Origin of the sequence: Salmonella bongori NCTC 12419 (assembly GCF_000252995.1) — a bacterium.
Taxonomy (GTDB): domain Bacteria; phylum Pseudomonadota; class Gammaproteobacteria; order Enterobacterales; family Enterobacteriaceae; genus Salmonella; species Salmonella bongori.
Window position 1 is genome coordinate 1,441,788 of record NC_015761.1, and the last position, 115,343, is coordinate 1,557,130.

Here is a 115,343-nt window from a genome sequence, read left to right on the forward strand (position 1 = left end):
TCGATAGTGTGCTGGAGCTTACACAGCTTCGGCTTAATCAGTCGATGAGTTCTATGCTCCACGGCCAGCCGTTAACAGTGGATTCATTGTGTCAGGCGGCGTTGCAGGGAGATCTATTAGCAAAAGATATCATTAGCGGCGTCGGCGCGCATGTTGGTCGCATTCTGGCCATTATGGTGAATTTATTTAATCCGCAAAAAATTCTTATTGGTTCTCCGCTAAGCAAAGCGGCTGAGATTCTTTTCCCTGCCATTACAGACAGTATTCGTCAACAAGCGCTACCCGCGTACAGTAAGAATACGGTAGTGGAAAGTACGCAGTTTACTAACCAGGGCACGATGGCGGGGGCGGCGTTGATAAAGGACGCGATGTATAACGGTTCTTTGTTGATTCGTCTATTACAGGGTTAACATTTTTTAACTGTTGTACAAAAATTTGCGCTAACGCAAGCTGATCACCCCTTTCATAACTTAGACTTTCTCCACTGTATTATTTTCCTGGTTTATATTTACGAAGCATAACGGTGGAGTTAGTGATGCTGAAGCGTTTCTTTATTACAGGTACAGACACTTCTGTTGGGAAGACGGTGGTTTCCCGCGCATTACTACAAGCGTTAGCGTCGGGTGGTAAGAGCGTGGCAGGGTATAAACCTGTTGCTAAAGGGAGCAAAGAGACCCCGGAAGGGATGCGAAACAAAGACGCACTGGTGTTGCAAAGCGTTTCTTCTCTGGAATTACCGTATGAAGCGATCAATCCTATCGCGTTAAGCGAAGAGGAAAGCAGTGTAGCGCATAGCTGTCCTATTAATTACACCTTGTTGTCCAACGGCCTCGCCAATCTGAGCGATAAAGTGGATCACGTCGTTGTTGAGGGGACGGGCGGTTGGCGTAGCCTGATGAATGATTTACGTCCCCTGTCCGAATGGGTGGTGCAAGAGCAATTACCGGTATTCATGGTAGTGGGTATCCAGGAAGGGTGCATTAATCATGCTCTCCTTACCGCCCAGGCCATCGCCAGCGACGGGCTGCCATTCATTGGCTGGGTGGCGAATCGTATTAACCCCGGTCTGGCGCACTATGCTGAAATCATTGACGTGTTGGGGAAAAAATTGCCTGCGCCGCTGATTGGCGAACTGCCGTACCTGCCTCGTGCTGAGCAGCGTGAATTGGGGCAGTATATTCGTTTGTCAATGCTCGGCAACGTGCTGTCGGTAGATAGAGTCGTGGCGTAACGTCCGCGATAATACTGACGCCACCACGCAGGCGATCAGCAGGCCGGGGAGCAAAGGATACTCGCCGGTCATTTCGCAAATCATCAGGGCAGACATAATCGGCGCATGAGTTGTCGCCGCCAGTAACGTGGCCATACCCGCCAGGCCCAGCAGAATGGCTATCTCATCCTGATTCGGCAGCCAGAATCCCCATATCCGACCAAAAAGCATACCGACTGATAGTCCGACGAATAACGTTGGCGTAAAAACACCACCCGGTGCGCCAGAACCACTGCTGGCGAGTACTGCCAGTAATTTGCACGCAAAAATTCCGGTAATCAGAGAAAATAGCGGTGGAGAGAGCAGGAATGACTGTACAACACTATAGCCATTGCCCCAGACCGTAGGTGTCAGTAACGACAATATCCCGACAATAAACCCGCCCAACGCCAGCTGCCAGGGTGGCGAGAGTTGTAAACGTAAAAAGGCATTATGGCTGGCCGTCATTAGCCACATCAGTAACGGGCCGCATACACCGGCAACCAGACCTGTACTGACGATCATGATATATTCCCGGGCATGAAGCGCGAGGGTCAGATGAACGGTATAGAGTAATGAATCGCTACCGTTTAATACATGGGTGATGAGCAGCGCGACGACAGCGGAGATGACAACCGGGCCGAGGGAGGCCAGCATTAACGTGCCGAACAGGATCTCGGCGATAAAAAGGCTGCCCGCCAGCGGCGCATGATATGCGCTCGCCATACCCGCCGCAGCGCCACTGGCGATCCATAATTTCCATTCTTCACGCGGTGTGAAGCGCCTGGCAAAGCCGGATGCCGCCAGCGCGGCGAGTAGGATCATTGCGCCTTCGCGACCAATTGCGCTACCGCTGACCACAACCAGTAGCGAAGCCAGCGATTTCACCAGACTGGCGCCAACGTCAAACTGCCCGTCAGTTTGCAAGGCTTCCATATAGTCAGTGGGCGCATGGGGGCGTTGTTGATTCATTTTTTGCCACCCCCACAGCAACAGACCTGCGGCCAGACCGCCGAGGGCCGGCGTTAGCACGCGGCGCCAGGGCGAAAGTCGCGCTGCCGCGTTCACCAGGCTCCCCGTGTCATTACTCAGGAAAAACCACTCCAGTAGTTGCATCGCATGACGGAAGGCGGCGACCGCCAACGCGGCAAGAATACCGATAAGCGTAGCGATCAATAGACGGCGAAACATCGCGCGCAGATCGGGGTAAGCGTGTAAACGATGCATGAATGGTTAACAGGGAGATTTCAGGATAGCGTATTTTGTGGCGAAATGGCGTCAGATGCAAAAGCACTATGTGCGGTAACCCTGTTACCGGATAACGGATAGGCCGCCATCCGGTAACGCGTTAGTTGCTTTCGTGGATATTGAGTGCCCGACGTGTACGGCCTGAACTAAGATAATCGGCGATATAATCCTGAGAGATCTCACCGTTATAGCGTCCGTCTTCATCAACGATCGGCATCCAACTGGTATTACTTTCGTACAACCTGGACAACACAATGCGGAGATTGTCTTCGGCTTTGCCCGTAATGCGGAAAGGATGAGTGATATCGGCGCAGGTTCCACTGGCGTTACGCGCTTCGCGGCGCTTCACAAATCCCAGCGGCTTCCCGTCGTTGTCAATGACAGTAATCGCGCGAATATCATTGTCATCCATAATACTAAACGCCTCACTTAACGGTGTTGAAGGCCGTGCGGTAATGGTCGGCTGTTGATCGGTGACATCACCTGCGGAGACCAGTAGCAGACGTTTTAACGTTCTGTCCTGACCGACAAATGAACCGACAAATTCGTTTGCTGGTTTTGCCAACAGTTCATCAGGGCTGGCGCACTGTACTATTCGTCCCTGACGGAAGACTGCGATGCGGTCGCCGAGTTTTAGCGCTTCATCGATATCATGGCTGACCAGCATCACTGTCTTTTTAAGCTTGCGCTGCATATCAAGAAACTGGTTCTGGATCACTTCACGGTTAATAGGGTCCACCGCGCCGAAAGGCTCATCCATCAACAGTACCGGCGGATCGGCGGCCAGAGCGCGTATCACACCAATGCGCTGTTGCTGCCCTCCGGACATCTCTTTTGGGTAACGATGCAGAAATTTTCTGGCGTCCAGCGCGACCATGTCCATTAGCTCTTCTGCGCGTTGCTTACAGCGCGCTTTGTCCCAACCTAACATGCGAGGCACAACGGTTATATTTTCTTCAATCGTCATATTGGGGAACAGGCCGATTTGTTGGATAACATACCCGATATTGCGGCGCAGCGTAACCGTATCCATATCGTTGGTATTTTCGCCATTGATAAGAATATTCCCGCTGCTGGGCGCGATCAGCCGGTTGATCATCTTTAACGTTGTGGTTTTGCCACAACCGGATGGACCGAGTAACACGCACATTTCGCCTTCCGGCACGTTCAGATTTACGTTGTCGACGGCTTTCAGCGGCTGACCCTTTTTCTGTGTAAATTGTTTGGTGAGATTTTCCAGTTTTATCATTATCGTATCCCCTTAGGTGTCAGTACGACTTGCAGACGATGCAGCAACCAGTCAAGCACGATAGCCAGCAAACAAATCATCAGCGCGCCGGCAATTAACATGCGGATATCGCTTCCGCTTATGCCATTTAACAGTAGCAGCCCCAGACCGCCTGCGCCGATCACGGCGGCAATCGCCATAACGCCGATATTCATCACCACTGCGGTGCGGATACCCCCGAAAATAACCGGTAATGCCATCGGGATTTCCACCCAACGCAGTCGTTGCCAGAAGGTCATACCGATGCCGCGTCCCGCCTCACGCAGGCCGGGGGGCAGACTATCAAGCGCCGTATGGGTGTTACGGACAATCGGCAGTAAAGAATAGAGAAACACCGCCGTTACGGCGGGCAGAACGCCAATACCATGGCCGATCAGTGAAAAAAGCGGGATCATTAACCCAAATAACGCGATAGAGGGAATGGTTAATAGTAGCGTAGCGGCGCCCAATATCGGTGTCGCCAGCCATTTGTGGCGTACAATCAAAACGCCTAATGGTACGCCGATAATAATCGCCAGCCCGACGGCCAGCGCGACCAGCCAGAGATGCTGAAAGGTAAGGCTGGCGAGGTAGCCTGCGTTATCCAGCATATAATGTATTGTGTCCATAGACGCTCCTTACAGCAGACCTTTGTCCTGGAGAAATTGATGGGCGACCTGCTGCGGCGTGCGATGATCAATATCGACCTGGGCGTTTAAGGTGGATATCACATCGTTATTCAGCAGACCGGAAAGGGTATTTAACGCGTCATCAAGCCCGGGGTTGGCCTCAAGTACTTCTTTACGTACAACGGGCGTGACAGCGTAACTTGGAAAGAAGCCTTTATCATCTTCCAGCACTTTTAGATCAAACCCTTTCACCCGTCCATCAGTGGTATAAACTAACCCGGCGTCAACCAGCCCATCCCGAACAGCGTTATAAACAAGCCCTGGGTCCATCTGTCGTATTTGCGGGCGATCAAGCTGCATCTGATAGGCTTGCTGAAGGGGCTTCATCCCGTCGCTACGCCCGGCAAATTCCAGATCGAGGCCGAGCATCCAGTTGTGGTCAGGATCCCTTTGCCGGACTTGTTCTATTTTTGCCACCATTTGCGAGATGGTGGTGATATTTTCCAACTCGGCGCGTTGGCGTTGCATCGCGAAAGCGTAGGTATTATTCATGTCAGCAGGTTTTAGCCATACCAGACCCAGTTTTGCATCCAGGCGTTTTACTGTGTCATAGGTTTCTTGTGGGCTCATGCGTTTATCAATGCGGTTAAAAATAATCAACGATGTGCCCGTGTACTCCCAGGTGATATCAATCTGTTTATTGACCATCGCATTACGAGAAATCACGGCGGCGATATTGGTTTGCGGCTCTACCTGAAAGCCTTTTTTTTGCAAATACTGCACGGTCATTGCCGAGAGGATATGTTGTTCGGTAAAACTTTTTGTGGCGAGGACCAGCGGTGCGGCCTGCGTCAAACTACTGAACAGTAATGTTGCGGCCAGCCATCCCAGCAGGTGTCTTTTAACTCTCATTTAACGCTCCTTATTGTTATGTATGCGTTCAGGCGGTATGTGGGCTGAGGCGTCGCCCAAGCAAGGCAAGCAGGGTGTCAAGAATCAGAGCGAATAACGCCGTGGCCGTTGCGCCCAGAATCAACGTCGGAAAATCATTGAGATAAATACCGGGGAAAATCAGCTCGCCGTAGCTGCTGGCGCCGATCAGAAAGGCCAGTGGCGCGGTGCCGACATTGATAGCAGTCGCGATGCGAATGCCAGACAACATCACTGGCCAGGCATTAGGAAGTTCTACCTGGCGAAGTCGCTGCCATTTTGTCATCCCAATACCATTCGCCGCTTCAATCAGTGAGGCGGGTACGGAACAGAGACCCGCATAGGTATTGCGGACGATAGGCAGAAGCGAAGCCAGAAATAGTGCGACAATAGCGGGTGTATCGCCAATCCCGATAATCACCATGGCCAATGCCAGGACTGCCAGCGGCGGCAATGTATTACCGACATTAAAGATTTGCATGACGTATTCAGCAAAGCCTTTTGCCGCAGGACGGCTGAGTAAAATCCCGCTCGGGATACCGACCAGTAAAGCAAAAAACATTGACGTAAAGACCAGGATTAAATGCCGTTGCCCCAGATACAGTAGATCGACCTGACGCGCTTTCAGAGTTTCCAGGCCGATTCCCCAGATAAATAACGCCAGTAACAGCAAAATGACGGTAGTGAACCCAAGTACGCGTTTTAGGGTGAGAGTGTGCATTGCGGTGTGTCTCCCTGTTTGCATGTGTTATGGCAACGTAAAATCGTCGCGTGTTGTTATGCCATGTTCCGGCAGGGTATGTTGAGCTATAGCAACAGGTTGGGAAGGATTCCAGCGAGACGTGATATTTAACACTGTTAAATATTTATTAACAATTGTGTTTTACCCTTATGCGGCTTAGCGTAATCATTAACGATAAAGAATTATCTTAAAAACAGAATGTGTATGTGACGTTGTCACTTTTTAAAGAGAAATATAGTCTTCAGAAGAAGAAAAGGCAGGGAAATCCTGCCTTTTGTATGGATTAGCGGAATAACGGCTTTACCGCCACGGGAATAATAAGCTGAGTTTGCCATTGCGCCAGGGTCAGACGCGCAAGTTGGCCCAGTGCCTGATAAAACGGATGCCCGGCATGGTCGATAAAGACGTCCAGAAAACGCGATGACCATGGGAACAGGTGCCAGGCCAGTAGCTGTTCGCATTCATGATAACGACCCTGTTCGGCAAGCCATGCTGCCAGTAGCAGCAGTGACCCGAAATGATCCTCTGGCTCGTTTTGTTGCACCTCAAACTGAATACCGTTTTCGCGCATCCACTGACGTAGCGCCAGCGTAGAATCGCCAAATAGCACGCTCTCGCGATCCAGCCAGACGGAACCCCACGGTGGAGACGGCAGTGCGTAAGGGCCGATAAACAGGCGCTGCCAGGCCTCTGGTAACGACTCCTCGCTGTCGGCCTTAAGCATTGCCGCCACAGGCGCAAGCGCTTCTGCGTCAAGCGGCCACTGCGTCTGCCAGTTGTCGGTTAAGAGCGCCTGTACCAGCGGGGCGGCTTCGTTGCTTTCTGGCGAGTAATAAAACAGCGCACCAAGTACACGCGCCGTTACTGAAAAATCATCACGTTGTAAAAAAGTGGTCATTCAAACAATCCCGAAAGGTGCGGGGCGCCCCCGCACGCATAAATTAACCTGCAACTGCCATACCTACGGTCATATGCAGGCCATAAAAAAGTCCGCGGCCTATAATCTCGCCCGCCAGCACCAGCAAGGCTCCCAGCAGCAGACCAACGGTATGCGGTTGACGGCGACGAATCAGCGGGCATAGCCAGCAGCCTAATCCAGCTGCAAGCAGGATAATGCGCCAGACCTGTAGCATACCGTAATCCGGCGCAAGGTGGCTGGCTTGCTGAACGGAACTACGAATAACTGAGAGCGACAGTCCCTGTAATACGATGACCGCCGCGCACACCACTAACGCCAGAACGCTAATACTGGCAAACGTCGCGCCGCAAAACGGGACGCGCGCGACACGCAACAGAAGCGCCGCAAACAGTGGACCGCACAGAAATGCAGTCAGGAAGAAGGCCAGCGTAGTGTAGCCATTATACCAGGTCGGTACCGTATCAATCTGGTAAACGCGCGTCATTGCCCAAATGAAGGCTACGCCGAGCGCCATACTGACCAGCAGCCAAACCTTACCCAGCGTTCGGGGCATTTTACCGAGGACTGCCACCAGCCACCAGATGCCGCCGACGGCAAAAAAGAGTGAGCCCGCGGCAATTTCATTACTGAGTGCGGACGCTCCGACACGGTTAAGCGAGTTGAACGCCCGCAGCGGCGAACCCAGGTGAATGACTGAAGCCAGGAAGGCGATACCCATCACCAGCCACAGAAAAAACATCCCGCGTACCAGACGTTGCCTGGCGGCGGCATCATTTTGTGTTGCAAACCAGCCGAGTCCGCTGACAATCAGCGCGCCGACTACACATTGCCCCAGTACCGTAAACAGCACCAGCGGCCATTCATGCCATCCGTTTCCCATCTTATACCTCCTTCGGATTGGCCAGATAACCGGTGGTATCCCCGGTCGGCCGGCTGTTGGCGTTGGGCTTAATCACAATATTCGGCTTTGTGAAATGCGCGCGCGGCAACGGCGCGACCGCCGCCAGGTCACCGTGCTTTTTACGCAGTTCGTCTATCGGGCCGAAATCCAGCGCCCGCAGCGGGCAGGATTCCACGCAAATCGGCTTTTTGCCGTCTGCCACCCGGTCGTGGCAACCGTCGCACTTGGTCATATGGCCTTTGGCGGCATTGTACTGCGGCGCGCCGTACGGGCAGGCCATGTGGCAATAGCGACAGCCGATACACACGTCTTCATCCACCACCACAAAACCGTCTTCACGTTTGTGCATTGCACCGCTCGGGCAGACTTTGGTACAGGCCGGGTCTTCGCAGTGGTTACACGAAATCGAGAGATAATAGGCAAAAACGTTCTGGTGCCAGACGCCGTTATCTTCCTGCCAGTCGCCACCGGCATACTCATAAATGCGGCGGAAACTGACGTCCGGGGTTAAATCTTTGTAGTCTTTACAGGCCAGTTCGCAGGTTTTGCAACCGGTGCAACGGCTGGAATCAATAAAAAATCCATACTGGGTTGTCATCGGTTACTCCTTATACCTTTTCAACCTGAACAAGATTGCTGTGCGAAGGGTTACCTTTCGCCAGCGGAGACGGACGGTGCGAAGTCAGAATATTGATTGAGCCGCCGTGGTCGATTTTGTCACCGAACATATCGGCTTTAAGCCAGGCACCCTGACCGATAGCGGTAACGCCAGGCAGAATACGTGGGGTAACTTTCGCCGGGATCAGCATTTGCCCATTCTTGTTGAATACCCTGACGGTATCGCCGTGTTGAATCCCCCGTGTTTTAGCATCAATCGGGTTGATCCAGATTTCCTGAGGGCACGCCTGCTGCAGAACGTCGATATTGCCATAACTGGAGTGAGTGCGAGCTTTGTAGTGAAAGCCGGTCAACTGGAGTGGGTACGTTTTGCGTACAGGATCGTCCCAGCCGTCAAAACCTGGCGCATAGGCGGGCAGTGGATGGATAATTTCATCCTTTTTTAATTCCCAGGTATCCGCGATAGTCGCCAGTTGTTCAGAATAAATTTCGATTTTTCCGGATGGGGTTTTCAGCGGATGGGCCTGCGGATCTTCGCGGAAATCGCGGAAAGCGACATAGTGCTCTTCCGGGCATTTTTTCTTGAAGATACCGGTTTTTTTCATCTCTTCGTAATCCGGCATCTCCGGGTTACGTTCCTTGGTTTTGGCATGCAGATATTTCACCCATTCGTGCTGGGTGCGCCCTTCGGTGAAGGTCTGATAAACATCCGGACCGAGACGTTTAGCGATTTCGCTGAGTGTCCAGTAGATCGGTTTGCGTTCAAACTTTGGTGAGGTTGCCGGTTGTCCCAGAATCACGTACCCCATGTTTCCCGCCGATTCATGAGAAATGAGATCTTCCTGTTCGGTGGGCATCAGGTCAGGCAGCAGAATATCGCAATACTTCGCAGATGCGGTCATGAAGTGTTCGATGCCGACAATCATTTCGCATTTACTGTCGTCCTGCAGCACTTCGTGAGTGTGAGTAATATCACCGTGCTGGTTAATCAGGGTATTGCTGGCATAGCACCATAAAAACTTAACGGGTACATCGAGCTTATCTTTACCACGCACGCCGTCGCGGATCGCGGTCATTTCTGCGCCGTGGTCAATAGCATCGGTCCAGGTAAACACTGAAATCTGCGTTTTAACCGGATTGTCGAGCATCGGAAACCATTCAACGCCAAGATCCCAGGTGCCCTCACGCACGCCGGAATTACCGCCGTTTATCCCGACATTGCCGGTCAGCACCGAAAGCATGGCGATCGCACGTGCAGTCTGTTCACCGTTGGAATGGCGCTGCGGCCCCCAGCCCTGGCAAATATAGGCCGGTTTCGCCTGGCCGATTTCACGCGCTAACTGAATAATTTTGTCTGCCGGAATACTGGTAATTTGTGATGCCCATTGCGGGGTTTTGGCGATACCGTCTGGTCCCTCGCCAAGAATATAGGCTTTGTAGTGGGCGTTACGCGGTGCGGAGGCGGGCAGGGTGGTTTCATCGTAGCCGACGCAATATTTATCAAGAAACGGCTTATCAACCAGATCTTCAGTGATCAGCACACAGGCGATTGCCGCCGCCAGCGCCCCGTCTGTGCCCGGACGAATCGGTAACCACTCATCTTCACGCCCGGCAGCGGTATCGTTATAGCGGGGATCGATAACGATCATACGTGCATTAGAGCGTTCACGAGCCTGTTCAACATAATATGTAACGCCGCCGCCACTCATTCGTGTTTCGGCAGGGTTGTTGCCGAATATTACCACCAGTTTGGTATTGGCAATGTCGTCCGGGCTGTTACCGTCATTGCCGCCGAACATATAGTTCATTGCGGCGCTGATTTGCGCGGTACTGTAGCTGCCGTAGCGGCTGAGATAACCACCGCAGGCGTTCATCAGTCGGTACGGCACATTGGAATTAGTGATATTGCCGCCATCAACACCGGTACCGTACAGAACATGCACCGCCTCGTTACCGTAGTCTTTAAGGATCCGCTGCAGATTGCCGCTAATGGTATCCAGCGCCTCATCCCAGGAGATACGTTCAAACTTGCCTTCGCCGCGTTTACCAACGCGCTTCATGGGATATTTAAGCCGATCGGGGTGATTCATCCGGCGGCGAATGGAGCGTCCGCGCAGGCAAGCGCGCACCTGATGATTACCGTATTCGTCATTACCGGTGGTGTCGGATTCAACCCAATAGACGGTGTCGTCTTTGACATGCAGCCGCAGCAAACAGCGGCTACCGCAGTTAACGGTACAAGAGCTCCAGACCGCCTTTTCGTCGACCGGCGCAGGTGCAATGCCGTCAGCGGCGCGGGTAATGCGAGAGAATGGAAGGGTGAAAGCGCTACTGGCGAGCGCAAGGCTACCAATGGCGGATGTTTTCACCAGACTACGGCGGCTGATACTGGCCGTCATGAGCGCCTCAGGCGTGGTGATTTTCATAGTTACTCACTTTGCTTAGTATAAAAACGTGATTGGCCTTGTAGACGCCCCTGTATCTTCAGGGGCTATCTTTCTTTTATATTTTTTCTATCTCGACGAGGTTGGTGTGTTGCGGGTTGCCTTTTGCCAATGGCGAAGGGCGGTGAGTCGTTAAGGTATTTACGCAAGCGCCGCGATCGATTCGGTCGCCTGACATGTCTGCGTCGTGCCAGGCCCCCTGTCCCATGGCACTGACACCGGGCAGGATGCGTGGCGTGACTTTTGCGGGTAGGTGAACTTCACCGCGATCGTTGAATACCCGCACCATATCGCCGTTACTGATGCCACGTTTTGCCGCATCCAGCGGGTTGATCCACACTTCCTGGCGGCAAGAGGCCTTAAGAACGTCTACGTTACCGTAGGTGGAGTGGGTACGGGATTTATAGTGGAAGCCAAAAAGCTGGAGCGGAAAGCGGCTGCGTAGCGGGTCGTCCCAGCCTTCGAAGGTGGGGGCATAGACGGGAAGAGGACTGATAACATCGCCTTTTTCCAGCTCCCACGTTCTGGCAATTTCAGCCAGACGGCTTGAGTAAATCTCAATTTTACCGGAAGGGGTTTTCAGCGGGTGCGCCTGAGGGTCTTCACGAAATTGTTTGTAGGCGACAAAATGCCCGTTAGGATCCTTACGTTTATAGATTCCCATCTTTTTCAGCTCATCATAGCTGGGCAATGCCGGGTCTCGCGCGCGCATCCTGGCATACAGATACTGTAGCCACTGTTCCTGTGTACGGCCTTCGGTAAATTTCTCATGCACATCATCACCGAGGCGCTTCGCGACTTCGCTAAGTATCCAGTAGATGGGTTTACGTTCGAATTTCGCCGTGGTGGCCGGTTGTATGAAAATAAGGTAGCCCATGTTGCCGGCATAGTCGTTGGGAATGATATCTTCCTGCTCCACTGTCATCAGGTCGGGAAGCAGGAGATCGGCGTATTTAGCCGAGGAGGTCATGAAATTCTCAATGACCACAATCATTTCGCACTTTGACTCATCCTGTAGAATTTCATGGGTTTTGTTGATATCAGAGTGCTGATTAATCAGTGTATTACCGGCATAGTTCCAGATGAATTTTATCGGCACGTCGAGCTTGTCTTTACCACGTACGCCGTCGCGGGTGGCGGTCATTTGTGGGCCGCGTTCGATAGCATCTGTCCAGCTAAAGCAGGAGATGGCAGTTTTAACAGGGTTTTCCAGCATTGGCAGGCGTTCAATGGTAATCGTATAAGTGGATTCCCGCGCGCCGCTGTTACCCCCATTGATGCCGACATTGCCGGTAAGTATCGGCAGCATGGCGATGGCGCGGGAGGTCAGCTCGCCGTTTGCCTGGCGCTGCGGTCCCCAGCCCTGGCAAATATAAACCGGTTTCGTGCTGCCGATTTCTCGTGCCAGCTTGATGATGCGATCGACGGGAATACCGGTGATGGCAGAGGCCCACTCAGGCGTTTTGGCGACGCCGTCCTCTCCCTGACCCAAGATATAGGCTTTGTAATGGCCGTTGGCAGGCGCATCGGCAGGCAGCGTTTTGTCGTCATAACCAATGCAGTAGCGATCAAGAAAAGGCTGGTCGACCAGATCCTCGTTAATCAGTACCCAGGCGATACCGGCCACCAACGCCGCGTCGGTACCCGGACGGATCGGGAGCCATTCGTCTTCACGCCCGGCTGCCGTATCGGTATAGCGAGGATCGATGACGATCATGCGCGCATTAGAACGTGCGCGCGCCTGTTCCAGATACCAGGTGATGCCGCCGCCACTCATCCTGGTTTCAGCCGGGTTATTGCCGAACATCACTACCAGTTTGCTGTTTTCAATGTCGGAGGTGCTGTTCCCATCGTTGGAGCCGTAGGTGTAGGGCATGGCACAGGAGATTTGGGCCGTACTGTATGAACCATACTGGTTTAGCGAACCGCCATAACAGTTCATGAGGCGTCTGACGGGAGAGGCAGAGGGAGAGGAGCGGGTTATATTGCCGCCAACAATGCCGGAAGAGTAATTGATATAGACTGCTTCGTTACCGTAGTCGTTAACGACCTTTTTCAAACTGGCGGTAAGGGTGTCGAGCGCTTCCTGCCAGCTGATACGCTCGAACTTACCTTCACCACGCTTGCCGACCCGTTTCATGGGATAGTTAAGCCTGTCGGGATGGTTGATTCGCCGACGTATTGAGCGTCCACGCAGGCAGGCGCGTACCTGATGATTACCATATATGTCATCACCGGTATTATCGGTTTCTACCCATAAGACTTCATTATCTTTCACGTGAAGCCGGAGTGCGCAGCGGCTACCGCAGTTGACGGAACATGTCCCCCAGACGACGTTATCTTCTTCCATGCGCAGTGCCCGCTGCACCGCAGCAGTCGCGGTACGCATCCCGAATGGCAGCGACATGCCTCCGGCTGCCAGCGCCAGTGAGCCAAGCGCCGTTGATTTCATTAATGTTCTGCGGCTTACGCCTATTTGTTGCTTTTCTCCGTGCATCACTCACTCCATTATGGCTTCGCTATATATTGATATCTATAGCGAAATTATTAACCTGCTAATGATGTAGTGAGTTTACGCCTTTGGGAGTATGGGTTATTAACCCATATCAAAGAGCGTTACCCTCCAGGCCAGGAGGGCCGGAGGGGGATTATTGCGGCTCGGTGGATGAACCATCCTGGCTGGGAGTGCTGTTAGCTGGCGCATTACCGCTGCTGGTACGGGTATATAAAATTTTATGGGTGTCGTTGGCGCAATGGCCCACCACTTGGGAATCTGGCTGATCGGCCTGGTCGTTAGGAACGATAGTGAGCGTAAAATTATCTGCGGGCACGCCGTTATTGATAATACGTTGCTCTATGTCGCTTTTTACTCTCTCGCACGAACCTGGCGCCGCCATCACCAGAGGGGGGGTGCTGAATAACGCCAGAGCGGTTACTACTGTTGCGATTTTCATCATGAGCTCCTGTGATTAATGACGATGTTCTAAGCTTAGCATTTTTAGTGTAAATAACTGTATTTGCTAATATGATTGATATCAATCCCTCTATCCAGGTGAAACGTGTGAAGAAAGCCTTTTTACTGACATTATTGTGCATGATGTTGTCAGGTTGCGATAATCCGAAATCCCCAGTGTCTTTTACGCCGGAAATGGCCAGTTTTTCGAATGAATTTGATTTTGATCCATTACGCGGACCGGTAAAGGATTTCAGCCAGACGTTGATAAATGAGAACGGCGAGGTAGCGAAGCAGGTCTCCGGTACGCTTTCACAGGAAGGCTGTTTTGATACGCTTGAATTACACGATCTGGAGAATGACACGGGGCTGGCGCTCGTGCTGGATGCCAATTATTACCGTGATGCCCAGACGCTGGAAAAAAAGATACAGCTACAGGGGAAATGCCAGTTGGCGGCGCTCCCTTCAGCGGGTGTAACCTGGGAAACGGACGACAATGGTTTTGTGGTCTCAGCGGCGGGAAAAGGGATGAACGTCGAGTACCGCTATGATGGCGAAGGCTATCCGTTAGGTAAGACCACTGTAAACGCGCATAACACGCTCTCTGTTACGGCGAAACCTTCAGCAGATGCTCGTAAAAAATTGGATTATACGGCAGTAAGCCGGATAGATGATCGGCAGGTCGGCAACGTCAGACAGAGCTGCGAATATGATGCGTACGCTAACCCTGTTGACTGCCGGCTTGTTATTGTTGACGAAAGCGTTAAGCCGGCAGTGTCTCACCATTACACGATTAAAAACCGTATTGATTACTACTAAGTTCGACTTTCCGTTACCACCGCGCGGCGTTTACTGCGCGGTAGGTTTGAGGAGGGTAGAACCGGATGTTTTATGCTCATCCAGATATTGCTGCTGGAAGATACACATGCGGATGGTGTTACGGTATTCGCCGTTAATAAAGAACTCGTGAATCAGCTCGCCCTCGACTCTAAACCCGAGCTTACGGTAGATATGAATCGCTTTTTCATTCTCTTTATCGACGATCAAATATAATTTATAGAGATTAAGGACAGTAAAACCGTAATCCATTGCCAGTTTTGCCGCGCGCGACGCGAGGCCTTTTCCCTGGTACTCCGGAGAAATAATAATCTGAAATTCAGCCCGGCGATGCACATGGTTAATTTCAACCAGTTCCACTAGTCCGGCGTTTTGGCCGTCACATTCGACGACAAAGCGCCGCTCGCTTTGGTCGTGGATGTGTTTGTCGTAGAGATCCGACAGTTCGACAAAGGCCTCATACGGCTCTTCAAACCAGTAACGCATGACACTGGCGTTATTATCAAGCTGGTGGACAAATCGTAAATCTTCACGCTCAAGCGGGCGCAGTCTGACGCTGTAATCGCTTGTCATACCGTATCCTTACACCTTTTTAGTAATCCTGTATCAGGGCGTAATTACGCGTCCTGTACGACGATCCAGACAACGCAGAGTATTGGGTTCCCAATAGGCGTTGATATTGGCGCTTTGCTCGCATTTATCGCGATTATCAAAGGCAGCATCGGCTTTGTCCCACTCTTTTTCTGCGCGGGTATTCACTTTTTGACGCAGATTGCGGGTATCGTTCCATTGTTCCTTTTCCATCGCCGCTTCCTGGCGACTCTGTGCGCTATCTCCCGATTCAATCACCAGTTTACTGGTTTCAGCGAAGGCGGAAGTGGTATACACAACGGCAGCCAGCGTAAGCATTGCCGTCAGGCACAGGCGTTTGCTCAGCGTATTGTTCATTGCAACGTCCTTTCATCAGGGGAAAACGCGGTAAAACACCGTTAAATTCTACACTAAACCTTATGCCTGGCATATACACAAGACAATGAGCTCACCGTAGCGATATTCTGTCGTATTATCACGTATCTTTTCGTTATTAAATGAATCTGATGTTAAAAACGACGTTGCTTTTCTTTGTTACGGCGCTCTGTGAAATCATAGGGTGTTTTCTTCCCTGGCTTTGGATTAAGCGTGGCGCCAGCATAGGGTGGCTACTGCCCGCTGCGGTGTCGCTCGTCTTATTCGTCTGGCTTTTGACCTTACATCCGGCTGCCAGTGGACGAGTGTATGCGGCGTACGGTGGGGTATATGTCTGCACGGCGCTCCTGTGGCTACGCGTGGTCGATGGCGTCAGGCTCACGGTTTATGACTGGTCCGGCGCGCTCATTGCGCTATGTGGGATGTTGATTATTGTCGCCGGGTGGGGACGCACGTAACAGTATCGCGCAGTCAGCACATTTTGTGATCTGACAGCGCTTTTTTGATCAATATACTTGTATGGTAGTAGCTCAGTTGGGTAAATTTCCTTACATCCCATAATGCGATGTAAGGAATAAAAATGAAGATTGTAGGGGCTGAAGTCTTTGTTACCTGTCCAGGCCGTAACTTCGTCACCTTAAAAATTACCACCGAAGACGGGATTACCGGTCTGGGGGATGCCACCCTGAACGGTCGTGAATTGTCGGTGGCGTCGTATCTTAGCGATCATCTGTGCCCGCAGCTTATCGGACGGGATGCGCACCGTATTGAAGATATCTGGCAATTCTTCTACAAAGGCGCGTACTGGCGCCGTGGTCCTGTCACCATGTCCGCCATTTCCGCTGTTGATATGGCGCTATGGGATATTAAAGCCAAAGCCGCCAATATGCCGTTGTACCAGTTGCTGGGCGGCGCCTCCCGAGAAGGCGTTATGGTGTATTGCCATACCACCGGACACACTATTAATGACGTGCTTGAAGATTACGCACGTCATAAGGCGATGGGGTTTAAAGCGATTCGCGTGCAGTGCGGGATCCCGGGGATGAAAACCACCTATGGCATGTCGAAAGGTAAAGGGCAGGCCTATGAACCGGCCACAAAAGGGCAGTGGCCGGAAGAGCAACTGTGGTCTACCGAGAAGTACCTCGACTTTACGCCAAAACTGTTTGATGCAGTGCGTAACGAATTTGGTTTTAACGAACATTTGCTGCATGACATGCACCATCGTCTGACTCCCATTGAGGCAGCCCGCTTTGGCAAAAGCATTGAAGACTACCGTCTGTTCTGGATGGAAGATCCGACGCCAGCTGAAAATCAGGAGTGCTTCCGCCTCATCCGTCAGCATACGGTTACGCCGATTGCCGTAGGCGAAGTTTTTAACAGTATCTGGGATTGCAAACAGCTCATTGAAGAGCAATTGATTGACTATATCCGCACCACACTCACTCATGCCGGGGGCATTACCGGTATGCGCCGCATTGCCGATTTTGCCTCGCTCTATCAGGTGCGTACCGGTTCCCATGGTCCATCCGATCTATCACCTGTCTGCATGGCCGCCGCATTGCACTTTGACCTGTGGGTTCCCAACTTCGGCGTACAGGAATATATGGGTTATTCCGAACAGATGCTGGAAGTCTTCCCGCATAGCTGGACGTTTGATAACGGCTATATGCATCCGGGGGATAAACCGGGACTGGGTATTGAGTTTGACGAAAAGCTGGCGGCGAAATACCCCTACGATCCTGCCTATCTGCCGGTCGCGCGTCTGGAAGACGGTACGTTGTGGAACTGGTAAGGAGAATAATGATGAAGAGTATCGTAATCGAACAACCGAATACGCTCACTTTACAGGAAAGGCCTGTCCCGACCCCTGCAGCCGGTGAAGTGCGGGTTAAAGTGAAACTGGCAGGAATTTGTGGTTCAGACAGCCATATATACCGTGGGCACAATCCTTTTGCGAAATATCCACGGGTTATCGGCCACGAGTTTTTCGGGGTGATTGATGCCGTAGGCGAGGGTGTGGAGGGCTCAAGGATCGGGCAGCGCGTGTCCGTCGATCCGGTAATTAGCTGCGGTCATTGTTATCCGTGCTCTATCGGAAAACCGAATGTGTGTACGTCTCTGGTGGTGCTCGGCGTTCATCGTGATGGTGGGTTTAGCGAATATGCCGTGGTCCCGGCAAAAAATGCCTGGCCTGTCCCTGATGCTGTTGAAGACAAACATGCGGTAATGATTGAACCCTTTACTATTGCCGCTAACGTCACCGGCCAGGTGAAACCAACGGAGCACGATGTCGTATTGATCTACGGGGCCGGGCCGATGGGGTTGACCACCGTGCAGGCGCTGAAAGGTGTCTATCGGGTGAAAACCGTTATTGTCGCCGACCGGATTGACGAACGGCTGGCGATGGCGAAAGAAAGCGGCGCAGACTGGGTGATTCACAATGGTCAGCAATCGTTGCAGGCATTTCTTGATGAAAAAGACCTCAAACCTACATTGATTGTTGATGCTGCCTGTCATCCCTCGATTCTTCAGGAGGCGATTACGCTGGCATCCCCTGCAGCCAGAATCGTACTGATGGGTTTTTCCAGCGAACCGTGTCAAATCATCCAGCAGGGGATTACCGGAAAAGAGCTGGCGATATTTTCCTCCAGACTCAATGCGAATAAGTTTCCTGTTGTCATTGACTGGTTAGTTAATGGCTTTATCGATCCTGACAAACTGGTTACTCATACTTTTGACTATCACCACGTTACTGACGCGATTGAATTGTTTGAAAAAGACCAGCGGCACTGCTGCAAGGTTTTACTGACATTCGATGAATAATATTAATAAATGCGAGTAAGTGGTACGCATCTTACCTCTTAGAGATAGCCAATATGACCCAACAAAAACATGAACGTTCAACCAAAGATTTAATGAGAGCTGCGGTATCCGGCTGGCTTGGCACCGCGCTCGAGTTTATGGATTTTCAGCTTTATTCTCTTGGTGCCGCGCTGGTATTTCATGAGATATTTTTCCCGGAGCAGTCTGCTGCAATGGCGCTTATTCTGGCAATGGGTACCTACGGCGCGGGATATATAGCACGTATAGTGGGCGCATTTATTTTTGGCAAAATGGGCGACCGTATCGGGCGTAAAAAAGTGTTGTTTATTACCATTACGATGATGGGAATCTGTACCACTTTAATTGGGGTGCTGCCGACCTATGCCCAGATTGGCATATTTGCGCCAGTATTGCTGGTGACGTTGCGTATTATTCAGGGCCTGGGCGCCGGTGCGGAGATCTCCGGGGCAGGAACCATGCTGGCGGAATATGCGCCAAAAGGGAAGCGCGGCATTATCTCCTCCCTGGTCGCAATGGGGACAAACTGTGGTACGTTGAGTGCTACTGCTATCTGGGCGGTGATGTTCTTCGCGCTTGACCGTGAATCGCTTGTGGCTTGGGGGTGGCGTATACCGTTCCTTGCAAGCGTCGTGGTAATGATATTTGCCATCTGGCTGCGTTTGAATCTGAAAGAAAGCCCGGTTTTTGAAAAAGTGAATGAAGGTGAACATGCTCCGGCGCTGCAAAGCGCTTCTGAAAACACTTTAGGTGCTATGTTTACCAGTAAGTCATTCTGGCTGGCAACAGGGTTACGTTTTGGGCAAGCGGGTAATTCTGGTCTTATTCAGACTTTTCTTGCGGGTTATTTGGTACAGACGCTTCTGTTCGATAAAGCAATTCCGACCGATGCGCTGATGATAAGTTCAGTGATTGGTTTTATTACGATACCGCTGTTGGGATGGTTATCCGATAAATATGGTCGCCGTCTGCCTTATATTATTCTCAACATCTCTGCGATTGTTCTTGCATATCCCATGCTGTCTATTGTGGTTGATAAATCCTACAGCCCGGGCGTGATCATGACGGCGTTGATAGTCATTCATAACTTTGCCGTGTTGGGATTATTTGCCCTCGAAAACATCACAATGGCGGAAATTTTCGGCTCACGGAATCGCTTTACCCGTATGGCAATATCCAAAGAAGCGGGTGGGCTGGTGGCGGTTGGCTTCGGTCCGGTGCTGGCGGGTATTTTTTGTAATATGACGGATTCCTGGCTGCCTATTCTGGCAATGGTGATTCTTTATTCGCTGATCGGCCTCGTTTCAGCCTTATTGATGCCGGAAGTGAAAGATCGCGATCTGAGTATTCTTGAGGATGCTGCGGAAGTTAGCGCCAGAGAGAAAGTCCGGTCGTCTGTTACGCAGGCGGGGTAACACCTTCAGGATGACCAGGAGGGAACATGGCGTTTTGGTCATCCTGTCGCATAACTTAAAATGATGTTATACCAATAACCGGAACATTAATTCAAATCAAAACATACAACCATACAGGCAATACTCTTAGACAGTCCTGATAACATTCATAGTAGGTCATACCATGCAAAACAAGCTCTTATCGGCTAAGGCAACGCTGCCTTCCTACGATCGCTCTCATCTGGTAACGCGTATTGTTCATCTCGGTTTCGGTGCTTTCCACCGGGCGCATCAGGGGGTTTATACGGATATTCTCGCGGCTGAGCACAATAGCGACTGGGGATATTGTGAAGTCAATTTGATCGGCGGAGAGCAGCAAATTGCCGACCTGAAACAGCAAGATAATCTGTATACCGTCGCGGAGATGTCAGCGGATGCGTGGACCGCGCGGGTGGTTGGCGTGGTAAAAAGTGCCCTGCATGCGCAGGTTGATGGGCTGGAAACGCTCCTGGCGGCCATGTGTGAACCGCAGGTGGCAATTGTTTCATTAACGATTACGGAAAAAGGTTACTGCCATTCCCCAGCCACGGGTCAGTTGATGCTGGATCATCCGGCGATCGCCGCCGATCTGCAAAACCCGCATCAGCCAAAATCCGCACCGGGCGTGGTGGTTGAGGCGCTGGTACGCCGTAAAGCCGCCGGTTTGCCCGCCTTCACCGTCATGTCATGCGATAACATGCCTGAAAATGGTCATGTGATGCGCAATGTCGTTCTGGCATATGCTCAGGCGGTTGATGCTGAACTGGCAAAATGGATAGAACAAAACGTGACATTTCCTTCAACCATGGTCGATCGTATCGTTCCTGCTGTTACACCCGAGACGCTGGACAAAATTGAACAGCTAACCGGGGTTCGTGATCCGGCGGGCGTCGCGTGTGAGCCGTTCCGTCAGTGGGTTATTGAAGATAATTTTGTGGCGGGTCGCCCGGCATGGGAAAAAGCAGGGGCGGAGTTGGTTGCCGACGTGCTCCCGTTTGAAGAGATGAAATTGCGCATGCTTAACGGCAGTCACTCTTTCCTCGCTTATCTCGGTTATCTCGCTGGTTATCAGCATATCAATGACTGCATGGGCGACGAAAACTATCGCCGGGCGGCGCGTGCGCTGATGTTGCAGGAGCAGGCACCGACGCTGAAAGTAAAAGGGGTGGATCTGGCGCGCTATGCCGATCAACTGATCGAGCGTTACAGCAACCCGGCATTACGCCACCGTACCTGGCAAATAGCGATGGACGGTAGCCAGAAGCTACCGCAGCGGATGCTGGACTCCGTTCGCTGGCATCTTGCTAATCATAGCGATTTTGATTTGCTGGCGCTGGGCGTGGCGGGGTGGATGCGTTACGTTGGCGGCGTGGATGAGCAGGGCAAGGCGATCGACGTCAGCGATCCGCTATTGCCGGTTATTCAGCGCGCCGTGGCGAACAGTGAAGAAGGTGCCAGCCGTGTTGAGGCGCTGCTGGGAATTACCGAAATTTTCAGCACCGATCTGCCACAGTCGGTGCTATTTACACAAAAAGTGAAAACGGCCTATGACAAGTTACTGACGTACGGAGCAAAAGCGAGCGTGGCAAAATATGCTGAACGGTTGAAATAGCCCTGTCACTAACACCCGGTAGCATTATGCTACCGGGAAGAGCGGAGCGGATAGTGACGCGTCGTGGTCTCAGTTCATGCCAAGACGAATCAATTCGACAGGTGCGAATTTACCCTCACAACCTTCGACAATCACCGTTTTGCCGCGGCGAATTTGACCTGCGTCCAGACCTTCGCTCTCAATGGCTTTGATAATCCCCGTATGGCCCGTACCACTTATCATGACGCGGCTGCCAGTGGTGATTGCGTTACGGTTACGATCGTATGTCATCATGGTATTTTCTCCTTTCAAACTTACTGCTAAAGCCCGTGGGCTTACCCCAATGACGGGCGACATATAAATACGCTTATCGTTGCGTATTTTTTTTGTTTTTGATCAAGCTCACGGCTTTTTAGGCGGGAATATGCAGGGTAAGAAAGCGGAGAAGGGATCTCACCCTGAGGACAAGGCGATTAGTTTTCGCTGAACCAGTCGCTATTTTCCTGGCGGATAAGCTGAACAGATTCGCTGATCTCCTGCAGATGCCGGGTCATTGCATCCTCGACCGCAGTGCTGTCGCGTTTTTCCAGCGCGGAGAAAATCTCATGGTGCTGGCGCAGCAACATTTCCGGCGGCGAGACATGATCGAGACTCATATAACGAACCCTGTCGATCGTGGCTTTAATATTTTCAATGGTGTCCCACGCTAACTGGCAATCGGCGATCTGCGCCAGCTTTTGGTGGAAATCGTCATCAAGCTGAAAAAAGTCATCGATCTGTTTGCGCTCAATCGCGACATGTTGCAGGTGCAAGTTTTGCGCCAGCTGGTAGCACTGGCTGTCGGTGACCATCGCCGCGGCACGCCGTACTACCGCACATTCGATAGCCTGCCGTACAAAACAGCCATTCTGTACCTGGGAGAGCGAAATTTTATTCACGTAACTGCCGCGCTGAGGGCGGATCTGAATCAACCCATTTTCCGCCAGCTTAATAAAAGCCTCGCGTACCGGCTGGCGCGAAACATTAAAGCGGGTTGAGACCTCTTTTTCTGACAATGGTGTACCAGGCGGGATCAGACAATGCACGATATCACGCCGGAGAATACGGTAAATCTGCTGGTTGACAGGCTGTGTAGGGCTAAGCTGCGTTTCGACGGTCATTCGTTCTTACTTTTTAGGAGGTTGACCCGGATACTCTATCACTTTTCCGCGGTGGTCCATACCGATCATGCTCTGGTTACCGATGCGTTTGCCGTGGATAACCCGGCCTGAAGGCCGGGTATAACTTAACGACGATGAACGCTAAGCCCCGCAAAAGATTGCGTGACGGGCATCATTTCAACGGTATTAATATTCACATGCGCCGGGAGCGTCGCCACCCACCATACCGCTTCGGTAATATCCTCCGGCGTAAGCGCAGTCGTGTTCTCGTAGGTTTTCCCGGCTTTTTCATCGTCGCCTTTAAAACGTACGTTAGAAAACTCGGTGCCGCCGACCAGACCAGGCTCAATGTCGGTAACGCGCACCGCTGTGCCGTGTAAATCCGTACGCAAATTCAGGCTAAACTGGCGGACAAAAGCTTTAGTTGCACCATAGACGTTTCCCCCAGCATAGGGCCAACTACCTGCGGTCGAACCAATATTAATGATATGACCGCGATTACGCTCGACCATCCCCGGCAGCACGGCACGCGTCATATAAATCAACCCCTTATTATTGGTGTCGATCATGGTTTCCCAGTCTTCCACACTGGCTTTATGTGCCGGCTCCAGTCCCAGCGCCAGGCCCGCGTTATTAACCAGCACATCAATATCGCGCCATTGAGCTGGCAAAGAGGCCATCATCTCTTCAATGGCTGCGCGGTTGCGCACGTCCAGTTGGGCGGTCAACACGTTATCGCCAAGCTCGTCTTTTAACGCTTGCAGGCGCTCATGACGCCGTCCCGTGGCAATGACTTTATGCCCATTTTCCACAAAACGGCGTGTAATACACTCGCCAAAACCTGCGGTTGCTCCAGTTACTAAAACGATCATCACACTGTCCCTCAATGCTTTTTGTGTTTTATTACCATAGCACGCGGCGTTTGTGAAAGGGTAATCCTGGTTAACACGATTGCGGTCAGCACAGGGGAAGCTTACTCTTATTACCAACCCATATTCAGGAGTGAAGAATGTCGACGAATCCCTTTTTAGACCAGAGTATGTTGCCCTACCAGGCACCGCGTTTTGATAGGATCAAAGAATGCCATTATCGTCCTGCTTTTGACGAGGGCGTGCGGCAAAAACGTGCGGAAATTGAGGCTATCGTCAATCATCCCGCGACGCCTGATTTTACTAATACGTTTCTGGCGCTGGAGCAAAGTGGGGCGCTACTGTCGCGCGTTACCAGCGTGTTTTTTGCGATGACCGCCGCGCACACTAATGCTGCACTACAGCGTCTGGATGAAGCGTTTTCTGCCGAACTGGCAGCGCTATCTAATGATATATATCTGAATAACGCGTTATTCGCTCGTGTGGATACTGTCTGGCGGCAACGTCATTCATTGGGACTGGATAATGAATCGCTACGGCTGGTAGAGGTTATTCACCAGCGTTTTGTGCTGGCAGGCGCACAGCTTGCCGACGAGGACAAAGCGCGACTAAAGGCGTTAAATACAGAAGCCGCTACACTGATGAGCCAGTTTAACCAGCGCCTGTTGGCGGCAAATAAAGCCGGTGGGCTAACAGTCGATGACGCACATTGCCTGGAAGGACTCAGCCCGCAAGAGATAGCCGTTGCCGCCGGAGCGGCGCGTGAGAAAGGCCTGGAGAAGCGTTGGCGCATTCCGCTTCTTAATACGACGCAGCAGCCGGCGCTTGCCGTGCTGCGTGACCGCCAGACTCGTGAGAATTTATTTATGGCTTCATGGTCGCGGGCAGAAAAAGACGATGCCCACGATACTCGCGCTATTATACAGCGATTGGTGGAGATTCGCCGTTGCCAGGCAAAACTGCTGGGTTTTCCCAATTATGCTGCCTGGAAAATCGCCGATCAGATGGCGAAAACCCCGGAAGCCGCGCTGGATTTTATGCGTAGTATCGTTCCGCCAGCGCGCCAGCGGGTACTCAATGAACAGGCGGAAATCCAGAGCGTCATTGATGAGCAGGATGGTTTTCCCGTTCAGCCCTGGGACTGGATGTTTTATGCCGAACAGGTCCGGCGGGAGAAATACGCATTAGACGAAGCGCAGTTGAAACCCTATTTTGCCTTAAATAACGTGTTGCAGGAGGGCATTTTCTGGACCGCGAACCAGTTGTTCGGCATCACCTTCGTCGAACGTTATGATATTCCGGTGTACCATCCTGATGTTCGGGTCTGGGAGATTTTGGATCACGACGGCGTTGGGATGGCGTTGTTTTATGGCGATTTTTTTGCCAGAGACTCGAAAAGTGGTGGGGCATGGATGGGGAATTTTGTAGAGCAATCCACACTTAATGATACCAGACCTGTCATTTATAACGTGTGTAATTATCAAAAACCCGTGGACGGGCAGCCTGCGCTGCTGCTATGGGATGATGTTATTACGCTTTTCCATGAGTTTGGCCATACATTACACGGGTTGTTCGCTGTTCAGCGGTATGCCACGCTTTCCGGCACCAATACGCCCCGCGACTTTGTCGAGTTTCCCTCCCAGATTAATGAACACTGGGCGAGCCATCCGCAGGTATTCGAACGCTACGCGCGTCATGTTGAAAGCGGAGAAAAAATGCCTGCTGATTTGCAGGAAAGAATGCGTCAGGCGAGTTTATTTAATAAAGGCTACGATATGGCCGAATTGCTCGGCGCTGCATTACTGGATATGCGCTGGCATATGCTGGAGGACAGCGTGGCGGAGCAGTCTGTCGCCGGGTTCGAACATCAGGCGCTGGCTGCTGAGCACCTCGACTTACCGGCGGTGCCTCCCCGTTACCGCAGCAGTTACTTTGCCCATATCTTTGGCGGCGGCTACGCGGCAGGCTATTACGCTTATCTGTGGACCCAAATGTTAGCGGATGACGGTTATCAATGGTTTGTTGAACAGGGCGGGCTGACACGTGAAAATGGACAGCGTTTCAGGGATGCTATCCTTTCCCAGGGGAATAGCGCTGATTTAGACAGACTTTATTCAGCCTGGCGTGGACATGAACCGCATATTGGTCCCATGTTGCGGTATCGTGGACTTCATCACTAAGTAGATTCGGTTGTCCGACAATGTCGGGCAACCACCTCGAGAAAGGAAGCAACTGTTCCTGAGCATAGCCGTTTAAAGTGATAAGATTAAATAAACTCATTATAAAAAGATCACTCATTCGGACTTTTCTGGTTATTTTTCTGTGATAGCTTGATTGTCCTTGGTTTATTACCGTTTCGCTTTAATGGTTTTGGAAAATATATTTTATAATGGCCATGAAGTTTGCGAGAATAATGCAGAATAAATTTGACACTGTGTGCAGGGCGACTAAGTTTAGAACTGTATCACATGATATGTGATGACATATCATATTTAAAACGCAACATCATCATGAGGATTATATTATGGCAGAACATCGCGGCGGTTCCGGTAATTTCGCAGAAGATAAACAGAAAGCATCAGAGGCGGGCCGTAAAGGCGGTCAGCATAGCGGTGGAAACTTTAAAAATGATCCACAGCGTGCATCTGAAGCGGGTAAAAAAGGTGGCCAAAGTAGTCACGGCGGCGGACGTAAATCGGATAATTAATTTTATCTGATACTCCTGAAAATATATTCTGAAACATTGTGTACATCATGCGGGCCGTCAGGCTCGCATTTTTTATTATCCTGACCGCGTAATAAAATTCGCTGTCAGGATAGAGTAATCTAAGCCTTATGCGTTAATAAAAAATATAATTCAGCAAGGGCAAAACATACGCATTGTTCTAATACTTGCTGGCAATCTCCCGCAAAATGTTGTCGGGTCGTAAAGGTGGTATTGTTGATATTCCATGCAAACCAAACGGTTCCTGCCGGTGTACCATCTTCGCCGCCTTCCGGGCCACCATATCCGCTTATCGCAATACTGATATCGACGTCTGCCTGATCTTTAGCTCCTTGCGCCATTTCAGTGACAACCGCTTCGCTGACAGCGGTATATTCTGCAAGACTGCTGCGCCGTACATGCAGAACCTTTGCTTTGGCTTCATCGGTAAAGGTCACATAGCCTACGCCATAAAAAGAGGGCGTATCTTGCGCTGCACACAACGCTGAAGCCAGTTTCCCACCAGTGCAGGATTCCGCCGTAGTCAGACGTAATTGATGGCTGACCAGTAACTCGCTAAGCTTTTTTGTCAGGCTGTTAACGGAAGCCGTCTCATCCAGGGTAATAATATCGTCTTGATCTAATCTCATCGTTTATTTTCCATTACAGGGTTAAAGACATCTGCCCATTCTTTTCAAGTATGGCATATTTGTTTTGTGTCATTGCCAGGACGTGAGAATTTTATTTACTTGTGAGCAAAAACCTACCTTCCCGCTTACATGTCGGTCGTGCTAAATTTCATTGCCCAGTGTCAGAAGGGGGAGTCCTTAAAAATAAAGCCGATTAATCTGAATGTTACTTAAAAGAGTTGATTTTATTGCTTAATATTCCAGGGGGAAATGGAAGTTTGTAAAAAACTGGAATAGCGGCCAGACTTAATACGTCAAATGGACACTATTAAGGAGAGAGCATGAAACTACAGGTGGCTGCATTTTTAAGTTTTCTGATAATGCCTTACGCGTTAGCGGATGATCAAGGGGGATTAAAAAAAGACGTGGCACCGCCGCCGCCTCATGCTATTGAGGATGGTTATCGCGGTACGGATGATGCAGAAAAAATGACCATTGAGCAGGCAAAAACTCTGCATGACGGTGCGACCGTTTCGCTACGTGGCAACCTTATTGATCATAAAGGTGACGATCATTATGTGTTTCGCGATAAATCCGGCAAAATTAACGTGATAATCCCTTCTGCAGTATTTGATGGGAGAGAAGTTCAGCCGGATCAAATGATCAACATTAACGGTAGCCTCGATAAGAAAGCGAAAGAGCCCGTGGTTCGCGTGAGTCGCTTGCAAAAATAATGGATGCCAGTCGGCATACAGGCCAGTAACACCGGGGAAAGCGGCGCGCAGTGGCTGGCCTGATACGGCGGCGCGTATTGCAAAACGAGGTAAGGCGCTAACGGAAAGGGATCTGGTGTCTTATTCAGGTCCGGTTGCGTACCGTTTAACCTTCATTGATGCAGAGGGTGCTACAGTCATTAGCGATCCGTTATCCTCGCAAGAATTTGCCCGGTAGCGTATAAGCAAAACATAAATCTATCCATGCAAGCATTTACCGCTGGTGAACCGGCGGTTTTTTTTGCCCAGCATTCAGATAAAAACGGCCCCTTGCAGCGATGCGGCAAGGGGCCGTCTCTGTGAGGGATTATCTCCGTTCATTAATCATCCCATTTGTGACTGAACCAGGCGGCCAGAAAACCGGAAAATAAAATAATTCCTAATACGATGACAAAAAGGTTGATACTGGCTAACATGTCGTTTCTCCTTATTTTTTGCGTGCATCCTCTTTTTCTAAAAAAGTCTCGTACAGACTATAGTACTAATTTACACTTAAACAAAGTCTGAATTGCGTATTTATTTTACTGGAACAGTAAAACATTGGCGTATTTTCGTAAGCGCCCAGGAATATTCCGGATTAATGGCATCCGGAGTCGGCAATTAGCCTGCAATGGATACGGTTAAACTGTGCGCCAGATACGGTGCACATTATCGGTTGCCAGGTATTAACAGACGATTTTCCGTTCCGGCTTGGGTAATCGCATCCCCTTTAACGCCAGCGCCCAGGCGCACATAATCGAACATATCAGGACAACGAACAGAGACCATGCGGGAAGCGTCGTCAGGATCACGCCGCTGACAAGCGGGTTTACTGACGCACCCAGCCAACCCAACGATTGTGCTGAAAAATAACTGGCTTTCATGCCGGCCGGCGCGATGTTGTCAATTAACATATATTCGCCAGGAGCATAAATAATTTCTCCAATCGTAAATATAGCCGCTGAAAGTCCCCAAAAAAGCAGATTGTTGCCTGAAAAAATAAATCCGATGAGTCCGGCAACGAAAAAGAATGTTCCTGCCGTCATCATCGGGCGGATATTAACGGCGGTAAGCCGGCGACCCACAACATATTGTAAACTGACCACAATAACCGCATTCACCGGTAGAACGACAGCCACCACTTTTTCCGCGAAGCCGCTATCGGCAACGACCATAACGTACTGTGAAATACAGGAAGCGAATGCGCCTCCCACAAAGGAGGCCAGACATGCTGAAAGCGTAAACCACAATAATGCCTTGTCACGTAGCAAAACGGAGGGAGACCAGATATCAGCGGTTTTCCCTTCGCTGGCAGCCACCGATCGGGTCACCCATAGCTGAATGAAAACCACCGGAAATGCGGAACAAACTGCGGCAAGCCAGAAGGGTAAATTGATGCTTTGCATCACCAGTAGCGTGCCGAGCGGCGGGCCAACCGTCCAGCCGATATTGAGTACGGTATAATTGAGTGAAAAAATCCGCGTTTTTGTCGTGGCGGTGAGGTTATCGGCGAACCAGGCCTTCAGGACGGTAGAAAAAACCGAATAGGCGCAGTTAATGAGCGCAAAAAGCAGGACAACCAGGACCACATTATGCACCATGGGGATAGCAACAAATCCGCAGGCGAAAGCGATGATCGCAAGTAACATGTAGCGCTTTTTATCAAACTTATCCGCCAGAATGCCAAAGCCAAGACTAAAAACGACGCCGATCGTTAACGCGCTTGTTAACGCGTAGCCAATGAGATCCACGCCCAAATCATACTGGCGATTAAGATAGATGGTCATAAAAGGGAGCGTGGCGCCACGTCCAATCGTCAATAACAGCGATGAGGCAAGCAAAGCCAGCGTCGAACGTTTCAATCCTGGATTCATTTTTCCTGCCTGAAATGGCGTTTACGTTTCGGGACGTTTTCATCTGTCATGCCAGCAATCGCATGACAAAAGCGTGAACTCTATGCGCTACAGTACAGCATTAACATACCATAGCGCAGGAATTTGCCCACTCTGTGTCGTCCAGTGCCCTGCTTGCGATAGCAAGAAAAGTTCTGTTACGGGAACGTGATTTCCGCTAACTTACTTCTTTACAAAAATTTAATAACTAAGAGGCCACTGATGACACGTAAAGACGGGTTTCTGGCATTACTGGTGGTGATCGTATGGGGACTTAATTTTGTCGTCATCAAAGTAGGGCTACACCATATGCCACCCTTATTACTGGCAGGATTGCGATTTTTACTGGTGGCATTTCCCGCCATTTTCTTCGTTGGCCGGCCTAAAGTTCCGCTTATGCTGTTGTTGGGGTATGGGCTGACAATAAGTTTTGGGCAGTTTGCGTTCCTCTTTTGCGCGATCAAGTTTGGTATGCCCGCAGGTCTGGCGTCGTTGATATTACAGGCGCAGGCATTTTTTACCATTGTGTTGGGGGCATTTGCTTTTGGCGAGCGCTTACAGCGTAAACAGGTGGCAGGGATCGCCCTGGCGATTGTTGGCGTACTGGTACTGATTGAAGCCAGCCTGAATGGACAGCACATTGCGATGTCAGGATTTATGCTGACTTTGGCAGCCGCATTTTGTTGGGCCTGCGGTAATATCTTTAATAAGAAAATCATGCAACATAGTCCGCGTCCTGCGGTGATGTCGCTGGTGGTCTGGAGCGCGCTGATTCCCATTCTGCCGTTCCTGCTGTCCTCATGGTGGCTGGAAGGCGCGGAGCACATTACACAAAGCCTTATTGCCATTGATATGACAACAATACTGTCGCTGCTCTATCTGGCTTTTGTCGCTACTATCATTGGTTACGGTATTTGGGGCGCGTTACTGGGGCGCTATGAAACCTGGCGTGTGGCACCATTATCATTGTTGGTACCGGTTGTTGGGTTAGCCAGCGCCGCGGTGTTACTGGGTGAAACGTTGACCGCAATGCAACTTGCAGGCGCAGTGCTGATTATGGCTGGGCTCTATATCAATGTGTTTGGTTTTCGTGTGCGTCGTACCGCGCGCGTCAGGGGATGAGCGGAGTTTCATATAGATTATGCCGCCGCCATGATGCGAATCGATAATGACAGACGTGTCATAGCCAAACGGCACTGAAAAAGAGCCCCGTAAAAACGGGGCAAATAAGTTAAAGGTGATGCTCGTTGTAATAGGGCACGCCTAATTCGTCTGACTTATCGCTACTCGCGTTCACAGGGCTGAGGTCATTTGATGGCCGATCGTCAACGGAGGGCTGGAGCATCACGTTACGGCTATTTTGTGTAGCGGGTAATAACGTTTGTTCTGCAATGCCATATCCAGAGGCAATAAGTAACAGTCCTGGCAATGCGGGAAATAGCATTTTCATGGTGCATTTTGCGTAGCGCATATTCAAACTAACAATTGCCATGGTTCAGTGGCAGTATATACCGTGATTCGCCATGCATATTGGTGATTCGGTATTTATGCGGTGGCACGTCAAAATAGTTTTTGAACGTCCGGGTCAATGTTTGCTGTGACTCAAAGCCATAGCGCTCCGCCAGATAGAGAATAGGCTCGTCGCTCTCTTTTAATTTTTGCGCGATTTCCGTCATTTTACGGCTGCGGATGTACTGGCCTAATGAATGACCGGTCTCTTTTTTAAACATCCGTTGCAGGTGCCATTTGGAGTATCCTGAACGCTCAGACACTTTTTCCAGTGAGAGCGGCGATTCCAGGTTATCCTCGATCCAGTCCAAAATGCTATGAACAGTAATAGCGTCAGTGTTGCGTCTGGACATCGTCATACCTCTTTTTGTTCTACGGCAGAATTTTCTTGAGCAAATACTCAAGTGTTGCCACTTCATCCGCCGTTAAGTTTTTTGTTAATTCCTGATGCAGGTCTTGTCCTGGTCGTTGATGACATTGCTCACAAATTGCCGCGCCGTCTGGCGTTAGCTTCACCAGCACGCCGCGTTTGTCATTCGGATTTGGCAACCTCTCGATCCAGCCCTTGCAGAGCAGACGGTCAAGCATCCGCGTCAATGCGCCGAGATCGACAGACAGTACTTTTTTTAGTTCAACCGGAGTAATGCATCCCGCGCAGCGTATCGAGCAAAGCACTTTAAACTGCGATGCGGTGATATCCAGCGGGGATAAGTAGTCGTTTAACAGGCGATCTTTTTTCTGATTAACCATGTAGATCAAGCGACCCAGCGGAATCATTTCATTGAACAGATCACGGCTGCTTTTCAAAATGGTTGCCCCGGCAAGTAATTAATTGCGCCAGATACTATTGCCCAGGCAAGTATAAGTCAACTGAATGAATTAACCGATGCCACAATTTGCTAAAAGGCGTACAGGGTAATGTGCTGCGATAGCTTGTAACCAATTGATAATTACAGGTTATAAGTCACGGAAAGTATTGATTCGCGCACCGATAAAATGGCACAGTGAGCCAGTTTCACTTTATACTTCCGCTTCAGGAAACGCTGATGGGTGAGAGATAGGATTATGATGGATTTATTTAAAGCGATTGGATTGGGGCTGGTTGTACTGCTCCCGTTAGCCAATCCGCTGACCACCGTGGCGCTGTTTCTTGGCCTTGCGGGCAACATGAATAGCGCGGAACGTAACCGGCAGTCGTATATGGCCTCTGTCTATGTCTTCGCCATTATGATGGTGGCGTATTATGCCGGGCAGCTAGTCATGAACACCTTCGGTATTTCCATTCCAGGATTACGCATTGCCGGGGGATTAATTGTGGCGTTCATCGGCTTCAGAATGCTTTTCCCGCAGCAAAAGGCGCATGAGTCGCCGGAAGCGAAAAGCAAGTCTGAGGAACTGGCAGATGAACCGACGGCCAATATTGCCTTTGTTCCACTGGCAATGCCAAGTACGGCGGGACCGGGGACAATCGCAATGATCATCAGTTCGGCGTCTACCGTGCGTCATGGCGGTGAGTTTCCAGACTGGGTCATTACGGTTGCGCCGCCCATTATTTTTCTTGCCGTGGCGGTGATCCTGTGGGGATGTTTGCGCAGTTCCGGTGCGATTATGCGGCTGGTGGGGAAGGGGGGAATTGAAGCCATTTCCCGTTTAATGGGATTCCTGCTGGTGTGTATGGGCGTACAATTTATTATCAACGGCGTACTGGAAATTATTAAAACGTATCACTAAGGCATATTTTTCGCTGCCGTGAATCCGGCAGCGAATGCCTTAACGTGGCTGTTCCTCCAGCGTCACGGGCCATTTGCGGAATATCAGTATTGCCCATACCAGTGCGGCAAAGGCGGGTACGGCGCCAATGTAGCCGATGGCCGACATTGACCAGTGCAGACTTACCTGATTGCCCACCAGCGCGCCAGCGCCAATGCCAATATTAAAGATGCCTGAAAATAGCGCCATCGCGACATCGGTTGCATCCGGGGCCAGCGCCAATACTTTCACCTGCATACCGAGCCCTATCACCATAATCGCAATTCCCCAGAAAATACTCAGTATGGCCAGATGTGCTTCGCTATCCGCTGCGGGCATCAGCAGAAGCAGGCACGTAACCAGCAGGGCAATGGCGCCACTGACGAGCGAGGAGGCATACTGATTACCCAGTTTACCAAAGACGAGGCTGCCGATGATCCCGGCGCCGCCCAGGATCAGCAGCAGGACCGTCGCAAAATTTGCGCTAAGCCCGGCTACGTTCTGGACAAACGGTTCAATATAGCTATAAGCCGTGTAATGCGCGGTCACCACAATGACAGTCAGTATGTAGAGACTCATCAGCGCGGGGCGCCGGAATAATAATGGTAAACTTTTCAGCGAGCCGGAATGCTCGCTGGGTAATTTCGGTAAGAGTTTAACCAGACAGAGCAACGTCATTAATGCGCCTATGCCAATGGCAAAAAACGTCGTGCGCCAGCCAAAATACTGGCCGACAACGCGACCTATAGGCAGACCAAGCACCATGGCCAGCGCGGTGCCGGTTGCTATCAGACTTAATGCCTGCGCACGTTTGCCGGCAGGGGCCAGGCGGATTGCCAGAGACGCGGTTATCGACCAGAAAATAGCGTGAGCGAAAGCGATGCCGATACGGCTAATGACCAGGACGGTAAAGTTCCACGCCAGAAACGAGAGCACATGACTGGCAATAAACAGCACAAACAGACCGATGAGTAGTTTCCGTCGCTCCATTTGACTGGTAAGGAGCATAAAAGGCAGCGACATAACCGCAACGACCCAGGCGTAAATGGTCAGCATGATGCCGACCTGCGCAGTCTGCATATGAAAGCTTTCGGCAATATCTGACAGCAAGCCGACGGGGACGAATTCCGTGGTATTGAAAATAAAAGCGGCAATAGCAAGCGTAACTACCCGTAGCCACGCGATCTTGCGGGAAACTGGATTGCTGGTCATAAGAATATTTTGGGTTAGTTGCGAAAAGGTGAGGCGACGATCTTAAAACGTTTACTGGCGAAAAGACAAACATTTTGTGAGCGATATCTCATTTACTTTAAGGCTGTTTTATCATCTGTTGACGTCCGCCCGTTGGGCGTTAAGTAACTCAATAAATGCTTCAAGCTGTCGCGTCATCGCTCCGCGCCGCCATATTAGCCATGTGGTGAGCCAGCGCCAGTTCTCCGCCAACGGCCAGGCTTCCACCTGATGATGCCCCGGCATACTGTTAAGCATGCTCGCTGGCATCAGCGCAATACCTGCACCGGCGATTACACACGCCAACATCCCATGATATGACTCCATTTCGTGAATCGTACCGGGGGTTGCGCTATCGGCATGAAACCAGCTTTCGAAATGCCGCCGGTAAGAGCAGTTGGCGCGAAAAGCGTAGATATTACATCCGTTAACATCACTTGCCCGCGAAACGGCAGGGTAGCCATGCGGCGTGACGAGCATCATCTCTTCCTGGTAGACTGGCATACCTTCCAGTCCCGGATGCATCAGTGGGCCATCAATAAAGGCGGCGTTCAGCTTTCCCTCAAGTACCCCCTCCAGCATAGTACCGGAAGGACCGGTCGTTAACGAGAACTGAATTTTAGGGTAACGCTGATTATATCCTGCCAGCAACGCAGGAATACGTACGGCAGCGGTGCTTTCCAGCGCGCCGAGCGAAAACAGCCCTTGCGGTTCCTCTCCGGCAACCACCATGCGAGCTTCATCGACCAGCGCCAGGATTTGTTGGCTGTAACGCAAAAAGTTATGTCCGGCTGGGGACAGTCTGAGGCGCTGGTGTTCGCGAATAAACAGAGAAACACCCAGATCGGCTTCAAGCTGGCGGATACGCGTTGTCAGGTTGGACGGGACACGATGCACTTTTGCCGCCGCCTGCGTAATGCTACCCGTCAGGGCGACAGCGTTAAACATTTCCAGTTGCGTCAGGTCCATGATTTTCTCATTTTGTGAATGGTCTGGTTAATATTATTCATTTTTCAGAAAGGGTAAAGGACGTCATGATGACTTCACACCTTGATAACGAGAGAAAGAACATGACCATACTGACCCCCACACAGGCGTTATCCATTGATCCTGCGACCGGACAGACGATATCAACGATGTCCTGGTCCACGCCACAAGAGATTGAACAAGCGTTAAATCTGGCGGCCAACGATTTCAACACGTGGAAAATGTTACCCGTCGCGCAACGAGCGCAAAAATTACGCGATATTGGCCAGGCGCTTCGCGTTCACGCAGAAGAAATGGCGCAATGTATTACGCGTGAAATGGGGAAACCCATCAAACAGGCGCGGGCGGAAGTCACCAAATCCGCCGCGCTATGCGACTGGTATGCAGAACACGGTCCGGCAATGCTGAATTCTGAACCTACGCTGGTAGAAAATCAGCAGGCTGTCATTGAATATCGTCCGCTGGGCGTCATTCTGGCGATAATGCCATGGAATTTTCCTTTATGGCAGGTATTACGTGGGGCGGTACCGATACTGTTGGCGGGGAATTGCTATGTGTTGAAGCACGCCCCCAATGTGACCGGCTGCGCGCAGATGATCGCCCGAATCTTTACGAAAGCCGGTATTCCTGCGGGCGTCTATGGATGGGTGAACGCCAGTAATGAGGGCGTGAGTCAAATGATTAACGATCCGCGAATCGCAGCGGTGACGGTGACCGGCAGCGTGCGCGCCGGTGCGGCGATTGGCGCTCAGGCTGGGGCGGCTTTGAAAAAATGCGTACTGGAACTGGGCGGGTCCGATCCGTTTATCGTGCTCAACGATGCCGATCTCGATTTGGCAGTAAAAGCCGCGGTTGCAGGGCGTTATCAAAACACCGGACAAGTTTGCGCCGCCGCTAAACGTTTTATCGTCGAAGAGGGCATTGCGCAGGCATTTACCGATCGCTTTGTCGCGGCGGCCGCGGCATTAAAAACAGGGAATCCATTGATCGAAGAGAACGATCTGGGGCCGATGGCGCGCTTCGATCTGCGTGATGAACTTCATCAACAGGTTCAGGCTTCTGTTGCTGAAGGCGCACGGCTGTTGTTAGGCGGTGAGAAAATCGCAGGCGAGGGCAACTATTATGCCGTAACCGTGCTGGCTGATGTCACACCTGAGATGACAGCATTTCGTCAGGAGCTTTTTGGCCCTGTCGCCGCCATTACCGTTGCAAAAGATGCAGAGCATGCTCTTGCGCTGGCAAATGACAGCGATTTTGGCTTGTCGGCGACAGTCTTCACCAACGATGAGAGGCTGGCTCAGGAGATGGCGGCACGTCTGGAGTGCGGCGGGGTATTTATCAATGGGTACAGCGCCAGCGATGCGCGTGTGGCATTCGGCGGGGTGAAAAAGAGTGGTTTCGGGCGCGAGCTTTCGCACTTCGGTTTACACGAATTTTGTAATGTGCAGACCGTCTGGAAGAACCGCGTCTAATCGCCTGACGCCGCGTATCGCCCTCTGTTATACTCGCAGGCCTTTTCAGACCTGCGAGCAAGGAGCATGTTGTGGCCAGGACCATGGACAATGCAATTTTAGAGACGATTTTACAGCGCGTTCGCCCCCTGATTGGTCAGGGGAAAGTTGCTGACTATATCCCGGCATTAGCGTCTGTCGAGGGGGCAAAGCTGGGAATAGCGATTTGTACTGTGGATGGGCAGCATTACCAGGCGGGCGATGCGCACGAGCGCTTTTCTATTCAGTCTATATCGAAAGTGCTGAGTCTGGTGGTGGCGATGCGTCATTATCAGGAAGAGGAGATCTGGCAGCGTGTCGGAAAAGATCCTTCCGGCTCGCCGTTCAATTCGCTGGTTCAGTTAGAGATGGAACAAGGCATTCCGCGTAATCCTTTTATTAATGCGGGTGCGCTGGTGGTATGCGACATGTTGCAAGGACGGCTTAGTGCGCCGCGTCAGCGGATGCTTGAGATTGTGCGTGCGTTATGCGGCGTATCAGATATCACATATGATTCTACGGTTGCTCGCTCTGAGTTTGAGCATTCCGCCCGTAATGCCGCTATTGCCTGGCTGATGAAGTCATTTGGTAACTTTCATCATGATGTGCCCACCGTTCTGCAAAATTACTTCCACTATTGCGCGTTAAAAATGAGTTGTATGGAGCTGGCGAGAACATTTGTCTTTCTGGCTAATCAGGGAAAGGCATTTCATCTCGACGAACCGGTAGTAACGCCCATGCAGGCCAGGCAAATTAACGCCCTGATGGCGACCAGTGGTATGTATCAGAACGCCGGGGAATTTGCCTGGCGTGTGGGGTTGCCAGCCAAGTCTGGGGTGGGAGGCGGTATTGTCGCCATTGTGCCGCATGAAATGGCGATTGCCGTCTGGAGTCCGGAGCTGGATCCTGCGGGAAACTCTCTGGCAGGTATTGCCGCGCTTGAACAATTAACACAAACGTTAGGACGTTCGGTATACTGATGAATGCGCTTGAACCGCTCTTTGCCCGCCTGGCGCGATCGACATTTCGTTCGCGTTTTCGTCTCGGGATAAAAGAAAGACAATATTGCTGGGATAAAGGCGCGGAGGTGATTGATAAACACGCCGCCGATTTTATCGCCCAACGACTGGCGCCCGCTCACCCCAGGAACGATGGTAAGCAAACGCCGATGCGGGGCCATCCGGTATTTATCGCGCAACATGCGACGGCGACCTGCTGTCGCGGCTGTCTGGCAAAGTGGCATCACATTCCTCAGGGAGAGCCGCTGAGCGAAGCGCAGCAACAGTATATTGTCAGCGTTATCCATTACTGGCTGGTCATACAAATGAATCAGCGGTAGAAAGTCGCATGATTGTTGACGCTTCCACTCATCAATCACGCTATGACCCTCTTATTTCACTTCTTTTCCCTCTTCTTTCGGTGGGCAATACGCGGCGGAAACCACAGCAGTAGTCGTACTATCGCCACCTTCCGGCCCGTCAGTGATCGAATAGCCGTTTTTTTCGCAAAGATGTTCTACCAATTTTGGTGCGCGTGGGTGCTATTGTCGTCTCTTATCATACTGTAAATCCGCAGTATCACTATAAAAGGTGATCAGGTCAGGTTTTTTTGGTATTAATTTTTGTTAACCTGTAGGACCAATAAAGCAGAATGTATGACTAATCATAAAGGAACCCATGGTGAAAACTTTAAATCGTCGCGATTTTCCCGGTGCGCGCTATCCTGAACGCATCATTCAGTTTGGCGAAGGAAATTTTCTACGCGCCTTTGTCGACTGGCAGATCGATCTCCTTAACGAACATACCGATCTTGATGCTGGCGTGGTCGTTGTACGTCCCATTCAGAGTGATTTTCCGCCTTCATTAAATACACAGGATGGTCTTTATACGACGATCATTCGTGGTCTTAATGAAAAAGGAGAAGCTGTCAGCGAGGCGCGATTGATTCGATCTGTAATGCGTGAAATCAACGTCTACGGTGAGTACGAGGCGTTCCTTAAACTGGCGCACAATCCGGATATACAATTTGTTTTTTCGAATACGACCGAAGCCGGTATTCGTTACCGGGCAGGTGATAAATTTGATGATGCGCCAGCGGCGAGTTACCCCGCTAAACTGACCCGACTGCTTTATGAGCGTTTCCACCATTTTAACGGGGCGGCAGATAAAGGCTGGGTCATTATTCCTTGTGAGTTGATTGACGACAACGGTGAGGCGCTGCGAGCGTTGATTGTGCGTTATGCCGAAGAATGGGCGTTACCGGCGGCATTTTTGCAGTGGCTGGATAAGGCTAACATCTTTTGTTCTACGCTGGTGGATCGCATCGTTACCGGATATCCGCATGATGAAGCTGCGCAACTGGAAACAGAACTGGGTTATCACGATGCGTTTCTGGATACGGCGGAACACTTTTACCTGTTTGTGATTCAGGGACCACAGTCTTTGGCTCAGGCGCTACGTCTTGATAAATACCCGCTGAATGTTCTGCTTGTTGACGATATTAAACCTTACAAAGCGCGCAAAGTGGCGATTCTTAACGGCGCGCATACGGCGTTGGTTCCGGTTGCTTATCTGGCTGGTCTTAATACGGTGGGTGATGCGATGAACGATGCCGGGATTTGCGCCTTTGTCGAAAAAGCGATTGATGAAGAGATCATCCCGGTTCTGGATTTACCTCGTGAAGCGCTGGAATCGTTCGCCAGTGCAGTAACTGGCCGTTTCCGCAATCCTTATATTAAGCATCAGCTCTTATCGATTGCCCTGAATGGCATGACGAAATTCCGTACCCGTATTTTGCCGCAATTACTGGAAGGGCAGCGGGCCAACGGGCAGTTACCGGCGCGCCTGACATTTGCGTTAGCGGCGCTGATTGCATTTTATCGCGGCGAACGCCATGGCGAACCTTATCCCATGCAGGATGATCCCTTCTGGATAGAACGTTACGCGCAGTTATGGCGTCAACACCGCGACCAGACTATGAGTACCGTGACATTAGTAAAATCTGTGCTGGCTGAAAAAGTGCATTGGGGTCAAGACTTGACGCGTATCTCTGGGCTGGTTGAGCAGGTAACCGCCCATCTGGATACTATTCTGGAAAAAGGTATGCGTGATGCGGTAAAACCGCTTTGTTAAACAGCATGACCCGGCCTGCGCCGGGTCGTTTGTCGGTAATTATCCTGTAGAAATCCTGACCTCGGGTGCTTTTATGCTGCTGTAAATCCCTTTTTAGTTACAACATACATTTTTATTTGTCTTATTCACAGGCATCAACAACGTGCCCTGATAACAGGCTAAACAGAAGGGGGCATCAGAAACTTGCAACCTTGATCTGGATCACGTTTAATGGCATGTCTTTTTACCTGCTGAAGCTGACCATGATCGTTAGACCGCAACAGCACTGGATTCGCCTGATTTTTGTCTGGCATGGATCAGTGTTATCCAAAATTTTTTCTCGCCTGCTCCTTAATTTTCTTCTGTCTATTGCCGTTATTATGCTGCTGCCCTGGTATACCAGGCTGGGGATTAAATTTACCCTTGCACCGTTCAGTATACTGGGCGTCGCTATCGCGATTTTTTTAGGTTTTCGCAATAATGCCTGCTATGCGCGTTATGTCGAAGCCCGGCATTTGTGGGGACAGTTAATGATTGCTTCTCGCTCAATACTGCGGGAGGTGAAAATCACTTTGCCTGATGAGCGCGGTACGGAAGATTTTGTTCGGTTACAAATCGCATTTGCCCACTGCTTGCGTATGACATTGCGCAAACAGCCTCAGACGCTGGTTCTGGGCAACTATCTCCAGCAGGATGCGTTACAGAAAGTGGTTGCTTCCCATTCCCCTGCGAACCGTATCTTATTGCTGATGGGGGAGTGGCTGGCGGTTCGTCGTCGCAGTGGAGAACTACCAGATATCTTATTTCATAGCCTCAATAACCGGCTAAATGAGATGTCGTCAGTTTTGGCCGGGTGTGAGCGTATTGCCAATACGCCAGTGCCTTTTGCTTATACGTTAATTTTGCATCGTACAGTTTATCTTTTCTGCATTATGTTGCCATTTGCGTTGGTGGTTGATCTGCATTATATGACGCCATTTATTTCGGTTCTTATCTCTTACACGTTTATCGCGCTGGATGCACTGGCAGAAGAACTGGAAGATCCGTTCGGGACTGAAAATAATGATCTACCGCTGGACGCGATATGCAATGCGATAGAAATCGATTTACTGCAAATGAATGATGAAATGGATATCCCTGCCAAACGGATGCCGGATAAGCGCTATCAACTGACCTGAATTGGCGTACCTGGCGCAGATCATTTATCTGCGCCATAAACTGTATTTTAAAGTTTAATAGCCTTCTCCTACGCCAGTTTTGGCCGGGCCAGAGTAGTGGATATGGACAATTCGCCACCCCTCGTTCGGTATCTTCGCCCACACCTGGCTTTCACGGCCTGTAGTATGTTGAGTTTGTCCATTATCACGGCGTACCGCAGTAAAATGCCAGTCAAATTCTGCCACCGCGGCATTGCCATACACATGAATCGTAGGTGGCGCATCCAGTTGCAACGTGCGCTTACTGAACGTTTTCCCCATAGTTGTGCCATAAAAATTTTCAGCGATCTGCGACCATCCCCGTTCGTGGCCGCGCGGATGAATAAAGCTGGTTTCTGGAGAAACATAAAAGATCTGTTTGCCTAATGTTGGATCTGCCTTATCTATAGAATAAAGATAACGATTAATACCTTCGGTAATGTGTTGTTTTACTACTGCTGTCGTCTCATTTTGCGTGGTAGTGGTTGGCGTTGCCGCCCATGCCGATGACGCCATGAGCGTTAACGTTATCGCCGTACATGGAAAAAATAATGACGTTTTTTGCATAATACTTATCTCATATTGCCTGTATTTGAGCAGTGTTACCGTCCTGCTTCATTCACACTTATACTGAAGGGGGAATACATTGTTCACGAACGATAAAAAGCATCCTTTTACAGCATTAACCCGAAAAGTTGATGGCGCAATCAAAAATATCGTATTTGTTTGTAACGGTATGGCGCAAAATATGAAAATTCAGTGCCGCCTTTTTCTTTCTGCTGTTGCTTTAATCAGGAGTTCATGCCGGCAGAAAATCGTTACTCCTTATAAGTAGTAATAAAAAATCATCTTTTACGTTGGGTGATAATTAGCCATTGGAAATATGCAAGGGAAGACCGGAAACTATTTGGATAGTTCGGCTTTTTCATAATGCTAATTTAAAAATAAATGTAAAAGTAACAAAATTTTTATAAAAAAAGAGAAACAGAGGCTTGTGTTTTACAGATAATGGCGTCGCCTTACTGAAGATGAGCAAGGTATTCAACGCCATTCTTGTCTCGCAATCCTAGTTGCCAAGCCGCATAGCTTTCCGCAACCTCATTGTTATTACAGCAAAAAGTTCTGTGCACGAGTATGTAGCGATGCTTAAGTTGCATTTCATTATCACTAATACATAGCAAGCTAATATTACACTTTGAAACTTAACGCAGGGTAATTGTTGATGATATTGTCCTGGGCAGTTCCGCAAGCAGGTTTGGCGGAAAGTCCAAAAATAAGACATACAAGGCATATAAAATGAAAAAAGTAGTGGTGTTATCTGCGGTAGCCGTAGCTGTTATGACGGCTGGAGCCGCCAACGCAGCTGAAATTTATAATAAGGATGGTAATAAGCTGGATTTATATGGCAAAGTCGACGGCCTGCATTATTTTTCCGGTAATCATAGTACGGACGGCGATCAGTCATATATCCGTATGGGCATTAAAGGCGAGACGCAAATTACCGATCAGCTCACTGGTTTTGGTCAGTGGGAGTATCAGGTCAACGCTAACCGTCCGGAAGACGGTGATTCCAGCGGTTCACCACAAAGCTGGACACGTCTTGGCTTTGCCGGTCTGACATTTGCCGATATGGGATCTATTGATTATGGCCGTAATTATGGCGTGTTATACGATATCGGTTCGTGGACTGACGTACTGCCTGAGTTTGGTAATGATTCATACGAAGCTTCTGATAACTTTATGACAGGACGCGCAAACGGAGTTCTGACTTATCGCAATAATGATTTCTTTGGTCTGGTTGATGGTCTAAATTTTGCGTTGCAGTATCAGGGTAAAAATGACGGTCTGTCGAAAGAGGGCGATCCTTTAAGTAATAATGCCAGAGAGAGTATCGCATACCAAAATGGCGATGGTTTTGGGGCATCTGCGACATATGATCTGGGTATGGGGGTTAGCCTGGGGGCGGCCTATACCAGCTCAAAACGCACGCTCGACCAGATCACGCAAGATAAATATGATAACGGCGACCGAGCTGAAGCCTGGACCGGCGGCGTGAAATACGATGCTAATAATATTTATCTGGCTGCAAACTATACCCGCACTTATGATATGACCTATATGGGCGATACACTGGGCGGCTTCGCACATAAAACTGATAACTGGGAAATGGTAGGACAATACCAATTTGATAATGGTTTACGCCCATCACTGGCGTTCCTGCAATCCAGAGCTAATGATGTTGATGGTCTGGGGTCGTTCGATCTTGTGAAATACATTGATGTTGGTTCATATTACTACTTCAATAAAAATATGTCCGCGTATGTTGACTATAAAATTAATCTGTTAAAAGATGGCAATCCATCGAATCCTAATACAGACAACACCGTGGCTCTCGGCTTAGTCTACGAGTTTTAATAAAACTTGTTGATTAAGACAGTTTAGGGATACCCTCCTTTTCCCAAAACTGTGTCACTGCTTAACCTTTATTATTGTTAATTTATTCTATTTTTATTTCAGGACGCTTCTGGCGTCCTTTTTTATTAATTATTCTACTTCGATTTCCCGAATACGCATCCTACTACTGTCATCTATCTGCACCTTTCCTGAATGGCAACACGGACAACTCAGTGTGGATGTGTCAGACGTGAAGGGTTGGTTACACGACAGACACCATCCTTGCGCCGGTGCGATAGTGATATGGAAACGCGCATTTTCAGCAATAGTATGGCGGGCGGCGACGTCCAGGCCAAAGCGCAGCGCTGGCACCTCAACACATGCCATGACACCAATTTCCAGCCAGACTTGCTTTACCTGGTTGAACTGATGATTGACAGCCTGTTCTTCCAGTAACTCGATAATATTTTGCGCCAGGGCTAGTTCATGCATAGATTAGGTCCTTATTCAACAATGTTTACAGCGACACAAGGATCAATAACCTGCAATTGTCGCGACCACTGTGAAACCGGAAGGACGGCCAGCTCGCGAGCAATGACCCCTTCAGGCTGGGCATGACGAGTGGTCGGGGAGATAATACGGTAATCAAGGATATGGCCGGACGTCGTCAGTCTGGCCTGATGCACTAACCATCCTCGCGCAGTTTCCACTACCGCTATTTTCCACTCGCCATCATCAAAACGATTCCAGCGCAAGGTGGGAAGGGCGCTCAAACTTCGGGCGAGCGTAATGCAGCGGGCCAGCAGACGTAGCGCGGTCGTTTTTCCGCTGAGACAGCACGTTGATAGTCGAGGATATTCGATGGCTAAAGGCGATACATCCACTGGGCCTGGGGTGAGTAATGTGTGGTCCGGGGACGACGCCATTGGTAGCATAGGTGTTATGGTGGTCTGTAATGCCGTCAGCCAGCGGGCGGCGTCAGTGCGTGCTCGCAAAAACCAGGCTTCCCAGCCTGGTACGCCAGCGGCAAGCCAGGCTTGAGGCTCATCGTTAAAAAAGAGCTTGTCCGCCAGCAGCGATAAGTCTCCGTGACGTAACAGTGTCCATTCTTCAGCCGTTGCCTGTCGGTGACTAAACTGGGGGAGCCAGTCGGTCAATGCGCGGCGGAGTGTTTCTCGCGCCAGTTCTTGTTGTGCGGCCTGCATATCTGGCGCTTCTTCAGGAAACAACAGTAAAGACGCCGCCGCACTGTGCGCCTGAGCGCACAGTGTAAATAAACGTGATATGAGCGTTTTGGCATGTAACGGCGCTGCGCCCTGTAACAAACGACCTATCGGTGGCTCCTGCCAGACAATCCGTAGCGGGTGGGGATAGAGAGTCAATCTTTGCACGTCTCATTATCCTCATCGATCACCATAAATCCGGATTTACTGGTTTCGCAAACCGGACAGCACCAGTAATCCGGTAACTGACTGAAGGGCACCCCGGGCGGAATTTGCCAGACGTCATCGCCCTGTGCCGGATCGTAAACCCACCAACATACTTTGCACTCCATACGCACCATTGGTTCATTTTCCGTAACCGGATACTCTTTTAACCATTGCAACGTATTTTTCAGGCCTGCACAGGCATCTTCAATATCGTCTATACCTGCAACGGCGATATCAGGGATATCTGCTATCTCAATCATATCTTGTAATAAGGTATTCATATCATTGAAATAATTGACCCGCCATACGCCTGGAAAATGAGAACTTACAATCCGGCACTTACCATACCCGCGAGAAAAAATAGCGCTGCAACCTTCGCCTAAAAAACGATTCAGATACTCGCGATCGGCATCATTAACAGGCAGTAGCGTTAAGTTAATGATGTGCGGTTCTTTTACTGATGCTTTCACGCGCTCAGCGATTTCATGCGCAATAAAGGCGCCATTCATCAATCCCGCCGGTTGCGGCGGCAGTTCGGGTGTCTTCGGCGGTTGCGGATACGTACGCCAGATGCTCTCTGGGATCGGGCCAATGATAATTTCATCGGCAATCTGCTGCTGAGTGGCGCTATATTCGCGTATGCGCCAGACCCCCGTAAAAACCGTTTCCTGAATACGTTGTTCTTTTCCATCAGGTAGCAGCACCCGGGCGGATATTTCACCTTCACCAAGCAGTTGATCCAACAAACCGCTATTCTGCTGCTCAGAAGTATTCAATTGATAAGTCAGGGGAAATGAACATGCTTCTACCGGGCTATCCATGCCGCTAATAAGCGTGGTGAGGACCTGTCTGGCGACATTGAGTTCAGCCGGCAGGGCCTGATCCGGTAGTACAGGCGTTAACGGGAGATTGATGCCGGCGGGGATGGGAAGAAAATTAAAGTCTTCCTCTTCGGGCTGCGAGCCCGGTCCGGTAATATTAACGACTGGAATAGTTCTGGAATGATTCACGTGTGTTACCTTTCATTCTATTGCGTAATAACGGGAATATCCTGACGGTAGCCCGGCGTGGTCAGCAATGCAGCCACTCGCTCCGAGTACTCCTGCCAGCTATATAACCCTGCCAGACTGCCGACAAAACGGTGCTGGCGAAAGAAAAGCAGCGCCGGATATTTCAGAATGCGATACTCCCTGGCGATCAACTCACTCTGTTCGATATCCGCAAATGCCGCGGTATACGATGTCGTCGGAAATTGTTTGAGGATCTCCGGTATAATGACCCAACTGTCTGCAACCTCCGGGTGTTTGTTTGGGTCGCTTTGCAACAACACCACCAGAGTAGGATGCGCGTTAATGAGCGATGGGAGCGTTTGCGCATCGGTAATCAGAAAGCCTTTGTCCGCCAGCGGACAGACAGGATTTTTAGATAGGATAGTCATTTCTTCAAATGCTCCGGTAATTCGGGAGTACGAGATAATAAATCGGCAAAACCGGCCAGGGGATCGCTTTGGGTGAACATCGCCTGTTCCAGTGAATCCAGTGCTGCCAGCACCTCAACAGCTTCCGCTTCATCCATTTCCCGTCGCGCCGCGCCGCCAAATGTCAACAGCCATGCGCCCTTTACTGGAGGAGCAACAAGCCGGATATCAACGTCAATAAGTTCTCCATGTCGATCGCGGCATTTGGCGAACCATTGACCTGGGGAAACAACCTGAACAGGAACGCCAATACACATTATGATTTCTCTCTCTGTAGCACCCGAATGTCGCCGACCCGGCAAGCGCTTTGCGCATCTGGCCGTTCATCTTCATAACGTTCCATACACAAACTGTCATGATTGAGTCTTTCACCAGGCAAGGCCGTGAAAGAGGAGGTGATGCCCCATTGGGTCAACACTTCCTGTGCGAGTTGGACTGCGGGCATTAATTGCGCTTTTACCTGCGGCGTAAGGCTTCCGCCATAATCATCCAGACATTCTGGCTGTACGCCGATCAGTACGATCTCCGCTAATTGGCAGCCGGTTAATTGCAGCAACGCCAGCACTTCAGAAAAACCGGTCTGGTGCAAACTGAGCTTTTTCGCCGTCAGATAGGCGGGAACCTGCTCATCACGAAAAATCGCCAGCGAGCCTGGCGCCATACCAAAATCGATAGCATCCATGATTAACAGTTTTTCGGTCTGTTGTAGCCAGGGAAGCAGTGCCAGCCCCTGCGTACCGCCATCAATAACGGCAACTTTCTCGTTATCGGCATACTGTTCAAACAGCTTTTCCGCCGCTCTGACGCCGAACCCTTCATCTGCCCAAAGCAGGTTGCCAAGCCCTAATATTGTGATTTCTGCCATTGTTATCACCTGAACCAGCGCCAGCCGCTTATCATGACGGAAATCACGCTTTGTCGGCTCATAATGTCTTCGCGGATAGCGGTATAGACATGCGCAATGACAAAAGCGATGATGAACCACATGCCCAGCCGGTGCCAGAAATGCAGCGCGAGGCTATCGTTGCCAGTCAGGCGAATCATCCAGCCAAACCATTGATATGCCCAACTGTCTGTTCCAAGCCCTTCGCCATAGAGGGCAAAGCCGCTACACACCATCAGTACGGACATCCAGAAATAGAACATTACCGCCAGGCCCGCTACCGGATTATGTCCATAGTAACGATGGGCCTCTTTTTCGAGGAAAAAATACCAGCGGATTTCGCTGATAACGCCTTTGCGCCAGGTGCGGCGCCAGAACGGAACCAGAAACATCTCCCTGGCGTACTCATTGCCGACACATGCCCAGTAGATACGAAACAGTAGAGCGACAGTAAAAATATACGCCGTGGTAAAATGGATCAGTCGTATCCAGCCCATCCAAAACATAAAGGTCGCTTCACCTTGAATCGATGGCAGGGGGTGGCCAATGAAATATCCTGTAACAGCCAGGATGACAATGGATAACGCCGTGATCCAGTGCCATAAACGTACCGGTGCTTCATAGATATAGTACCCCTGGCTGGTTATTTCTTTGCGATGCATTGAAACCTCCGAATCGTCATTACCGTACCTGCACCCTGACCAGCTCTCCGCCATGATTATCAATAACATGGGTGGAACAGGCCAGGCAGGGATCGAAGCTGTGCAATGTACGTAAAATCTCCAGTGGCTGATCGGGAACGGCAAGTTTCGTGCCCATTAACGCCGCTTCGTACGCGCCAATTTGACCTTTATCGTCACGTGGTCCGGCATTCCAGGTCGTTGGTACCACACACTGATAACTGTCGATTTTCTGATTTTCAATTTTTATCCAGTGCCCCAGTGCGCCGCGTGGCGCTTCGCTGAAGCCAACGCCTTTCGCTGATGTCGGCCAGGTATCAGGCTCCCAGAGCGTAACGTTTGCCGTCGCGGTATCACCGGCCTTGAGGTTGCGCATCAGGCGATCGAAGAAATATTGCAGCGTATTGCCAGCCCACACGGATTCCAGCGCACGTGCGGCAGTACGTCCTAATGTAGAAAAGAGAGCCTCTTTAGGCAGTTTTAATACACTAAGTAGTTGATCTACGGGCTCTTTGAATTCTGGTTTATTTTGATGATAACCAATCAAATAACGCGCCAGCGGTCCCACTTCCATCGCGTGACCTTTCCAGCGAGGCGATTTAATCCATGAATATTTAGCGGACTCATCCACCTGTTCGATAAAGGTTTTTGTGCCTTTATAGTGTTCGCCCATGACCAGTTGTGGCTCCGTCAGGCCATCCCACGGATGCAGCCCTTTATCGTTATTGCCGTTACCATAGGTATACCAGGAGTGGGTGACAAACTCCTGAATCTCATCAGGCGCGGTTAAATCAACAGGATGAATTTCGTCGAAACGACCATTAATAATAGCCCCACGCGGAAGCAGGAGGTTACTGGCGGAATAATCGTTAGGATTATCAGGAAACTCGCCATAAGCCAGCAGATTCATACTTGACAGGCCACCGCCGACTTTCGCCCAGTCTTTATAGTAACTGGCAATCAGCAAGACGTCCGGAAGATAGACCTGTTCGCAGAACTGGCGGGTTTTCTGGATGATGGAACTGACAAGATTCAGACGTTCCATATTCACTGCGCCGACCGCGCCCGTTTCATCAAGGTTGATGGCGCAAGGAACGCCGCCCACCAGCCAGTTAGGATGCGGGTTTTTACCCCCAAAAACGGTGTGGATTTTTACAATCTCTTTTTGGAAATCGAGCGCTTCAAGATAGTGGGCGACTGCCAGCAAATTGGCTTCTGGCGGCAGTTTCATCGCCGGATGTCCCCAGTAACCGTTACGGAAGGGACCAAGCTGGCCAGACTCAATGAACCGCTTCAGACGATTTTGTAAGTCACGGAAGTACCCGGGTGAAGAGAGCGGCCATGCGGAAAGACTTTGAGCAATGGCGGAGGTTTGATGCGGATCGGCCTTCAGAGCGGCAACCACATCGACCCAGTCCAGCGCGTGCAGATGATAAAAATGTACCAGGTGATCGTGAACATGCAGCGTAGCCTGCATCATATTGCGAATACAATTTGCGTTGTCCGGAATGGCGATTCCCAGCGCATTTTCTACCGCGCGGATCGAGGTCAGAGCATGTGTACCGGTGCAAACACCACAGATGCGTTCAACGAATGCCCAGGCGTCGCGAGGATCGCGGCCTTTCAGGATAACTTCAAGGCCACGCCACATCGTGCCGGTTGAAACGGCGTTCGTAATAACATTATTACTGTCGATATTTACTTCGCAGCGCATATGTCCTTCGATGCGAGTGACCGGATCGACCACAATTCGCCGTCCACTATTATCCAGCGTAAAACCCTGAGTCTGATAAGGATATGTCATAATTATTTTTTCTCTTCCGGAACGGTTTCTGACGACGTGTTGTTTTTATTACGGGCGTGTTTTATGGCGCTCACCGTGGCGTGAGCAATGGCGGCCGCGCCCGCGACGCCCGCGACGCCCAGACCAATTTGATCGGCGGTAGCCTCAATACCGGTTTGTGGGATGCCCGTTGCCCGGTCATAAAAAGAGCCGTAATCCCAGAATCCGTCTTCCGAACATCCCAGGCATCCATGACCCGACTGAATAGGGAAAGAAACGCCATCATTCCAGCGAACGGTTGAACAGGCGTTATAAGTCGTTGGACCTTTACAGCCCATCTTGTACAGGCAATAGCCCTTTCTGGCGCCTTCGTCATCCCATGCTTCCACAAACTGACCGGCATCAAAATGCGCGCGTCGGTAGCATTTGTCATGAATTCGCTGGCCATAAAACATTTTGGGACGCCCAAGCCGATCAAGGGGAGGGATACGATCGAATGCCAACATATAGGTAATCACAGCAGACATTACTTCTGGTATAGGCGGGCAGCCAGGCACTTTAATAATGGGTTTGTCAGTAATTAACTTATGAACCGGCGTTGCTTTGGTTGGATTAGGACGGGCTGCCTGTACGCATCCCCACGATGCGCAAGAACCCCACGCGATAATGGCTTTAGCATCCGCACTCACGCGTTTTAATTTTTCCAGGAACGGTTCGCCAGCCAGGATACAGAACATACCGTCTTCGTTAAGCGGTGCGTTACCTTCAACGGCAACAATATAATTTCCTTTATATTCACGCATGACATCTGCCAGCGCTTGCTCAGCTTGTTGACCCGCCGCGGCCATAATGGTGTCGTCATAATCAAGGGAAATAAGCGACAAAATGGCATCTTTCGCCAGCGGATGCGCAGAGCGAATGAAAGACTCGGTACAACAGGTACACTCAAGTCCATGCAGCCATATCACTGGCGTGCGGGGTTTATTTTCAAGGGCGTAGGCTATCTGAGGAATCATTGAACTGCTCAGGCCTAAAGACGTCGCGGTAAGACTGCAAAACTTGAGAAAACTACGCCTTGTCACGCCGTGCCTACGCATGACTTGATAGAATGTATCTTGTGTTTGCATAACATTGTTCCCAAACTACTATAGTTAGTGTGGGCATCATATGTTGCATTTCTTGTCTTTCTCAACTTGATTTAGTAGCAATTATGTTTCTAATTGGTAACAACTGATTACGTATGTGCTACTCCACATCGCCGAAACATAAATTATATTAATGTTATTAACAATGCGCGACAAATAGGATGTTGGCGTGATATACCTAAATGACAATAAAAATGATACCTCTTTTTATTTATAACGTGCTGGAATTATTTAAATATCGTCACGCAGATAATGTTTCTTCGACCCAGCATAGTAAGTTTAATTATTCTTAATTCGCCCGGTAATTCTATTATCTTGTAAAATAAACTCACAATAAGTTACGTGCCGCAGAGTTATTAATCTGTTTAATTTAATATATTCACCTGGGTTATTTTATAAAAAAGGAGAGCACGATGAAAAAGAGTCAGGCAATGCTATTGATTGCTCCGGCGCTGTTGTCATACGCAATGGCCTCGCAAGCCTGTACAACCCTTGCTATTCAGGATAAACAAGGCGATGTTTTTCATGGCCGCACGCTGGAATATATGCAGGATCTACCCTCATGGTTAACGTATTACCCGGCAGGAACACAGTTTGATAAAAAAGCGCCGAATGGCAGCGCAGGCGTGAGCTACCGGGCGAAGTACCCGATACTGGCTATTACGTCAACCATCACCGATGGGGATAGCCGGGATGTACTGGAAGGAATGAACAGCGCGGGATTATCATTCAGTGAAAATATGATCATGAATGCACAATTGCCGACATTACGCTCAGACGAGTATAAACAGGCGATTCCCGTCACCTCGTTAGGCGAATGGGCGTTGGCCCGTTTTGCTACCGTCGGTGAAGTCAAACAGGCCATACAGGAGGGCAAATTCTGGTCGCCGGAACTGCATCGATTCGGCGATCTGAAATCGCCGTTTCATTATGCGTTTTATGACAAGAAGGGAGGGAGCATCGTTGTTGAAGTAGAGAATGGAAAATTTCATGTTTATGACAATCCTACTCGCGTAATGACCAATGGCCCTTCATTTCCCTGGCATCTTACAAACCTGAATAATTATACGCAATTAACTAATGTGGACCGCTCTTCAGGTACACTAGGTGGGATAAAAGTGATGCAGCCTGACAGCGGAATCGCTATTGCAGATTTGCCGTCGTCCGATACTTCAGTTTCCCGTTTTATACGTGGCGTTTATTACACCACGTATGCGCCGCAGGCGACGTCTGCCCATGAAGCAATGAATACTCTTGCGCATATTATGAGCCGGTTCGATCGGCCAAAAAATATTACGATTGATTATATGGGGAGTGAAGGGGAAGGTAACGCCTCCCGTAAACCGGTTTCAGAATATACGGTCTGGACGACACTATCCGACTTAACGCACGGTGATATGATGGTACGTGGTTACAATGATATCAACTATAAAACCTGGTCGCTTTCTCAGTTTAAGAACGCGACAGCGCCCGTGTTCGAGAAAATAAATGTTAAAGAATAAGTAGTTTGTCTTTGGTAAGATTCATCGGTAGTCGTGGCGAGACTACCGATCGTTGCCTCTTTCACCTCATTTCCTGGCTTCTCTTAAGTATGACGCAATTAATTATCACGATACCCGGCGCCGGGATGGTATGCTAAAACCATTCACATTCCCTGAATATGGATTGGAGGGCGCATGGTTATACCTGAGGTCAGACAGGAGAGGCTCTATCAGAAGATAGCCAACCTCATCATTAAGCTGATCAATGATAATATTTTTCCACCAGGAGGTTTTTTACCGCCAGAACGTGAACTGGCAAAACAGCTTGGCGTTAGCCGCGCCTCCTTACGGGAAGCCCTTATTGTACTGGAGATCTCCGGATGGATCGTTATCCAATCTGGTAATGGCGTTATCGTTTCTGATAAAAAACATGCTTCCGGCGACTATACTGTCGAAGAAATTCTTTCTACTCGCGAGCTGGTTGATAGTCATTGCGCGCGTTTAGCGGCACAAAATGAGGATGATGATGGCGTCATCAGCCACATAGAGACTATTTACCATAGTATGGAACAAGCCATTAACGATAATAATGTCCACGGCTTTTACTCGCTGGATAAGGAGTTCCATCTGGCGATCGCGAAAGCCAGCCGTAACCGGGTCTTGTTCGACATGTCTCGCATGTTATGGGAGCAGCGGATCAATATCCCTTATGCCGGGCTGGATGAGCGGTCTGGAGACCGGAATGTTTTACTTAATCTCAATAAGCAGCATAAAGCGATAGTGGATGCGGTGCGCCAGTCTGATACCGACAGCGCCTATCAGGAATCTTTGCAACATTTGAGCTATGTGAGAAAGATTGTTGGCGGCTAACATAACCCGCATGGCGGTGATGCCATGCGGTAAAGGTGGCTAAAATATCACTGGAAAACAGCATTGATTTTTAAGTAGCGTTCCGGATAACGATCAAGCTCTCTCACCGCATCAGGGATCTCATCCAGATTGACAACCTTACTGACAACGTCTTGTGGGTTAATTTCCAGCGTGGACAGCATTCGTAATGCCTCGTCAAATTCACCGGCACTGGTACGGGACCCGCGTAAATCCAGTTCTTTATAAGTGATCAGATTTGTCGGCAGCAATGTTTCCTGTTTTGGCCATCCTGTAAAAGAAATACGGCCAGCAAACGATGCTAAATCAAGCGTATTTCGAATAGCGCTATTGGCACCGGAGGCTTCTATAACAACCTGCGCCATGGTGCCATGGGTAATGTCTTTAATGGCGTCGATAACCTGACCGTCGGTAGCATTTAGCACATAGGGAACGCCGAGTTTGTGAGCATAGCGTAGCCGTTCTTCCACAATATCAATCAGAACAGGCGTTGCCTTGTAATGACGCGCGCTTAATGCCGCCATAAGACCAATTGCGCCGGCGCCGATGATAGCAACATGTTCCCCGGCCTTAACATTTGCCCGATGCAACGCGTGCAACGCAATTGTGAGCGGTTCTGCCAGCGGTGCCATTTCAGAAGGTACGTTGTCAGGAATTTTATGAATTAAATGTGCGGGATGAGCAACGACTTCCCGCATTGCGCCATCAACATGTACACCAATGACTTTTAAATTTTCACAACAGTTCGTTCTGCCAACAGAGCAAGGGTAGCAGTGACCACAATAAATATAAGGGTCAACAATCACGCGGTCGCCTTCCTGAATATTGTCCGGCATTCCTGCGCCTTTCTGAAGAACAATTCCGGTCACTTCATGGCCGATAATGCGTGGGTAAGTGACAAGGGGATTCGTTCCACGAAAAGCCCCGATATCCGATCCGCAAATTCCTGCGGCATCAACTTTAATTAAAACTTCATTCTCTTTCTTACGCGGATACTCTACCCAACGGGTTTCAACTTCACCAGGTTTATTAATGTACACAGCTTTGACTTTCATTGGCTTTGAATCCTTTACTTTTTACAAACACGAAGACCAACAGGCTGGAGACGATAGCAATAGCGCCCGCCAGGTAAAAGGCATAGTCATATTTGCCACTAAACTGAACGATAAACCCGGTGACAAGCGGTCCGATAATGCCGGATATATTAGCCAGACCATGCATAGCTCCGCCGACGCTACCCACTTTATCTTTATGAACGACATCCTGAATGACTGCCCAATAAATTGGGCCCGTTAAATAGAGCAGGAAAAGTGAAACTGACATAAGTGTAATTGCGCTGCCGATGGTGCTAACGGTACCGGAAACCGCAACACATATCGCCGCACCTGCCAGACATACGCCGAGAATGAGCCGACGCGAGAGCAGAGCATTACCAGTAATTCGATAAATAACATCAGAACAGACACCACCCAGCACCATCCCAATCGCGCCAATGATCCAGGGAATGACCGTGGCGATACTAATTTCTTTAATATCCAGATGTAACGAGTGATTCAGGTAACTCGGGAACCAGGTCAGGAAAAAGAAAAGAATATAGTTGTAGCTGAAAAAAGCCAGTGTTGTCGCCCATACCATAGGCTGTTTCATATAATAGCCGAGAGAAGGCGCTGCCCGACCATCATTTGATAATATAACATCCTCATGATTTTCAAAATCAACGCGTTCTTCTGACGCCAAGCGCTTACTCATTGTTGGCTTATCGCTGACAATAAAGTACCAAAGTAGTACCCATACCAGGCCAAATAAGAAAATAATGCCAAATGCGGGACGCCAGCCGAAGGATAACGCCAGCAGACCGACTACCGGCCCTGACACTGCGCCGCCGAGTGGAGAGCCAGCGCTAAAAATCCCGATCGCCGTAGCTGACTCTTTTCGGGAAATCCAGTTATTGATAATTTTATTCCCTGCGGCGCTAACTGGCCCTTCGGCCATGCCGAAAAGAACGCGTACAATAAGCATTGTCCACAAGCCAGTGACCAGGCCTGTTAACCCACAAAAAACAGACCATAGTAACGCTGCAATAAGAAATACCATTTTTGGCCCAACTTTATCGCTGGCCCAGCCACCAATAAAATTAAACAGGGCGTATCCGATAAAGAATGCGCTGAAGATCATCCCCATCTCTGCGGCGTTAAATCCTAACTCCTTTTCAATCAGTGGGGCGGTTATCGACAATGCTGAACGATCCATATAGTTAAGCATGTAAACTATAAATAGAAGAAAAACGATAAGCCATCCCATTGTTTTTCTTTTCATGACATATCCTCTTATTGTGGTCTAGCGGCCTGACCACAATATTTTAAGGCTATTTTTAAATCACCTCTATTTTGATCAGAACGTGATCAATGTAACGAAAATTTATCACGAAAAACGGTCGGCGATTACAGATGTGATGATTTAATTTATTAAAAATCAACAAAGTAATGGGAATTATTGCCTGTGATACACTTTTTCTTCCAGGCCGCGTCCAGGCAGAGTCTGACACTCGGTGTTAACCGGAGGCGGCGCAGTCTGTACGTATTTATCGTCCGGCGTAATATAAACTTGGGTTGTTGCGACATAACCATCATCAAAGGTTGCTTCGATATAGGTCGCTTCCCAACCCGTATCAGGTTTATTCAGTGTAATGCTTAGTTTATTATCGTTGGGTATATCTATCGTCAGCGGTTGATAGCGGATACCACAGGCATAACGGAAATCACGCGCATTAGGATTGCTGGCTGTCCAACGAATAACTTGTACAGGCTCTTCTGAAAAGTAGACAGTGAGGAGATTATAGTGAATAAGGCTGAACAATTCTGGTAATGTTTTTCTACTTTGAAACCGATTAATGAAGGGGACAAGAGTTTCTTCAGTAATCTCATTAATTAAATAGTGACTCATGTTAGGTACTATGCGTAATGATTTTATTCCAGGAAGTTTACTATAATAAAACCGAGTGTTATCTGGTACATAAAAATCATCACCACTGGCATTAATGATATATTTCGGTATTGCAAGGCGGGACTGATAAACTGTGTTAAGGTATCTTAAGGGATCTATTATTTGTATTAACTGGCGAAATGAGGAGGATTTTATTTTCTTATCTATGCCTTGTTGATAATAGGGATAGAATGTAATTGGCCAGTTACCTCCGTATGATTGATAAATATGTTCAAGCGAGGCATCAATATTAAGTAGATCAATAGCGAAGGGAACAATTGCTTCAACATCAGGATCGGCAATCGCTGACAACCAGGCAGTCCATCCACGTTTTGAGATGCCTGTAACGATAAAGGAATGTATCTTCCATTGTGTTAACTCCTTTTTTGCTAATCTTATCGATTGAGATAGGGCGGCGACCATAGGAATATTTAAAGGCACTAGCTGGCGTTGCTGTGGGGATTCCAGAAATAATGCCCAGCTCCGGGAGACACTCTCATCCTCCTTCAAGGATTTGTTATCATCCGCAAAAGTTAAATATTGATTGGGAATATTACTCACTGATATTACGATAGTATTCGTATCGCGGGCAATGCTTGCCAGAGTGTCTTGAGTAAAATCTATAGTGTTATTATGAAGTTGTATGTGTTTATGGTCATTAATTCCATTGTTTACAACCAATAAAGCATAGCGCTGCCTGGCCATCTCGGGGATGTAAATATCAACATTATGCCGCCATTGTGCAGGCGTTACTATATTATCTGGTGACCAGCGCTGTGATAGTAACTCATAATGTTTGAGTTCTACCTGTGCTAATTTTTCTGTATATATCATTGTATATTTTAGTGGTGTACCTGAGAGTTGCTCCCGGTAATCAGGTACCACATGAGACAAATCACATTCCGGGCTATTTTGGCAAAATAACATGGTATTATGAAGTCGTGGAAAAACAGTCATAGAAGTAATCAGTACTGATATAAAGAGATAGCTTTTTTTCATGATTTTCCCGCCCTCTGCAGGGGTAAAGATCAACCCATATCATTTCCATAAATACCTCTTAAAAATTCAATAAAAGTACAATGCTTTTGATAAACTTGCAGTGCAAAGGCAAATGTCATTTGTGACGTTGTCACCTTGTTATGCTTCTGGTTTCGCCATTATTTGTGAACGCGTGGAAAGGCAAGCCATTCCTGTCAACAGACCAATCATAGCGACCGCGATTGCCGTACCTATCCACACGCCGTACAGGGCATATCCAAGGATAAAGCCACCCAATACGGGGGATAAAAAATCGGCAATGGCAATTAATGCCTGCGCTGTTCCAATGAAAATACCTTGTCGATCAGGCGAAACGTGAACAGATAAGGCAGCAAGATAGGTGGGTTTTGCCAGCGCATCGGCGGTGCTAATGCACACAATAGCAAACATAAGAACAGGTATGGTTGTGGCGATACCAGCAGTGAGAAATCCTGTGCAAAGAAGCGTGAAGATGAAAATAATTAACTTTCGTTCCGAAAAATACTGGCTTAACCAGCCTAACAGAAATAGCTGAACAAGAACATTAATGACGCCATCCGCCATTAGCAGGTAGCTTAACGCTTTGGGGCCAAAGGGATGCCCATTCCAGATAAAAGTATCAGAAAGAAAGACAGGTAATTGAGAAGAATACATGCCATAAGCGAAGAAATGGCAAAGCATTACGATGATTAATACACGAAGAACAGGCAGTTTTAAAATAGAACGAGCCGAGAATGTCGTTATTTTGTCTGTGGCAAGTGATGTAGTTGGTGGATCTTTTAACCCAAAAAATGCCACCAGACCAGACGCAAAGATAAGTATAAAAGCTGCATAGATTGGCGCACTCAGACTACTATCTGAAAGCCATCCTGAGCCCCCCGCACCGACAATACCGCCAAGGCCAATACTGCCTGTGAGAATACCGATTGCCTGACGGCGATGACTGGCGTGTGTATGATCAGCAATATAGGCTGCGGCGGCTGACAAATTCCCGGCGCTAATTCCAAAAAGCAGACGGGCGAGCAGGATGAACAAGATACATTGTGCGCTGGCAAGTAGCAGTAAACTCATCGCAGCAATGGCAAGCGTAATAATCAGTATTGGTTTGCGGCCCACGCGATCGGAAAGATGTCCAATAAGGGGAGAAGCACAAAACTGGCTTAAAGCTTCGGTTGCAATGATGACGCCAATGATAAGCGGCGAACCGCCCATCTCCCGGATATAAAAAGGCAGTACGGACATCACAGCCGCTGTACTTGCGGCATAGAGGCCAACGACCAGAAAAATTGGCAGAATCTGCCGCTTGTTAAGCGGCTTGGTAACTTCACTGTCCGCATTCCCATCGACGTTAGTATTCATCTTTAACCCCAATGGCAAAACGAGAGAAATAATTTTCAATGTCATTTTTCTGTTCGGCGTGAAAGAAGGCGCCGATATAACCATCGGGTCGAAGCAATACGCATTCCCCCGAAGCCAGTTGGTAGGATTGCTGAAAGTGCCCCTTGATGTCGATGAGTTCGTTCTGCTCCCCGATATAATGGATACGCAATCCGCGCCGCGCATCGATGATCTTTCCGTGAGTTTCATAGGCCAGCAGATTCCAGTCCGGCCCCTGTAGTAGTTGAAATAACCGTAATGATTGGCCGCTGGCTCCCAAAAGGGGGGCATCCGGGGCTCTTTCACCTGAACGTACTCCATGCTTACGTGCGGGCAATGTTTGGACTAAAGGGGAGTCGGTATAATGGATATCAAGTTGGCGAACGTCACGATCTCGTTTAATGTTGCCTTGTTTTTGAGACTCAAGCAATCGGGTGGACAAGTGGAGTAGTGATTCGGCTACCGGTCGACGCTCCTGTTCATAGCTATTAAGAAGTTCCTCTCCAGCGCTCCGCAATGAGGCTGCTATTTTCCATCCCAGATTATAGGCATCCTGAATGCTGGTATTTAACCCCTGTCCCCCCGTCGGCGGATGAACATGGGCCGCATCACCAGCCAGAAAAACGTTACCCACACGGTAACGTTCCGCTATGCGCGCGTTCATTTGGTACGTCGATACCCAGGGAACTGAGTGAACGCAAATATCTGGCCGACCGGTTCGTTCGGCAATGAATGTGCTAAGCGCTTTGGCTGAGAAGTTCTGCGAGTCATCCGGAGGCAAGGGGGCCTGGATCTGAAAGAGCTCAGTACCGGCAAGAGGACAAATTGTTATCATCCGCGCCATATCGCCATTATTAAAATGGTGCCAGGCATCTCGGGTCAGGCCGGAGAGTGAGGCGTCAGCCACAAGCGCATGAATACCCAAAGTCCGCCCAGGAAACTGAATACCTAATTTTTTCCTGACGAAACTTCTGCCGCCATCTGCGCCTATTAAATAATTAGCAATAATGACTTCCTCTCCTGCGGGCCCGGCAATACAGGCGGTGACAGTGCGTGTATTTTGCTCAAAATGCAGTAACTCGTAGCCGAACTCCACCCGATGCCCCAACGCTTTTAACTGTTCCCGCATAATAGTTTCTGTCACATTCTGCGGAACCATCAATGGCAAGTGATAGGGCTCGGCATGGGTCGGTGTCGTGTCATGCACAATATCTGAATCTACATAGCTTCCGTCATGATGGTAGGTACGTAGTCGGGGATAAAACCCGCCAGCGGCGACGACTTTATTAAGTATCCCAAGATCTTCGAAAATTTCTTGTGTTCGCGGTTGGATACCTTTGCCGCGAGAGCCAGCAAAAGGTGTCGTTCTTTTCTCTATCAGACGGAATGAAACACCGTGGCGAGCCAGTTCGATGGCTAAAGTAAGACCGGTAACGCCTGCGCCGCAGATCAGTACATCTGTAATGGTATGCCTTGTCATCGCTTCTCCAATATGTGTATTATGCACACAACAGGAGACATGCTATGTCAGAAAATAAAAATGTGCAAGATACACATATTTCCGAGCAGATGAAGACGCTACATGGGGCGTTGATTCGTATTGTGAGTGCGCTGAATCGCCCTCGTAATGATGAGAAATTAATTGAAGATGCAGGGATCCAGCTTGACCGTGCGCTTTTTTCGATTCTTATCAGTATTGAACGTCTGGGACCGATTGGTGTGGTTGATTTAGCCGAACGTGCCGGACGTGATTACACGACGGTAAGCCGACAGGTTGCCAAACTGGAAAAACTGGGGTTGGTAATACGCCAGCATAATGCCATTGACAGGCGTATACGCGAGGCTGTTATTTCCCCGACGGGAAAATCAATGACAGAGCGTATTGATGCGGCGAGGGAACAAATGGGCAATGTTATTTTTAAAGAGTGGCGTCAGGATGAACTTGATATTTTTGTTCGGTTAATGCAAAAGTTTGCCGATGCAATGGATAACGACAGCTCGATGCAAGCGTGAGTAGAAGAAAAGGGCGGTCAGTTATGATCGTCCGGCTAAACATTAGTGCAACGTATTAATTAAATAGCCAGAAAATTAAATATAAGGACAATATTTATATTATTAAGGTTTACTCCCGGGAAGACCAATGTATACGCTGTCTGACAGACGTGATAGCTCTTTCAAAGGTTGAATTTATGTTGACAGAAAAATATAATTTTAACATCAGCGATACAATGATTATACCGCTCAGGCCTACCTGGATAACCGATAACGCCTGTAGGGAAAAGTGTAAAATGCTTATCCTTAACAGGAGTCAAGGTAATTTTCGCAAGGAGGATTTTAGTGCAATAATAGATTGTATCGAACAAGGGGATGTAATTTGCTTTAATGATAGTGCCATCATAAATAATATGTTCATATGCAAAACAAAGCGCAATAGATTAATTAAAGTTGTTTTAGAGGGATTTTTACCAGAAGATAAAATAATTATCTCTGGTCTTTTAAAAGAACGTCTTGATACCCACGATGTTCTTTATCTGGCTGATAACACTGATATTTCTATTATAATCGGGCAAGAGTTTAGCGATGAACGTCAGTATCAGGCAGTAGTAGAAAATAATGAAGCCTTAATCCATTATTTGGCTACTCATGGTGAACGCCTTGATGAGTATGTGGATTCGAGTTTGTATTATAAATATCCAGGTGCCTATCGATCTGTTTTTTCTAAAGCGTATGGTTCTTTGGAAATCCCTTCTGCCGGTATTCATTTTACATGGGAACTTATCCAAAAAATAAAAGATAAAGGAGGTGCAATAACCTTCATTACGTTACATGTTGCGTCCACAGAAATCCTCACGAACAGGAAAATAGGGGCGAAATACGTAGAAGATGTCACTATCAATAAAGAATATTATGACGTTTCGCAAGCGACAGCGGATACAATTAATACGGCGAAGAAAAATGGCGGGCGTATTTTTGCTATAGGCACCACGGTTGCCCGATGCCTGGAATCTGCTTATTCGAGAGAACATGCTTGCGTTAGAGCAAGTTCCGGCTGGACCGATCTTTATATCCATCCGGGCTATCAACTGAAAGTGGTTGACTGTCTGTTAACAAATCTACATCAGCCAAAAACAACGCATATGGTATTAACCGGTCAGTTTGCTGGGGTTGATTTATTAATGAAAGCTTATACCTCAGAAGACATCCAGTCGTGCCAGTTTGATATGTTTGGGGATTGCATGTTAATAGTCCAGGATAAGGGGACGGGGTGAACAGCTCTCTGTTTATTAAGGCTAAAACCGGTACAAATAGTGCTACCGGTTTTGACATGAATAAGTCTCAGGGGATTCGTGCAATAACCTTTATTTCGAAATCAAATCCGGCCAGCCAGTTAACGCCAACGGCAGTCCAGTTAGGAAAAGGAGAATGAGAAAATATCTCCTGTTTAACCACCATAACGTCACCAAACTGTTTCTCTGGATCGGTATGGAATGAGGTAACATCCACAATATCATCAAATGTACATCCTGCTGCAGCGAGCGTGGATCTCAGATTTTCGAAAGCAAGCCTCACTTGTTTTTGAAAATCAGGTTCTGGCGTTCCGTCAGCGCGGCTGCCTACCTGGCCTGAAACAAACAATAAATCACCAGAACGAATGGCAGCGGAATAACCATGTTTCTCATACAGAGAATGGCGGTCTGCGGGAAAAATCGCGATACGTTGCGTCATAATGTTATCCTCAAAATCGCCTGAACGCTCATGGCGGGAATGATATGATTTCGCATATACAGCGTTTGCCATAGTTCCATATACGTAGCGTATGTCAAGTTTGAAAATTAGACGGTTTATGGAGAAAAGTATGTGTTTAGTGAACAATCACGGATAATTCAGGAAAGTGGAATGACACAAACAGTTGGATTGAGTACGAACGGGTACGCGCACGCCGTGTCGTGATGTCTGGGAAATGAGTCAAATTATCCGATTGTCTGTGTGATGATATCAGCGCAGGAGAAAGAACTTTCAGGGACCATCAGCAAACAGGTCACCAACGATACCCACAAAACGCCGGATTCCGCCTGACTCTATATTGGTGCGCATAATGTATATTATGTTAAATCATAAAACAAGATGCCTGGTCATCAACATTCAGATACCACCACTCATCATACATCTGTCTTATAGGCGTCTTGCATGTTTACTCCTGTCCAACATAGCCGGTAGCCGATTTTACCGCTTGCCCCCTTCTCCAGAACTGTACGGGTTAATCCAGAACAATGAGAACAGTGTTATCTTTCCGGAAGGATAAGAAATAGCGTCCTCTCTTGCTTACCTGATTCCCGAAAACCATGATGCAGATAGAAGCGTTTAGCCTGTTCTGTTAACGCTTGCACCACCATCGCCCGAACGCCGATATTTTCCGCCACCCGATACGCGCGTAATATGGCATCGCGCAATAAATCCGCGCCCAGCCCGATTCCATGATAAGACACATCTACAGCCAGACGCGCCAGGATAATGACCGGAATTGGATCGGGCATATTGCGGCGCAAACCGCCCGTCGCTTCAGCGTGATTAACGCTGCCCGTTGCCAGCGAATAAAACCCAACGACCTGATGGCTGGCGGCTTTGCACACCACAAAAGTTCTGGATGCGCCAGTCGCCTGGTTTTTTAACGCACGTTGCCGCAGCCAGTCGTCTAACAGACTTTCACCGCAGCAGAATTCCGCCAGGTTATGCAGCGTGGATAACGGTGCAGGCGCGGTTACTTTTCCCACAGTGGTTTTCTCGCCAGTAAGTTATCCAGCGCCGGATTTGTAGCAACAGGCGCATCAAGCATTTCAACAAACTCGGCGTATTGATCGTCGTTAAGGTTAAATACCCGGCGATCCAGAATAACGTTTTCGGCTGCCTGGCAAGCCATTTCAAGGATAAAGTCGGTTCGTGATTTATGCAGAATCTCGGCCGCCGTATCGATTAACGCCCGCTGTGACTCTTTGGCCCGAATATTGAGTTGAACGCCTGATTTCATAATAGCCTCCATTGTATAGCAAATGGTATACAGACAGGATACACGCTTTGTATAGTGAATGCTATACCCATAAAAAACCGGCCATAAAGGCCGGCAGGAAATAGTGTTTCAATATCAGGGGCGTCTGAATAACACGATGCTGCGCCCGGCCAGTTCGAAATCCTTCTCTTCGGTAATTCGCATTCCCTGCTGCGCATCATCCGCTGTCGTCAGTTCAAGCACCCAGCCGCCCTCTCCCCACATCGGAATACGGAACGGCACGCTACCTTCAAACGGGTTAAAAAGCAGTAAGGCATCATGCCAGATCCCCTCTTCTGGCTGGAGATCGGGACGACTAATACATACACCTATTGTCGAACCCTCATCCCACTGTTCAGATTGCTGTGCTCCGCCCCCTGCGTTAAACCAACGAATTTCCAGGCCATCGCGCCAGCTTTCCCGACGCAGCAATGGTTGCGTGGCGCGCAACTGAATCAGATGGCGGGTAAACTCCCGTAGTGCATTGGCGGTTTCTGGCAAATTATCCCAGTGGACCCATGATATTTCACTATCCTGGCAGTAGCCATTGTTATTACCCATCTGACTGCGACCAAATTCATCACCCGCTAATATCATTGGCGTGCCGTGCGAGAAAAGTAAGGTGGTCAGGAAATTGCGCTTTTGCCGCTCGCGGACTGCATTGATACCTTCATCGTCGGTCGGCCCTTCTGCGCCATAGTTACAGGAGCGGTTATCATTATGCCCGTCATTATTATCTTCGCCATTAGCTTCATTATGTTTGTCGTTGTATGACACCAGATCGTTCAGCGTAAAACCGTCGTGGGCGGTAATGAAGTTTACGCTTGACCAGGGCCGACGGCCTCGCAAATCATAGAGATCGCCTGAACCCAGCAGACGTGCGGCGAAATCATTTGTGACGTTGTCACCTTTCCAGTATTCGCGTACTGTATCCCGGTACTTATCGTTCCACTCGCCCCACCCCGGCGGGAAACCACCTACCTGATAACCGCCCGGCCCAATATCCCAGGGTTCACCGATCAGTTTACGTTTTGACAGCACCGGGTCTTGCGTGACCGCATCAAAAAAGCCGCCTCTCTGATCGAAGCCTTCCGGCTCACGTCCCAGAATTGTGCCGAGGTCAAATCGGAAACCGTCAACATGCATCGATTCCGCCCAGTAGCGAAGAGAATCCATCACCATTTGTAGCACGCGAGGATGAGAAGTATTAACGGTATTCCCCGTACCCGTATCGTTAATGTAATACCGATGTTGATCGGGCATAGTGCGATAGTAAGAAAAGTTATCAATACCTTTAAATGACAGCGTTGGGCCAAGTTCATTCCCCTCTGCCGTATGGTTATAAACCACATCCAGTATCACTTCGATGCCGGCATCGTGGAAGGCATGTACCATATCGCGGAATCCCTGAATGCCTTTCGGTCCATAATAACGCGTTGCTGGAGCAAAAAAGCCAAGCGTGTTGTATCCCCAGAAATTTTTTAAGCCCTTATCGAGCAGATGCTGGTCGTCCGGGAACCAGTGAACCGGTAAAAGTTCGACGGAGGTAATGCCCAGACTTTTGATGTAGTCCACGCTGGCTTTATGCCCCATACCTTCAAACGTACCGCGTAATGGCTCAGGTATCGCAGAATTAAGCTGAGTAAACCCTTTAACATGCGTTTCATAAATAATTGTGTTTGGCCACGGTACAGAAGGCCGTTTGCGGCCCTCCGCGCTTATGCCAGCAAGATCGATCACCCGGCATTTAGGTGTAAATGGCGCACTATCCCGGTCATCAAAAGTCAAATCTTTATCGTCATGGAGTAATTGATACGCGAAATGTGCATCGTTCCACTGAATATCGCCCACCAGTTCGCGGGCATATGGATCAATTAACAATTTATTCGGATTAAAACGATGACCATTTTCCGGGTCATAAGGTCCATAAACCCGATACCCATACAGTGCGCCAGGCTGTAAATTGGGGACATAGCCGTGCCATATCTCGTCGGTATATTCCGGTAGCTCCAGACGGGCAATTTCATGCTCCCCGCTCGGATCATAAAGACAAAGTTCGATGCGCTCCGCATGGGCGGAGAAAATAGCGAAGTTAACGCCTTCGCCGTCATAAGTCGCGCCAAGCGTATGGCTGTATCCTGATCTGATTTCAAAAGCCCTGTTTGTTGTCATTCTCTTTCTCCAACCACGGTAAAGTTGTCCTGTAACGGCATATCAACGACTCATTAAAACCAGTACGCCGCCCTGGTGTGAGGCCAACGTCAGGTGTCCATCAAGCGTTAATGTCTCTTTTGTCAGCGTATTGTAATAACGGCGCTGGTTAAGCTGTCCGGGTATAATAATGTTGGTCTCTGTCCAGAAACCGGCGTGCGATTGTGCCAACCGTCCCTCGCACTCGGCGAAGATCAGCCGGGGCGCAACAACGATCAGTGCCTGATCATGATTCATTCTGGCGTATGTAATGACGTTGTCGGCGCGTTTACCGACTGCACGCAGCGGTACATATTCGCCGAAACGAAACAGGCCATGATTCTGCTGGCGCAGGCGCAGCAATGCGGCGGTGACATACTGATTGACCTGCCCGCTCAGCCAGCTTTCTTCACACGAAAAAACATCTGGCGTCAGGTGGTCTAGCTGCTGCGCCAATGTCGCGAAATCCGGTTCGCGTCGATTATCGGGATCAACAAGACTAAAATTCAGCGCCTCGCTCCCCTGATAGATATCCGGTATCCCCGGTGCCGTTAATTTAATGACGGTCTGCGTCAGGCTATTGACCAGTCCTGCACGGATGAACGGTTGTAGCGAACGGTAAAAATCCTGTAAAAATGGTTGATTATCAGGCGACAGTAAATGACGGGCGTAATCCTGCATTGCCGTTTCGTAAGCCTCATTGCTGTCTACCCAATCGGTACGCAGCTTCGCTTCGCGCAGCGCTTTCTCAACAAAGGCTTCAAAACGGGTTTGCAGGGCGTTTAAACCTGTTTCGTCCTGTGGTTGTAGCGTCGGCGGCCAGACACCCGTTAACGCCTGATACAACATCCAGGTATCCGCTGATTTTGGCGCGGTGCCATCATTCAAAAATCGAACATGGGTCTGATTCATTTGCCGCCAGCGGGCAAGACATTCATTCCATTGCTCCGGCGCCTCGGTTAGCGTATACAGGCGGGCTCGCGCGTCTTCTCCGCGCTTGGTATCGTGCGTTGAAGTGCCGGATAACGCGTCAGGCTGGCGCGCCTGTCGGGTTTTCATCTCATGGTGAAAGCGTTCAATAGAGAAGTTATGCGCGACGGGTTCAGCGCCAACTTCATTTAACGCCAGATCCATGTTCTGACGAAAGAAAAGCGTATCCTCTACCGATTTCGCCATCAGCGGACCGGTGAGTTGTTGGAAGCGAATACGGAATTGTGTCGCCTGTTCCTGGCTGGATACAGGAACATCTCCGGTAAGAAGGCGACTCAAAAACGCAAGTGCTTCAGGTTCCGGAGGCTCTTCAAGCGTCTTCACCCGTTCCACAATACGGTGCAACAGGCAGATATCCGTCGGCGGAAGCCCATTTGCAGTGCCGTACGTCCGATAAACGGGAAAGGCGATCAATAATTCGCGTAATGCCTTGCGTATGGCACTTTCTTCCTGTGCGATCTGCAACACTCTGGCAATCGACAGCGCAATGGTGAGTAGCCGGGTAAATTCCCCCTCGAAATTGCGATCAACCATCAAACGTTTAGCTGTCCGTAATTCTGCCCGCATATCTACTGGCGCGCCTTTTACCGTTTCGTAAGCCTGACGCAGATTGTCGATCTTCTCATCGTCAACCAGTACCTCCGCCAGCGAGGCGATAAACTCATAGCCTGTCGTGCCGGAAACGGGCCAGTCATCAGGCAGTTGCTCTCCTTTAGCGAGAATTTTTTCAACGGTGATATAACATGTCGGCCCGACTTCCTGACGTAAACGTTCAAGATAGGCTTTCGGATCGGCAAGACCGTCGATATGGTCGATACGCAAACCATCAACCGCTCCCGTTCTGACCAGTTCCAGAATGAGTCGATGCGTATCATCGAAGACCGTTTTATCTTCTACCCGCATACCCACCAGCCCTGTTACCTCAAAGAAACGCCGGTATGAGAGATTGCGCGTGGCATCCCGCCAGGACATTAATTGCCACGGTTGACGTTCATGCAAATCGGCAATCGCGCGCTTATCGGTGAGCGCCAGTATCTCGGCCTCGCGTCCTTGCCAGGTCGCCGGAGCAAGCGGGTAATAGTTTTCATAATAGGCGAATGCCGGTTTGCCTGTAGCGGGATCGGGTTTGATCGTAATCTCCCCGTTTTCCAGTACAGACTCAAAAGTATCGCCTAAAAAAGGCAACGTTAGTCGGCGTGACCAGTCGATATCGAAATGGCGCGCATATTGACTTTCCTTGCCATATTCAAGCACATCCCGCCACCAGGCGTTTTCCAGTGAGCTGGCCATGTGGTTGGGCACAATATCGATGATCAGCCCAAGACCTTGTGCTTTCAGCGCCGCTACCAGTCGTTCAAAACCTTCGCGCCCGCCAATAGAAGGTTCAATCTCATTCGCATCGGTGACATCATAACCATGCGTCGACGCTTTGGTGGCGGTAAAGATTGGCGAGGCATAGAGATGGCTGATACCCAGAGTTTTAAGATAAGGAACCAGCGCCGCAGCACGATCAAAAGTCATGCCATTGCGAAACTGGAGACGATACGTTGCAGTTGGGATCATGATGCTGACTCTCCCTGGGCTAAACGGACAATAAGAGAATGTTGAGAAAGTGCCCCGGCAGGTTCATCAGGCCAGGCGAAGAGGGTTTTGCCTGGCAAATCGGGCAACAATACCGTTGCGTTGCTAATGTTCAGCGCCATCGACAACGCTCCCCCCGGCAAACGCCAGCTGACGGCAATAAAACCGGGTGCGGTTTGCAGGATAACGCCTGAACTCTCACGGGCATCGGCTAAAAGCGGTACGATATGTTTCTGACGCAGAAGCAACAGTTCACGGGTAAATGTCAGCCATGCTTTACCCTCTTCACTATGCTGTTGCGTCCAGTTAAGTTTCGAGCGTTGAAAGGTCTCCGGCGCATTCGGATCCGGCACATCCTCGCCGACATGATCGGCAAACTCTTTTGCGCGGCCTTCGCGAACGGCGCGAGCCAAATCTCCATGAAAATCGGTAAAAAAGAGAAAAGGACGACTCTCACCATATTCCTCGCCCATAAAAAGCAGCGGAATATGCGGAGAAAGCAGCAACGTAGCGAGCAAGACTTTTGTTCGTTCAGTGCCTGCCAACGTGACCAGCCTCTCTCCCTGAGCGCGGTTGCCGACCTGATCGTGATTCTGAATAAAATCCACAAAAGCGACAGGCGGTTGTCCGGTACTGTTTACACCGCGGGGCTCACCAGTCTGCGGTGACACTTCTCCCTGATAAGCGAATCCTTCGGCCAGCGCTCGCGCAACGTATTTTTCCGGGGTATGAGCAAAATCGTTATAGTAGGCGTGGGTTTCTCCCGTCGCGAAGACATGAATGGCATTATGGAAATCATCATTCCATTCAGCGGTAAACAGCGGCGCATAACCATCCTGTTCACGAGGGTGCAGGGAGATAATATTGCGGCTATCTTCGGTCATCAGATGGACAGGTCTGTCAGTAATCTCCTCCCGAATACGTTGTGCGATTTCAACCAGCACATGCTTTGCGCTACTGTCTTCAATCTGATCGATAGCGTCAAAGCGTAAACCGTCAAGATGGTATTCCACCAGCCAGTATAAGGGCGCCTCGGTGATATAGCGCCGTACGGCATCGACATCATAAGCGATACCATTTCCCCATGGAGTCATACGCTCCTTATGGAAAAACGCTGGTGCCAGCAGCGGTAAGTAATTTCCTTCAGGGCCAAAGTGGTTCAGTACAATATCCAGAACGACGGAAAGCCCGTATCCATGTGCAGCGTCAATAAATGCTTTGAAATCATCCGGCGTTCCATAGGCGGAATGCGGTGCATAAAGCAGTACCCCGTCATAACCCCAGCCACGATTGCCGCCAAACTGCGCGACGGGCATGACTTCAATGACAGTAACGCCGAGTTCAGCAAGGTAAGGCAGCTTCGCTATTGCAGCGCGAAAAGTGCCTTCCGGAGTGAACGTGCCGATATGCATTTCGTATACCACCGCCTGCTCCCAGCGGCACCCTTTCCACTCGGTGTTACGCCATGAGTAACGCGTCGGATCAATCACACAGGATGGGCCGTTGACATCGCTTTTTTGAGCGCGAGAGGCCGGATCGGGGACAATAGTGCCATCACTGAGCACAAAGTTATACTCAGCACCTGGCTTTACCCCCGACGCGTCCAGCGTAAACCAACCGTCGTCGCTTGCTGTCATCTCTTCGTCTTTACCGCCCAATCTGAGCATCACCTTTTGCTGACCGGTGGCCCAGAGACGAAAGCGGACAACATCAGCGGCGATATATTCAGCTCCCCAGCTTTTACAAAAACTTTTTGAACTCATCTGTCGCTCCGTTTAACGCATAACTTCTACAGCATACGAAGAACAAGCATAGACTATGTGGCTAATCTTTACGTGACACTGTCACTTTATAAGCCTTCTTTTTCGTATCAGCCTGTAAAAACGTGAAATTATTTTCGCGACTGTTCAGAAGCGCCGAAATGGGTCGTATCGCCTCGCCCATGCTCGCCAGAACCCCGCACGCGCTGTAGCTGGATAATCTCCCCCTCCTCCCAGGCATTAGCGCCCGTTATAACCGGATGCGCAGGCAGATCCTGCCGCTCACGTTTAATTGCCTTGCTATCAATACCCAGACGGCGGTCGCGGTCGGCTAACAGTACGGGATCAAGCTGCCCTTCGCCGGTAAAGCCCATCATCAACGCAGGGATACCCATTGGCAGAGTTTTGTCGCGGTCGGTGTGCCAGGTGTGCCAGGTTTTCCCGTAGGTATTTACAATCTTACTCATCAACGCTTTATCCGCGACCTGTGGCAAGCCAGGCGCCACCAGACTGCCGGATTTCACTTCATACTGGTGGCTGTGCCACAGTTTTTTCTCCTCTGCTGGAAGCGTTTTAAATAAGCGTTCGCTAATGATGTATTCCACACCCATCAGGCGGGCATCTTTCGTATTGCCGTCGTAAATCACCGCCTGCATCACATCTTCATTCAGCACAGTAACGTAATGATGTGCCTCCATTTGTCCGTTTTTATCGCCGCTATAAAAATGAAAGCCGTCAAGGTAAGTACTGATAGCATCGACAGGTGGACGGGATTGTATGACCGTTGCGCCTGTTTCCAGGGTGCGTAATTTAGCGGAGGTTTTTTCACCCGGGATGGGTGTTTGAGGCGGAGTATTATTAGCGCCGCATCCAGCCAAAAAAGGAATGATAAATAGAACCAGCGGTAAATTTTTCATTGGATCTCCATATTGAAAGAACTCTAATGAAAAATAGTGCAATACCGCATAATTGGTAGAGTAAATGACCAGACTGGAGAAGAAATTGTTGTTTAAATGGGTGACGCTGTCACAAAAAACAAAACCCAGCACAATGGCTGGGTTTGAATATCAGTTTACTCTTATTTTGACAGTTCTTTTTTGATTTCGTCTTTTATTTTACTTAATTCACTCTGCGGGTTTTTCTTACAAAGTTCAACGGCCAATGGTACTGCTGTCGTTTCAGTTTCCTGGAAATCAACGTAGTCTCCGCCTTTAAAATCTTCGTCTTCATTCAGTACCCAGAACGCTACCGGTGCCATAGTTTGCGGGTTCAAATCGACAAATTCCTGGCAGCTCATTCCTTTAGGCGTAACGTTCGTTTTAGTGTTATCTGTTGCCGCATTCACGCTAACACTGGTTACCAGCGCTGCCACGATAATACCTGCTGTAGCAAGGGAGAATTTATTCATTGTTGTGACTCCAGTAATTATATAAATAACCTCTACATCTGCGCTTTAACCCGTTAATGTAGAACGCAGAAATAATACCTCTCCTCTCTCAGGAATAAAGGCTATGGCATATGATATGGCTATTATTGATATTTATGCTGACCGATTTTGATGTTTGGTGAATAAAGCAACATGATGAGTATATCGTAGGACGAAAAGCATACCACGGCAACAGCCAGTGACGTGGTATGCCGTTGCCGGACCAACAAAAAGCCAAACGCTATGGCGTCTCATTTGTGCGGCGTAGCGCATTCTGGCGGGCTGTCGCAACGCAATGATCGCGTGCCAGCCATACATAAACAGTGGGCAGCACAAACAGCGTAAACAGAGTCCCTATTAGCATTCCGGAGACTATCACCACGCCCAGCCCAAAACGACTGGCGGCACCTGCTCCACTGGCGAACAGCAACGGGATTAAACCAAACACCATCGCCCCGGTTGTCATTAATACCGGACGCAACCGAATCTGTGCGGCCTGCAGAATGGCTGCACGCCGTGACAACATCTGGCTGGCCTGCAATTCGTTAGCGAATTCAACCATCAGAATGCCGTGTTTACTAATCAGCCCGATTAAGGTTACCAGTCCCACCTGGGTATAAATATTCATGGTGGCGTACCCCATCGCCAGAGGCAATAGCGCGCCGCATATCGATAACGGGACAGTAATCAAAATAATTAAGGGATCTTTCAGGCTTTCATACTGCGCCGCCAGTACCAGATAGATGATCGCTAAGGCGGCCAGGAATGCCAGCGCCAGCGCGCTTCCCTCCTGTGTATACTGTCGCGAATCGCCCAGCCAGTCGTGAGTAAAGTCAGCTGGCAGCGCCTTCACCTCATGCTCAAGAAACGCAACGGCTTCCCCCATTGAAACGCCTGGCGCGGGGATCGCCTGTAACGTGGCGGCGTTTTGCTGGTTAAACTGGGTGAGTTTATTGGGTTCCACCCGCACCGTTACACTGACAACGGTCGATAACGGTACCAGCGTATCATACTCTGTTCGAACGTACTGGCGCGCCAGTGCCTGCGGGGTGAGACGCTGTTCGTGCAAGCTTTGCGGGATAACATCGTATGCTCGTCCATCCATCGAGAAACGGTTCAGGTAATTTTCTCCCACCAGCACAGCCAACGACTCGCCGATATCCTGCATACTGATACCCAGGCTGTTAGCTTTCGACCTGTCGATATGCACTTCAGCCACGGGATTGTTATAGTCAAGATCGCTATCGACAACCATAAATAGACCGCTGTTTCTGGCGCTTCGTTTCACTTCTTCAAGCGCCTGGTACAGCACCGGATAATCCTGCGGGGTGCGCAGGATCATTTGCACCGGTAGTCCCCCGGTTGACCCCGGCAGTGCCGGAAGCTGAAAAGCAAAAATATGGGTGCCTTCGACGTCGTTTACGCGCTGCTGAAGCTCGTATTGTACTGCCGAAGCTGTTCGTTCGCGCGCCGCCCAAAGTGACAGATTTATACCGCCAATACTGGACGCAACGCCATCGCTGCCGTTAATAATCCAGCGACTTTCCGTTTCCGGCAGTTGCGAATAAACCTCATCAAGCTTATACGCGAAGCGTTCTACATAGTTCAGATTGGCATGCTGCGGCGCTTTAATCGCGGTTAAGACGCTGGCCTGATCCTCTGTTGGCGCCAGTTCGCGCGCAGGTAGCAGGTATAACAGCGGCAGGCTCAGCAGGACAATAAGCGCCAGTCCACCGGTTAACCATTGATGACCTAACGAAAAGTCCAGCATACGCGCATAGCGCCGGGTCAGACTGCCAAAAATGCCTTCCGCCACACGCGCGACTCTGCCTTCGTGTTGGTGAGCCGGGAGCAGGAATGCGCTCATCACTGGCGAGAGCGTTAGCGCCACGACGCCAGACACTACCACGGCGCCCGCGAGCGTTAGTGCAAATTCGCGAAATAGTGCGCCAGTCAACCCTTCCATCAGACCGATGGGGGCATAAACTGCGGCCAGCGTGAGTGTCATGGCGATCACTGGCCCTGCCACTTCGCGGGCGCCGATCATCGCCGCCGCCAGCGGCGATTTTCCGGACTCAATATGGCGATGGACGTTCTCGACCACCACGATCGCATCGTCCACTACCAGGCCTATCGCCAGTACCATTGCCAGTAACGTCAGTAAATTGAGACTGAAACCAAATGTCAGCATCAGTCCCGCCGCGCCCAGAATAGAGAGCGGGATAGCCATGGCCGGGATAAGCACTGTTCGTAGCGAACCGAGGCAAAGATAAATGATCCCCACCACAATGACCAGCGCTTCCAGTAATGTGTACAGCACTTCATCAATAGAAGCCTGGATAAAGCGGGCAGTTTCAAACGCCAGTGCCATGTTAACGCCGGGCGGATGTACTTTGTCGAGCACAGGTATCAGGTTGCGGATACCATCGACAATCACCAGCGGATTCCCGGTTGGCGTGGCAAAAATACCGAGAAAGACAGCGGGCTCTCCATCCATTAACGCACTGGTATCCGTTGCCGCGGCGCTTAGCTCTACGGTTCCAACATCTTTTAATCTTATTAATCCATGGCCATCGTTACGTATTACCAGATCACGAAACTCCTCAACACTGGTGAGATCGGTATTGACCCGAATACTGGAGACCACATATTGCCCTTTTACCTTGCCGGGCGCGGCCTGGTAGTTATTACGCCTGACCGCTTCAGCAACATCGGCAGCGGTTAACCCTCGTCCGGCCAGTTTGTCGCTATCCAGCCACAGACGCATAGCCAATTTCTGTCCGCCAAAGACCTCAACTTTCGCCACCCCCTCAAGGGTAGAAAACATCGGTTCTACCACTCGGGTAAGGTACTCGCTTAGTGCTGGCGTAGAGAGCGTATCGCTGGAAAAACCGACATACGCTACTGCCGTCGTCTCACCAGCAGAACGTTCAATAACCGGGTCCCAGGCTGCTTCCGGCAACTTATAACGTACCTGATTGACCTTTGCCATAACTTCAGTCAGCGCCTGCGTAGAGTCGCGGTTTAATGCCATACGCACCGTGACCACACTTCGCCCCTGCACTGAAGAGGATGAAAGGTAATCCACGCCTTCAACAGAGGAGACCGCCTGTGCAAGAGGTTGTGTCACAAACCCTTGCATCAACGCTGCAGAGGCACCGGGATAATCTGTCGCAATAGTGATCGTCGAGTTTTCCAGAAGTGGGTACTGGCGGATCGGTAATTTGCTGAACGCCAGTGCGCCGGACAGTAAAATAAGGGTGCTGACCACCAGCGCCAGTACAGGACGGCGAATAAAGAGATCGGTAAATGTCATCGCTATTTCCTTTAGCTGCCGGCCTGCGCCGCGTGAAGGGTATCTTCTTCTACCGCTTGTACCGCCATACCGTCGCTCAATTTAAGCTGGCCTGACGTGACCACCAGGTCGCCTTCGCGTAGCCCGCGAAGGATGTCGACACGCCCGTTGCGGCGATCGCCGGAGGTAATCGATACACGTTTAACCGTCATCCCGCCATCTCCCTCCTGCGCCAGGAATACCGTATCTCCCCAGGCGGTGTAGGTAAGTGCCGTCTCAGGCACCGTCAATACCTTAACGTCGTTCTGCTGTGTCACTCGGATACTGGCGTACATTCCCGCTCTCAATTTGCCCTGCGGGTTTGCCATCTGCGCCTGAACCTGTACTGTCCGTGATTTGCCGATCAGAGGATCGATAGCGGTAATGGTTGCCGGAAATGTCTCATCCGGCCATGCATCTACCTGTACGGCGACGGCCTGTCCTGTTGCCAGTCCTGCGCTGACTTGTTCATCCAGCGAGAAGTTTACCCTTAAGGTGTCAGCATCCACCAGGCTGGCGACGGCGCCAGCCGCATCCAGATACTGCCCTTCATGCACGCGACGAATCCCCATCGTGCCGGAAAACGGCGCACGGATCGCTTTTTGCGCAATTTTCGCCTGTGTTTCCCGGACGGCGCCAAGTGCCATATCACGCTCGGCGAGCGCATCATCAAATTGCTGACGCGCGGTTGCATTGAGATCGACCAACTGCCGCATTCGGTTAAGACGCTGGCTGGCATTACGCAGTTGCGCATTCAGACGAAGCAGTTCGGCTTGTTCTGGGGCATCGTTGAGTTGCACCAGGCGTTGGCCTTTATTTACCCGCTGTCCTGATTCAAAAAAGAGGCCCGTGATGCGTCCGTCAGTCTCAGCGGCTACGGTGACCTGGCGGGCGGCTTCCAGCTCGCCGATGCCTGCATAACTTCGGCTTGTGAGTTCACGTTGTGCGGGCGCCAACGCCACTTTCACCGGCGTCCAGGCAGAGGCGTCTGCTGAGGCGTTATCATTGCGGGCGATGACGCTCAGCCAGGCAGCAACCCCAGCAATCAACAGCAATAGTGCGAAGATAGCGGTTCGTTTCATTAGGTTGCCTCTACGTTGGTGCGCAGACGATGACGCAGACGGCTGGCGATGGCTGTAATGATAAGCCCGCCAATAACGGTAATATGTTCCAGAGCAAAGTAGAGCGAGGTTTTCATTGCGGGTTCTGACATCGTCCAGAAGGTATGCACAATGAGAATAGTCAGTAGCATAAAGACGGCTAACATTCCTGCGCCCAGCCACACCCACCTGTCCAACAGTATCAATGCAGTCCCTGTCAACAGGACGAATGCGGTGGCCAAATTAAAAAACCAGGCCGGATGAAGACCAGCGGCGCGCATCTCTGCCAGACTGCCTTCGGTATCCAGCAATTTAGCCAGCCCCGAAGAGAGGAAAATCACGCTCAGTAGCAGGCGAGCGAGCAGCCAAAGCCAGTTACTGTCGAGTACGGTATTGAGAATACGTTGCATATTTTTCTTCCTGATCGTGCGTCCAATATCATCCATTCCTCCGCCTGAGTGGAGGTAGGCCTTGGTTTTTAAAAGGGAAAATCCCAAACCGACAGCACCATAAAACATCAAGTTAACTTGAGGTCAAGCGTCAGGAAGCACGGCTGTGAACAGGCGCAAAGGCCCAAAAGCGCGAAAAAAATAGGCAGGAGAAGAAGAGGAAACGTCAGCAGCCCGGTAAACTAAAATAATTACCGGGCTGGCGAATTTATCAGGCATTAAGCTGGTAATCGAGGGTGATTTCCGCTTTCAAAACTTGCGATACCGGGCATCCGGCTTTCGCTTTCTGGATGATTTGATCGAAAGTTGAGGCGTCAATATCCGGCACCGCAACTTTGCTTTGCAGCGCAATTCTGGTGATGGCAAAGCCCGCATCCACCTTATCCAGCGAGACATCAGCGGTGGTGTCAATAGCTGTTGGCGTAAAACCGGCCTCACCCAGCATTAACGATAACGCCATAGAAAAGCAGGCGGCATGCGCTGCGCCAATCAATTCTTCCGGGTTGGTCCCCTGTGCGCCTTCGAACCGGGTATTAAACCCATACGGCTGTTGATTAAGAACGCCGCTTTCTGTTGAGACTGTCCCTTTACCTCTTTTGATGTCGCCTTCCCAGTGTGCCTGACCTTTCTTATGGATTGTCATTCTTGCTCTCCTGTTGGCTCAAAAAATAAAGTATAGACCATTCTGCTAAACTGAGTGGTTAAGCCGGAAAGCGGCGTCTCTGGTATAAAAAATTACTCGATATTGCTTTTTACAGGATATTAATACTCACAGTTCCCCTCACCTTTAAAGAATATATTTCTCCATGAAATATTACCATTTTTACGGTTGGCATATTTTTCTGCTTCTATTAGGCCCACCTTTCCTGCTTACTCTATCTGATTGTAATGAAGGCAAAAAATATCTAAAAGTGGCATTTAATATGTCTTTTTTATAACCATTTTCGGAATGTGATATATATTTAAGCAGTCCCGCCGACAGAAATGATATATTTTGTACTGATAAAAATTAGCGACATTGGCTTGCGGAAAAATAATTCCAGGACTAATCTTAACCACAGCTGTATCAATATTTGCCATGCTGAATACGAATTAATTTTCTGCGAGCCGTACTAAATAAATACATCTTCACGGAGGCATTATATGTTTACTTATCACTCAGCAACTACCTCAGCAGCGCAACCCGCTCTGGTCAATGCGATTGAACAAGGACTACGGGCGGAGTTAGGCGTTGTCACTGAAGATGATATTTTAATGGAGCTGACCAAATGGGTTGAGGCTTCTGATAATGACATCCTCAGTGACATCTATCAGCAGACTATCAACTATGTGGTAAGCGGGCAGCACCCGACTCTGTAAAACCTGCTATGCTGTAACAGCAACCTTAGGGGTTACGTTTCTTTCGCATCAGCGAATTTGTCCTTAAAACTAGCAACAGGATTGAGGAATTAACATGAAATCGAACCGTCAGGCTCGGCACATACTTGGACTGGATTACAGAATCTCCAACCAGCGTAAGGTTGTTACTGAAGGCGACTCCAGCAGCGTGGTGAATAACCCAACCGGCAGAAAACGCCGCGCTGATAGCCAAAAGTAAACGTATCATCCTGAAATGACGTTAAACACCATTGCATCTGCAATGGTGTTTTTGTTTATAGGGATGACCTTAACGGCGCACAATGCTTTATACTCAGGGCCGGTTCCCTGGCGGCAAGGCAATATATGATGATAAATGGCAGCGCCAGGGACGGTTATTCAAAAAAGAGTGAGTGACATGGAAACTACAACCAAGAAAGCACGTTCCCTTTATATCCCTTACGCTGGCCCTGTCCTACTGGAATTCCCGCTGTTAAACAAAGGCAGTGCTTTTAGCATAGAAGAACGCCGTAGCTTCAATTTGTTAGGTTTACTGCCGGAGGTCGTCGAATCGATCGAAGAACAAGCCGAGCGCGCCTGGCTGCAGTATCAGGGTTTCAAAACGGAAATTGATAAGCATATTTACCTGCGTAACATCCAGGATACCAACGAAACGCTGTTCTATCGGCTGGTACAGAACCACCTTGATGAGATGATGCCGGTCATTTATACCCCTACAGTGGGGGCCGCCTGCGAGCGCTTTTCTGAGATTTATCGTCGGGCGCGCGGTGTGTTTATCTCTTATCAGAACCGCCACAACATGGATGACATTCTGCAGAATGTGCCTAACCACAACATTAAAGTCATTGTGGTGACGGATGGCGAACGCATACTGGGTCTTGGCGACCAGGGCATTGGCGGAATGGGGATCCCTATCGGTAAACTGTCATTATACACGGCTTGCGGTGGCATTAGCCCGGCCTATACCCTTCCGGTCGTGCTGGATGTCGGTACGAACAATCAGCAGTTACTCAACGATCCGCTGTATATGGGATGGCGCCATCCGCGTATTACCGACGATGAATATTATGCGTTTGTCGATGAGTTTATTCAGGCTGTTAAGCAACGCTGGCCGGATGTTCTGCTTCAGTTTGAAGATTTTGCGCAGAAAAACGCGATGCCGCTGTTGACGCGCTATCGGGATGAGATTTGCTCCTTTAATGATGATATTCAGGGCACTGCCGCTGTGACCGTTGGCACGCTAATCGCCGCCAGTCGCGCCGCCGGTAGCCAGCTTAGCGAGCAAAAAATCGTTTTCCTCGGCGCGGGTTCCGCCGGCTGTGGGATTGCCGAACAGATTATCGCGCAAACCCAGCGTGAAGGTTTAAGCGAGGATGCCGCCAGGCAGAAAGTCTTTATGGTTGACCGCTTTGGCCTGCTGACCGACCGGATGCCGAATCTGTTGTCATTCCAGACAAAACTGGTACAAAAATGCGAGAATCTCCAGCACTGGGATACCGAAAATGACGTCTTGTCGCTGCTGGATGTGGTGCGTAACGTGAAGCCGGATATCCTGATCGGCGTTTCCGGCCAAACCGGGCTCTTTACTGAAGAGATCATTCGCGAAATGCACAAGTATTGCCCTCGCCCGATCGTCATGCCGCTCTCTAATCCTACTTCTCGCGTAGAAGCTACGCCGCAGGACATTATCGCCTGGACGGAAGGCAACGCGCTGGTGGCCACCGGCAGTCCATTTGCGCCGGTGGTCTGGAAAGATAAGGTATATCCGATTGCACAGTGTAATAACGCCTATATTTTTCCCGGCATTGGTTTGGGGGTGATTGCTTCCGGCGCATCGCGCATTACTGACGAAATGCTGATGTCCGCCAGTGAAACCCTGGCAAAACACTCTCCTTTGGTGAATAACGGCGAAGGATTAGTGCTGCCAGCGCTTAAAGATATTCAAATGGTTTCGCGCGCCATCGCTTTTGCTGTAGGCAAAATGGCGCAGCAGCAAGGCGTCGCGGTGAAAACGTCTGCGGAAGCGCTGCAACAGGCAATTGATGATAATTTCTGGAAACCGGAATACCGCGACTACCGTCGTACGTCCATTTAATGTAAATCCGGCGGTGACCGCCGCCGGATCTCGTTTCCCCTTCTGTTCGCGAAAGATCTTATCAGTGCGCTAATTCTTACACTGCTTATTTGTCAAGCCACTAACATTAGCTACCTTTATGTTTTTAACGGGGATTTATTAGAAAAATCCTGGAGAAATTATTACATTATATTTCTGAGACCTTGCATAACTCATCAGAAATATTAATCCTGAAGAGGTAATAGCACCTACCTGCTATGCAGTTCACTATTATGATAAGGAGAAGGTTATGAAAGCTGCTGTTGTCACACAAGATCATCAGGTTGATGTTACTGAGAAAACGCTGCGTCCCCTTCGCCACGGTGAAGCCTTGCTGAAAATGGAGTGCTGTGGCGTATGCCATACCGATCTCCACGTAAAAAACGGAGATTTCGGTGACAAAACTGGTGTCATTCTTGGACATGAAGGTATTGGCGTCGTTGCTGAGGTCGGGCCCGGCGTAGCTTCGCTAAAGCCAGGCGACCGTGCGAGCGTTGCGTGGTTTTTTGAAGGATGCGGGCACTGTGAGTATTGCAATACGGGTAATGAAACTCTGTGCCGTAACGTAAAAAATGCCGGATACACGGTGGACGGCGGCATGGCCGAAGAGTGTATTGTGGTCGCGGATTATGCGGTGAAGGTGCCGGATGGTCTGGATTCTGCGGCGGCAAGCAGTATTACCTGCGCGGGCGTTACTACCTATAAAGCGGTAAAAGTTTCACATATTAAACCTGGCCAGTGGATAGCCATTTATGGTCTGGGCGGTCTTGGTAATCTGGCATTGCAATACGCGAAAAATGTCTTTAATGCTAAAGTGATCGCCATTGATGTTAATGATGGACAGCTTAAACTGGCCGAAGAAATGGGCGCGGACCTGACCATTAATTCACGTACAGAAGACGCAGCGAAAATGGTGCAGGAAAAAACCGGCGGCGCACATGCGGCTGTCGTCACCGCAGTCGCTAAGGCGGCGTTTAATTCCGCAGTAGATGCCGTTCGCGCCGGAGGCCGCGTAGTGGCAGTCGGCCTGCCGCCAGAAGCCATGAACCTTGATATCCCTCGTCTGGTACTGGATGGGATTCAGGTTGTCGGTTCGCTGGTAGGTACACGTCAGGATCTTACTGAAGCCTTCCAGTTCGCAGCGGAAGGAAAAGTCGTGCCGAAAGTTGCTTTGCGTCCGCTTGAAGATATCAACGCTATTTTTAAAGAGATGGAACAGGGACAAATCCGTGGCCGTATGGTCATCGACTTCCGTCGTTAAGCAATCTGCTGTGGCCGTCCCGTCTCAATTTCGGGCGCAGTCTGACCAGGCCTGATGGGCCAAAGGCGCTACTGACTGTAGTAGCGCCTTTATATATAAGAGCGTTAACGCATTACTGAATACCTTCTTCGCTCTCTTTTCTCGCTTCCGCCTTCTCGATGTCGCGATACCAGCGCGGGTGGTGTTTCTTCGCCCAGCGACGGCTAACCTTCCCTTCGATCATGCCTTTAATCGAACCTTTCACCCAAAATGCCATATACATATGGATAAGGATCGCGTGCATTAAAATAATCCCCGCCGCTGCATGAATAAGCAGGCTATAACGTACTACCTGCATCGGGAAATACTGCGCGAAATAGGGACGCCAGATAATGACCCCAGTTACCAGTAGCACAAAAATCATGCTCATGATTGACCAGAACATCATCTTCTGTCCTGCGTTGTATTTGCCGACATCCGCCACTTTATGCTCGTTGCCTTTCAGCACTTCCACAATATTTTTTAGCCACGGAATATCTTTTTTATCCGGAATATTGTGGTGGACGAAACGCACGAACATAAACATCAGCGCTATGAAGATGGCAATACCGAAGAACGGATGCAAAATACGTCCCATCTGCGGTGTGCCGAAGGTTTGCGTCAGCCACTGTAACGTCGGAAAGAAAAATGAAATTCCTGACAACGCCACCAGAAAGAAGCAGATCACCACCGTCCAGTGACAAGCGCGATCGATAAATTTCGTACGCACTATCATTTTCGACTTACTCATGATGATCCTCCTCGTCGTCGTCAACTTCCTTGTTCGGACCAATACCGATGTAATGGAAAATGAGTCCAGCGAAGGTCGCGATAAATCCGGCGGCAGCCAGCGGCTTCAACGCCCCTTTCCACAGATTAATTGAGGTATCGATCTGCGGGTCTTTTGGCAAACCGTGGTACAGCTCCGGTTGGTTAGCGTGATGCAGTACGTACATCACGTGCGTTCCGCCAACGCCATCCGGGTTGTAGATACCGGCATGTTCAAAGCCGCGCGCTTTTAACTTCTTCACGCGTTGCTCGCCCAGCTCCAGCATCTCTTTCTTGGTGCCAAAATGAATAGCCCCGGTCGGGCACGTTTTGACACAGGCGGGTTCCTGGCCCACACTGACGCGGTCGACGCAAAGTGTACATTTATAGACGCGGTTATCCTCTTTATTGAGGCGCGGAATATTAAATGGACACCCGGCGATACAGTAACCGCAACCGATACAGTGCTCGGACTGAAAATCGACGATCCCGTTCGCATACTGAATAATCGCCCCGGCAGACGGACATGCTTTCAAACAGCCCGGATCCTCACAGTGCATACAGCCATCTTTACGAATCAGCCATTCCAGCTTGCCGTTCTGTTCGGTTTCGGTAAAACGCATCACCGTCCAGGACTTGGCGCTCAGATCGGCGGGATTATCGTACACTCCGACACAATGGCCAACGTTATCGCGGATATCGTTCCATTCAGAACACGCCACCTGGCAGGCTTTACAACCCACGCAGGAAGAAACGTCAATAAGCTTCGCGACTTCGGCTTTGTAATCACGCGCCTGCGGAGGCGGCGTGATGGAGTTTGTTGCAGACCGTTTAATAATGTCCTGCGTTTCCATAGACATATACTCGCCCCCTTACGCCTTCTCGATGTTAACTAAAAACGCTTTATATTCCGGCGTTTGCGAGTTTGCATCACCGACATTTGGCGTCAGGGTGTTAGCGATATAACCTTTACGCGCGACCCCTTCAAAGCCCCAGTGCAGCGGAATACCTATCGTTTCAACCTGCTGGCCGTTGACCTGCAGCGTACGTATACGGCGAGTAACCACCGCCACCGCGCGAATAAAACCACGCTTGCTGGTGACCTTAACGTAATCCCCGTTGGCAATGCCTTTCGCTGCCGCCAGCGTTTCGCTTATCTCCACAAACTGTTCTGGCTGCGCAATCGCGTTCAGCAATGCGTGTTTGGTCCAGGTGTGGAAATGCTCGGTCAGACGATAGGTGGTACCGACATACGGGAACTGATCTTTGTTACCCATCCGCAGCGCATCGTCTTCATACAAACGCGCAGCCGGATTCGAGACAACGTTCGGGTGCAGCGGGTTGGTGCCCAGCGGCGTTTCCATCGGCTCGTAGTGTTCCGGGAACGGCCCTTCCGCCAGCTTATCAAGGGCAAACAGGCGCCCCAGTCCTTCCGGTTGCATGATGAACGGATTAGTGCCACTGCCCGGCGCTGCATTGTTGAAGTCCGGGATATCATTACCTGTCCACGTTGTGCCGTTCCATTCAATGAGCATCCGTTTCGGATCCCACGGTTTACCCTGTGGATCGGCGGACGCGCGGTTATACAGCACACGGCGGTTTAGCGGCCATGCCCAGGCCCAGCCCAGCGTATTGCCCAGTCCGGACGGATCAGCATTATCACGCCTGGACATCTGGTTGCCCTGCTCGGTCCAGCTACCGGTATAAATCCAGCAGGAAGATGACGTCGTGCCGTCATCACGTAGCTGGGCAAAGCTGCTCAGCAACTGGCCTTTCTTCGCAATCAGTACCCCATTAGCGTCATAGAGATCGCTCAGCGCATAGCCGTTGTTCTCTTTTGCCACTTCTTCTGAATGCGGTTCGTCCGGTTGCTTGTAGTTCCAGCTCATCTTCAGCAACGGTTCAGCACCTTTACCGCCTTCGGTACGATACATTTCGCGCAGACGATGATAAATACCGGCCAGAATTTCGCCGTCATTACGCGCTTCGCCCGGCGCATCCTGACCTTTCCAGTGCCATTGCAACCAGCGTCCGGAGTTAGCGATAGAGCCATCTTCTTCGGCAAAGCAGGTAGACGGCAGACGGAACACTTCGGTCTGAATCGACGCCGGATCAACATCATTCGACTCGCCGTGGTTCTGCCAGAAGGTTGAGGTTTCCGTTACCAGCGGGTCGATAACCACCAGATACTTCAGTTTGCTTAGGGACTGCACTACTTTGTTTTTGTCCGGGAAGGACGCTACCGGGTTAAAGCCCTGACAGATGTAACCGGTCACGTTACCGTTATCCATCATGTTGAAGTATTTAATGACATCGTAGGCTTGATCCCACTTCGGTAACCACTCAAAGCCCCAGTCATTTTCTTTCTGCGCGGCATCGCCATAGAAAGATTTCATCAGGCTGACGAAGAATTTTGGATAGTTGCCCCAGTAGTTCACCTGTTCTGCCAGCGTGGCCTTCGGCGTATTCGCGGACAGGTAAGTTTGCAGATCCGCCTGTTTATCTGACGGCAGCGTCAGATAACCTGGCAGGCTGGTAGACAGCAGCCCTAAGTCGGTTAGCCCCTGGATGTTCGAGTGACCGCGCAACGCATTTACGCCGCCCCCAGCCATCCCCATGTTGCCCAGCAGCAACTGGATCATCGCCATGGTACGGATGTTTTGCGCACCCACGGTATGCTGCGTCCAGCCCAGCGCGTACAGGAAGGTGGTGGTACGATCGGCGGCGCTGGTAGAAGCCAGTACCTCACACACTTTCAGGAAGTCGGCTTTTGGCGTACCGCAGATATTTTCCACTACTTCCGGCGTATAGCGGGAAACGTGCTGTTTCAGCAAATTCCACACGCAACGCGGATGGGTCAGGGTTTCATCACGTTTGGCATAGCCGTTTTCATCGAACTGGTAATTCCAGGACGATTTGTCGTATTGCCGCTTTTTCGCATCGTAGCCGCTGAACAGACCGTCTTCAAAGGCAAAATCATCCCGCACCAGCAGGCTGGCGTTGGTGTAATGCTTAACATATTCAGCGTTAATTTTGTTGTTTTCGATCAGGTACAGCAGCACACCGGACAAGAATGTAATATCTGTGCCGGAACGGATCGGCGCATAAATATCGGCAACCGAGGCTGTACGGGTAAAACGAGGGTCAACAACGATAAGGGTGGCATCGTTATTGTTCTTCGCTTCCATCGCCCAGCGGAATCCCACCGGATGTGCTTCGGCGGCGTTACCGCCCATCACCACCACGACGTTGGCATTTTTAATATCTACCCAGTGGTTGGTCATCGCACCGCGACCAAATGTTGGAGCAAGACTTGCTACCGTTGGTCCGTGTCAAACGCGAGCCTGGTTATCTACCGCCAGCATCCCGAGGGAACGCACAAATTTTTGCGTCAGCATACCGGTTTCATTGCTGGCCGCCGAGGCGCACAACATCCCGGTGGAAAGCCAGCGGTTAACCGTAACGCCCTGCTCGTTCTTTTCAATAAAGTTGGCGTCACGGTCCGCCTTCATCAGCGCTGCAATACGGCTGAAGGCGTCATCCCAACTGATGCGTTGCCATTTGTCAGAACCCGGCGCGCGGTATTCCGGATAGCGCAAGCGGTCTTCACTGTGTACATAGTCCAGCAAACCGGCCCCTTTTGGACAGAGCGCGCCACGGCTTACCGGATGATCCGGGTCGCCTTCAATATGATAAATCGCTTCTTTCGCGTTTTTTGCCCCATCGCCCAGGCTATACATTAATAGCCCACAACCTACGGAACAGTATGTGCAGGAATTACGAATCTCTTTTGCGCGCAACAGCTTATAGTTTCGCGCCTGAGCCAGAGCCATTTTAGGTGTAAAACCCAGTGCGGCCACTGTTGTTCCCGCCATACCGCCCGCGCAGATTTTAAAAAATTGTCTGCGGCTGACGTCCATTGCTTTCCTCTTTTTTCCAGGGATGCACGCATCCAGCAAAACCTCAGTCCAGGATGCGTGTATAACTTCGCGAGGAAACTAACAGCAAAATCCATAACTTTTTTGCGTCAAATCAATATTGAAACGTTTCCGCTACTAAATAGTCCCAATTTTAAGGTGCAATAACTCCAAGGTGTTACTTAAAAATGGCGCGGCATAGCGTCTCCCCGGGAAGGAATGTTATAAATGGCAGTTTATTTTGCGCTGTATTGGACAATAACAAAGAATGACACCACAAAAAGCAACGTTGACAGGGCTGGTTGCCATCGTACTGTGGAGCTCGATGGTTGGGTTAATTCGCGGCGTTAGTGAAGGTCTGGGGCCGGTTGGCGGCGCAGCCATGATCTATTCACTAAGCGGTCTGCTGCTGATTTTTACCGTCGGATTACCTGATATTCGCCATTTCCCGAGGCGATACCTCATCGCAGGCAGTGTGCTATTTGTTAGCTACGAAATATGTCTGGCGCTTTCTCTTGGTTATGCTGCCACTCGCCATCAAGCTATCGAAGTGGGAATGGTCAACTATTTATGGCCCAGTCTGACTATTTTATTTGCCATTCTTTTCAATGGGCAAAAAACTCACTGGCTTATTGTTCCTGGATTACTTATCGCACTTACTGGCGTGTGCTGGGTTCTGGGAGGCGAGAACGGTCTTAATTCCAGTGAAATTATCAACAATATTGCCTCCAGCCCGTTAAGTTATTTCCTGGCATTTCTGGGGGCTTTTATATGGGCGGCTTACTGCACAGTGACCAATAAATATGCTCATGGTTATAACGGTATCACCGTCTTTGTTTTACTCACCGCCATGGCGTTATGGTTATACTATTTTCTTACGCCGCAACCTGCCATGACATTCAGCCTGCCGGTGATGGTTAAACTGTTTTCCGCAGCATTAACATTGGGGTTTGCCTACGCGGCATGGAATGTGGGCATCCTTCATGGCAATGTGACTATTATGGCCGTAGGGTCTTATTTTACACCGGTAATGTCCTCCGCTCTGGCGGCACTATTACTCCGCTCCCCCCTGTCCTTTTCCTTCTGGCAAGGCGCGGCCATGGTGTGTGTTGGTTCCCTGCTTTGCTGGCTGGCAACGCGCCGAACCTGATCGCGATGGGCGGGCCGTTTTACCACAAAATTGACCCGCTGTAACTTGACACGTTCAGTAACACGGCTACGCTTTTATTGTCAGCTATTTTCATGTGCCGGGTTTACGCTTTTCTAAGAGCCACTTTTTATTACTATGAACCGGGTCTCATCTTATAAACGGATGTAATTTGCAAAGTAGTTAAATATGTTAATATAATGATAATAATTTGATAATTTATTTATCTTTCCTGCTAACAGGAAATTGTATTGTTGCATATAATAATCTTTAGTTATTACTAATAATAAAACAATAAATAAAACAATAATCCCCTTCGTAAATATATCTCTTCAGTAAATCCCTATTTAAATTAATATTCTTAAATGTATTAAGGCGATCTGGATCACACAAATTAAAATAATTTGTAATGTTATGAAACTTATTATTGAATTTATACCTCTCCCTCATTTAAAAATAGTCTGCCATTGACAAACTCTTTGTTTAGCAATGGTTGAGGAAACACGCTAAGAAAATTATAAGGATTATTAAAATGAAACTTAAGTTAGTGGCAGTGGCAGTGACTTCCCTGTTGGCAGCAGGCGTGGTAAACGCAGCCGAGGTATATAACAAAGACGGTAATAAACTGGATCTGTACGGCAAAGTTCATGCTCAGCATTATTTCTCTGATGATAACGGAAGTGATGGCGACAAAACTTACGCGCGACTGGGTTTTAAAGGCGAAACGCAGATCAACGACCAACTGACCGGTTTTGGTCAGTGGGAATATGAATTCAAAGGCAACCGTACTGAAAGCCAGGGTTCTGACAAAGATAAAACTCGTCTGGCATTTGCTGGCCTGAAATTCGCTGACTACGGTTCTTTCGACTATGGCCGTAACTACGGCGTTGCTTACGACATCGGCGCATGGACCGACGTTCTGCCGGAATTCGGCGGCGACACCTGGACTCAGGCTGATGTCTTCATGACTGGCCGTACTACTGGCGTTGCAACCTACCGTAACACTGACTTCTTCGGTCTGGTTGATGGGCTGAATTTTGCCGCACAGTATCAGGGCAAAAACGACCGTGCCAATGCTTATGAGTCTAACGGCGACGGTTTCGGTTTGTCCGCAACGTATGAATACGAAGGCTTTGGCGTAGGTGCGGCCTATGCGAAATCTGACCGTACTAACAACCAGGTTAAAGCTGCAAGCAATCTGAACGCCGCAGGTAAAAATGCTGAAGTCTGGGCTGCTGGCCTGAAATATGATGCGAACAACATCTACCTGGCGACGACCTACTCCGAAACGCTGAACATGACCAACTTCGGTGAAGATGCCGTAGGTAACGCGTTTATCGCAAACAAAACCCAGAACTTTGAAGCGGTTGCTCAGTACCAGTTTGACTTCGGTCTGCGTCCATCTATCGCTTACCTGAAATCCAAAGGTAAAAACCTCGGTACTTTCGGTGACCAGGATCTGGTTGAGTACATCGATCTCGGCGCAACCTACTACTTCAACAAAAACATGTCTACCTTCGTTGATTACAAAATCAACCTGCTGGACGACAGCAACTTCACCAAAGCAGCTAAAGTGTCTACCGACAACATCGTTGCTGTTGGTCTGAACTATCAGTTCTAAGTCTGCGTGATGTAATATATTCCAGGCCAGCCCATGATGGGCTGGCTTTTTATCATGATGTTGAACCGGTCATAAGGAGTATGCCGTGCAAACGTTCACAGGATGTTGCCTTTGCGGGCAGAGCCATTTTACCGTTAACGTCGAAATACTCGATGTCTATGCCTGCCACTGCACGCTGTGTCAAAAATGGTCTGGCGGAATCGCCATGTATCTGGAAGCCTGCGGGCAGCCCCAACTGGCCCCCCTTTCACCTGAACCGCCACATTTTTCATCCTCTTCACGCGGCGAACGCTATTTTTGTTCCGGCTGCGGATGTCCGCTGTGGTTTCGGCTGACCGATTCAGGACGCTATTTTATTCCCTGGACATTACTGGAACTGAACGAAGTTGACCGCCGTCGGCTGATTCTGGCCGCGGAAATTTATACCGAAACCCAACCTGCTTTCTGGCGACTGACAGGACAGTACGCACGCCTCAGCGGTAAAGAAGTTGAGGAAATGGACTATCCCTGCCAGTTAGCGCATTAACTTATCGGCGTTGCGCTTTTGCCAGACTGAACCACATTCCCACCGCCAGTAAAAGAAGCATACTTCCGGCACTGCTTAACGCCACGCTATGTGACCAGGTAAACGCGTGTCTGGCGGCATTCAGTATTGCCTGACCCATCGCGGGCGACAGACTATTCGCCAGTTGTACCGCTTCCCCCATTGAGGACGACGCCCTGGCTATCTCCTGCGCGTCAAGCCCGGCGGGCAGACGGATAGAGGTTGAGAAACTGCGGCTCAGCAGCAGGCCAAAAATGGCGATACCCAGCCCCGCGCCAAGCTCATAAGCCATTGTTTCAATAGCGCCAGCCGCGGCCGCTTTTTCTGCCGGCGCGGCGGCCATAATTGCCGATGTGGAGGCCAGCAATGCGCTGGCGGCACTAAATCCCAGTAACGCCATCAGCCCCCAGGCCTGCCATTGTTGGGTGCTGAAGTCGGTCACCGCCAGGCCATAAAAACTCATCGCGCTTAACGCCATTCCTCCTGTCGCCACCAGCCGTAGACCCAGACGCGTGACCAGCGCGCCTGCAATCGGCCCGCTGAATCCGCTGGCAACCATTACCGGTAGCATAAATACCCCGGCTTCATAAGGTGATAACCCATGAACAAACTGTAATTCCTGCGCCATCAGCAGTTCAAACCCTACCAGCGTAATCATTGCCGTCATTGCCATCACTACGCCACTGAGGATAATACGATGGGTAAATAGTCGCATATCAATCATCGGACGCGAGGTGGCGAGCTGGGTACGAACAAAGAATCCCAGCAGCAGCGCGCCGGTGAGTAAGGTTAGCGAGACTATCCCCAGCGACAGATGTCCTTTTAGCGCCGTTTTGGCGCTATAGACCAACAGCAAAATGGCGATAATCAACATCACCGCATGGGTAAAATTGAGCGGTTGATCGCGACGCCCCGCCTGACGTGGAACATAACGGGCGGTTAACGCCATGACGATCAGAACGATCGGTACGTTGATCAGAAAAACCGATCCCCAGTAAAAGTGTTCCAGTAATAGACCACCGATAAGGGGGCCGAACGCCGCTCCGCCCGAACCTACCGCAGCCCAGACGCCCAGTGCCATGTTACGATGCTTCTCTTCGGAAAAGGTCGCGCGAATTCCCGCCAACGTCGCCGGTACGATCATTGCCGCGCCGATAGCCAGTAATACTCTGGTGGCTATCAGCCAACCGGCGGTATGCGAGAACGCCGCCGCCAGTGAGGCCAGGCCAAAGAGCGCCCCGCCCAGCATCAACAGGCGTTTAAACCCGATGCGATCGCCAAGCGCCCCCATCGGCAGCACCATCCCTGCCATTACCAAAGAATAAATATCAATGATCCACAGCAGCTCATTGCCGCTGGCACCCAGCGTCATACTCAGCGTAGGTGCGGCGACGTGCAGGACCGTGGCATCAATGGCCACAGGAATATAAACCAGCACAATAATAACTAACGTTAACCACTGACGAAACATAACCCTCCCTTTAAAATCTCAAAGTTGGACGCTTGTCCAGCTTTGAGATCCTACGGTAAGTTGAACGAATGTCCAGCTTTTTGTTAAACTGCACGTGCTGGCTAATGTGGGGAAAATATGAGTTATCTGAACCGGGATGAACGTCGCGAAGTGATCCTGCAAGCGGCGATGCGCGTGGCGCTGGAAGAGGGATTTGCCGCTATGACGGTACGACGTATCGCGTCAGAGGCTGACGTCGCCGCCGGACAGGTACACCACCACTTTAGTTCGGCGGGCGAACTCAAAGCGCTGGCATTTGTTCATTTGATTCGTACCCTGCTTGACGCAGGACATGTTCCTGCCCCCACCACCTGGCGCGAACGGCTTCATGCCATGCTGGGCAGCGAAGATGGTGGCTTCGAACCTTACATAAAATTGTGGCGGGAAGCGCAGATTTTGGCCGACCGGGATCCGCATATCAGGAACGCTTACCTTCTTACCATGCAGATGTGGCATGAGGAAACGGTCACTATTATTGAAGAGGGGAAACACGCGGGGGAATTTACGTTTTCCTCTCACGCTACGGATATTGCCTGGCGGCTTATCGCTCTGGTGTGCGGTCTGGACGGTATGTATGTCCTTGGCATTCCGGAGATGGCCGATCCCGCCTTTGCAAAACATCTCGATCATATGATTACGCTTGAACTCTTTGCATAAAGTTACAAAAAGCTGAATAATATTCACCATTGCTTTACAATTGGTAACAATTAAGAAACGTTATATCCTCTCTCTACTCCGCGCCCGTCTGATTTTTTATCTATTCTTTCACTCAACATTCTAAAAAAACTTCAATAAGTTCTCAAAAGAGCGCGTGAGGCTCTCTGTCCCTTTTTTGCTTTTTTTCAAATGATATACGCATGTGAGGGTGCTATGACACGACAAAACAAGAATTATAATCGTTATCTTTTGAATGACTGGAGACCCGAAAATCCTGCTTTCTGGGAAAATAAAGGGAAACGCATCGCGAGAAGAAATTTATGGATTTCAGTAAGTTGTTTGTTGCTGGCATTTTGTGTCTGGATGTTGTTTAGCGCTGTAGCCGTCAACCTCAATAAAATAGGTTTTAATTTCACTACTGATCAACTCTTTTTATTAACCGCATTACCTTCGCTTTCTGGCGCAATATTACGCGTCCCCTACTCCTTTATGGTACCGCTGGTCGGCGGTCGTAAATGGACCGTATTGAGTACGGTAATATTGATTATTCCCTGCGTCTGGTTGGGATTCGCCGTACAACAGCATACCACTCCTTTCGGAGTATTTATGATTATCGCTCTGCTGTGTGGTTTCGCTGGCGCGAACTTCGCGTCCAGTATGGGCAACATCAGTTTTTTCTTTCCCAGGGCCAGACAAGGTAGCGCGCTGGGCATTAACGGCGGGCTGGGAAATCTTGGCGTCAGCGTAATGCAGTTGATTGCGCCACTGGTTATTTTTCTTCCGATATTTACTTTTTTGGGCGTCCGGGGCGTACCGCAACCCGATGGTTCGCTGCTCTCTCTTACCAACGCCGCCTGGATTTGGGCCCCTTTGTTGGCCGTCGCGACGCTGGCGGCCTGGTTTGGGATGAACGATATTGCCAGCGCTAAAGCGTCTATCGTCTCGCAATTGCCAGTACTAAAACGTCTGCACCTGTGGTTGCTTAGCCTGCTGTATCTGGCGACGTTTGGTTCATTCATTGGCTTTTCAGCAGGTTTCGCCATGCTCGCTAAAACGCAATTTCCCGACGTAAACATTCTGCAACTGGCGTTCTTTGGCCCGTTTATCGGCGCGCTGGCGCGTTCCGCTGGTGGGGTAATTTCGGATAAGTTCGGTGGTGTTCGTGTCACGCTGATTAACTTCATCTTTATGGCGTTGTTCACCGCTTTGCTGTTCCTGACGCTGCCGGGCTCCGGTTCGGGAAGTTTTATCGCCTTTTACCTCGTCTTTATGGGGCTGTTTTTGACGGCAGGACTCGGCAGCGGGTCGACGTTTCAGATGATTGCGGTGATCTTCCGCCAGATAACCCTTTACCGGGTGAAATTACGTGGTGGTACGGAAGAACAAGCCCAGCGCGAAGCCGTTACCGATACTGCAGCCGCGCTTGGCTTTATCTCCGCCATCGGCGCTGTCGGCGGCTTCTTCATCCCCAAAGCCTTCGGTTCGTCACTGGCATTGACCGGTTCTCCGGTGGGGGCGATGAAAATCTTCCTGGTGTTCTACATCGTTTGTGTCCTGGTGACCTGGCTGGTCTATGGGCGACGTAAACCTCAACAACCATAACAGCATGATTTTCTGGCGCCGGATATCCGGCCCACGGGTTGAAGTAGACCGGATAAGCGTAGCGCCATCCGGCAATATTATCGGAGCAGGAGAAATGTCATGAGTAAACTGTTGGATCGCTTTCGTTACTTTAAACAAAAAGGCGATACCTTTGCCGAAGGCCACGGTCAGGTGATGCACACCAACCGTGACTGGGAAGACAGTTATCGCCAGCGCTGGCAGTTTGACAAAATTGTGCGCTCCACCCATGGCGTTAACTGTACCGGTTCCTGTAGCTGGAAGATTTACGTAAAAAATGGTCTGGTAACCTGGGAAACGCAACAGACGGATTACCCGCGTACCCGTCCCGATCTGCCTAATCATGAACCTCGCGGCTGCCCGCGTGGCGCGAGCTATTCCTGGTATCTGTACAGCGCCAATCGCCTGAAATACCCATTGGTGCGTAAACGTTTAATCGCGCTGTGGCGCGATGCGTTGACCGAGCACGGCGATCCGGTGTTGGCATGGGAATCGATTATGAACGATCCGCAAAAGTGCCAGAGCTATAAGCAGGTGCGCGGGCGCGGCGGATTTATTCGTTCTACCTGGAAGGAGCTAAACCAGCTGATTGCCGCCGCTAACGTGTGGACCATAAAAACCTACGGCCCGGATCGGGTGGCGGGATTTTCGCCGATCCCGGCGATGTCAATGGTTTCCTACGCCGCGGGCACGCGCTACCTTTCCCTGCTGGGCGGCACCTGCCTGAGCTTTTATGACTGGTACTGCGATTTACCACCGGCATCACCGATGACCTGGGGCGAGCAAACCGACGTGCCGGAATCCGCCGACTGGTATAACTCCAGCTATATCATCGCCTGGGGATCAAACGTACCGCAAACACGAACTCCGGACGCCCATTTCTTCACCGAAGTCCGCTACAAAGGCACCAAAACCATCGCCATCACCCCGGACTATTCGGAAGTCGCCAAGCTGTGTGACCAGTGGCTGGCGCCGAAACAGGGAACCGATAGCGCCCTTGCGATGGCGATGGGACACGTGATTTTAAAAGAGTTCCACCTGGATAATCCCAGCGACTACTTCCTTAATTACTGCCGTCGTTATACCGACATGCCGATGCTGGTTCTGCTCGATTCCCGTGATGACGGCAGCTTTGTCCCCGGACGTATGATGCGCGCCTCGGATCTCATTGATGGGCTTGGGGAAGCGAATAACCCCGAGTGGAAAACTGTCGCCTTCAATAGCGCAGGTGAAATGGTCGTGCCGAACGGCTCAATTGGTTTCCGCTGGGGGGAAACAGGTAAATGGAATCTGGAATCGCTGGCCGCTGGCGTTGAAACAGAACTGTCGCTGTCATTGCTCGGTCTGCACGACGACGTGGCGAGCCTGGCTTTCCCCTACTTCGGCGGCAACGAAAACCCGCATTTTCGCAGCGTTAAACAAGAGCCGGTGTTGATCCGCCAGCTGCCCGTCAAACGCCTGACCCTGGCGGACGGCAGCGAGCGCGCGGTGGTAAGCGTGTACGATCTGGTGCTGGCGAACTACGGTCTGGATCGCGGGCTGGAGGATACCCACAGCGCCAAAGATTACGCAGAGATAAAAGCCTACACCCCGGCCTGGGGCGAACAAATTACCGGCGTACCGCGTCGCCACATCGAGCAGATCGCCCGTGAGTTTGCCGATACCGCGCATAAAACGCATGGCCGGTCGATGATTATTCTGGGTGCCGGGGTCAACCACTGGTATCACATGGACATGAACTACCGGGGAATGATCAATATCCTGGTGTTTTGTGGCTGTGTGGGGCAAACCGGCGGTGGCTGGGCGCACTATGTCGGACAGGAAAAGCTGCGACCGCAAACCGGCTGGCTACCGTTGGCTTTTGCGCTGGACTGGAACCGTCCGCCGCGTCAGATGAACAGTACTTCATTTTTCTATAATCACGCGAGTCAGTGGCGCTATGAAAAGCTCACCGCGCAGGAGCTTCTTTCGCCGTTGGCCGACCCGGATAAGTTCAGCGGTCATCTGATCGATTTTAACGTGCGAGCCGAGCGGATGGGCTGGCTGCCCTCCGCGCCGCAACTTAACCTTAATCCGCTAAGCATAAAGGCCAGAGCGGAACAAGCGGGAGTATCGCCCGCAGAATTTACCGCGCAGGCGTTGAAGTCCGGGGAGATCCGTATGGCCTGTGAACAGCCTGATAGCGGCATTAATCACCCACGTAACCTGTTCGTCTGGCGTTCCAACCTGCTGGGTTCGTCCGGCAAGGGGCATGAGTATATGCTCAAATATCTGCTGGGTACGGAAAGCGGTATTCAGGGGGAAGCGCTGGGGTCAAGTGAAGGTATCAAACCTGAAGAGGTTGAATGGCAGGCCGCCGCGATTGAGGGCAAACTCGATCTGCTGGTCACGCTTGATTTCCGTATGTCCAGCACCTGCCTGTTTTCCGATATCGTTCTGCCAACCGCCACCTGGTATGAAAAAGACGATATGAACACCTCGGATATGCATCCGTTCATCCACCCGCTATCTGCCGCTGTTGATCCGGCGTGGGAATCGAAAAGCGACTGGGAAATCTACAAAGGGCTCGCGAAAGTGTTTTCCGAAGTGTGCGTGGGTCATTTGGGACAGGAAACCGATGTAGTGTTGCAACCTTTGCAACATGACTCTCCGGCAGAGCTGGCGCAGCCGTTTGATATTGCTGACTGGCGCAAAGGCGAATGCGATCTCATCCCCGGAAAAACGGCACCTAATATCGTGGTGGTCGAGCGTGATTACCCCGCTACCTGGGAGCGTTTTACGTCGCTCGGTCCGCTGATGGATAAGCTGGGGAATGGCGGTAAGGGAATTTCGTGGAATACGCAAAACGAAGTCGATTTTCTCGGCAAGCTTAATTACACCAAGCGGGAAGGCCCGGCGAAAGGCAGACCGCTGATTGAAACGGCGCTGGATGCTTCAGAGGTTATTCTTGCGCTGGCACCGGAAACCAACGGTCAGGTAGCGGTTAAAGCCTGGGAAGCGTTGGGCGCAATCACCGGTCGGGAACATACCCATCTGGCTTTAAACAAGGAAGATGAGAAGATCCGCTTCCGGGACATTCAGGCACAGCCGCGAAAAATCATCTCCAGCCCCACCTGGTCCGGGCTGGAAAGTGAACACGTCTCCTATAACGCCGGTTATACCAATGTTCATGAGCTGATCCCCTGGCGTACCCTGTCCGGTCGCCAACAGTTGTATCAGGATCATGCGTGGATGCGCGCCTTTGGCGAGAGTCTGGTGGCTTACCGTCCGCCAATCGATACCCGCAGCGTCAGCGAAATGCGCGAGGTGCCGCCAAATGGTTTCCCGGAAAAAGCACTTAACTTCCTGACGCCGCACCAGAAATGGGGCATTCACTCCACCTATAGCGAAAACCTGCTGATGCTCACACTGTCGCGTGGCGGGCCGATTGTCTGGATCAGCGAAACCGATGCCCGCGAACTGGGTATTGAAGATAACGACTGGATTGAGGCCTTCAATGCCAACGGCGCGCTAACGGCGCGAGCGGTAGTCAGCCAGCGCGTTCCGCCAGGGATGACGATGATGTACCACGCTCAGGAACGCATCATGAATATTCCGGGGTCAGAAATTACCGGTATGCGCGGTGGGATCCACAACTCGGTCACCCGCGTTTGTCCAAAACCAACGCATATGATCGGCGGCTATGCGCAGTTAGCCTACAGCTTTAACTACTACGGGACGGTTGGCTCAAACCGCGATGAATTCATCATGATTAGAAAAATGAAAAATATCGACTGGCTGGACGAAGAAGGCCGGGACCAGGTACAGGAGGCGAAAAAATGAGAATACGCTCGCAGGTTGGCATGGTCCTTAACCTTGATAAATGCATCGGTTGCCACACGTGCTCAGTCACTTGTAAAAACGTCTGGACCGGGCGTGAAGGGATGGAATACGCATGGTTTAACAACGTGGAAACCAAGCCCGGCATCGGCTACCCAAAAAATTGGGAAGATCAGGAGGAGTGGCAAGGCGGCTGGGTTCGGGACATTAACGGTAAAATCAGGCCGCGTCTGGGCGGCAAAATGGGGGTTATCACCAAAATCTTCGCTAACCCGGTGATCCCGCAAATCGACGATTACTATGAGCCGTTTACCTTCGACTATCAGCATTTGCACAGCGCGCCGGAGGGCAAGTACCAGCCCACCGCCCGCCCGCGTTCGCTGATTGACGGAAAACGGATGGATAAAATTATCTGGGGACCCAACTGGGAAGAGTTGCTCGGCGGTGAGTTTGAAAAGCGTGCCCGCGACCGTAACTTCGACAAAATTCAGAAAGAAATGTACGGCCAGTTTGAAAATACTTTCATGATGTATTTGCCGCGCTTATGCGAACACTGTCTGAACCCAAGTTGTGTCGCCACCTGCCCGAGCGGCGCTATTTATAAGCGTGAAGAAGACGGTATTGTGCTGATTGACCAGGATAAATGCCGTGGCTGGCGCCTGTGCATCAGCGGCTGCCCATATAAGAAAATTTACTTTAACTGGAAGAGCGGCAAGTCTGAGAAGTGCATCTTTTGCTATCCACGTATCGAATCCGGTCAGCCCACCGTTTGCTCAGAAACCTGCGTTGGCCGCATCCGTTATCTCGGTGTACTGCTGTACGACGCCGATCGTATCGAAGAGGCCGCCAGCACCGAACATGAAACCGATCTCTATGAACGTCAGTGCGGGGTCTTCCTCAATCCAAACGATCCGGTCGTGATTGAAGAAGCGCTGAAGCAAGGGATTCCGCAAAACGTGATTGACGCTGCTCAAAGGTCGCCGGTTTATAAAATGGCGATGGACTGGAAGCTGGCGCTGCCGCTGCATCCGGAGTATCGCACTCTCCCTATGGTCTGGTATGTGCCACCGTTATCGCCGATTCAATCCTATGCCGATGCAGGCGGTTTGCCTCAGTCAGAGGGGATCCTGCCAGCGATAGAAAGCCTGCGCATTCCGGTGCAGTATCTGGCCAATATGCTCAGCGCAGGTGATACCGGCCCGGTTCTTCGCGCCCTGAAACGGATGATGGCAATGCGCCACTATATGCGTTCGCAAACGGTGGAAGGCGTCACAGATACACGTGCGATTGAGGAAGTCGGCCTGAGCGTCGAGCAGGTTGAAGAAATGTACCGTTATCTGGCGATTGCCAACTATGAAGATCGCTTTGTGATCCCCACCAGCCACCGGGAAATGGCGCGCGACGCCTTCCCTGAGCGCAATGGCTGCGGCTTCACTTTTGGTGATGGTTGCCACGGTTCTGATACCAAATTTAACCTGTTTAACAGTAGCCGTATTGATGCCATCAATATTACTGAAGTGCGTGATAAGGCGGAGGGTGAATAATGCAAATCCTCAAGGTGATTGGCCTGCTGATGGAGTATCCGGATGAACTATTGTGGGAGTGTAAAGATGACGCGCTGGCACTGGTACGCCATGAAGCGCCCATGTTAACCGATTTCACCCGCGAACTGCTTAATGCCCCTTTGCTCGACAAACAGGCCGAGTGGTGCGAGGTGTTCGATCGTGGGCGCGCCACCTCGCTGTTACTGTTTGAACATGTCCATGCAGAATCGCGCGATCGTGGTCAGGCGATGGTCGACTTGCTCAACCAGTATGAGAAGGTGGGGCTGCAACTTGACTGCCGCGAATTGCCGGATCATCTACCACTCTATCTGGAATATCTTAGCGTTCTGCCGGAGGCACAAGCCCGCGAAGGATTGCAAAATGTAGCACCTATTCTGGCGCTGCTCGGCGGTCGTCTTAAACAGCGGCAAACGCCGTGGTACCCGTTGTTTGATGCCCTGCTACAGCTGGCAGGCAGTCCGCTGTCAAGTGACAGTGTCACAAAACAGGTTATCCAGGAAACCCGCGATGACACCCGTCAGGCTCTGGACGCTGTATGGGAGGAGGAACAGGTGAAGTTTATCGACGAGAACGCCACCGCCTGTGACAGTTCCCCATTGCAGAATTATCAACGACGCTTTAGCCAGGACGTTGCGCCACAATACGTTGACGTCAGTGCGGGAGGCCCGAAATGATACATTATCTGAACGTCTTTTTTTACGATATCTATCCGTATATTTGCGCGACGGTTTTCTTCCTGGGAAGCTGGCTGCGCTATGACTATGGGCAATACACCTGGCGCGCCTCCTCCAGTCAGATGCTGGATAAACGGGGGATGGTGGTATGGTCAAATTTGTTCCACATCGGGATTCTGGGGATTTTCTTTGGCCATCTGTTCGGTATGCTAACGCCTCACTGGATGTATGCCTGGTTCCTGCCGATTGCGGCTAAACAGCAGATGGCCATGATTCTGGGTGGTGTCTGTGGGGTATTAACGCTGATCGGCGGTGCGGGTCTGTTGTGGCGTCGCCTGACCAACCAGCGTGTGCGCGCTACCTCGACGATGCCGGATATCATTATCATGAGTATCCTGCTGATCCAGTGCCTGCTGGGTCTGAGTACTATTCCATTCTCGGCACAATATCCCGATGGCAGCGAAATGATGAAGCTGGTTGGCTGGGCACAAAGCATCGTCACCTTCCGGGGAGGCTCGTCGGAAATGCTGACCGGTGTGGCGTTCGTTTTCCGTGTTCACCTGGTGCTCGGGATGACGATTTTCCTGCTCTTCCCCTTCACTCGCCTGGTACATGTCTGGAGTGCGCCATTTGAATATTTCACCCGCCGCTATCAGATAGTCCGTTCCCGACGTTAATTTATTCTTGCCCGGCGGCGCAAGCATACCGGGCAAAGAAAAATGCGTGGGCGTCGTCATTCGGCAGCGTATAAGCTATGATGATTCTCCAGTCAAAGGAGGACATCCATGAAACCGCAGATTTACCATGTTGACGCCTTCACCTGTGCCCCCTTTCGCGGCAACTCTGCTGGCGTTGTTTTATATGCGGATACACTAAGCGACGCTCAAATGCAATTGATTGCCCGTGAACTTCGCCATTCGGAAACCGCCTTTTTGCTAAAAAGCGAAGATAGCGACGTGCGCATACGCTACTTTACACCAACGGCAGAAGTCCCCATTTGCGGCCATGCCACTATAGCCGCGCATTATGTTCGGGCAACCGTACTGGGATTGGGGAACACTACCGTCTGGCAGACATCGTTAGCAGGTCGCCATCGTGTTGAAATTCATGCCGAAAATAACGACTATCGCATCACGCTGGAGCAAGGCCGTCCCTGTTTTGAACCACCGCTTGTCGGCGAAATTAGGGCCGCCATCATTGCTGCGCTGAATCTTACTGAAGATGATCTGGTGCCGGCAGCGCCAATTCAGGTGGTCTCAACCGGACATGGCAAAGTGATGATTCTGCTCAAACCAGACGTCGATATCGATGCCCTTTCCCCGGATCTGGCTGCATTAACGGCCATTGGGCAACAAATTGGCTGCAATGGCTTTTTCCCTTTCCAGGTTCGTCCAGGAAAAAGCGAAACGGATGGAAGGATGTTTTCTCCGGCAATCGGAATTGTAGAAGATCCGGTAACAGGGAATGCAAATGGGCCGATGGGGGCCTGGCTAGTCCACCATAATCTGATGGCGCATGACGGTAAATCACTACAGATTAAAGGCCATCAGGGACGTGCATTGGGAAGAGACGGTGTTGTTGATGTGACTGTCACCATTCACGATAACCAACCAAAAAACGTCACGATATCCGGCAAAGCCGTTATCTTGTTTCATGCCGAATGGGCCATTAGCTTTTAATCTGTACCTGGTTTCATCCCTTTTGTCGGCAAAATATTATTTCCCCGCCTCAGGATGGGTATCGAATGCGGCCATTACCGCAGCCAGTTCCGGCTCGGTAAAGCCGTGCTTTGTATCATCTACCCCTAAATTAAACCGTTGCTGTAGCAGCGAATAAAGCGATGACACATCCGGTAAGTGAAGCTGTTCCACTGCTCGCCCCTGTTGATAATGCGTAAAGTGGAAGTTCGTTAACGTCAGCTTCCCGCCGTCAGGTAAATGGCGGCACATCAATAAATGATGGCGAAAATGTGATTGCGGCCAGTGAGCCGACCAGAAATTCCCCATCACGTGGTCGCTCTGTTGTTGTGTCCCCAGATCAAAACAGTACATTGGTTGCCAGTGTTCATGGTGGCGGAAGTGTAAAATCCATGCTTCTCCCTCCTGCGCCAGGCGGTACTCACCATGTGGTGTCTGCTGTGCAATTTCAGCCTGCAAACGAATCGGTGCGGTTAACGTCTGCCCGCCAAAACCGACGTCTGCTATCCACCGTTCTCCTTCAACATCAACCAGCAATAAACGGTGCGTACGCGGCGGTAAATGGGAGGGATGCGTCAGGATCACACGCCCTAATAAGCTCCGGACGTTAAAACCGATTTCACGCAACGCACGTTCAAACAGGCCATTCTGCTCAAAACAATACCCACCGCGCCGGGCATGCAGCAATTTCTCTTCTAACGCCGACTCATCAAGCTGAATCTCTCGAGGAAGTAGCACATCCAGATTTTCAAAAGGAATTGCGCAGTTATGCGCTAAGTGAAGCGCGCTGAGCGTATCAAGGGTAGGACTCATCAATGCAGGACTATTTAACCGTGTAAAATAAGCATGTAGAAAAGAGGTCATCTGGGGCTTCCATTAACGTTAATGCTTGCATTCAGCACACAGGCTGACGCAGATATCTCTGCGCAACAGGATATCCCATCGGTGGAATATCGTTATGATATTTTTGAAAAAAAATACTACAAACCACCATCTACCCTGCTGTTTTAGCGACGGTTTAGTCACCCGGGAAGCGTGTCTAAATGGTGCTCCTCTTACTTATAACTATTTATGTACGCCGACGCTCATCGCTGGGCGTAATACCGAATACTTTCTTATACAGCGTCGTAAAATGGTTACTGTTGCTGAATCCGCACATATAAGCGATCCCGGTGATTGACATATCTGTCTCGCGTAATTTTACGCGGGCGGAAACCAGACGCAGACGTTTCAGATAACTATCCGGAGTTAAGCCGGTAGCCTCTTTAATATGGCGAAATGTGGTGCGCGGGGTGAGATGAAACCGCGACGCCAACTGATGCCAGTCATGTTCCTGAAAACAGTTTTCTTGCAGATAAGTGAGTAACTTATGTAATTTATAACGGGTATTGTTGTATTCCGTTTCCGTTTGCGCGTGCAGAATAGTCGTGACCAATTGAAAAAAAGACGCTTCCCGTAAGGCGCATTTATCGTCATCAGCAAACGGTAACGAGAAGATTTTTTCAATAAGTGAACGGCATTGCATTCTTGTATCCGGTGATAGCCAGCCGTAACAGGCGGCCTCGCGAGCACAAAATGGTCGTAGTAGCGGTTCGATTTCCTGCAAATAATGAAATGTCTTATGTGGATTAATTAACACATTGATTAATTTCAGCGTCCCTAACTCGTCATAAAAATGGTGATCTTCCGCCTGAACGTAAAAAATATCGCCCTGCTGAATATATAACGGATTATCATTAATCACGTGTAACCCATGTCCTTCTTCAACAATCACTAACTCATCAAACTCATGGCAATGTTCGCTACTATTGTCCTCCGGATCGCTGGAATAAAGCGCCAGCTTATGATTTACAGAAGGAAAGTAATAGTCAACGGTCAACAAGTTCATCTTTTTTATCCGGCCCGTAGTTCAACGTGAAGAAACATAAAACATTCGCTGGCGCATCACGAGTGTTGTTTTTTAATTTGTGATCGTACACAAGTGGACCTCATTATCAGTGCCAGACAGCGCAACAGATTGGCAATCCTGAAGTGGCTGGTTTAGCCGTTTTCTTCGCATACTGCCCTCATCAAACGTAGAGAGGACGCAGTATGTCTCAGGCAATACAGCAGCACCCGGCTATCGCAATGACCCGCCACCCCTTATTCCTGGCGCGAGCCAACACATTAAAACCCCATCTTTATTCACACGTTGTCACACCAACAGGAAAAATTCAGATAACCGGCACACCGCATCACTGGCAGGCAACACCATGCGGTAATCTCGAGGCTGTATATGCACAGGCCCTGGATACGGGCGACTCGCTGATTCTGGATTTTGGCACCCACTGTGTGGGTTATCTCAGTTTTACCTGTCGCGCAGTAGGCAGTCCGCCGGACGCGCCAGCTCACCTTGCACTGACATTTGGCGAAACGTTGGGCGAAGTCGCGGAACCTTTCAGCAATTATCAGGGCTGGCTGTGTAGTAGCTGGCTGCAACAGCAGCACCTCTATCTTGATGTTTTGCCTGCGCACGTTCAATTACCGCGCCGTTATTGCTTCAGATATCTGAAAATTGATGTTAAGGCGGTATCACGCAAGTTTCATTTACAGTTCGACGATATCACACTCATGGCCGTCACCTCTGCCCCGCCGGGATGCCCGCCTTCTGTGACTGACGATCCGTTATTGCGGAAGATTGATGATGTCTCGGTACTGACACTACGCAACTGTATGCAGGATGTTTTTGAAGACGGTCCGAAGCGTGATCGCCGTCTCTGGTTGGGCGATCTTCGTCTTCAGGCGCTGGTGAACGACGTCACCTTTCGCCATCATGCGCTGGTACAACGCTGCCTGTATCTTTTTGCTGGCAACACACGTGAAGACGGAATGGTGTCAGCTAATATCTTTGTCCAACCGGATGTGATTGCGGATGATACCTTTCTTTTTGATTATTCATTATTTTTTGTTGATGTGCTTTATCAATATATACAAAGCACAAACGATGTCGAGACCCTGAACGCACTATGGCCAGTCGCCAAAAGGCAGGTCGACCTGGCGCTTGAACGCTGCGATATGCGCCATATCGTGCGTGATAGCGACGACTGGTGGTCATTTATCGACTGGAACGATGCGTTAAATAAACAGGCCGCGTCGCAAGGCGTTCTGATTTACTGTCTGCAACGCGCTATCTGGCTGGCGCAACGGTGTGAGCCGGATTGCCTTACCTTATTGAAACCGTCGCTGAATGCGCTAAAAAACGCGGCGCTGCATGAATTCTGGAGCAAACAGGACGGCTTTTATACCAGCGGTGCTGGCAGACAAATCTCCTGCGCGTCACAAATCTGGCTCGTCCTGGCTGATGTGGGGACGCCAGAACATCAGGTCGCCGTAATGAAAAAACTGCTCCGCCATCCACCGAAAATCGCAATGAACACCCCCTATATGCGCCACCATTTTATCGCCGCGCTGCTCCATGTGGGATTACGCGAAGAAGCGACGACGGAAATTAAAAATTATTGGGGCGCGATGATCCACCACGGCGCAGACACTTTCTGGGAGATCTTCGACCCGGCACATCCTGATTATTCCCCGTATGGCAGTACGTTAATTAACAGCTATTGCCATGCGTGGAGTTGTACCCCGGCCTGGTTTATTCGCCAGTTCGGACTTTAATCACAATAAAAAGCGAGCGATTTATGGCTGAGATAACTTTTACTGTATGGCGACAGCGACTGGGCTACGGCATCGCCGATCTTTCCTGTAATTTGATCTGGCAATTAATTTCCTTATATTTAATGTTTTTCTATACCGATGTAATGGGACTTCCCGCTTATTATGTCGGTATTATGTTCCTGGTCACTCGCCTGGTTGATGGTGTGGCGGATGTCTTAATGGGGCTGGTGATTGATAATACAGCCACTCGCTGGGGACGTTGTCGGCCCTGGTTGCTGATTGGCGCCGTGCCTTTTGGCGTGCTGTGTATTCTGGCCTTCTATGTCCCGGAATTGGGCATTACCGGGAAATTAATGTATGCGTTTTTAACGTATTTGTGCCTGTCATTTTTATATACCCTCGTGAATATCCCCTTTTGTGCGATGCTCCCCTTTATTACCAGCGACTCCCGAGAACGTACTATGCTCTCCTCGGTGCGCATTTTATTAGGCTCATTGGGGTCAACCATTGTCGCCGTCGCCACGCTACCGCTGGTTGCCGCACTGGGTAAAGGGAATCAGGCGCAGGGATTTTTTTATACCGCAACGATTTTTGGCGTCATCGCGATTTTCTTTTTACTACTAAGTTTTCGCAACGTGGAGGAAAAGATCACGATTACCCAGGAGCGTATGACCTTAAAACGGGCATGGTCAGGATTAAAACAAAACCAGCCGTGGCTCGTTTTTGCGATTAATATCTTTTTAATGTGGGGCGCTTTTTTCTTCCAGACGGGCTCGCTGGTCTATTTTTTCCACTATTATGTCGGCAATGCAGAATTAACGGCTGTCGTCGCCGGCATCTCCACCTTTGTTCCGCTGATGGGTACCCTGACGGTTCCACTGCTGGCTGTCCGAATGAAAAAACGCTATGTCTATCTGGTCGCCAGCGCCATTAACCTTATTGGCATGGGAATGATGATGGTCTCCGACATGCAGACTCTCGGTCTGATTACAGGGGCTATTGTGATGTCGCTGGGCGCCGGTCAGCGAACGGCGATCTATTTCTCAATGCAGGCTGACCCTGTCGATTATGGCGTCTGGAAAACGGGTATTAATACTGCCGGAATTTTAACCTCGATTAACGGTTTTTTGGGAAAGGTAGCCATGGCGGGCGCGGGTGCTATTACCGGTTTGCTGCTTACTACTGGTGGCTATGTTGCAAACCAAACGCAAACAGCAACAGCCTTGTTAGCGATCAAAGCCTGTTATCTTTATATTCCTGTGGTTTTAATTATAGCCTCAATGGTATGGATAGGTCGTTATTATCGTCTCGATGATGACTATGAAAAAATACGCGCCGATCTTGACGCCGGCAAAACAGAAAAAAATAACGGATATCAAATCGTCCGCGTTATAAAAAAATAATAATCTCCGACTCAATATAAGGAAATATTCTATGCGTATCTCTGTGATAAGCGCAGTGGTGTGTTGCGCGCTTTTTAGCGTAAACAGTGTTCAGGGCGCCAGCCTGACGATTGAACAAAGGCTGGCGATTTTAGAAGCGAAAGTGAATAACGCTGAACGCGAGGCGCGAGAAGCCAGGGTACGGGCGTACCAGGCTGAACAGCGAACGCAGCGCGCCGAAACGCGGGCAACCCTTGCGGAACAACAGATGAAGCAACTGACTGCACGAGCCACCGACAGCGAAAGAAAAATGCAGGAAACGGATAAAAAAGTCACCGCTCAACTGGCAAAAACGTCGCCGCTGGAAGGATTTGAATTTAACGCCTACGCCCGTTCCGGTTTGCTGATTAATAATCATGGTAAAGGAGGACGCGGCGGCCCCGGTGTTTCGCCCGCCAGTTCGTTAAACGGCGATGCACATGTTGGCCGCTTAGGCAATGAAAAAGATAATTATCTGGAGTTAAGTCTGGGGAAAAAAATGACTTTCGACGATGGGGCGTGGGCACATTTTAAAACCATGATTGCCGATGGTGCGAATAATCCCGACCCTTGGGTCCAGGATAATGACAGTCATCATATCAATATACGTCAACTCTATGTCGAAATGGGGAATCTTGCTGATTTTACCGGGCCGTTTAAGAACGCCTCACTATGGGCAGGAAAACGATTCGATCGGGATAATTTTGATATACATTTTACCGACAGTGACATTATGTTCCTTGGGGGGACTGGCGGTGGCATTAACGATGTGCAATGGAGTACTACTCTACGTGGAGATTATTCCGTATATGGCCGTAATTTTGGCGATCTGGGCAGCGATCATTATGAAGATAATGATATTCAGAATGTGATGTTTACCGCTAACCATTTTTATCATAACTGGCAATTAATGCTAACCGGGATGACCGCACAGGGTAATGATCGTCTCAAAGACACTACGTCCACTACCGGTAGTTACGCCTTGCGTAGTGACAATACGGCGAAGAATGGTTATTACGCCATGCTGGCGTATCACGATAAAGCGCGCTTCTATGGTATTACCCGGGGCGTGTCGGAAACGGCACTGCAGTTCGGCGGTGGTTTAGGCGCTGAAACCAGACAACCCGGTAGCGATGGCGATCTTACTGAAGATGCCCTGTCTTTACGGTTTGCATCGTATGGTATTGTTCCGATTGCGAAAAACTGGGAATTGGCTCCTTCGGTGATTGCCCAGCACAGTGAGGACCGCTATCGCAATGGCGATCGTTACGACTGGGCCACCTTTAACCTTCGTGCTTCGCAGGCGATTACACAACATTTTGCTCTGCTCTATGAAGCTTCCTGGCAATATATGGATCTGAACGCCAATGGCAGAACTTATCGTGATAACGGTTCGTTGAATACATATCAGAACGTGAAAGGCAGTTTCTATAAATTGACCTTCGCGCCAACGTTTAAGGTCGGTAATGTTTTTGATATCAAAGCGCGACCGGAGATCCGTTTCTTTGCCACCTGGATGAACTGGGATAAAGCGTTGGATCGGTATGCGACAAACGATGATTTCGGCAGCGAGGGATTTAGCGCTGGAGGCACGTGGAATTTTGGCGTACAAACGGAAATCTGGTTCTGATCGTTTTCCCGCGACACGCCGCAAAAATAGCGGCGTGTTAAATATTTTAACGCGTGGCTCAGCGAGATGAGGCTTATACCAGCGGAGTCGTTGATGATACAGAGCGGGTGTCAGCAGCAACACCTGATGCGATAGCGCCTCGGGCAACATCAGCGATTCTCTCATCCAGAGTTTTAACCGCTTTATTGGGGTCAAGAACAGTGAATATTGATTCTAATTCCTCACAAAGCGTGACCAGACGTCCGTCCACGATGATGTCTTCGTGTGTTGCCTCGTTGGTGAGTAACACCATACTTTGCCCGCTCTCCTCATCCGCCTGATATTCTATAAGTTCAAGCGGGAACTCATCGCCTGCTTCTTCGCGTAACGTTATCCTCACGGTGGTTTGACCTTCGGCTGCAGCCTGGCTCAGTAGCGCATGCAAATCATACATACTGCTAACATATAAACTCTCGCCATAGAGTTGCGGGTCCGGCCCATTTATAACCGGAGCCATTTTAATGATGCCCAGTTGTGAAAAATCTGCCAGCGTCTGATATCCATCGCCAAGAGCATATAATGCTGGCGCCGTTTCAAATTCTTGTTCCAGCTTTAGACAAAATTCTCTGAAAGTTCCGGGAACCACTTCTGTGTGATGATTATCGGATATTCTGACTGCTGGCTCACCGTCTGGACCAGCAGCAATTTCTTCCAGTCTCAAGATACCACCACTTTGAAGATGACATTCAACCGATTTTTTATGTAGCGCAGACGCTGCCATAAGGCTGGCATGAATCCCCTCTGCATTAGCACAATACTCAGCCACTTTAGGTCGAACATTACAATAATGCTCAACTAAGCGAATGATGCCATAGCCAATTCCGAGCGTGAATACGCCTACAATACCCTTTGCCAATTTTGTCGCCAGTTTATTTTCATAGTTCCCCGCTGCATGAGATAGGTTCGTTTCTGCTTTAAGTACCCGGGCATAGGTTCCTGCTGATGTCATTGGCATGATGTTACTCCTTTGTTAGTTATTTTTTACTTTATTGTGAGTTCTGTCTGCGGAGTAAACTTTCAAATAATGTCCAGCCATCAGGCAGTATCTTTCGAGGGTAAAGTATCGTGCGATGCCAGTAAGGTTAATCATTAATGACTGAATGGTGACCACACCGCGCCACATCTGACCACACAAATAAACTCGACATTCTTATTTTATCTTTCTCGTATATTTTGCGTCATTTAACAATTGCAGGTAGGATGCTCCGCCGGCGGTTTTACCCTGTCATACAGAATAAGGGAAAAACCGTATTCGCCATTGCAGGCAATCGATTGTTTAGTCGCCTTCGCGGCATAAGGGATTTTTTTGTCAGACAGGCCATAACAGGTAACATAATGAAAACACATACTACGCACGCCGCAGAGCAACATGCGGCGAAACGACGCTGGCTGAACGCCCATGAAGAGGGCTATCACAAAGCGATGGGGAATCGTCAAGTCCAGATGATTGCTATCGGCGGCGCGATTGGTACCGGATTATTTTTAGGCGCAGGCGCCCGATTGCAAATGGCCGGGCCGGCGCTTGCACTGGTCTATCTGGTGTGCGGCCTTTTTTCCTTTTTCATTTTGCGCGCGCTCGGCGAACTGGTATTGCATCGCCCCTCCAGCGGGAGCTTCGTTTCGTATGCCCGTGAATTTTTGGGTGAAAAAGCGGCCTATGTCGCGGGCTGGATGTACTTTATTAACTGGGCGATGACCGGGATCGTCGATATCACCGCCGTGGCGTTATATATGCATTACTGGGGCGCATTTGGCGACGTTCCGCAGTGGGTATTTGCGCTCGGTGCGTTAGCTATTGTGGGTACGATGAATATGATCGGCGTAAAGTGGTTTGCCGAAATGGAGTTCTGGTTCGCGCTGGTGAAAGTGCTGGCGATCGTTATCTTCCTGGTCGTAGGCACAATTTTCCTCGGAACCGGTCAGCCGCTTGATGGCAATACCACCGGATTCCATCTGATTACTGATAATGGTGGATTTTTTCCGCATGGCCTGTTGCCCGCGCTGGTACTGATTCAGGGCGTGGTGTTCGCCTTTGCTTCAATTGAGCTGGTTGGTACTGCCGCCGGCGAGTGCAAAGATCCGCAGACAATGGTGCCAAAAGCCATCAATAGCGTGATTTGGCGTATCGGTCTCTTCTATGTGGGATCGGTTGTATTGCTGGTGCTGCTGCTACCGTGGAATGCCTACCAGGCGGGGCAAAGCCCGTTCGTCACCTTCTTTTCTAAACTTGGCGTGCCTTACATCGGCAGTATCATGAATATCGTGGTATTGACTGCCGCGCTATCCAGTCTGAATTCCGGGCTTTATTGTACGGGCCGAATCTTACGCTCGATGTCGATGGGGGGTTCCGCGCCGAAATTCATGGCGAAAATGAGCCGTCAGCATGTACCTTATGCGGGTATTCTGGCGACGTTGGTCGTTTATGTTGTTGGCGTATTCCTCAATTATCTGGTGCCCTCCCGTGTATTCGAAATCGTCCTGAATTTTGCCTCACTCGGCATTATCGCCTCGTGGGCGTTTATCATGGTATGCCAGATGCGTTTACGCCAGGCAATAAAAGAAGGCAAAGCCGCAGACGTCAGTTTTAAACTGCCCTTTGCGCCCTTTACCTCGTGGTTGACACTGCTGTTCCTGTTAAGCGTGCTGGTTCTCATGGCGTTTGACTATCCGAATGGAACATACACGATCGCCTCGCTGCCGCTAATCGCCATTCTGCTGGTCGCCGGCTGGTTTGGCGTGCGCCGTCGCGTGGAGGAAATCCATCGCACTGCGCCAGCCACTGCGGCTCCGGCGGAGAGTATAGAGCGTGTAGTCTTAAAAGAAGAGGCCGCGACCTGACGTTATTCCTCCCCGGCAGCGCCAGGCTTGCCGGGGTTATTAATGCGCATTGCCCGCGCTCACCGGTTAATCTGCCTCAATCAACTGTGACACATCATTGCTGTTAATTTCTCGCTGATTGCCATCCTGATCGGTATAACTGGTCATGCCCGTCTCTTTATCCAACTGCGGCTTGCCCTGCGTGACAATGGTTTGCCCGCTTTTGGTCGTCATGACATAGTTGGTTGTACACCCCGCAAGCATAAAAAACATTATGCCCAAACCTGAGCATATAAATAACTTCTTCATATTTTCCTCGTGAATATAATGAGTTAACGACAGCAAAAGGCAGTGTAATTGTCACAGAACCATCAGGCTATCGGCGGGGTGTAACGAGGCGTATCGGCGCGTTTAAAGAGATGACTGGAGGGGATGTCCCCTCCATGTTGGTTTACAGAGTAATGCGGATAACATCATCCGGTTGGGTCGCTTCCTGTTCACGCGTCGATTTCTGTTTCACGCTGACATAGAGCGTTTTACCGTCTGCCGACAGGGCCAGGCTGTTCGGGTAAGTCGGCGTGTCGAACGTTTTAACGACTTTATAGGACGTTGCATCAATGACGCTAACCTGCCCTGCCTGACGATGAGTGACGTAGGCCTCGTTACGCGTTGGGTTAAACAGAACGGCCAAAGACTCTGGCGCAGCCACCCTGGCCAGAATATTGCCATTGCGGGTATCGACAACCAGAACTTCTGCTGCTTTCGAGTCGGTAATGAACGCGCGATGGCCTGCGATATCAAGGCTCAGGTTAATAAAGAAATGTTCTTTACCATCATTCAGCAACGTTTTACGGCTGAGAATTTTATTACTGGCAGTATCAATGGTGATAAATTCACCATCCGCATTGGTGGTGTACAGGCGTTGCGCTTTACTGTCGAGCGCCAGACCCGTACTCATTTTGCCGGTATTTTCGATCGTCGTTTTCAGTTTGATGGTTTCGCCATCCACTACCCAAATAGCACTCTCTTTACCAACACCGCTAATGTAGATCGTGTTGGTAGACGCATCGGCAACCAGCTCACGGGGCTGTAACGGGCGAACCTCATCAGTACGTTTGCGCGCATCAAGCACCAGGCGGCCCTTCACATCGCCGGTTTTGGCGTCAATCGCGGTCACGGCGCTGTTGACCGTATTGCCGAACCACAACGTTTGGGTCGCGGTATTGATCGTGGCGCCGAACGGCTTGAGATCGTTATGAATCGCTTGCGTGACGTCCAGCGTTACTGGATCGAGCCGATAAACCACGCCACCTTTATCCAGTTTACGGCTTTGTGACGTCGCTAACCATAGCGCGTTTTCCTGTTGGCTATAAGCCATCTCATAAGCGCCTTTACCCACTGCTTTACGCAGCATTTCTTCTGCCGCCAGCGTGTTAAATGAAGATGCGACGAGGAGTGAACCTAACAGTAGCGAACCACGCAGGCGTGGCGAAAAAAGATGACGTAAATGCATGACGACTCCCTTTGATGAACGTTTATAGCTGCTTCACACGGCTTCATTGGGCGGAATCCTGGTTCCGCCCTTGTTATAAGTTGAGAATAATAATCATTATTTATCGGAAAGTGGAGCTTTTACTTGTTCACGGTGGGAGGTGCCCTTAAATACCGCACATTTTCTTAACTAAATGTGCGATTAAAATTTCAAAACTTTACCTATTGACTACCCTTAATGACACCTTTTCCATTGAGACGCTTACAGTTACCGACATTTTCATGAAAATAACTTCCGTTAGTCAGCGACTTTGTCCCGCCCTCTTGTTTCCCTTGACGTTCTCCCCGTTGCTTCAGGCCGCCAGTACGCCCGATGAACAAACGATGATTGTCAGCGCAACGCCGCAGACCGTATCCGAACTGGATACGCCTGCTGCTGTTAGCGTCATTGAAGGAGACGATATGCGTCTGGCGACGCCGCGCGTCAATTTATCTGAATCTCTGACCAGCGTTCCGGGATTACAGGTGCAAAACCGCCAGAACTACGCGCAGGATCTGCAAATCTCTATACGCGGATTTGGCTCGCGTTCCGCCTTTGGCGTGCGGGGCATCCGTCTGTACGTTGATGGCATCCCCGCCACTATGCCGGATGGACAAGGACAAATTTCGAATATTGATATCAACAGCATACAAAACGTTGAAGTGCTGCGCGGCCCCTTCTCGGCGCTTTATGGCAATGCTTCTGGCGGCGTGATAAATGTCACCACGGAAACCGGACAACAGCCGCCCACCATTGAGGCCAGCAGCTATTACGGCAGTTATGGAAGCTGGCGCTATGGGCTAAAAGCAACGGGCGCTGTAGGTGACGGCACTCAGCCCGGTGACGTGGATTACACGGTATCGACGACCCGTTTCACTACCCATGGCTACCGCGATCACAGCGGCGCGCGAAAAAATCTGGCTAACGCCAAACTCGGTGTGCGCCTGGATGATGCCAGTAAACTCTCCTTGATTTTTAATAGTGTAGATATTAAAGCGGACGATCCTGGCGGTCTTACCGAATCGGAATGGAAAGCCGATCCACAACAGGCGCCGCGTGCTGAACAGTACAATACACGCAAAACGATCAAACAAACCCAGGCAGGGTTGCGTTATGAACGCCAGCTCAGCACGCAGGATGATATCAGCGTGATGGCCTATGCCGGAGAACGGGAGACGACGCAATACCAGTCCATTCCCATGGTGGCGCAGCTAAAACCGGCCCAGGCTGGCGGAGTAATCTCCCTGCAACGCCATTATCAGGGTATCGATTCTCGCTGGACTCACCGTGGAGAATTAGGCGTACCGGTCACTTTCACAACCGGATTAAACTATGAAAATATGAGCGAAAACCGTAAAGGTTACAACAACTTTCGTTTTAATGACGGTGACCCCGAGTTTGGGCATAAAGGCGATTTACGGCGGGATGAACGCAACCTGATGTGGAACGTCGATCCTTATCTGCAAACCCAATGGCAGCTTACGCAAAAACTCTCGCTGGATGCTGGCGTACGCTATAGTTCCGTCTGGTTCGACTCTAACGATCACTACATCATGCCTGGCAACGGCGATGACAGCGGCGACGCCAGTTATCATCAATGGCTGCCGGCCGGATCGCTAAAATATGCATTAACTGACGCCTGGAATCTCTACCTTGCCGCCGGACGTGGGTTTGAGACCCCCACCATCAATGAGCTTTCCTATCGTGCCGATGGTCAAAGTGGGTTCAACTTCGACCTGAAACCCTCTACTAACGATACGGTTGAAGTCGGTAGTAAAACGCGCATGGGTAATGGTTTATTGACTGCTGCGTTATTTCAAACCGATACCGATGATGAAATTGTTGTCGCCAGCAGTATGGGGGGACGCACTACTTACAAAAACGCGGGCAAAACTCGCCGCCAGGGGGCGGAGCTCGCTTTGGACCAGCGCTTTGCTGGCGACTGGCGGATGAAAGCGTCCTGGACCTGGCTGGATGCAACCTATCGCAGCAATGTATGTCAGGGCCAGAATTGCAATGGAAACCGAATGCCCGGCATCGCCCGTAATATGGGGTTTGCCTCATTAGGTTTTGTCCCGGATGAGGGATGGTATGCCGGTGCCGACATTCGGTATATGGGTGATATCATGGCCGATGATGAAAATACGGCGAAAGCTCCTTCTTATACCGTTGTTGGTCTGAATACAGGTTATAAATTTAATTACAGACAGCTTACTGTGGATGTTTTTGGACGGGTCGATAATTTGTTTGATAAAGAATATATCGGTTCGGTTATCGTTAATGAGTCCAATGGACGATATTATGAACCAGCACCAGGTCGTAACTATGGCGTAGGGATTAATCTGGCATGGCGGTTTGAATAAACCGACAGCAATAGCGGGGGAAACCCCCGCTAAATTTACGTTATATCTCTCCTAAGTATTGATGTTTAATTGCTGCGATGTTGTTTTGCAAAACGTCCTGTAAACAGTGACGACTGACTTTTTTATCACCAGTCACTAAAGCACTCAGCAATTTTCTGTACAGTTCAACGCCGTTTTGAAAACCATCCAGCTTAAAGTCTTCATATAAAAAATGTAGACTCGGTCCCAGGCGTACCCATAATTGCTCAATCATGCCACACAGGGTTGGCATATTCGCATATTGATAGATCGTAAACCGAAAGGCACGGTTGGCCAGAAGAATATCCTCCATCGCACCGCTTTCCAGCGCTTGGGCAAATTTATCCAGGAGCATATTCAGGTGCTGTTCGCGTTCAGGTGTGATCGCACCAGCCGCAGCCTCCACGGCCATCTCTTCCAGAGAGGTTCGAATTGTATTGATCTCCACCAGCCTTTCCAGCGAGAGTTCAGGCACCATAAATGCTTGCGCCGGTGCGACGGCAAGCGCGTTGGAAGAGACCAGCCTTAGCAATGCCTCACGAACCGGTGTAATACTTATTCCCAGTTCCTGTGCAATATTTTTAGTGATAAGCCTTGCGCCTGGCTTTAATGCGCCGATTGACAATTGATGCTTTAACCCATTTTCAACCTGTGTGGTCAGGCTTATATGTTGTGTTTTTTCCGTACCCGGCATTTTCCTTCCTTCACCTCTTGACAGAACAACCTCGCAATTGAGTCCCGAAGAAGCTCCGGAACTTAATTGTAAAAAAATAATCCAGACCTGAGCGACCAAATAAATAAAAGTGATAATTTACGTGCGTGATTTTCTCATATTTTACAACACCACAGGTTTCTTTATGGCAAAGGTTAATCCTCATCATTCCTTAACACATCGACGGGTTCAGGCCGAACGCGAAATCAATAGCCAAAACAGATACCCACTCACTCTGATCTGAATGACGAATATAAGTAAAGCCTGAATTTTAAATTTTGCCCATTTTATGGCGACATTATGCCGCCATTTTTTGTTTACGCCTCTTCCGCTAAGCGTATCACGACTTTGCCAAAGTTCTTCCCCTCCAGCAGCCCTATAAATGCGTCAGGCGCATTTTCCAGCCCATCGGTAATCTGTTCACGATAGTGAATTTTCCCTTCTTTGATCCAACGCTCCATGTCTTGCCGAAATTCATGTATCCGGTGGCCATAATCCTGGTCGATAATAAAACCCTGCAAACGGATTCGCTTTTTGAGTAATGTCGCCATCAACAGAGGCAGCCTGTCCGGGCCGTCCGGTAGCGTCGTT

General features: G+C 50.0%; 102 protein-coding genes and 2 pseudogenes (2 of these 104 cut by a window edge). 42 read left to right on the top strand and 62 right to left on the bottom strand.

The genetic code is table 11. The annotated features are described in order from the left end of the window. Positions 1-410, top strand: partial view of a sugar metabolism global transcriptional regulator Mlc gene (gene mlc, locus SBG_RS06810; RefSeq protein ID WP_000225102.1) — the 3' end only. Its footprint begins 811 nt before the window's first position; only the last 410 of its 1,221 coding nucleotides appear in the window; its start codon lies off the left edge, out of view; its stop codon occupies positions 408-410. 125 nt (positions 411-535) lie between these two features. After that, a complete protein-coding gene (gene bioD, locus SBG_RS06815; RefSeq protein ID WP_000919208.1) occupies positions 536-1,231 on the top strand; it encodes a dethiobiotin synthase in 696 nt (231 codons plus the stop codon). Here the strand turns inward: bioD and clcB are convergent. The 11 genes from clcB to SBG_RS06870 form a co-directional block, all read right to left on the bottom strand. Continuing rightward, positions 1,187-2,476, bottom strand: a complete 1,290-nt coding sequence (clcB, locus tag SBG_RS06820; protein ID WP_000554894.1) for a voltage-gated ClC-type chloride channel ClcB — start codon at positions 2,474-2,476, stop codon at positions 1,187-1,189. The two genes, bioD and clcB, sit on opposite strands and share 45 nt — an antisense overlap. A 121-nt stretch (positions 2,477-2,597) precedes the next feature. Further along, positions 2,598-3,746, bottom strand: a complete 1,149-nt coding sequence (gene osmV / locus SBG_RS06825; RefSeq protein WP_000593082.1) for an osmoprotectant ABC transporter ATP-binding protein OsmV — start codon at positions 3,744-3,746, stop codon at positions 2,598-2,600. Beyond that, the gene (osmW, locus tag SBG_RS06830; RefSeq protein WP_000379674.1) at positions 3,746-4,393 is read right to left on the bottom strand and encodes an osmoprotectant ABC transporter permease OsmW; all 648 of its coding nucleotides are present in this window, start codon (positions 4,391-4,393) and stop codon (positions 3,746-3,748) included. Before osmW ends, osmV begins: the two co-directional genes overlap by 1 nt. 9 nt (positions 4,394-4,402) lie before the next feature. Beyond that, a complete protein-coding gene (gene osmX / locus SBG_RS06835; RefSeq protein ID WP_001264132.1) occupies positions 4,403-5,305 on the bottom strand; it encodes an osmoprotectant ABC transporter substrate-binding protein OsmX in 903 nt (300 codons plus the stop codon). A gap of 28 nt (positions 5,306-5,333) precedes the next feature. After that, positions 5,334-6,044, bottom strand: coding sequence for an osmoprotectant ABC transporter permease OsmY (gene osmY, locus SBG_RS06840; RefSeq protein WP_000557308.1), 711 nt, complete (start codon positions 6,042-6,044; stop codon positions 5,334-5,336). Between the two features lie 304 nt (positions 6,045-6,348). Beyond that, complete coding sequence (dmsD, locus tag SBG_RS06845; RefSeq protein WP_000206574.1) at positions 6,349-6,963, bottom strand: Tat proofreading chaperone DmsD; 615 nt, start codon at positions 6,961-6,963, stop codon at positions 6,349-6,351. 43 nt (positions 6,964-7,006) lie between these two features. Beyond that, a complete protein-coding gene (locus tag SBG_RS06850) occupies positions 7,007-7,864 on the bottom strand; it encodes a dimethyl sulfoxide reductase anchor subunit family protein (protein ID WP_000526525.1) in 858 nt (285 codons plus the stop codon). A gap of 1 nt (position 7,865) precedes the next feature. Beyond that, on the bottom strand, positions 7,866-8,483 hold the full coding sequence (gene dmsB, locus SBG_RS06855; protein ID WP_000213081.1) for a dimethylsulfoxide reductase iron-sulfur subunit DmsB: 618 nt from the start codon (positions 8,481-8,483) through the stop codon (positions 7,866-7,868). A gap of 10 nt (positions 8,484-8,493) precedes the next feature. Then, entirely contained in the window at positions 8,494-10,929 is a 2,436-nt protein-coding gene (gene ynfF, locus SBG_RS06860; protein ID WP_000705666.1) for a selenate/tellurate reductase subunit YnfF, read from the bottom strand. 76 nt (positions 10,930-11,005) lie between these two features. Then, complete coding sequence (gene ynfE / locus SBG_RS06865; RefSeq protein WP_000546010.1) at positions 11,006-13,444, bottom strand: selenate/tellurate reductase subunit YnfE; 2,439 nt, start codon at positions 13,442-13,444, stop codon at positions 11,006-11,008. Positions 13,445-13,595: 151 nt separating this feature from the next. Continuing rightward, positions 13,596-13,904: a DUF1161 domain-containing protein gene (locus SBG_RS06870; protein ID WP_000975521.1), complete on the bottom strand. Its 309-nt coding sequence runs from the start codon at positions 13,902-13,904 to the stop codon at positions 13,596-13,598. 104 nt (positions 13,905-14,008) lie between these two features. Here SBG_RS06870 and SBG_RS06875 point away from each other — a divergent pair, with 104 nt between their 5' ends. Next, a complete protein-coding gene (locus SBG_RS06875; protein WP_015702858.1) occupies positions 14,009-14,719 on the top strand; it encodes a YnfC family lipoprotein in 711 nt (236 codons plus the stop codon). Positions 14,720-14,749: 30 nt separating this feature from the next. On the opposite strand, the gene speG is transcribed toward SBG_RS06875, so the two are convergent. Both speG and SBG_RS06885 read right to left on the bottom strand, forming a co-directional pair. Beyond that, the gene (gene speG / locus SBG_RS06880) at positions 14,750-15,310 is read right to left on the bottom strand and encodes a spermidine N1-acetyltransferase (protein ID WP_000200001.1); all 561 of its coding nucleotides are present in this window, start codon (positions 15,308-15,310) and stop codon (positions 14,750-14,752) included. Positions 15,311-15,343: 33 nt separating this feature from the next. Next, positions 15,344-15,685, bottom strand: a complete 342-nt coding sequence (locus tag SBG_RS06885; RefSeq protein ID WP_001066439.1) for a DUF1283 family protein — start codon at positions 15,683-15,685, stop codon at positions 15,344-15,346. A gap of 149 nt (positions 15,686-15,834) precedes the next feature. Between SBG_RS06885 and SBG_RS06890 the strand changes: the two genes are divergently transcribed. From SBG_RS06890 to SBG_RS06910, 5 genes are all read left to right on the top strand, one after another. Then, a complete protein-coding gene (locus SBG_RS06890) occupies positions 15,835-16,161 on the top strand; it encodes a YnfA family protein (RefSeq protein ID WP_000921381.1) in 327 nt (108 codons plus the stop codon). Positions 16,162-16,283: 122 nt separating this feature from the next. Further along, on the top strand, positions 16,284-17,498 hold the full coding sequence (gene rspA / locus SBG_RS06895) for a starvation-sensing protein RspA (RefSeq protein WP_000706281.1): 1,215 nt from the start codon (positions 16,284-16,286) through the stop codon (positions 17,496-17,498). Positions 17,499-17,509: 11 nt separating this feature from the next. After that, on the top strand, positions 17,510-18,529 hold the full coding sequence (locus SBG_RS06900; RefSeq protein ID WP_000836505.1) for a Zn-dependent oxidoreductase: 1,020 nt from the start codon (positions 17,510-17,512) through the stop codon (positions 18,527-18,529). A gap of 53 nt (positions 18,530-18,582) precedes the next feature. Further along, positions 18,583-19,962: an MFS transporter gene (locus SBG_RS06905; RefSeq protein WP_000193714.1), complete on the top strand. Its 1,380-nt coding sequence runs from the start codon at positions 18,583-18,585 to the stop codon at positions 19,960-19,962. 163 nt (positions 19,963-20,125) lie between these two features. Then, complete coding sequence (locus tag SBG_RS06910) at positions 20,126-21,592, top strand: mannitol dehydrogenase family protein (protein ID WP_001180109.1); 1,467 nt, start codon at positions 20,126-20,128, stop codon at positions 21,590-21,592. Between the two features lie 69 nt (positions 21,593-21,661). On the opposite strand, the gene ydfZ is transcribed toward SBG_RS06910, so the two are convergent. The 3 genes from ydfZ to ydfG all read right to left on the bottom strand — a co-directional run bounded on the left by ydfZ (position 21,662) and on the right by ydfG (position 23,603). Next, a complete protein-coding gene (gene ydfZ, locus SBG_RS06915; RefSeq protein WP_000989267.1) occupies positions 21,662-21,865 on the bottom strand; it encodes a putative selenium delivery protein YdfZ in 204 nt (67 codons plus the stop codon). Positions 21,866-22,044: 179 nt separating this feature from the next. Further along, a complete protein-coding gene (locus SBG_RS06920; protein ID WP_000215573.1) occupies positions 22,045-22,731 on the bottom strand; it encodes a GntR family transcriptional regulator in 687 nt (228 codons plus the stop codon). 125 nt (positions 22,732-22,856) lie between these two features. Then, on the bottom strand, positions 22,857-23,603 hold the full coding sequence (gene ydfG, locus SBG_RS06925) for a bifunctional NADP-dependent 3-hydroxy acid dehydrogenase/3-hydroxypropionate dehydrogenase YdfG (RefSeq protein WP_000636577.1): 747 nt from the start codon (positions 23,601-23,603) through the stop codon (positions 22,857-22,859). A 137-nt stretch (positions 23,604-23,740) separates the two neighbouring features. On the opposite strand from ydfG, the gene dcp reads away from it, so the two are divergent. Both dcp and SBG_RS06935 read left to right on the top strand, forming a co-directional pair. After that, on the top strand, positions 23,741-25,780 hold the full coding sequence (dcp, locus tag SBG_RS06930) for a peptidyl-dipeptidase Dcp (RefSeq protein ID WP_000106246.1): 2,040 nt from the start codon (positions 23,741-23,743) through the stop codon (positions 25,778-25,780). Positions 25,781-26,124: 344 nt separating this feature from the next. After that, the gene (locus tag SBG_RS06935; RefSeq protein WP_000807644.1) at positions 26,125-26,307 is read left to right on the top strand and encodes a con-10 family general stress protein; all 183 of its coding nucleotides are present in this window, start codon (positions 26,125-26,127) and stop codon (positions 26,305-26,307) included. 119 nt (positions 26,308-26,426) lie between these two features. Here SBG_RS06935 and SBG_RS06940 read toward each other — a convergent pair whose 3' ends face one another. Then, entirely contained in the window at positions 26,427-26,954 is a 528-nt protein-coding gene (locus tag SBG_RS06940; protein WP_001235048.1) for a 2-oxo-tetronate isomerase, read from the bottom strand. 320 nt (positions 26,955-27,274) lie between these two features. Between SBG_RS06940 and SBG_RS06945 the strand changes: the two genes are divergently transcribed. Continuing rightward, the gene (locus SBG_RS06945; RefSeq protein WP_000776345.1) at positions 27,275-27,667 is read left to right on the top strand and encodes a YdeI family stress tolerance OB fold protein; all 393 of its coding nucleotides are present in this window, start codon (positions 27,275-27,277) and stop codon (positions 27,665-27,667) included. 359 nt (positions 27,668-28,026) lie between these two features. Here the strand turns inward: SBG_RS06945 and mgtS are convergent, their stop codons facing one another. Continuing rightward, positions 28,027-28,122, bottom strand: a complete 96-nt coding sequence (mgtS, locus tag SBG_RS06950) for a protein MgtS (protein ID WP_000881302.1) — start codon at positions 28,120-28,122, stop codon at positions 28,027-28,029. Between the two features lie 249 nt (positions 28,123-28,371). Beyond that, entirely contained in the window at positions 28,372-29,559 is a 1,188-nt protein-coding gene (ydeE, locus tag SBG_RS06955; RefSeq protein WP_001068041.1) for an efflux MFS transporter YdeE, read from the bottom strand. Between the two features lie 237 nt (positions 29,560-29,796). Between ydeE and eamA the strand changes: the two genes are divergently transcribed. After that, positions 29,797-30,699: an O-acetylserine/cysteine exporter gene (gene eamA, locus SBG_RS06960; protein WP_077909620.1), complete on the top strand. Its 903-nt coding sequence runs from the start codon at positions 29,797-29,799 to the stop codon at positions 30,697-30,699. Positions 30,700-30,808: 109 nt separating this feature from the next. Here the strand turns inward: eamA and marB are convergent, their stop codons facing one another. Genes marB through marR form a run of 3 tightly spaced genes read right to left on the bottom strand, consistent with a single transcriptional unit; the run spans position 30,809 to position 31,893 of the window. Beyond that, entirely contained in the window at positions 30,809-31,027 is a 219-nt protein-coding gene (gene marB, locus SBG_RS06965) for a multiple antibiotic resistance protein MarB (RefSeq protein WP_015702861.1), read from the bottom strand. 28 nt (positions 31,028-31,055) lie between these two features. Then, positions 31,056-31,439, bottom strand: coding sequence for an MDR efflux pump AcrAB transcriptional activator MarA (gene marA / locus SBG_RS06970; RefSeq protein WP_000091204.1), 384 nt, complete (start codon positions 31,437-31,439; stop codon positions 31,056-31,058). A 19-nt stretch (positions 31,440-31,458) separates the two neighbouring features. Then, a complete protein-coding gene (gene marR / locus SBG_RS06975; protein ID WP_000842766.1) occupies positions 31,459-31,893 on the bottom strand; it encodes a multiple antibiotic resistance transcriptional regulator MarR in 435 nt (144 codons plus the stop codon). A 258-nt stretch (positions 31,894-32,151) separates the two neighbouring features. Between marR and SBG_RS06980 the strand changes: the two genes are divergently transcribed. Continuing rightward, on the top strand, positions 32,152-32,817 hold the full coding sequence (locus tag SBG_RS06980; RefSeq protein WP_000968969.1) for a MarC family NAAT transporter: 666 nt from the start codon (positions 32,152-32,154) through the stop codon (positions 32,815-32,817). Positions 32,818-32,856: 39 nt separating this feature from the next. Here the strand turns inward: SBG_RS06980 and SBG_RS06985 are convergent, their stop codons facing one another. Continuing rightward, positions 32,857-34,047, bottom strand: coding sequence for a sugar transporter (locus SBG_RS06985; protein WP_000203359.1), 1,191 nt, complete (start codon positions 34,045-34,047; stop codon positions 32,857-32,859). A 111-nt stretch (positions 34,048-34,158) separates the two neighbouring features. Then, a complete protein-coding gene (ptrR, locus tag SBG_RS06990; protein WP_000366529.1) occupies positions 34,159-35,034 on the bottom strand; it encodes a putrescine utilization regulator PtrR in 876 nt (291 codons plus the stop codon). Between the two features lie 101 nt (positions 35,035-35,135). On the opposite strand from ptrR, the gene sad reads away from it, so the two are divergent. From sad to SBG_RS07015, 5 genes are all read left to right on the top strand, one after another. Next, positions 35,136-36,524, top strand: coding sequence for a succinate-semialdehyde dehydrogenase (sad, locus tag SBG_RS06995; RefSeq protein WP_000154205.1), 1,389 nt, complete (start codon positions 35,136-35,138; stop codon positions 36,522-36,524). Between the two features lie 71 nt (positions 36,525-36,595). After that, positions 36,596-37,522, top strand: a complete 927-nt coding sequence (gene glsB / locus SBG_RS07000; RefSeq protein ID WP_000124647.1) for a glutaminase B — start codon at positions 36,596-36,598, stop codon at positions 37,520-37,522. Continuing rightward, positions 37,522-37,881, top strand: a complete 360-nt coding sequence (locus SBG_RS07005) for a DUF4186 domain-containing protein (protein ID WP_000992452.1) — start codon at positions 37,522-37,524, stop codon at positions 37,879-37,881. The genes glsB and SBG_RS07005 overlap by 1 nt, the downstream gene beginning before the upstream one ends. 340 nt (positions 37,882-38,221) lie before the next feature. Continuing rightward, positions 38,222-39,673 (top strand): tagaturonate reductase, encoded by a 1,452-nt coding sequence (locus SBG_RS07010; RefSeq protein ID WP_015702864.1) that lies wholly within the window; start codon positions 38,222-38,224, stop codon positions 39,671-39,673. Positions 39,674-39,915: 242 nt separating this feature from the next. Further along, complete coding sequence (locus tag SBG_RS07015; RefSeq protein ID WP_024135008.1) at positions 39,916-40,830, top strand: bestrophin family protein; 915 nt, start codon at positions 39,916-39,918, stop codon at positions 40,828-40,830. Positions 40,831-40,884: 54 nt separating this feature from the next. Here the strand turns inward: SBG_RS07015 and SBG_RS07020 are convergent, their stop codons facing one another. Then, positions 40,885-41,415: a YybH family protein gene (locus SBG_RS07020; protein ID WP_001173101.1), complete on the bottom strand. Its 531-nt coding sequence runs from the start codon at positions 41,413-41,415 to the stop codon at positions 40,885-40,887. Positions 41,416-42,144: 729 nt separating this feature from the next. On the opposite strand from SBG_RS07020, the gene ompC reads away from it, so the two are divergent. Further along, entirely contained in the window at positions 42,145-43,263 is a 1,119-nt protein-coding gene (ompC, locus tag SBG_RS07025) for a porin OmpC (protein WP_000758344.1), read from the top strand. 129 nt (positions 43,264-43,392) lie between these two features. Here the strand turns inward: ompC and hypA are convergent, their stop codons facing one another. The 9 genes from hypA to SBG_RS07070 are packed head-to-tail and all read right to left on the bottom strand — an operon-like array spanning position 43,393 to position 50,622. Beyond that, on the bottom strand, positions 43,393-43,734 hold the full coding sequence (gene hypA / locus SBG_RS07030; RefSeq protein WP_015702866.1) for a hydrogenase maturation nickel metallochaperone HypA: 342 nt from the start codon (positions 43,732-43,734) through the stop codon (positions 43,393-43,395). An 11-nt stretch (positions 43,735-43,745) separates the two neighbouring features. After that, entirely contained in the window at positions 43,746-44,633 is an 888-nt protein-coding gene (locus tag SBG_RS07035) for a hypothetical protein (protein ID WP_001189386.1), read from the bottom strand. Then, on the bottom strand, positions 44,621-45,682 hold the full coding sequence (locus SBG_RS07040) for a hydrogenase expression/formation C-terminal domain-containing protein (RefSeq protein ID WP_001016761.1): 1,062 nt from the start codon (positions 45,680-45,682) through the stop codon (positions 44,621-44,623). Before SBG_RS07040 ends, SBG_RS07035 begins: the two co-directional genes overlap by 13 nt. Positions 45,683-45,699: 17 nt before the next feature. Beyond that, positions 45,700-46,110 (bottom strand): thioredoxin domain-containing protein, encoded by a 411-nt coding sequence (locus SBG_RS07045; protein WP_000154134.1) that lies wholly within the window; start codon positions 46,108-46,110, stop codon positions 45,700-45,702. Continuing rightward, positions 46,107-46,406, bottom strand: a complete 300-nt coding sequence (gene hypC / locus SBG_RS07050) for a HypC/HybG/HupF family hydrogenase formation chaperone (RefSeq protein WP_000334916.1) — start codon at positions 46,404-46,406, stop codon at positions 46,107-46,109. Before hypC ends, SBG_RS07045 begins: the two co-directional genes overlap by 4 nt. Next, positions 46,406-47,014, bottom strand: a complete 609-nt coding sequence (locus tag SBG_RS07055; RefSeq protein ID WP_000818129.1) for a HyaD/HybD family hydrogenase maturation endopeptidase — start codon at positions 47,012-47,014, stop codon at positions 46,406-46,408. The genes hypC and SBG_RS07055 overlap by 1 nt, the downstream gene beginning before the upstream one ends. Before the next feature lie 5 nt (positions 47,015-47,019). Beyond that, positions 47,020-47,763: a Ni/Fe-hydrogenase, b-type cytochrome subunit gene (gene cybH / locus SBG_RS07060; RefSeq protein ID WP_024135009.1), complete on the bottom strand. Its 744-nt coding sequence runs from the start codon at positions 47,761-47,763 to the stop codon at positions 47,020-47,022. Then, the gene (locus tag SBG_RS07065; RefSeq protein WP_000222078.1) at positions 47,714-49,516 is read right to left on the bottom strand and encodes a nickel-dependent hydrogenase large subunit; all 1,803 of its coding nucleotides are present in this window, start codon (positions 49,514-49,516) and stop codon (positions 47,714-47,716) included. Before SBG_RS07065 ends, cybH begins: the two co-directional genes overlap by 50 nt. Before the next feature lie 2 nt (positions 49,517-49,518). Further along, positions 49,519-50,622 carry a hydrogenase small subunit gene (locus tag SBG_RS07070; RefSeq protein ID WP_001194444.1) on the bottom strand — a complete coding sequence of 368 codons (1,104 nt, stop codon included), beginning with the start codon at positions 50,620-50,622 and terminating at the stop codon, positions 49,519-49,521. A gap of 431 nt (positions 50,623-51,053) precedes the next feature. Here SBG_RS07070 and SBG_RS07075 point away from each other — a divergent pair, with 431 nt between their 5' ends. Beyond that, positions 51,054-52,142: a choloylglycine hydrolase family protein gene (locus SBG_RS07075; protein ID WP_000749546.1), complete on the top strand. Its 1,089-nt coding sequence runs from the start codon at positions 51,054-51,056 to the stop codon at positions 52,140-52,142. A 130-nt stretch (positions 52,143-52,272) separates the two neighbouring features. After that, positions 52,273-52,991 (top strand): annotated as a pseudogene (locus SBG_RS07080) (FadR/GntR family transcriptional regulator). Between the two features lie 47 nt (positions 52,992-53,038). On the opposite strand, the gene SBG_RS07085 reads toward SBG_RS07080, so the two are convergent. The 5 genes from SBG_RS07085 to SBG_RS07105 form a co-directional block, all read right to left on the bottom strand. Beyond that, complete coding sequence (locus tag SBG_RS07085; protein WP_000864949.1) at positions 53,039-54,064, bottom strand: alcohol dehydrogenase catalytic domain-containing protein; 1,026 nt, start codon at positions 54,062-54,064, stop codon at positions 53,039-53,041. Continuing rightward, on the bottom strand, positions 54,039-55,325 hold the full coding sequence (locus tag SBG_RS07090) for an MFS transporter (protein WP_000824231.1): 1,287 nt from the start codon (positions 55,323-55,325) through the stop codon (positions 54,039-54,041). Before SBG_RS07090 ends, SBG_RS07085 begins: the two co-directional genes overlap by 26 nt. 174 nt (positions 55,326-55,499) lie before the next feature. After that, positions 55,500-56,990, bottom strand: a complete 1,491-nt coding sequence (locus tag SBG_RS07095; protein WP_015702868.1) for a PhoPQ-activated pathogenicity-related family protein — start codon at positions 56,988-56,990, stop codon at positions 55,500-55,502. Between the two features lie 138 nt (positions 56,991-57,128). After that, positions 57,129-58,367, bottom strand: a complete 1,239-nt coding sequence (locus SBG_RS07100) for an MFS transporter (protein ID WP_001095704.1) — start codon at positions 58,365-58,367, stop codon at positions 57,129-57,131. Further along, a complete protein-coding gene (locus SBG_RS07105; protein ID WP_000196705.1) occupies positions 58,357-59,865 on the bottom strand; it encodes an FAD-dependent oxidoreductase in 1,509 nt (502 codons plus the stop codon). The genes SBG_RS07100 and SBG_RS07105 overlap by 11 nt, the downstream gene beginning before the upstream one ends. Before the next feature lie 44 nt (positions 59,866-59,909). Between SBG_RS07105 and SBG_RS07110 the strand changes: the two genes are divergently transcribed. Further along, positions 59,910-60,398, top strand: a complete 489-nt coding sequence (locus SBG_RS07110) for a MarR family winged helix-turn-helix transcriptional regulator (RefSeq protein WP_001293644.1) — start codon at positions 59,910-59,912, stop codon at positions 60,396-60,398. Positions 60,399-60,574: 176 nt separating this feature from the next. After that, entirely contained in the window at positions 60,575-61,654 is a 1,080-nt protein-coding gene (locus SBG_RS07115; RefSeq protein ID WP_000954703.1) for an S-adenosylmethionine:tRNA ribosyltransferase-isomerase, read from the top strand. Between the two features lie 67 nt (positions 61,655-61,721). Here SBG_RS07115 and SBG_RS07120 read toward each other — a convergent pair whose 3' ends face one another. From SBG_RS07120 to SBG_RS07175, 12 genes and pseudogenes are all read right to left on the bottom strand, one after another. Then, positions 61,722-62,111, bottom strand: a complete 390-nt coding sequence (locus SBG_RS07120; protein WP_015702869.1) for a RidA family protein — start codon at positions 62,109-62,111, stop codon at positions 61,722-61,724. Between the two features lie 557 nt (positions 62,112-62,668). Further along, positions 62,669-63,157 (bottom strand): GNAT family N-acetyltransferase, encoded by a 489-nt coding sequence (locus SBG_RS07125; RefSeq protein WP_000521216.1) that lies wholly within the window; start codon positions 63,155-63,157, stop codon positions 62,669-62,671. Further along, a pseudogene (locus tag SBG_RS07130) lies at positions 63,145-63,433 on the bottom strand (type II toxin-antitoxin system TacA family antitoxin). Before SBG_RS07130 ends, SBG_RS07125 begins: the two are co-directional and overlap by 13 nt. A gap of 92 nt (positions 63,434-63,525) precedes the next feature. Beyond that, positions 63,526-65,601: a glycogen debranching protein GlgX gene (gene glgX / locus SBG_RS07135; RefSeq protein ID WP_000210608.1), complete on the bottom strand. Its 2,076-nt coding sequence runs from the start codon at positions 65,599-65,601 to the stop codon at positions 63,526-63,528. 42 nt (positions 65,602-65,643) lie between these two features. Continuing rightward, on the bottom strand, positions 65,644-68,172 hold the full coding sequence (gene treY, locus SBG_RS07140) for a malto-oligosyltrehalose synthase (RefSeq protein WP_000613169.1): 2,529 nt from the start codon (positions 68,170-68,172) through the stop codon (positions 65,644-65,646). Beyond that, positions 68,169-69,953: a malto-oligosyltrehalose trehalohydrolase gene (gene treZ, locus SBG_RS07145; protein ID WP_000095796.1), complete on the bottom strand. Its 1,785-nt coding sequence runs from the start codon at positions 69,951-69,953 to the stop codon at positions 68,169-68,171. Before treZ ends, treY begins: the two co-directional genes overlap by 4 nt. Before the next feature lie 128 nt (positions 69,954-70,081). Beyond that, on the bottom strand, positions 70,082-70,867 hold the full coding sequence (locus SBG_RS07150; RefSeq protein WP_000793510.1) for an OBAP family protein: 786 nt from the start codon (positions 70,865-70,867) through the stop codon (positions 70,082-70,084). Between the two features lie 161 nt (positions 70,868-71,028). Then, on the bottom strand, positions 71,029-71,358 hold the full coding sequence (gene hdeB / locus SBG_RS07155; protein WP_001032158.1) for an acid-activated periplasmic chaperone HdeB: 330 nt from the start codon (positions 71,356-71,358) through the stop codon (positions 71,029-71,031). Between the two features lie 259 nt (positions 71,359-71,617). Further along, the gene (locus SBG_RS07160; protein ID WP_000144646.1) at positions 71,618-74,692 is read right to left on the bottom strand and encodes a MexW/MexI family multidrug efflux RND transporter permease subunit; all 3,075 of its coding nucleotides are present in this window, start codon (positions 74,690-74,692) and stop codon (positions 71,618-71,620) included. A gap of 11 nt (positions 74,693-74,703) precedes the next feature. Continuing rightward, on the bottom strand, positions 74,704-75,792 hold the full coding sequence (locus tag SBG_RS07165) for an efflux RND transporter periplasmic adaptor subunit (RefSeq protein ID WP_000831292.1): 1,089 nt from the start codon (positions 75,790-75,792) through the stop codon (positions 74,704-74,706). Beyond that, the gene (locus SBG_RS07170; protein WP_015702870.1) at positions 75,792-76,220 is read right to left on the bottom strand and encodes a DoxX family protein; all 429 of its coding nucleotides are present in this window, start codon (positions 76,218-76,220) and stop codon (positions 75,792-75,794) included. Before SBG_RS07170 ends, SBG_RS07165 begins: the two co-directional genes overlap by 1 nt. A gap of 250 nt (positions 76,221-76,470) precedes the next feature. Further along, a complete protein-coding gene (locus tag SBG_RS07175; RefSeq protein WP_000152295.1) occupies positions 76,471-76,902 on the bottom strand; it encodes an OsmC family protein in 432 nt (143 codons plus the stop codon). 500 nt (positions 76,903-77,402) lie between these two features. Here SBG_RS07175 and bdm point away from each other — a divergent pair, with 500 nt between their 5' ends. The 4 genes from bdm (at position 77,403) to adhP (ending at position 81,010) form a co-directional block, all read left to right on the top strand. Next, complete coding sequence (gene bdm / locus SBG_RS07180) at positions 77,403-77,618, top strand: biofilm-dependent modulation protein (RefSeq protein WP_000495702.1); 216 nt, start codon at positions 77,403-77,405, stop codon at positions 77,616-77,618. Between the two features lie 94 nt (positions 77,619-77,712). After that, a complete protein-coding gene (gene sra / locus SBG_RS07185) occupies positions 77,713-77,856 on the top strand; it encodes a stationary-phase-induced ribosome-associated protein (RefSeq protein WP_000841558.1) in 144 nt (47 codons plus the stop codon). Between the two features lie 177 nt (positions 77,857-78,033). Next, positions 78,034-79,731 carry an NAD-dependent malic enzyme gene (locus SBG_RS07190; protein WP_000450498.1) on the top strand — a complete coding sequence of 566 codons (1,698 nt, stop codon included), beginning with the start codon at positions 78,034-78,036 and terminating at the stop codon, positions 79,729-79,731. Positions 79,732-79,999: 268 nt separating this feature from the next. After that, positions 80,000-81,010, top strand: coding sequence for an alcohol dehydrogenase AdhP (gene adhP / locus SBG_RS07195; RefSeq protein WP_000642438.1), 1,011 nt, complete (start codon positions 80,000-80,002; stop codon positions 81,008-81,010). Between the two features lie 112 nt (positions 81,011-81,122). Here adhP and fdnI read toward each other — a convergent pair whose 3' ends face one another. The 3 genes from fdnI to fdnG are packed head-to-tail and all read right to left on the bottom strand — an operon-like array spanning position 81,123 to position 85,716. Then, a complete protein-coding gene (gene fdnI / locus SBG_RS07200) occupies positions 81,123-81,779 on the bottom strand; it encodes a formate dehydrogenase-N subunit gamma (protein ID WP_000045632.1) in 657 nt (218 codons plus the stop codon). Then, on the bottom strand, positions 81,772-82,656 hold the full coding sequence (gene fdnH / locus SBG_RS07205; protein WP_000061603.1) for a formate dehydrogenase N subunit beta: 885 nt from the start codon (positions 82,654-82,656) through the stop codon (positions 81,772-81,774). Before fdnH ends, fdnI begins: the two co-directional genes overlap by 8 nt. A 12-nt stretch (positions 82,657-82,668) precedes the next feature. Beyond that, positions 82,669-85,716: a formate dehydrogenase-N subunit alpha gene (gene fdnG / locus SBG_RS07210; protein ID WP_086935867.1), complete on the bottom strand. Its 3,048-nt coding sequence runs from the start codon at positions 85,714-85,716 to the stop codon at positions 82,669-82,671. A 265-nt stretch (positions 85,717-85,981) separates the two neighbouring features. Between fdnG and yddG the strand changes: the two genes are divergently transcribed. The 3 genes from yddG to SBG_RS07230 all read left to right on the top strand — a co-directional run bounded on the left by yddG (position 85,982) and on the right by SBG_RS07230 (position 89,007). Next, positions 85,982-86,863, top strand: coding sequence for an aromatic amino acid efflux DMT transporter YddG (gene yddG / locus SBG_RS07220; protein ID WP_000188837.1), 882 nt, complete (start codon positions 85,982-85,984; stop codon positions 86,861-86,863). Positions 86,864-87,392: 529 nt separating this feature from the next. Further along, positions 87,393-88,481, top strand: coding sequence for a porin OmpD (gene ompD / locus SBG_RS07225; protein WP_000769042.1), 1,089 nt, complete (start codon positions 87,393-87,395; stop codon positions 88,479-88,481). Positions 88,482-88,566: 85 nt separating this feature from the next. Beyond that, positions 88,567-89,007 (top strand): GFA family protein, encoded by a 441-nt coding sequence (locus tag SBG_RS07230; RefSeq protein ID WP_015702873.1) that lies wholly within the window; start codon positions 88,567-88,569, stop codon positions 89,005-89,007. A 1-nt stretch (position 89,008) separates the two neighbouring features. On the opposite strand, the gene SBG_RS07235 is transcribed toward SBG_RS07230, so the two are convergent. Further along, a complete protein-coding gene (locus SBG_RS07235) occupies positions 89,009-90,496 on the bottom strand; it encodes an MFS transporter (RefSeq protein WP_000489722.1) in 1,488 nt (495 codons plus the stop codon). Between the two features lie 117 nt (positions 90,497-90,613). On the opposite strand from SBG_RS07235, the gene SBG_RS07240 reads away from it, so the two are divergent. The 7 genes from SBG_RS07240 to SBG_RS07270 all read left to right on the top strand — a co-directional run bounded on the left by SBG_RS07240 (position 90,614) and on the right by SBG_RS07270 (position 100,549). After that, on the top strand, positions 90,614-91,192 hold the full coding sequence (locus tag SBG_RS07240; protein WP_000121053.1) for a TetR family transcriptional regulator: 579 nt from the start codon (positions 90,614-90,616) through the stop codon (positions 91,190-91,192). A gap of 213 nt (positions 91,193-91,405) precedes the next feature. Then, complete coding sequence (locus SBG_RS07245) at positions 91,406-92,794, top strand: NarK family nitrate/nitrite MFS transporter (protein WP_000198266.1); 1,389 nt, start codon at positions 91,406-91,408, stop codon at positions 92,792-92,794. A 99-nt stretch (positions 92,795-92,893) separates the two neighbouring features. Next, positions 92,894-96,634, top strand: coding sequence for a nitrate reductase subunit alpha (locus SBG_RS07250; RefSeq protein WP_000040416.1), 3,741 nt, complete (start codon positions 92,894-92,896; stop codon positions 96,632-96,634). After that, entirely contained in the window at positions 96,631-98,175 is a 1,545-nt protein-coding gene (gene narH, locus SBG_RS07255) for a nitrate reductase subunit beta (RefSeq protein ID WP_001222669.1), read from the top strand. The genes SBG_RS07250 and narH overlap by 4 nt, the downstream gene beginning before the upstream one ends. Next, positions 98,175-98,870 carry a nitrate reductase molybdenum cofactor assembly chaperone gene (gene narW, locus SBG_RS07260; RefSeq protein WP_001166339.1) on the top strand — a complete coding sequence of 232 codons (696 nt, stop codon included), beginning with the start codon at positions 98,175-98,177 and terminating at the stop codon, positions 98,868-98,870. Before narH ends, narW begins: the two co-directional genes overlap by 1 nt. Beyond that, entirely contained in the window at positions 98,867-99,547 is a 681-nt protein-coding gene (gene narI, locus SBG_RS07265; RefSeq protein WP_000582242.1) for a respiratory nitrate reductase subunit gamma, read from the top strand. The genes narW and narI overlap by 4 nt, the downstream gene beginning before the upstream one ends. Before the next feature lie 108 nt (positions 99,548-99,655). Beyond that, positions 99,656-100,549 carry a PhzF family isomerase gene (locus tag SBG_RS07270; protein WP_000804281.1) on the top strand — a complete coding sequence of 298 codons (894 nt, stop codon included), beginning with the start codon at positions 99,656-99,658 and terminating at the stop codon, positions 100,547-100,549. A gap of 36 nt (positions 100,550-100,585) precedes the next feature. Here the strand turns inward: SBG_RS07270 and nhoA are convergent, their stop codons facing one another. Both nhoA and SBG_RS07280 read right to left on the bottom strand, forming a co-directional pair. After that, a complete protein-coding gene (gene nhoA / locus SBG_RS07275) occupies positions 100,586-101,431 on the bottom strand; it encodes an N-hydroxyarylamine O-acetyltransferase (protein WP_000200340.1) in 846 nt (281 codons plus the stop codon). A gap of 205 nt (positions 101,432-101,636) precedes the next feature. Next, positions 101,637-102,455, bottom strand: a complete 819-nt coding sequence (locus SBG_RS07280; RefSeq protein WP_001050941.1) for a helix-turn-helix domain-containing protein — start codon at positions 102,453-102,455, stop codon at positions 101,637-101,639. A 203-nt stretch (positions 102,456-102,658) separates the two neighbouring features. On the opposite strand from SBG_RS07280, the gene SBG_RS07285 reads away from it, so the two are divergent. Genes SBG_RS07285 through SBG_RS07295 form a run of 3 tightly spaced genes read left to right on the top strand, consistent with a single transcriptional unit; the run spans position 102,659 to position 107,272 of the window. Continuing rightward, positions 102,659-104,221, top strand: a complete 1,563-nt coding sequence (locus SBG_RS07285; RefSeq protein ID WP_000075782.1) for an alpha-L-rhamnosidase-related protein — start codon at positions 102,659-102,661, stop codon at positions 104,219-104,221. 23 nt (positions 104,222-104,244) lie between these two features. Further along, positions 104,245-105,624, top strand: coding sequence for a glycoside-pentoside-hexuronide (GPH):cation symporter (locus SBG_RS07290; protein ID WP_000818128.1), 1,380 nt, complete (start codon positions 104,245-104,247; stop codon positions 105,622-105,624). A 31-nt stretch (positions 105,625-105,655) separates the two neighbouring features. Then, entirely contained in the window at positions 105,656-107,272 is a 1,617-nt protein-coding gene (locus tag SBG_RS07295; RefSeq protein ID WP_001223042.1) for a carbohydrate porin, read from the top strand. A gap of 73 nt (positions 107,273-107,345) precedes the next feature. Here SBG_RS07295 and SBG_RS21080 read toward each other — a convergent pair whose 3' ends face one another. Then, positions 107,346-108,266, bottom strand: coding sequence for a hypothetical protein (locus SBG_RS21080; RefSeq protein WP_001132289.1), 921 nt, complete (start codon positions 108,264-108,266; stop codon positions 107,346-107,348). Between the two features lie 380 nt (positions 108,267-108,646). Here SBG_RS21080 and ansP point away from each other — a divergent pair, with 380 nt between their 5' ends. Beyond that, entirely contained in the window at positions 108,647-110,149 is a 1,503-nt protein-coding gene (ansP, locus tag SBG_RS07305) for an L-asparagine permease (RefSeq protein ID WP_000848150.1), read from the top strand. A gap of 66 nt (positions 110,150-110,215) precedes the next feature. Here ansP and SBG_RS07310 read toward each other — a convergent pair whose 3' ends face one another. Beyond that, positions 110,216-110,437 (bottom strand): YgdI/YgdR family lipoprotein, encoded by a 222-nt coding sequence (locus tag SBG_RS07310; protein WP_015702874.1) that lies wholly within the window; start codon positions 110,435-110,437, stop codon positions 110,216-110,218. A 142-nt stretch (positions 110,438-110,579) separates the two neighbouring features. Then, positions 110,580-111,641, bottom strand: coding sequence for a 7-bladed beta-propeller protein YncE (yncE, locus tag SBG_RS07315; RefSeq protein WP_000550630.1), 1,062 nt, complete (start codon positions 111,639-111,641; stop codon positions 110,580-110,582). A gap of 260 nt (positions 111,642-111,901) precedes the next feature. Here yncE and pqqU point away from each other — a divergent pair, with 260 nt between their 5' ends. Next, the gene (gene pqqU / locus SBG_RS07320; RefSeq protein WP_000705617.1) at positions 111,902-114,022 is read left to right on the top strand and encodes a TonB-dependent receptor PqqU; all 2,121 of its coding nucleotides are present in this window, start codon (positions 111,902-111,904) and stop codon (positions 114,020-114,022) included. A gap of 40 nt (positions 114,023-114,062) precedes the next feature. Here the strand turns inward: pqqU and SBG_RS07325 are convergent, their stop codons facing one another. Both SBG_RS07325 and SBG_RS07330 read right to left on the bottom strand, forming a co-directional pair. Further along, entirely contained in the window at positions 114,063-114,734 is a 672-nt protein-coding gene (locus SBG_RS07325; RefSeq protein WP_001119580.1) for a GntR family transcriptional regulator, read from the bottom strand. A gap of 335 nt (positions 114,735-115,069) precedes the next feature. Further along, positions 115,070-115,343: the 3' end of an NADP-dependent oxidoreductase gene (locus tag SBG_RS07330; protein WP_015702875.1), read on the bottom strand. Its footprint extends 764 nt past the window's final position; the window shows 274 of its 1,038 coding nt (coding positions 765-1,038); the start codon falls outside the window, past its right edge; it ends in the stop codon at positions 115,070-115,072.

Coding starts and splice junctions, on each gene's coding strand:
- bioD (WP_000919208.1), top strand. CDS start 536: ATGCTGAAGCGTTTCTTTATTACAGGTACAGACACTTCTGTTGGGAAG.
- clcB (WP_000554894.1), bottom strand. CDS start 2,476: ATGCATCGTTTACACGCTTACCCCGATCTGCGCGCGATGTTTCGCCGT.
- osmV (WP_000593082.1), bottom strand. CDS start 3,746: ATGATAAAACTGGAAAATCTCACCAAACAATTTACACAGAAAAAGGGT.
- osmW (WP_000379674.1), bottom strand. CDS start 4,393: ATGGACACAATACATTATATGCTGGATAACGCAGGCTACCTCGCCAGC.
- osmX (WP_001264132.1), bottom strand. CDS start 5,305: ATGAGAGTTAAAAGACACCTGCTGGGATGGCTGGCCGCAACATTACTG.
- osmY (WP_000557308.1), bottom strand. CDS start 6,044: ATGCACACTCTCACCCTAAAACGCGTACTTGGGTTCACTACCGTCATT.
- dmsD (WP_000206574.1), bottom strand. CDS start 6,963: ATGACCACTTTTTTACAACGTGATGATTTTTCAGTAACGGCGCGTGTA.
- SBG_RS06850 (WP_000526525.1), bottom strand. CDS start 7,864: ATGGGAAACGGATGGCATGAATGGCCGCTGGTGCTGTTTACGGTACTG.
- dmsB (WP_000213081.1), bottom strand. CDS start 8,483: ATGACAACCCAGTATGGATTTTTTATTGATTCCAGCCGTTGCACCGGT.
- ynfF (WP_000705666.1), bottom strand. CDS start 10,929: ATGAAAATCACCACGCCTGAGGCGCTCATGACGGCCAGTATCAGCCGC.
- ynfE (WP_000546010.1), bottom strand. CDS start 13,444: ATGCACGGAGAAAAGCAACAAATAGGCGTAAGCCGCAGAACATTAATG.
- SBG_RS06870 (WP_000975521.1), bottom strand. CDS start 13,904: ATGATGAAAATCGCAACAGTAGTAACCGCTCTGGCGTTATTCAGCACC.
- speG (WP_000200001.1), bottom strand. CDS start 15,310: ATGACAAGCGATTACAGCGTCAGACTGCGCCCGCTTGAGCGTGAAGAT.
- SBG_RS06885 (WP_001066439.1), bottom strand. CDS start 15,685: ATGAACAATACGCTGAGCAAACGCCTGTGCCTGACGGCAATGCTTACG.
- SBG_RS06890 (WP_000921381.1), top strand. CDS start 15,835: ATGTTAAAAACGACGTTGCTTTTCTTTGTTACGGCGCTCTGTGAAATC.
- rspA (WP_000706281.1), top strand. CDS start 16,284: ATGAAGATTGTAGGGGCTGAAGTCTTTGTTACCTGTCCAGGCCGTAAC.
- SBG_RS06900 (WP_000836505.1), top strand. CDS start 17,510: ATGAAGAGTATCGTAATCGAACAACCGAATACGCTCACTTTACAGGAA.
- SBG_RS06905 (WP_000193714.1), top strand. CDS start 18,583: ATGACCCAACAAAAACATGAACGTTCAACCAAAGATTTAATGAGAGCT.
- SBG_RS06910 (WP_001180109.1), top strand. CDS start 20,126: ATGCAAAACAAGCTCTTATCGGCTAAGGCAACGCTGCCTTCCTACGAT.
- ydfZ (WP_000989267.1), bottom strand. CDS start 21,865: ATGATGACATACGATCGTAACCGTAACGCAATCACCACTGGCAGCCGC.
- SBG_RS06920 (WP_000215573.1), bottom strand. CDS start 22,731: ATGACCGTCGAAACGCAGCTTAGCCCTACACAGCCTGTCAACCAGCAG.
- ydfG (WP_000636577.1), bottom strand. CDS start 23,603: ATGATCGTTTTAGTAACTGGAGCAACCGCAGGTTTTGGCGAGTGTATT.
- dcp (WP_000106246.1), top strand. CDS start 23,741: ATGTCGACGAATCCCTTTTTAGACCAGAGTATGTTGCCCTACCAGGCA.
- SBG_RS06935 (WP_000807644.1), top strand. CDS start 26,125: ATGGCAGAACATCGCGGCGGTTCCGGTAATTTCGCAGAAGATAAACAG.
- SBG_RS06940 (WP_001235048.1), bottom strand. CDS start 26,954: ATGAGATTAGATCAAGACGATATTATTACCCTGGATGAGACGGCTTCC.
- SBG_RS06945 (WP_000776345.1), top strand. CDS start 27,275: ATGAAACTACAGGTGGCTGCATTTTTAAGTTTTCTGATAATGCCTTAC.
- mgtS (WP_000881302.1), bottom strand. CDS start 28,122: ATGTTAGCCAGTATCAACCTTTTTGTCATCGTATTAGGAATTATTTTA.
- ydeE (WP_001068041.1), bottom strand. CDS start 29,559: ATGAATCCAGGATTGAAACGTTCGACGCTGGCTTTGCTTGCCTCATCG.
- marB (WP_015702861.1), bottom strand. CDS start 31,027: ATGAAAATGCTATTTCCCGCATTGCCAGGACTGTTACTTATTGCCTCT.
- marA (WP_000091204.1), bottom strand. CDS start 31,439: ATGTCCAGACGCAACACTGACGCTATTACTGTTCATAGCATTTTGGAC.
- SBG_RS06980 (WP_000968969.1), top strand. CDS start 32,152: ATGATGGATTTATTTAAAGCGATTGGATTGGGGCTGGTTGTACTGCTC.
- SBG_RS06985 (WP_000203359.1), bottom strand. CDS start 34,047: ATGACCAGCAATCCAGTTTCCCGCAAGATCGCGTGGCTACGGGTAGTT.
- ptrR (WP_000366529.1), bottom strand. CDS start 35,034: ATGGACCTGACGCAACTGGAAATGTTTAACGCTGTCGCCCTGACGGGT.
- sad (WP_000154205.1), top strand. CDS start 35,136: ATGACCATACTGACCCCCACACAGGCGTTATCCATTGATCCTGCGACC.
- SBG_RS07005 (WP_000992452.1), top strand. CDS start 37,522: ATGAATGCGCTTGAACCGCTCTTTGCCCGCCTGGCGCGATCGACATTT.
- SBG_RS07015 (WP_024135008.1), top strand. CDS start 39,916: ATGATCGTTAGACCGCAACAGCACTGGATTCGCCTGATTTTTGTCTGG.
- SBG_RS07020 (WP_001173101.1), bottom strand. CDS start 41,415: ATGCAAAAAACGTCATTATTTTTTCCATGTACGGCGATAACGTTAACG.
- ompC (WP_000758344.1), top strand. CDS start 42,145: ATGAAAAAAGTAGTGGTGTTATCTGCGGTAGCCGTAGCTGTTATGACG.
- hypA (WP_015702866.1), bottom strand. CDS start 43,734: ATGCATGAACTAGCCCTGGCGCAAAATATTATCGAGTTACTGGAAGAA.
- SBG_RS07045 (WP_000154134.1), bottom strand. CDS start 46,110: ATGACTATCCTATCTAAAAATCCTGTCTGTCCGCTGGCGGACAAAGGC.
- hypC (WP_000334916.1), bottom strand. CDS start 46,406: ATGTGTATTGGCGTTCCTGTTCAGGTTGTTTCCCCAGGTCAATGGTTC.
- SBG_RS07055 (WP_000818129.1), bottom strand. CDS start 47,014: ATGGCAGAAATCACAATATTAGGGCTTGGCAACCTGCTTTGGGCAGAT.
- cybH (WP_024135009.1), bottom strand. CDS start 47,763: ATGTTATTGATAATCATGGCGGAGAGCTGGTCAGGGTGCAGGTACGGT.
- SBG_RS07065 (WP_000222078.1), bottom strand. CDS start 49,516: ATGACATATCCTTATCAGACTCAGGGTTTTACGCTGGATAATAGTGGA.
- SBG_RS07070 (WP_001194444.1), bottom strand. CDS start 50,622: ATGCAAACACAAGATACATTCTATCAAGTCATGCGTAGGCACGGCGTG.
- SBG_RS07075 (WP_000749546.1), top strand. CDS start 51,054: ATGAAAAAGAGTCAGGCAATGCTATTGATTGCTCCGGCGCTGTTGTCA.
- SBG_RS07085 (WP_000864949.1), bottom strand. CDS start 54,064: ATGAAAGTCAAAGCTGTGTACATTAATAAACCTGGTGAAGTTGAAACC.
- SBG_RS07090 (WP_000824231.1), bottom strand. CDS start 55,325: ATGAAAAGAAAAACAATGGGATGGCTTATCGTTTTTCTTCTATTTATA.
- SBG_RS07095 (WP_015702868.1), bottom strand. CDS start 56,990: ATGAAAAAAAGCTATCTCTTTATATCAGTACTGATTACTTCTATGACT.
- SBG_RS07100 (WP_001095704.1), bottom strand. CDS start 58,367: ATGAATACTAACGTCGATGGGAATGCGGACAGTGAAGTTACCAAGCCG.
- SBG_RS07105 (WP_000196705.1), bottom strand. CDS start 59,865: ATGACAAGGCATACCATTACAGATGTACTGATCTGCGGCGCAGGCGTT.
- SBG_RS07110 (WP_001293644.1), top strand. CDS start 59,910: ATGTCAGAAAATAAAAATGTGCAAGATACACATATTTCCGAGCAGATG.
- SBG_RS07115 (WP_000954703.1), top strand. CDS start 60,575: ATGTTGACAGAAAAATATAATTTTAACATCAGCGATACAATGATTATA.
- SBG_RS07120 (WP_015702869.1), bottom strand. CDS start 62,111: ATGACGCAACGTATCGCGATTTTTCCCGCAGACCGCCATTCTCTGTAT.
- glgX (WP_000210608.1), bottom strand. CDS start 65,601: ATGACAACAAACAGGGCTTTTGAAATCAGATCAGGATACAGCCATACG.
- treY (WP_000613169.1), bottom strand. CDS start 68,172: ATGATCCCAACTGCAACGTATCGTCTCCAGTTTCGCAATGGCATGACT.
- treZ (WP_000095796.1), bottom strand. CDS start 69,953: ATGAGTTCAAAAAGTTTTTGTAAAAGCTGGGGAGCTGAATATATCGCC.
- SBG_RS07150 (WP_000793510.1), bottom strand. CDS start 70,867: ATGAAAAATTTACCGCTGGTTCTATTTATCATTCCTTTTTTGGCTGGA.
- hdeB (WP_001032158.1), bottom strand. CDS start 71,358: ATGAATAAATTCTCCCTTGCTACAGCAGGTATTATCGTGGCAGCGCTG.
- SBG_RS07160 (WP_000144646.1), bottom strand. CDS start 74,692: ATGACATTTACCGATCTCTTTATTCGCCGTCCTGTACTGGCGCTGGTG.
- SBG_RS07165 (WP_000831292.1), bottom strand. CDS start 75,792: ATGAAACGAACCGCTATCTTCGCACTATTGCTGTTGATTGCTGGGGTT.
- SBG_RS07170 (WP_015702870.1), bottom strand. CDS start 76,220: ATGCAACGTATTCTCAATACCGTACTCGACAGTAACTGGCTTTGGCTG.
- SBG_RS07175 (WP_000152295.1), bottom strand. CDS start 76,902: ATGACAATCCATAAGAAAGGTCAGGCACACTGGGAAGGCGACATCAAA.
- bdm (WP_000495702.1), top strand. CDS start 77,403: ATGTTTACTTATCACTCAGCAACTACCTCAGCAGCGCAACCCGCTCTG.
- sra (WP_000841558.1), top strand. CDS start 77,713: ATGAAATCGAACCGTCAGGCTCGGCACATACTTGGACTGGATTACAGA.
- SBG_RS07190 (WP_000450498.1), top strand. CDS start 78,034: ATGGAAACTACAACCAAGAAAGCACGTTCCCTTTATATCCCTTACGCT.
- adhP (WP_000642438.1), top strand. CDS start 80,000: ATGAAAGCTGCTGTTGTCACACAAGATCATCAGGTTGATGTTACTGAG.
- fdnI (WP_000045632.1), bottom strand. CDS start 81,779: ATGAGTAAGTCGAAAATGATAGTGCGTACGAAATTTATCGATCGCGCT.
- fdnH (WP_000061603.1), bottom strand. CDS start 82,656: ATGTCTATGGAAACGCAGGACATTATTAAACGGTCTGCAACAAACTCC.
- yddG (WP_000188837.1), top strand. CDS start 85,982: ATGACACCACAAAAAGCAACGTTGACAGGGCTGGTTGCCATCGTACTG.
- ompD (WP_000769042.1), top strand. CDS start 87,393: ATGAAACTTAAGTTAGTGGCAGTGGCAGTGACTTCCCTGTTGGCAGCA.
- SBG_RS07235 (WP_000489722.1), bottom strand. CDS start 90,496: ATGTTTCGTCAGTGGTTAACGTTAGTTATTATTGTGCTGGTTTATATT.
- SBG_RS07240 (WP_000121053.1), top strand. CDS start 90,614: ATGAGTTATCTGAACCGGGATGAACGTCGCGAAGTGATCCTGCAAGCG.
- SBG_RS07245 (WP_000198266.1), top strand. CDS start 91,406: ATGACACGACAAAACAAGAATTATAATCGTTATCTTTTGAATGACTGG.
- SBG_RS07250 (WP_000040416.1), top strand. CDS start 92,894: ATGAGTAAACTGTTGGATCGCTTTCGTTACTTTAAACAAAAAGGCGAT.
- narH (WP_001222669.1), top strand. CDS start 96,631: ATGAGAATACGCTCGCAGGTTGGCATGGTCCTTAACCTTGATAAATGC.
- narW (WP_001166339.1), top strand. CDS start 98,175: ATGCAAATCCTCAAGGTGATTGGCCTGCTGATGGAGTATCCGGATGAA.
- narI (WP_000582242.1), top strand. CDS start 98,867: ATGATACATTATCTGAACGTCTTTTTTTACGATATCTATCCGTATATT.
- SBG_RS07270 (WP_000804281.1), top strand. CDS start 99,656: ATGAAACCGCAGATTTACCATGTTGACGCCTTCACCTGTGCCCCCTTT.
- nhoA (WP_000200340.1), bottom strand. CDS start 101,431: ATGACCTCTTTTCTACATGCTTATTTTACACGGTTAAATAGTCCTGCA.
- SBG_RS07280 (WP_001050941.1), bottom strand. CDS start 102,455: ATGAACTTGTTGACCGTTGACTATTACTTTCCTTCTGTAAATCATAAG.
- SBG_RS07285 (WP_000075782.1), top strand. CDS start 102,659: ATGTCTCAGGCAATACAGCAGCACCCGGCTATCGCAATGACCCGCCAC.
- SBG_RS07290 (WP_000818128.1), top strand. CDS start 104,245: ATGGCTGAGATAACTTTTACTGTATGGCGACAGCGACTGGGCTACGGC.
- SBG_RS07295 (WP_001223042.1), top strand. CDS start 105,656: ATGCGTATCTCTGTGATAAGCGCAGTGGTGTGTTGCGCGCTTTTTAGC.
- SBG_RS21080 (WP_001132289.1), bottom strand. CDS start 108,266: ATGCCAATGACATCAGCAGGAACCTATGCCCGGGTACTTAAAGCAGAA.
- ansP (WP_000848150.1), top strand. CDS start 108,647: ATGAAAACACATACTACGCACGCCGCAGAGCAACATGCGGCGAAACGA.
- SBG_RS07310 (WP_015702874.1), bottom strand. CDS start 110,437: ATGAAGAAGTTATTTATATGCTCAGGTTTGGGCATAATGTTTTTTATG.
- yncE (WP_000550630.1), bottom strand. CDS start 111,641: ATGCATTTACGTCATCTTTTTTCGCCACGCCTGCGTGGTTCGCTACTG.
- pqqU (WP_000705617.1), top strand. CDS start 111,902: ATGAAAATAACTTCCGTTAGTCAGCGACTTTGTCCCGCCCTCTTGTTT.
- SBG_RS07325 (WP_001119580.1), bottom strand. CDS start 114,734: ATGCCGGGTACGGAAAAAACACAACATATAAGCCTGACCACACAGGTT.